94 protein-coding genes, 1 other RNA gene and 1 other annotated feature (2 of these 96 cut by a window edge) are annotated in these 115343 nt (G+C 47.2%); of the genes, 50 read left to right on the forward strand and 45 right to left on the reverse strand.

Going from position 1 to position 115343, the window contains the following annotated elements; genetic code table 11:
* Positions 1 to 1101, reverse strand: partial view of an ABC transporter substrate-binding protein gene (locus QMG91_RS14995; protein WP_004397858.1) — the 5' portion only. It extends 114 nt beyond the left edge of the window; only the first 1101 of its 1215 coding nucleotides appear in the window; it begins with the start codon at positions 1099 to 1101; the stop codon falls past the left edge of the window.
* 237 nt (positions 1102 to 1338) lie between these two features.
* Here QMG91_RS14995 and QMG91_RS15000 point away from each other — a divergent pair, with 237 nt between their 5' ends.
* Positions 1339 to 2412 (forward strand): ROK family transcriptional regulator, encoded by a 1074-nt coding sequence (locus QMG91_RS15000; RefSeq protein WP_281827437.1) that lies wholly within the window; start codon positions 1339 to 1341, stop codon positions 2410 to 2412.
* A gap of 11 nt (positions 2413 to 2423) precedes the next feature.
* Positions 2424 to 4193, forward strand: coding sequence for a family 20 glycosylhydrolase (locus QMG91_RS15005; protein WP_281827439.1), 1770 nt, complete (start codon positions 2424 to 2426; stop codon positions 4191 to 4193).
* Between the two features lie 71 nt (positions 4194 to 4264).
* Here the strand turns inward: QMG91_RS15005 and yaaA are convergent, their stop codons facing one another.
* Both yaaA and QMG91_RS15015 read right to left on the reverse strand, forming a co-directional pair.
* Positions 4265 to 5041 (reverse strand): peroxide stress protein YaaA, encoded by a 777-nt coding sequence (yaaA, locus tag QMG91_RS15010; protein ID WP_022549667.1) that lies wholly within the window; start codon positions 5039 to 5041, stop codon positions 4265 to 4267.
* 99 nt (positions 5042 to 5140) lie between these two features.
* Complete coding sequence (locus tag QMG91_RS15015; protein WP_004397854.1) at positions 5141 to 6577, reverse strand: alanine/glycine:cation symporter family protein; 1437 nt, start codon at positions 6575 to 6577, stop codon at positions 5141 to 5143.
* 714 nt (positions 6578 to 7291) lie between these two features.
* Between QMG91_RS15015 and QMG91_RS15020 the strand changes: the two genes are divergently transcribed.
* Positions 7292 to 7477: a DUF3545 family protein gene (locus QMG91_RS15020; protein WP_004397853.1), complete on the forward strand. Its 186-nt coding sequence runs from the start codon at positions 7292 to 7294 to the stop codon at positions 7475 to 7477.
* Between the two features lie 67 nt (positions 7478 to 7544).
* On the opposite strand, the gene QMG91_RS15025 is transcribed toward QMG91_RS15020, so the two are convergent.
* The 3 genes from QMG91_RS15025 to nfo all read right to left on the reverse strand — a co-directional run bounded on the left by QMG91_RS15025 (position 7545) and on the right by nfo (position 10291).
* Positions 7545 to 8096, reverse strand: a complete 552-nt coding sequence (locus QMG91_RS15025) for a hemerythrin domain-containing protein (RefSeq protein ID WP_004397852.1) — start codon at positions 8094 to 8096, stop codon at positions 7545 to 7547.
* Between the two features lie 333 nt (positions 8097 to 8429).
* Positions 8430 to 9107, reverse strand: a complete 678-nt coding sequence (ung, locus tag QMG91_RS15030; RefSeq protein ID WP_281827452.1) for a uracil-DNA glycosylase — start codon at positions 9105 to 9107, stop codon at positions 8430 to 8432.
* A gap of 326 nt (positions 9108 to 9433) precedes the next feature.
* The gene (nfo, locus tag QMG91_RS15035; protein WP_004397846.1) at positions 9434 to 10291 is read right to left on the reverse strand and encodes a deoxyribonuclease IV; all 858 of its coding nucleotides are present in this window, start codon (positions 10289 to 10291) and stop codon (positions 9434 to 9436) included.
* A gap of 344 nt (positions 10292 to 10635) precedes the next feature.
* Here nfo and grcA point away from each other — a divergent pair, with 344 nt between their 5' ends.
* Positions 10636 to 11013 (forward strand): autonomous glycyl radical cofactor GrcA, encoded by a 378-nt coding sequence (gene grcA / locus QMG91_RS15040; protein WP_004397844.1) that lies wholly within the window; start codon positions 10636 to 10638, stop codon positions 11011 to 11013.
* Between the two features lie 73 nt (positions 11014 to 11086).
* On the opposite strand, the gene thrC is transcribed toward grcA, so the two are convergent.
* Genes thrC through thrA form a run of 3 tightly spaced genes read right to left on the reverse strand, consistent with a single transcriptional unit; the run spans position 11087 to position 15785 of the window.
* On the reverse strand, positions 11087 to 12370 hold the full coding sequence (gene thrC, locus QMG91_RS15045) for a threonine synthase (RefSeq protein WP_281827456.1): 1284 nt from the start codon (positions 12368 to 12370) through the stop codon (positions 11087 to 11089).
* Complete coding sequence (gene thrB / locus QMG91_RS15050) at positions 12367 to 13323, reverse strand: homoserine kinase (RefSeq protein WP_022593907.1); 957 nt, start codon at positions 13321 to 13323, stop codon at positions 12367 to 12369. The genes thrC and thrB overlap by 4 nt, the downstream gene beginning before the upstream one ends.
* Positions 13324 to 13325: 2 nt before the next feature.
* Positions 13326 to 15785: a bifunctional aspartate kinase/homoserine dehydrogenase I gene (gene thrA / locus QMG91_RS15055; protein WP_022593905.1), complete on the reverse strand. Its 2460-nt coding sequence runs from the start codon at positions 15783 to 15785 to the stop codon at positions 13326 to 13328.
* Between the two features lie 29 nt (positions 15786 to 15814).
* Positions 15815 to 15937, reverse strand: a sequence feature (Thr leader region).
* Positions 15938 to 16302: 365 nt separating this feature from the next.
* Here thrA and QMG91_RS15060 point away from each other — a divergent pair.
* Positions 16303 to 16776 carry a hypothetical protein gene (locus QMG91_RS15060; RefSeq protein ID WP_004397831.1) on the forward strand — a complete coding sequence of 158 codons (474 nt, stop codon included), beginning with the start codon at positions 16303 to 16305 and terminating at the stop codon, positions 16774 to 16776.
* A gap of 39 nt (positions 16777 to 16815) precedes the next feature.
* On the opposite strand, the gene QMG91_RS15065 is transcribed toward QMG91_RS15060, so the two are convergent.
* Both QMG91_RS15065 and QMG91_RS15070 read right to left on the reverse strand, forming a co-directional pair.
* Positions 16816 to 17301 carry a putative 4-hydroxy-4-methyl-2-oxoglutarate aldolase gene (locus QMG91_RS15065; RefSeq protein ID WP_004397829.1) on the reverse strand — a complete coding sequence of 162 codons (486 nt, stop codon included), beginning with the start codon at positions 17299 to 17301 and terminating at the stop codon, positions 16816 to 16818.
* A gap of 132 nt (positions 17302 to 17433) precedes the next feature.
* Complete coding sequence (locus tag QMG91_RS15070) at positions 17434 to 17826, reverse strand: DUF3293 domain-containing protein (protein ID WP_281827460.1); 393 nt, start codon at positions 17824 to 17826, stop codon at positions 17434 to 17436.
* Positions 17827 to 18154: 328 nt separating this feature from the next.
* Here QMG91_RS15070 and arcA point away from each other — a divergent pair, with 328 nt between their 5' ends.
* Positions 18155 to 18871, forward strand: coding sequence for a two-component system response regulator ArcA (arcA, locus tag QMG91_RS15075; protein ID WP_004397825.1), 717 nt, complete (start codon positions 18155 to 18157; stop codon positions 18869 to 18871).
* An 80-nt stretch (positions 18872 to 18951) separates the two neighbouring features.
* Here arcA and QMG91_RS15080 read toward each other — a convergent pair whose 3' ends face one another.
* From QMG91_RS15080 to QMG91_RS15095, 4 genes are all read right to left on the reverse strand, one after another.
* Positions 18952 to 19407 (reverse strand): hypothetical protein, encoded by a 456-nt coding sequence (locus QMG91_RS15080; protein WP_022609822.1) that lies wholly within the window; start codon positions 19405 to 19407, stop codon positions 18952 to 18954.
* Complete coding sequence (gene arcB, locus QMG91_RS15085) at positions 19404 to 21767, reverse strand: aerobic respiration two-component sensor histidine kinase ArcB (protein WP_281827464.1); 2364 nt, start codon at positions 21765 to 21767, stop codon at positions 19404 to 19406. The genes QMG91_RS15080 and arcB overlap by 4 nt, the downstream gene beginning before the upstream one ends.
* A 107-nt stretch (positions 21768 to 21874) precedes the next feature.
* Entirely contained in the window at positions 21875 to 23608 is a 1734-nt protein-coding gene (locus QMG91_RS15090) for a sensor domain-containing diguanylate cyclase (RefSeq protein ID WP_281827466.1), read from the reverse strand.
* A 103-nt stretch (positions 23609 to 23711) separates the two neighbouring features.
* Positions 23712 to 24650, reverse strand: coding sequence for a TIGR01212 family radical SAM protein (locus QMG91_RS15095; RefSeq protein ID WP_281827468.1), 939 nt, complete (start codon positions 24648 to 24650; stop codon positions 23712 to 23714).
* A 584-nt stretch (positions 24651 to 25234) separates the two neighbouring features.
* Between QMG91_RS15095 and gltB (QMG91_RS15100) the strand changes: the two genes are divergently transcribed.
* The 22 genes from gltB (QMG91_RS15100) (at position 25235) to ovoA (ending at position 57343) form a co-directional block, all read left to right on the forward strand.
* Entirely contained in the window at positions 25235 to 29776 is a 4542-nt protein-coding gene (gene gltB, locus QMG91_RS15100) for a glutamate synthase large subunit (protein ID WP_004397820.1), read from the forward strand.
* Entirely contained in the window at positions 29776 to 31245 is a 1470-nt protein-coding gene (locus QMG91_RS15105) for a glutamate synthase subunit beta (RefSeq protein ID WP_281827471.1), read from the forward strand. The genes gltB (QMG91_RS15100) and QMG91_RS15105 overlap by 1 nt, the downstream gene beginning before the upstream one ends.
* A 368-nt stretch (positions 31246 to 31613) precedes the next feature.
* Positions 31614 to 36077 carry a glutamate synthase large subunit gene (gltB, locus tag QMG91_RS15110; RefSeq protein WP_281827473.1) on the forward strand — a complete coding sequence of 1488 codons (4464 nt, stop codon included), beginning with the start codon at positions 31614 to 31616 and terminating at the stop codon, positions 36075 to 36077.
* A 15-nt stretch (positions 36078 to 36092) separates the two neighbouring features.
* Complete coding sequence (locus QMG91_RS15115; RefSeq protein ID WP_281827475.1) at positions 36093 to 37505, forward strand: FAD-dependent oxidoreductase; 1413 nt, start codon at positions 36093 to 36095, stop codon at positions 37503 to 37505.
* An 83-nt stretch (positions 37506 to 37588) separates the two neighbouring features.
* Positions 37589 to 38026, forward strand: a complete 438-nt coding sequence (locus QMG91_RS15120; RefSeq protein ID WP_022613450.1) for a DUF1499 domain-containing protein — start codon at positions 37589 to 37591, stop codon at positions 38024 to 38026.
* A gap of 221 nt (positions 38027 to 38247) precedes the next feature.
* Positions 38248 to 39228, forward strand: a complete 981-nt coding sequence (locus tag QMG91_RS15125; RefSeq protein ID WP_281827480.1) for a PKD domain-containing protein — start codon at positions 38248 to 38250, stop codon at positions 39226 to 39228.
* Between the two features lie 193 nt (positions 39229 to 39421).
* Positions 39422 to 40114 carry a response regulator transcription factor gene (locus QMG91_RS15130; RefSeq protein ID WP_004397813.1) on the forward strand — a complete coding sequence of 231 codons (693 nt, stop codon included), beginning with the start codon at positions 39422 to 39424 and terminating at the stop codon, positions 40112 to 40114.
* Positions 40111 to 41544, forward strand: a complete 1434-nt coding sequence (locus tag QMG91_RS15135) for an ATP-binding protein (protein ID WP_022549646.1) — start codon at positions 40111 to 40113, stop codon at positions 41542 to 41544. The genes QMG91_RS15130 and QMG91_RS15135 overlap by 4 nt, the downstream gene beginning before the upstream one ends.
* Complete coding sequence (locus QMG91_RS15140; RefSeq protein ID WP_281827483.1) at positions 41541 to 42776, forward strand: ABC transporter substrate-binding protein; 1236 nt, start codon at positions 41541 to 41543, stop codon at positions 42774 to 42776. Before QMG91_RS15135 ends, QMG91_RS15140 begins: the two co-directional genes overlap by 4 nt.
* Before the next feature lie 165 nt (positions 42777 to 42941).
* Positions 42942 to 43844, forward strand: a complete 903-nt coding sequence (locus tag QMG91_RS15145; RefSeq protein ID WP_004397809.1) for a PIG-L family deacetylase — start codon at positions 42942 to 42944, stop codon at positions 43842 to 43844.
* Positions 43845 to 44090: 246 nt separating this feature from the next.
* Positions 44091 to 45614, forward strand: coding sequence for a PTS transporter subunit EIIC (locus tag QMG91_RS15150; protein WP_022549643.1), 1524 nt, complete (start codon positions 44091 to 44093; stop codon positions 45612 to 45614).
* Positions 45615 to 45776: 162 nt separating this feature from the next.
* Positions 45777 to 46472, forward strand: a complete 696-nt coding sequence (mtnN, locus tag QMG91_RS15155) for a 5'-methylthioadenosine/S-adenosylhomocysteine nucleosidase (RefSeq protein WP_004397805.1) — start codon at positions 45777 to 45779, stop codon at positions 46470 to 46472.
* An 8-nt stretch (positions 46473 to 46480) separates the two neighbouring features.
* Positions 46481 to 47434, forward strand: coding sequence for a cobalamin biosynthesis family protein (locus tag QMG91_RS15160; RefSeq protein ID WP_281827486.1), 954 nt, complete (start codon positions 46481 to 46483; stop codon positions 47432 to 47434).
* A 1-nt stretch (position 47435) separates the two neighbouring features.
* Positions 47436 to 48266, forward strand: a complete 831-nt coding sequence (btuF, locus tag QMG91_RS15165; RefSeq protein ID WP_281827487.1) for a vitamin B12 ABC transporter substrate-binding protein BtuF — start codon at positions 47436 to 47438, stop codon at positions 48264 to 48266.
* 8 nt (positions 48267 to 48274) lie between these two features.
* Positions 48275 to 48895 carry a trimeric intracellular cation channel family protein gene (locus QMG91_RS15170; RefSeq protein WP_004397802.1) on the forward strand — a complete coding sequence of 207 codons (621 nt, stop codon included), beginning with the start codon at positions 48275 to 48277 and terminating at the stop codon, positions 48893 to 48895.
* Positions 48896 to 49166: 271 nt separating this feature from the next.
* A complete protein-coding gene (locus QMG91_RS15175) occupies positions 49167 to 50150 on the forward strand; it encodes a questin oxidase family protein (RefSeq protein WP_281827489.1) in 984 nt (327 codons plus the stop codon).
* Positions 50147 to 50578, forward strand: a complete 432-nt coding sequence (locus QMG91_RS15180; RefSeq protein WP_022598837.1) for a VOC family protein — start codon at positions 50147 to 50149, stop codon at positions 50576 to 50578. Before QMG91_RS15175 ends, QMG91_RS15180 begins: the two co-directional genes overlap by 4 nt.
* A gap of 17 nt (positions 50579 to 50595) precedes the next feature.
* A complete protein-coding gene (locus QMG91_RS15185) occupies positions 50596 to 51156 on the forward strand; it encodes a flavodoxin family protein (RefSeq protein WP_281827492.1) in 561 nt (186 codons plus the stop codon).
* A gap of 650 nt (positions 51157 to 51806) precedes the next feature.
* A complete protein-coding gene (gene tnaA, locus QMG91_RS15190; RefSeq protein ID WP_281870083.1) occupies positions 51807 to 53267 on the forward strand; it encodes a tryptophanase in 1461 nt (486 codons plus the stop codon).
* 124 nt (positions 53268 to 53391) lie between these two features.
* Positions 53392 to 54606, forward strand: a complete 1215-nt coding sequence (locus tag QMG91_RS15195) for an aromatic amino acid transporter (protein ID WP_004397793.1) — start codon at positions 53392 to 53394, stop codon at positions 54604 to 54606.
* A 28-nt stretch (positions 54607 to 54634) separates the two neighbouring features.
* The gene (locus QMG91_RS15200) at positions 54635 to 55018 is read left to right on the forward strand and encodes a Rid family detoxifying hydrolase (protein ID WP_281827497.1); all 384 of its coding nucleotides are present in this window, start codon (positions 54635 to 54637) and stop codon (positions 55016 to 55018) included.
* A gap of 210 nt (positions 55019 to 55228) precedes the next feature.
* Entirely contained in the window at positions 55229 to 57343 is a 2115-nt protein-coding gene (gene ovoA, locus QMG91_RS15205) for a 5-histidylcysteine sulfoxide synthase (protein WP_281827499.1), read from the forward strand.
* 149 nt (positions 57344 to 57492) lie between these two features.
* On the opposite strand, the gene QMG91_RS15210 is transcribed toward ovoA, so the two are convergent.
* Positions 57493 to 57759, reverse strand: coding sequence for a hypothetical protein (locus QMG91_RS15210; protein WP_281827500.1), 267 nt, complete (start codon positions 57757 to 57759; stop codon positions 57493 to 57495).
* A 426-nt stretch (positions 57760 to 58185) separates the two neighbouring features.
* On the opposite strand from QMG91_RS15210, the gene QMG91_RS15215 reads away from it, so the two are divergent.
* The 14 genes from QMG91_RS15215 to QMG91_RS15280 all read left to right on the forward strand — a co-directional run bounded on the left by QMG91_RS15215 (position 58186) and on the right by QMG91_RS15280 (position 74044).
* Complete coding sequence (locus tag QMG91_RS15215) at positions 58186 to 59382, forward strand: ABC transporter substrate-binding protein (RefSeq protein ID WP_281827502.1); 1197 nt, start codon at positions 58186 to 58188, stop codon at positions 59380 to 59382.
* Position 59383: 1 nt separating this feature from the next.
* Positions 59384 to 60595: a CaiB/BaiF CoA transferase family protein gene (locus tag QMG91_RS15220; RefSeq protein WP_281827504.1), complete on the forward strand. Its 1212-nt coding sequence runs from the start codon at positions 59384 to 59386 to the stop codon at positions 60593 to 60595.
* Positions 60596 to 60680: 85 nt separating this feature from the next.
* A complete protein-coding gene (locus QMG91_RS15225) occupies positions 60681 to 61715 on the forward strand; it encodes a sugar ABC transporter substrate-binding protein (protein ID WP_281827506.1) in 1035 nt (344 codons plus the stop codon).
* A 71-nt stretch (positions 61716 to 61786) separates the two neighbouring features.
* Positions 61787 to 62755, forward strand: coding sequence for an ABC transporter permease (locus QMG91_RS15230; RefSeq protein WP_281827508.1), 969 nt, complete (start codon positions 61787 to 61789; stop codon positions 62753 to 62755).
* Positions 62748 to 64238: a sugar ABC transporter ATP-binding protein gene (locus QMG91_RS15235; RefSeq protein WP_281827510.1), complete on the forward strand. Its 1491-nt coding sequence runs from the start codon at positions 62748 to 62750 to the stop codon at positions 64236 to 64238. The genes QMG91_RS15230 and QMG91_RS15235 overlap by 8 nt, the downstream gene beginning before the upstream one ends.
* On the forward strand, positions 64222 to 65196 hold the full coding sequence (locus QMG91_RS15240) for an ABC transporter permease (protein ID WP_281827513.1): 975 nt from the start codon (positions 64222 to 64224) through the stop codon (positions 65194 to 65196). Before QMG91_RS15235 ends, QMG91_RS15240 begins: the two co-directional genes overlap by 17 nt.
* 8 nt (positions 65197 to 65204) lie before the next feature.
* Complete coding sequence (locus QMG91_RS15245) at positions 65205 to 65999, forward strand: SDR family NAD(P)-dependent oxidoreductase (protein ID WP_045966158.1); 795 nt, start codon at positions 65205 to 65207, stop codon at positions 65997 to 65999.
* Between the two features lie 28 nt (positions 66000 to 66027).
* Positions 66028 to 67782 carry a CoA-transferase gene (locus QMG91_RS15250; RefSeq protein ID WP_281827516.1) on the forward strand — a complete coding sequence of 585 codons (1755 nt, stop codon included), beginning with the start codon at positions 66028 to 66030 and terminating at the stop codon, positions 67780 to 67782.
* A gap of 29 nt (positions 67783 to 67811) precedes the next feature.
* Entirely contained in the window at positions 67812 to 68573 is a 762-nt protein-coding gene (locus QMG91_RS15255; RefSeq protein WP_004397778.1) for an IclR family transcriptional regulator, read from the forward strand.
* A 60-nt stretch (positions 68574 to 68633) separates the two neighbouring features.
* A complete protein-coding gene (locus QMG91_RS15260) occupies positions 68634 to 69317 on the forward strand; it encodes an RraA family protein (protein WP_281827520.1) in 684 nt (227 codons plus the stop codon).
* Positions 69318 to 69324: 7 nt separating this feature from the next.
* Positions 69325 to 70371: a lactonase family protein gene (locus QMG91_RS15265; RefSeq protein ID WP_281827522.1), complete on the forward strand. Its 1047-nt coding sequence runs from the start codon at positions 69325 to 69327 to the stop codon at positions 70369 to 70371.
* Between the two features lie 98 nt (positions 70372 to 70469).
* Positions 70470 to 71918, forward strand: coding sequence for a molybdate ABC transporter ATP-binding protein ModF (gene modF, locus QMG91_RS15270; protein ID WP_281827523.1), 1449 nt, complete (start codon positions 70470 to 70472; stop codon positions 71916 to 71918).
* 115 nt (positions 71919 to 72033) lie between these two features.
* Positions 72034 to 73125: a PfkB family carbohydrate kinase gene (locus QMG91_RS15275; RefSeq protein ID WP_281827525.1), complete on the forward strand. Its 1092-nt coding sequence runs from the start codon at positions 72034 to 72036 to the stop codon at positions 73123 to 73125.
* Positions 73126 to 73135: 10 nt separating this feature from the next.
* On the forward strand, positions 73136 to 74044 hold the full coding sequence (locus QMG91_RS15280; protein WP_281827527.1) for a pseudouridine-5'-phosphate glycosidase: 909 nt from the start codon (positions 73136 to 73138) through the stop codon (positions 74042 to 74044).
* A 49-nt stretch (positions 74045 to 74093) separates the two neighbouring features.
* Here QMG91_RS15280 and carB read toward each other — a convergent pair whose 3' ends face one another.
* The 4 genes from carB to secA form a co-directional block, all read right to left on the reverse strand.
* Positions 74094 to 77324 (reverse strand): carbamoyl-phosphate synthase large subunit, encoded by a 3231-nt coding sequence (carB, locus tag QMG91_RS15285; protein ID WP_004397766.1) that lies wholly within the window; start codon positions 77322 to 77324, stop codon positions 74094 to 74096.
* Between the two features lie 17 nt (positions 77325 to 77341).
* Positions 77342 to 78481, reverse strand: coding sequence for a glutamine-hydrolyzing carbamoyl-phosphate synthase small subunit (gene carA / locus QMG91_RS15290; protein WP_004397763.1), 1140 nt, complete (start codon positions 78479 to 78481; stop codon positions 77342 to 77344).
* 481 nt (positions 78482 to 78962) lie between these two features.
* Positions 78963 to 79772, reverse strand: a complete 810-nt coding sequence (gene dapB / locus QMG91_RS15295) for a 4-hydroxy-tetrahydrodipicolinate reductase (protein ID WP_022549617.1) — start codon at positions 79770 to 79772, stop codon at positions 78963 to 78965.
* Between the two features lie 142 nt (positions 79773 to 79914).
* Positions 79915 to 82638: a preprotein translocase subunit SecA gene (gene secA, locus QMG91_RS15300; protein ID WP_004397759.1), complete on the reverse strand. Its 2724-nt coding sequence runs from the start codon at positions 82636 to 82638 to the stop codon at positions 79915 to 79917.
* A 352-nt stretch (positions 82639 to 82990) separates the two neighbouring features.
* Here secA and QMG91_RS15305 point away from each other — a divergent pair, with 352 nt between their 5' ends.
* Positions 82991 to 83461, forward strand: a complete 471-nt coding sequence (locus QMG91_RS15305) for a DUF721 domain-containing protein (protein WP_022603995.1) — start codon at positions 82991 to 82993, stop codon at positions 83459 to 83461.
* A 61-nt stretch (positions 83462 to 83522) separates the two neighbouring features.
* On the opposite strand, the gene lpxC is transcribed toward QMG91_RS15305, so the two are convergent.
* The 16 genes from lpxC to rsmI all read right to left on the reverse strand — a co-directional run bounded on the left by lpxC (position 83523) and on the right by rsmI (position 101627).
* Positions 83523 to 84440, reverse strand: a complete 918-nt coding sequence (gene lpxC / locus QMG91_RS15310) for a UDP-3-O-acyl-N-acetylglucosamine deacetylase (protein WP_022549615.1) — start codon at positions 84438 to 84440, stop codon at positions 83523 to 83525.
* Positions 84441 to 84536: 96 nt separating this feature from the next.
* The gene (gene ftsZ / locus QMG91_RS15315; protein ID WP_022549614.1) at positions 84537 to 85769 is read right to left on the reverse strand and encodes a cell division protein FtsZ; all 1233 of its coding nucleotides are present in this window, start codon (positions 85767 to 85769) and stop codon (positions 84537 to 84539) included.
* A gap of 30 nt (positions 85770 to 85799) precedes the next feature.
* On the reverse strand, positions 85800 to 87065 hold the full coding sequence (gene ftsA / locus QMG91_RS15320) for a cell division protein FtsA (RefSeq protein WP_004397751.1): 1266 nt from the start codon (positions 87063 to 87065) through the stop codon (positions 85800 to 85802).
* Positions 87058 to 87846 carry a cell division protein FtsQ/DivIB gene (locus tag QMG91_RS15325; protein WP_022613201.1) on the reverse strand — a complete coding sequence of 263 codons (789 nt, stop codon included), beginning with the start codon at positions 87844 to 87846 and terminating at the stop codon, positions 87058 to 87060. The genes ftsA and QMG91_RS15325 overlap by 8 nt, the downstream gene beginning before the upstream one ends.
* Positions 87847 to 88037: 191 nt before the next feature.
* Positions 88038 to 89501 carry a UDP-N-acetylmuramate--L-alanine ligase gene (gene murC / locus QMG91_RS15330; RefSeq protein WP_281827537.1) on the reverse strand — a complete coding sequence of 488 codons (1464 nt, stop codon included), beginning with the start codon at positions 89499 to 89501 and terminating at the stop codon, positions 88038 to 88040.
* 21 nt (positions 89502 to 89522) lie between these two features.
* Positions 89523 to 90587, reverse strand: a complete 1065-nt coding sequence (gene murG / locus QMG91_RS15335) for an undecaprenyldiphospho-muramoylpentapeptide beta-N-acetylglucosaminyltransferase (protein ID WP_281827539.1) — start codon at positions 90585 to 90587, stop codon at positions 89523 to 89525.
* Positions 90574 to 91767: a cell division protein FtsW gene (gene ftsW / locus QMG91_RS15340; protein WP_038124735.1), complete on the reverse strand. Its 1194-nt coding sequence runs from the start codon at positions 91765 to 91767 to the stop codon at positions 90574 to 90576. The genes murG and ftsW overlap by 14 nt, the downstream gene beginning before the upstream one ends.
* 26 nt (positions 91768 to 91793) lie before the next feature.
* Positions 91794 to 93134 carry a UDP-N-acetylmuramoyl-L-alanine--D-glutamate ligase gene (gene murD, locus QMG91_RS15345; protein ID WP_281827541.1) on the reverse strand — a complete coding sequence of 447 codons (1341 nt, stop codon included), beginning with the start codon at positions 93132 to 93134 and terminating at the stop codon, positions 91794 to 91796.
* 3 nt (positions 93135 to 93137) lie between these two features.
* Positions 93138 to 94220: a phospho-N-acetylmuramoyl-pentapeptide-transferase gene (gene mraY, locus QMG91_RS15350; protein ID WP_004397727.1), complete on the reverse strand. Its 1083-nt coding sequence runs from the start codon at positions 94218 to 94220 to the stop codon at positions 93138 to 93140.
* Complete coding sequence (murF, locus tag QMG91_RS15355) at positions 94220 to 95578, reverse strand: UDP-N-acetylmuramoyl-tripeptide--D-alanyl-D-alanine ligase (protein WP_281827543.1); 1359 nt, start codon at positions 95576 to 95578, stop codon at positions 94220 to 94222. The genes mraY and murF overlap by 1 nt, the downstream gene beginning before the upstream one ends.
* On the reverse strand, positions 95575 to 97053 hold the full coding sequence (murE, locus tag QMG91_RS15360; RefSeq protein ID WP_409351242.1) for a UDP-N-acetylmuramoyl-L-alanyl-D-glutamate--2,6-diaminopimelate ligase: 1479 nt from the start codon (positions 97051 to 97053) through the stop codon (positions 95575 to 95577). The genes murF and murE overlap by 4 nt, the downstream gene beginning before the upstream one ends.
* A 20-nt stretch (positions 97054 to 97073) precedes the next feature.
* Positions 97074 to 98801, reverse strand: a complete 1728-nt coding sequence (locus QMG91_RS15365) for a penicillin-binding transpeptidase domain-containing protein (protein ID WP_281827545.1) — start codon at positions 98799 to 98801, stop codon at positions 97074 to 97076.
* On the reverse strand, positions 98798 to 99124 hold the full coding sequence (gene ftsL, locus QMG91_RS15370; protein ID WP_022549606.1) for a cell division protein FtsL: 327 nt from the start codon (positions 99122 to 99124) through the stop codon (positions 98798 to 98800). The genes QMG91_RS15365 and ftsL overlap by 4 nt, the downstream gene beginning before the upstream one ends.
* Entirely contained in the window at positions 99124 to 100074 is a 951-nt protein-coding gene (gene rsmH / locus QMG91_RS15375) for a 16S rRNA (cytosine(1402)-N(4))-methyltransferase RsmH (protein ID WP_045966146.1), read from the reverse strand. Before rsmH ends, ftsL begins: the two co-directional genes overlap by 1 nt.
* 198 nt (positions 100075 to 100272) lie before the next feature.
* Positions 100273 to 100654: RNase P RNA component class A (gene rnpB, locus QMG91_RS15380), an RNA gene on the reverse strand.
* Between the two features lie 109 nt (positions 100655 to 100763).
* Positions 100764 to 101627, reverse strand: coding sequence for a 16S rRNA (cytidine(1402)-2'-O)-methyltransferase (gene rsmI / locus QMG91_RS15385; RefSeq protein WP_022591601.1), 864 nt, complete (start codon positions 101625 to 101627; stop codon positions 100764 to 100766).
* Positions 101628 to 101691: 64 nt separating this feature from the next.
* On the opposite strand from rsmI, the gene QMG91_RS15390 reads away from it, so the two are divergent.
* Genes QMG91_RS15390 through QMG91_RS15405 form a run of 4 tightly spaced genes read left to right on the forward strand, consistent with a single transcriptional unit; the run spans position 101692 to position 105057 of the window.
* Positions 101692 to 103491, forward strand: a complete 1800-nt coding sequence (locus QMG91_RS15390) for a penicillin-binding protein activator (protein WP_281827550.1) — start codon at positions 101692 to 101694, stop codon at positions 103489 to 103491.
* Entirely contained in the window at positions 103478 to 103846 is a 369-nt protein-coding gene (locus QMG91_RS15395; RefSeq protein ID WP_022549602.1) for a YraN family protein, read from the forward strand. Before QMG91_RS15390 ends, QMG91_RS15395 begins: the two co-directional genes overlap by 14 nt.
* Before the next feature lie 3 nt (positions 103847 to 103849).
* Positions 103850 to 104440 (forward strand): phosphoheptose isomerase, encoded by a 591-nt coding sequence (locus tag QMG91_RS15400; RefSeq protein ID WP_004397708.1) that lies wholly within the window; start codon positions 103850 to 103852, stop codon positions 104438 to 104440.
* Between the two features lie 35 nt (positions 104441 to 104475).
* Complete coding sequence (locus tag QMG91_RS15405) at positions 104476 to 105057, forward strand: BON domain-containing protein (RefSeq protein WP_004397707.1); 582 nt, start codon at positions 104476 to 104478, stop codon at positions 105055 to 105057.
* Between the two features lie 63 nt (positions 105058 to 105120).
* Here QMG91_RS15405 and sspB read toward each other — a convergent pair whose 3' ends face one another.
* The 8 genes from sspB to zapE form a co-directional block, all read right to left on the reverse strand.
* Positions 105121 to 105612: a ClpXP protease specificity-enhancing factor gene (sspB, locus tag QMG91_RS15410; RefSeq protein ID WP_022549600.1), complete on the reverse strand. Its 492-nt coding sequence runs from the start codon at positions 105610 to 105612 to the stop codon at positions 105121 to 105123.
* Positions 105612 to 106247 carry a stringent starvation protein SspA gene (sspA, locus tag QMG91_RS15415; RefSeq protein ID WP_004397705.1) on the reverse strand — a complete coding sequence of 212 codons (636 nt, stop codon included), beginning with the start codon at positions 106245 to 106247 and terminating at the stop codon, positions 105612 to 105614. The genes sspB and sspA overlap by 1 nt, the downstream gene beginning before the upstream one ends.
* 88 nt (positions 106248 to 106335) lie before the next feature.
* Entirely contained in the window at positions 106336 to 107073 is a 738-nt protein-coding gene (locus QMG91_RS15420) for a cytochrome c1 (RefSeq protein ID WP_004397704.1), read from the reverse strand.
* Positions 107070 to 108335, reverse strand: coding sequence for a cytochrome b (locus QMG91_RS15425; RefSeq protein ID WP_004397703.1), 1266 nt, complete (start codon positions 108333 to 108335; stop codon positions 107070 to 107072). The genes QMG91_RS15420 and QMG91_RS15425 overlap by 4 nt, the downstream gene beginning before the upstream one ends.
* On the reverse strand, positions 108335 to 108928 hold the full coding sequence (petA, locus tag QMG91_RS15430; RefSeq protein WP_004397702.1) for a ubiquinol-cytochrome c reductase iron-sulfur subunit: 594 nt from the start codon (positions 108926 to 108928) through the stop codon (positions 108335 to 108337). Before petA ends, QMG91_RS15425 begins: the two co-directional genes overlap by 1 nt.
* A gap of 335 nt (positions 108929 to 109263) precedes the next feature.
* Positions 109264 to 109656, reverse strand: a complete 393-nt coding sequence (gene rpsI, locus QMG91_RS15435; RefSeq protein ID WP_004397701.1) for a 30S ribosomal protein S9 — start codon at positions 109654 to 109656, stop codon at positions 109264 to 109266.
* 15 nt (positions 109657 to 109671) lie between these two features.
* Positions 109672 to 110100, reverse strand: coding sequence for a 50S ribosomal protein L13 (gene rplM, locus QMG91_RS15440; RefSeq protein ID WP_004397700.1), 429 nt, complete (start codon positions 110098 to 110100; stop codon positions 109672 to 109674).
* A 257-nt stretch (positions 110101 to 110357) separates the two neighbouring features.
* Entirely contained in the window at positions 110358 to 111461 is a 1104-nt protein-coding gene (gene zapE, locus QMG91_RS15445; RefSeq protein WP_281827556.1) for a cell division protein ZapE, read from the reverse strand.
* A 265-nt stretch (positions 111462 to 111726) separates the two neighbouring features.
* On the opposite strand from zapE, the gene zapG reads away from it, so the two are divergent.
* The 3 genes from zapG (at position 111727) to degS (ending at position 114907) form a co-directional block, all read left to right on the forward strand.
* Positions 111727 to 112173, forward strand: a complete 447-nt coding sequence (gene zapG / locus QMG91_RS15450) for a Z-ring associated protein ZapG (RefSeq protein WP_004397698.1) — start codon at positions 111727 to 111729, stop codon at positions 112171 to 112173.
* A gap of 84 nt (positions 112174 to 112257) precedes the next feature.
* A complete protein-coding gene (locus QMG91_RS15455; RefSeq protein WP_281830474.1) occupies positions 112258 to 113625 on the forward strand; it encodes a Do family serine endopeptidase in 1368 nt (455 codons plus the stop codon).
* A gap of 217 nt (positions 113626 to 113842) precedes the next feature.
* Positions 113843 to 114907 carry an outer membrane-stress sensor serine endopeptidase DegS gene (gene degS, locus QMG91_RS15460; RefSeq protein WP_022599589.1) on the forward strand — a complete coding sequence of 355 codons (1065 nt, stop codon included), beginning with the start codon at positions 113843 to 113845 and terminating at the stop codon, positions 114905 to 114907.
* Between the two features lie 49 nt (positions 114908 to 114956).
* Here the strand turns inward: degS and parC are convergent, their stop codons facing one another.
* On the reverse strand, positions 114957 to 115343 hold the 3' end of the coding sequence (gene parC / locus QMG91_RS15465) for a DNA topoisomerase IV subunit A (protein WP_022549596.1). It continues 1902 nt past the right edge of the window; the window shows 387 of its 2289 coding nt (coding positions 1903–2289); its start codon lies off the right edge, out of view; the stop codon is at positions 114957 to 114959.

The following is a 115343-nucleotide window of genomic DNA, read 5'->3' on the forward strand; positions in this document are numbered from 1 at the left end:
ATTGAATGGACCTTTCCAGGTCAGGTGTGCCTGAGCTTGGTTAGACACAAACGTCGCCGCTTCAGCCTGATGAGCACCTTCGTATTTAATGCCGCTTGCGTAGGTTGATAACTCGCCCACGTGGTCAGCAAAAAGCTGCGCAAACTCTTTGGTTGCGGTATACGCCAGCAGTTTGTCTGCTGCGGCTTTTTTCTCGCTGTTGGCATTCACCAAATACGCACCATCAGCAAAAGCATAGACCTTGCCACCTGCACCAGGGACTGGCATTAGACCCAAATTCGCATCCGGATTAGTCTGAGCAATGGTGGATAATGGCGACGTCGACCATAAGCCATCAATAATCATCGCTGAATCGCCAAGTGCCACGTTTGCACGCATGCCGTTATAGTCCTGAGCTGCCGCTGACGGGTTGATGTATGGTTTCCAGGTTGCAAATGTGTCCACAACTTTTTGGTAACCGCTGGCAGTAAACGGCTCGTCACGCGTGGCCACTTTCGCCATCTCATCGCCTGATAAGCCTGCTTCTAGACCCGCACTCATCATGGCAAGTGCCCAGCCTGCACGCCCCGGCACTTCAAGAGGAGTAACACCTGCCGCTTTCAGCGTTTTCATGACCTGCTCAAACTCTTCCAGAGACTTCGGTTCTGTCAGGTTGTGCTTGTCGAAAATGTCCTTGTTGTAGATGATCTGAACGGTTTGAACAGCAAAAGGTACACCGTAGACCTTTCCGTCGGATCCCGTTGCAGCCCCAAGCGTTGCCGGAGAAATACCTGAGAGATCCACATCGCTGCCAACAGGTTTGATCACACCCGCTTTCGCGTATTGATCAATAAAAGAAGCACCCGGACGTCCCTGAAACAGATCAGGTCCCCCATCACTTTGTAAGCCAAGGCGTAAACGAGAGTTGTAATCCACACCTTTAAAGACCTCGACTTTAATATCGACATCTTTCATGTTCTTTGAGACTGCTTCCCATAGAGGACGCTCCTGTTTGCGCCATGTCCATATGGTTAGGGTTTCTTCTGCAATAGCAGAGATGGGTAAAGCCACTGTAAATGCCGTAAGTGCAACCAGCGCTTTTACTCCTTTCTTAAACTTCATCGTTTTATCCTCTAGTTAGTTTACACAGGAAACTAACTATATAATCTAGGCGATTTTTTGTGCTATACAACGATCGTGATCACATTTAGTTAACAAAATTATCAACGAAAAATAAGAAAGGTCGTACGGATCATACTTCACTCAATCAAAGAAATTCGTTTACTTTTTATTCTTGATTCCTCAAATTGAAGTCGCTATAAAGAACATAATCATTTAGTTTCCACCATCAACTTAATTATGAAGCCTAGCCAAAACAGCAAGATTGTTAACTTATCCAGAGTGCTCGATTGTATCTGGCGTCATAACCGCATATCGCGGGTAGAGGTTGCCGAACAGCTGGGTTTGGATAAATCGACGATCACCAAAATTGTGAGTCTGCTTACTGAGAAAGATCTGATTTCAGAAGTCACGGCTAAACCCGCCAATAGCAAAGGCGGTCGTCCAAAAGTGTCTCTTTCACTTAACAGTGACATTGGAGTACTGGTTGGAATCGAACTGACCGACAGCGTGATCAATGTGTCAGTTGTGAATGTGGAGTGCCTGATCGTATACCGTACTATCATTCCATTTCAGCCAACCCGTGGGGTAATTTCAGAAATTGCACACGTTTTGACTCCTGTTCTGAAAGAAATTGAAGCCAAGTTCGACAACATTTTAGCTATCGGTATCGGGCTTCCTGGTCTTGTTGACCCTGAAAGCGGTCAGGTGTCGCTGTCGAACGCTCTGGAAATTGATAAGCCTCTGGCTCTGGTTGATCAATTGAGTCAGATTTTCGCGTACCCGATTTTCATCGACAACGATGCCAACTGCGCGGCGTGGGGTGAAATGATGCAGACCCGACGTGAACCGACGAACAATTTCCTGTACGTGCTGTTTACTTCACACCATAGGAACACCGACTCGGAACATCTGGGGATCGGTCTGGGGTTCGTCCTGAATAACGACCTGTTTTATGGTGACGACTTTTCTGCTGGTCAGTACAAAAGTGAGCTAGTGAATGGCAAAGAGTCTGCCGACCTGACCTTAATTCTTCAGGAGTTCGCTTCTTCGTTAGTGCTTTTGGGGCGTCTTATGAACATTCATCACTTAATTATTGGTGGTGAAGCGCAGCGTTATGGTGCGAATCTGGTTTCGTACATTGATCAAAAGCTTTCTAAAACTGATGGACCAAAAACCTGGAACCCTAACATCAGTTTCTCAACGCTTGGAACACAGGCGGTTTCAGCCGGTGCCGCAGCAATGGCCTGGCAAAAACTCATCACTAAAGACATTGCACTGTTTAGCGTCTTGCCCTCCCCTAGCCGTATTTAATCGAGGTCTGTATGGCAGATAAATGCCCATCTTTGTTTCCCGCTCCTAAATCTCTCACCTTTGAACAGGGCGAGCTGTTTATTCCTGGTCTTTCAAAGGGCATGATCCCAAAAGTCATGGGGGAGCGAATTTCATCACCCATGGTGGAATATCAGATGTGCAGTGACTTCAGTGATCAGGCATTTGGTATTCAGATCACCAGACAACTGGTTCTGATCCAATACAAAGATGAATCTGGGATCTTGTATGCCCATCACTTGATCAATCAGCTTGTGGATCAGTGCGCCTCTTCATTGCCATTTCTGACTTTGTTCGATCAGCCGGATTTTCCGCAACGCGGCATTATTCTGGACGTGAGCCGTGACAAGATCCCGACCATGGACACGCTGTTTGAATTGATCGACTTCTGGTCTTCTCTGCGGATCAACCAGTTACAGTTTTATACCGAGCACACTTTTGCTTACCAACAGCATCACACGGTCTGGCAGGACTACGATCCACTGACTCCACAACAAATTCGGGCTCTGGATTATTACTGTAAAACCAAAGGCATCGAGCTTATTCCTAATCAGGCGACTTTTGGACATATGGAAAAGTGGCTATGTCATCCGGAATACACTTACCTAGCTGAGCAGACATCTGGTTTTTATGATCAACGAGGGGACTTTCGCCCGGAATCATTTGGCTTAAACCCTGTGTCGCCAGATGTACCTGGCTTTATTGCTGACCTGCTGGATGAACTGCTACCCAATTTTTCCAGTAAAACATTAAACATCAATTTTGATGAAACCATGGATTTAGGTGTAGATGGCAGTAAGGCAGAATGTGAATCTCTCGGGCAGGGTCAGGTATACCTCAACTACCTCAATAAGGTGTTGGAACTGGCGCGCCAGCGCGGTATGTATTGCCAAATCTTCAGTGACATGCTGTTCCGGTATCCGGAAATCCTGCCTCACCTTCCTAAAGAGCTGGAACTGCTCAACTGGGGATACGAAGAAGACCATCCATACGATGAAGAACACGCCAGACTGGCTGAGTTTGGTTACCCTTTTCAGGTTGTGGTTTCAACCAATACGTTTGCTTCTGTAGCGGGGCGCTGGAAATCGGCACAAGTTCACATGAGACGCGCCGCTATTTCTGCGTTGAAGTACGGCGGTCAGGGGTATCAAATTTCTGAATGGGGCGACATGGGGCACGCCCAACAGTTTTCTTTCTCACTGCCCGCATACGTGTTCGGGGCAGCAATGGCCTGGGGAGAAGCCCAGCATCAGGACATTCCAATGAGCAAAATACTGGGCGCTTTCTGGGGTAAAGAATATCAAAGCCTGACAGGTGCCTTGTTAGAAGTTCAAGATGCGTATCTGGATTCTGGGGTCACCACGCCCAATTGCGCCTTTTATGGACCATTTGTGTTCGATCAGAAATCGCGTCGCCACATTCGCCGAGCACAACTCGAAGACACAGAGAAGATGCAGCAAAGCATCATGTCGTTGACTGAAATGGAAAGAAAGTTAGGCGGGGAACGGGAAAGTACGCTGAAAAGTGAATTGCTGTGGACGCTTAAAACCATGAAACTGGCCACTGAAATCGCTATTGGATACGCACAAAATCAGTGCCGTGAAGTGGAGAGTTTCCCAAATTCGCTCAAACGAAAGCTGGTTAGAATGGTGGCTGATATCGAGTCGGAGTATGCGATTCTCTGGCAGGAAAAGTTCCGTCTTGGAGGCTGTAAGCAGAGCATGGCACGCCTTCAATATCTCAGACAGCTGCTTTCTCAATAACCTGAACTCAAGTTCAATACTAAAAAGCCCCAACGGTGAAAACCGTTGGGGCTTTTTAATAACCAGTTGAATCAGTTTTGCTCTTCGCGCTTAAAGACAAGTTCTGTTGCCGTGGATTCTGCTTCGTCAAAGTAGTAGCCAGCAGTGTCAAATTTGGTCAACGCTTCCACTGAATCGACTTTGTTCTGAATGATGTAGCGAGCCATCATGCCGCGCGCTTTCTTAGCGAAGAAACTGATCACCTTGTACTGACCATTCTTACAATCTTTAAAGATTGGCGTGATGATAGTGCCATCCACGTTTTTCGCTTTCACAGCCTTAAAGTACTCATTAGATGCCAGGTTAACCAATACGTTATCACCCTGCTCTTCAAGTGCTTTGTTAACTTCATCAGTGATGATATTGCCCCAGAACTGGTAAAGGTTAGTACCACGCTCGTTTCCAAGCTTAGTACCCATTTCCAATCGGTAAGGCTGCATCAAATCCAGTGGCTTTAACAACCCGTAAAGACCGGATAGCATTCTCAGGTGCGACTGAGCATAATCAAACTCCTCTTCGGAGAAAGACTGTGCCTCTAGCCCTGTATACACGTCGCCTTTGAACGCCAGAATCGCCTGACGCGCATTCTCGGTAGTGAAGGTTTCGCTCCACTCTTCAAACCTTGCTGCATTTAGCCCTGCAATTTTATCGCTCACCTTCATCAAACCTGAAATGTCTGCAGGCGTAAGCTTTCGACATTCCTTGATAAGCTCTGCACTGTGCTCAACCAGTGTTGGTTGCGTAAAGCGCTCTGTCGCAAGCGGTGATTCGTAATCCAGTGTTTTTGCAGGTGATACAACGATAAGCATGACTTTTACTCTGTTTGGCTGTTTTTATGTAGTAAGCATATAAAAAAAGCCATGCTAAGTCAGCATGGCTTTTCCAATCGTATCGATTAGCGATGTCTATTATTTAGTCGCTTTGTCTTTGTTGTCCCAGATACCGTCTTCAAGCTGAGATTGTAGCTCTGGGTAATCTTTTACATCAAAGGTAGGCACTTTGCCTGCTTTCAACTGTTTGTTGTAGTCCTTTGCCAGCTTCACAACGATGCCAGACAGCAACAGGATGGCTACAAGGTTCACAATCGCCATTAAGCCCATGGACACATCTGCCAAGCCCCAAACAGTTGGAAGTGTTGCCATTGAACCAAACATCACCATACCCAGAACAATCAGACGGAATAGGATCAGACCCTGCTTGCGATTATGCTCAAGGAAAATCAGGTTGGTTTCCGCGTAAGAGTAGTTTGCGATGATGGATGTAAAAGCGAAGAAGAAAATCGCTACGGCAACAAAGATGCCACCCCATTCACCTACCTGGCTGCTCAATGCACGCTGAGTCAACTCGATACCAGTGATTTCACCGTGAGGTACATACTCACCAGACATTAGGATAATCGCGACGGTCGCAGAACAGATAACGATGGTATCGGTAAATACACCCAGCATTTGCACGTACCCCTGAGAGGCTGGATGCGGCGGATAAGGCGTAGCAGACGCTGCTGCGTTAGGTGCAGAACCCATACCGGCTTCGTTCGAGAACAGACCACGCTTGATACCTTGAATCATCGCCTGTGCAATCGCGTAACCCAAACCACCAGCAGCCGCTTCTTGCAGGCCAAATGCGCTCTTGAAGATCAGAGACAGCACGGCTGGGATTTTTTCAAGGTTAGTCAGCATGACAAATAACGCCAACACAAGGTACGCCAGAGCCATAACAGGAACGATTAGCTCAGCAGTGCGGGCAATCTTGCGCAGACCACCAAAAATGATGAACGCTGAAATCACGACAAGCGCAATACCTACGAATTTAGCTTCAACACCAAATGCCGTTTGCATGGCACCTGCAATGGAGTTTGCCTGTACCGCGTTGAACACTAGACCAAACGCGATGATGAGGAAAATAGAGAACAACACGCCCATCCAGCGCATGCCCAGACCTTTTTCCATGTAGTAAGCCGGACCACCACGGTAGTTGCCGTCGGCATCACGGGTCTTGTATAGCTGTGCCAGAGTACTTTCGGCAAACGATGTTGCCATACCTAGCATGGCAATAAGCCACATCCAGAAAATGGCACCAGGGCCACCCGCCGTCAGTGCAACCGCTACACCGGCCATGTTACCAGTACCAACACGCGCAGCCAGAGAGGTACAAAGTGCTTGGAAAGAAGAGATACCTGCTGCGTCTGACTTTCGGCTGTTCTTCAAAACGGAGAACATGTGACCAAAGTGTCTAAACTGAATGAAACCCAGGCGCAATGTGAAGTAAACACCCACGCCGACAAGTAGATAAACCAGAATCGATCCCCAAAGAAGATCGTTCATCAAATGAATTAAATCTGCCACGATAACCTCGCATAGAGTTATGACAACGACACAGCATAGCGCTGTGCTCCCATTTTCAGTACAGAATGAGAGGAATGAATTCCTCATTGTTGTAATTTTTGCTCTGTACTGCCTCTGCTCTTTTCACCGAATCTAGTCATGTGAATGTCAGAGTGATTATTTTGACCGCGAGGATAATGCAGACCTGCATCGCAAAAATCAATATGCAATTAATTTCATTTATTTGTTATTTTTCACTATATTTGCACGAACTATTAACACAACAAACAACATATATCGCACAACAACCACACAAAGCACCTAAAAATTATTTACAAAAAAACGTATCCACTAAAGGTCAAATTCTGCGTGCCACAAATATAGCGCAACCCTTTGCGTAGCGAGCTTTTCGGTAATTTCACCAATGAACAACCATTCATCACCCACCAATATTTTTTTGCCGCGAACAAATTATGACTCGCATATTCACCCTTGTGACCAACGAGGACGCTTCTTTAACATAAATAAATGTCAGAAATTTGCTTTATTTGATGCTGATCGCGCGTTTTTTGTACATTGAAATTGCGCGCAAATTGTGAATTTACGCAGGGTTTCTCATAAAACCTTCATAAAAGAGAAACAAATGAGAAACACATCAAGGTTATTCTGCAGCCAATTATGTTACTTAAAAGTCTCCAATTAGGAGTCTTTATAACAAGAAAAGAGAGGTCGCATATGGATGGCTTTCAACTCGAAGATATCATGGCTATGGATGGTCAGCAGACACGCTCTACACGCTCTAAGCCAGCTAAAAGGAAATGGCGTGAAATAGAAGCGATTAAGGACAGACAACGCTTGCAACGTGAACTTATGGAGATGGATGTTTGTAACGAGTACGACTTAGACGACATCGATTTATAACTTAAAAGGCACCTTTCGGTGCCTTTTTCGTTTTTGTCTAATAGGGTCATGGCTCTAAGCCGTGGTCCTAGATTGCTTCATATTTGGTTTGCCGGACTCTGGCGGCAAGCTGACGGTATTGATCGGCAATCGTATCACCAAATACCGGGTCTTCATCATCGTGAAGCCACTGGTTTTCGACGACTCTCCAGTCCTCCGCCGTAAATGTCTTTGCGATTTGCGGTAAGACTTCCCTTTCTTCCAATTCCAGGTGGTTTTTCTGCCGGGAAATGAAGTCTTCCAGTTGATCCGCAAACATATCGAGAGGGATAACGGCATCGTGCAGAATCATCTCAACAGTATTTTGAAAGGCTTCTGTTACTTCAGACAGAGCTACGTGCTCTTGCTCTAAATCATCAATCTGCTGTTGCTGACCGTAATGCTTGGCATAGTGCAAATACAGAATGTCTTCTTTTGGGTGATGAACGGCTTGAGAGTGATCCGCTAAGTAATCGGTGATCTCTTTGATTAGGCTGTAGTTAATGGGCTTTTCGTTTTTCAGCTGTTCCAGTTTTCCATTTAGGATCGCCAACAAACGCACCATATAACCATGTTCTCGCCTTATTCTTTCTATAATCATGGCTTCCTTCCTCTTTTTCTATACCCAAGTGACCACAAGATGCTAGATTCAGCGAGAATTAATTGGTTTTCAGGCAAGACGGCGATTTGAAGATCTAGTGGTTCTAAATCAAAAATCGGCAACGCTGCATGAAAGCCAATTAAACTCGCCCTTGGGAGCACATATTCTGTCCCACTTCATCGTCAAAGAATTTGGAAAGGACCAGTCATTCCGCTGCATTCTTTTCCTTGAACTGAAACAGAATATGTAGCTCTGAACTCTGCATCTTGCGGTTACTTGGGTATATACAGTCTAGGAACGAGAAAAGAAGCCTTCATTGATATTGATTAAAATTTAGTCAGAAATTAGTTGCCAGTTTATCGGTTTGTGACTTTGACCTAGGAGAATCTCGTTAGTTTTAGAGAAGTGCCCACATCCAAAAAAGCCTCGGTGTGCGGAAAGTGGAGACGGATGGGGAGCAGCAAGAACATGATGCTTATTTCTATCAATCATTTTGCCTTTTTTCTGGGCATGCGATCCCCAGAGTAAGAATACGACACCTTCTCGGTGCTGATTGACGGCTTCAATGACGCGATCGGTAAACGTTTCCCAACCTGTTTTTGAATGCGAATGCGCTTTCCCTTGCTCTACCGTGAGTACGGTATTGAGCATAAGAACGCCCTGCTCCGCCCAGCTTTTCAAGTAACCATGATTTGGGATTTCAAAACCCTGAATATCCTGAGCCAGCTCTTTGTACATATTGACTAATGAAGGTGGCGGCTTAATACCGGGTAAGACAGAAAAGCAAAGACCATGCGCCTGATTCGGACCATGGTAAGGATCCTGCCCTAACAATACGACTTTCACATCTTGAAATTCGGTAAATCGGAAAGCGTTAAAGACATCGCTCTCTGGTGGATAAATCACCTTGCCATTGGCACGTTCCTGACGAACAAACTGCATAGTGTCGGCAAAATAAGGCTGTTCTTTTTCTCCGCCAATTACGTCGTGCCAAGTCAGTGACTCGCTCATAGTATCCTCGCTGTCTTTTCAAGATTAGGGACTAAAGACCCTAGATATCAGCTTGATATTCTATCGAAAAGTACAGCGAGGTGACCATACCTATGCTACAGTTTGACTTAGGTACTTTCTGGATTCCGGCTATTTTGCAGGTTGTTTTCCCTGCTGAGGCGTTCTCCAGTGTCCTGTTCCGCGTTGATGACGGTTAGGCAGAGGCAATGGTTTGGGTACACGTCCCATTGGCAATTGACTATTCATAAGTCACTCCTCACATATGAGTTACTGATTCTGATTGTTCTCATCTCAGTATTTTCTATGAAAGATCAATGCCAACTTTTTCAGCTCGTTTCGGTATTCTGGTGGAATAATCGCAGTGCCTGAATCTCGTCTTTCCAGATTTCTGGTTCAATTGTCTCTAAGATCAATGGGATACCGTCAAACCGGCTATCCTGAGCAATATACTGAAAGCAATCCCAGCCAATCTCACCTTTACCCAAAGAATGATGTCTGTCGACTCTTCTGCCTAATTCCACTTTTGAATCATTCAGATGCATTGCACGTAGGTAGTGCATTCCAACAATGTCATCAAACGCCTTGAAGGTTTCTTCACAGGCTTCTGCTGTCCTTAAATCGTACCCGGCTGCAAATGTGTGGCAGGTATCAATACATACCCCAACACGATCTTTGTCATCTACCTGTTCAATGATTTCCGCCAGATGTTCAAAGCGCCAGCCTAAGTTGGTGCCTTGTCCTGCGGTATTCTCGATAACGGCAACCACACTCGGTACTGCTTGGTGAGCAATATTGATGGACTCCGCGATTTTAGCCAGACATTCCTGCTCAGAGATCTTTTTCAGGTGGCTACCTGGGTGAAAGTTCAAAAGTTTGATTCCGAGCTGCTGACAGCGCTCCATCTCATCAATAAATGCGGCTCTCGACTTTTCTAATTTTTCCTGCTCTGGTGCACCTAAGTTAATGAGGTAAGAGTCGTGCGGCAGAATGTGTTCGTCGCTGTACCCTAACATTTCGCAGTTCGCTTTAAACGCCTTTATGGTTTTCTCTTCCAGTGGCTTTGCAACCCACTGACGCTGATTCTTTGTAAAGAGTGCAAAAGCGTTTGCTCCTATTTCACGCGCCCGCAATGGCGCTTGATCGACTCCGCCAGCAGCAGAAACGTGTGCTCCAATGTACTTCATAGCTTCTCTTGTAATTGGTTATCGAAAGCCTTTCACCTTACCAACCAGAGCAACTGGGTTACAGAGGTTTCTGGTGAAATCTTCAACATAAATTGTAGTAATATTACAACAAAAATAACGTTTAAATATTTTTGATAGTTTAAAATAAATTGTAAATACTATGTTTTATAAAGATTAATTGATTTAACTCAAGAAATTTACCTTCCAAAAATTAAGGATTTTGGTTGTTTTTTGACGCAAATCAATATTATGATTGAGGTTATTGGCTATATAATACCTAGCTCGACAAAAAACCGAAATTTACACCAATTTTAATCACCACGTAAGTGGACTAGGAGACAGGAATGATCCAGGGTATTCAAATTACTAAAGCGGCAAACGATGATCTACTTAACTCTATCTGGCTATTGGACAGCGAGAAAAACGAAGCTCGTTGTGTAGCAGCAAGCGCGGGTTATGAAGCAGATCAAGTGGTTCCAGCTTCTGATCTTGGCGAGTTTGAAAGCCGCGAAGTGGCGATCGAAACCGCTCCTCGTATTGAAGGTGGTCAGCATCTAAACGTTAACGTACTTAAGCGTGAAACTCTGGAAGATGCAGTAAACAACCCAGAAAACTACCCTCAGTTGACTATTCGTGTATCGGGTTACGCTGTACGTTTCAACTCTCTGACTCAAGAGCAGCAACGCGACGTTATTGCTCGTACATTTACTGAGTCTCTATAAGACCGACAGTTAAAAGAACATAAAAAAACAGCGCTCAATGAGCGCTGTTTTTTATTTGAGTACTGAAAAGCGTTTACTTCTGAACTCGACGAAGTACAGCTTTCAATGCATCGAAGTTGTTATCTAATTCTTCAGACAACAGCTCCATCGCCGCGTGTTTTGCAAGCGGACCAGGAACATCTATGTCTGTTTCCAGAATATCATCAACCACTTCTTTGAATTTCGCAGGGTGAGCAGTACACAGGAACAGACCAGTTTCACCTTCTTGAAGCTGCTCGTCCAGAACGCGGTAAGCGATAGCACCGTGTGGTTCACACAGATACCCCAGCCCATTCAGATTGCGTACCGATTCCGCACTTTGCTCGTCGGTTACTGCGCCCTTACCTAAAGTATCCAGCCCCCAGCCTTTAATCTGGCATAGCTCTTCGATTCGCGGCCAGTTATTTGGCTGGCTGACGTCCATCGCATTCGACGTAGTCGCCACGGTTGGTTTTGGATCCCACTTACCCGTTTCCAGGTAGCGTGGCACAGTGTCATTAGCATTGGTTGCCGCGACAAAGCGTTTGATGGGTAAACCAATCGCTTTTGCCAGCAAACCTGCAGTCAGGTTACCGAAGTTACCACTTGGTACTGACACCACCAGGTTTTCGCGCTCTTCTTTGCTCATTTGAGCTGCTGCTTCAAAGTAGTAGCAGATTTGAGCCATCAAACGGCTGATATTAATAGAGTTTGCTGAGTTAAGACCGATCTCTTCACGCAGTGCTGCATCATCAAACGCGAGCTTCACCAACGACTGACAGGCGTCAAAGTCGGCATTGATCGCTACGGTGTGAATGTTTTTGCCCAGAGTACAGAACAGTTTCTCCTGCATTGGGCTGATTTTGCCTTTCGGGTATAGGATAACAACGTTGATGTTTTCCATACCGTAGAAAGCATGTGCCACTGCCGCACCTGTATCACCAGATGTTGCTGTCAGGATTGTGATTTTGCCGCCGTCAGACACTGCAGCTAAAGATTGCGCCATAAAGCGACCGCCAAAATCTTTAAATGCCAGCGTTGGACCATGGAACAATTCCAGCGCATAAACGCCATCTTTCACTTGCTTGATTGGCGCAGGGAACTGGAATGCGGCATCTACAAGTTGGTTCACTTGCTCTGGCGATAATTCTTCACCAATAAAAGCAGAGAGGATCTTGCCACTACGCGTGACAAAATCTTCGGCAAGTAGTGCATCGACATCTTCAAACTTGGGCAATTCTGAAGGGAAAAACAGACCTTGATTACGGCCTAGTCCCTGGCGCACGGCTTGGCCAAAGGACACTTGTTCGTCATTTTCTTTGATGTTGTAAAGCTTCATAGCTCACTTCCTGTTACGGTCGAACCCTGTTTGTCTAAACGGCAAACGTGAACGAACCCTTCCTCATTTTGTACGTAATTCTGTTCTAGCCAGCGAGCAACTCGCTCAGCGACATCTTTTTCTTTGCAAATACTAAATAGCGTCGGACCACTGCCTGAAATACCAGTTGCCAGCGCACCTGCTGTTGCAGCGTATTTGCGAGCATCAGCGAAGCCAGGAAGCAGTTTCTCACGATATGGTTCTGCGATCACGTCTTTGATCATCTTGGCTGCCAATTCCGGTTGATTGGAATGACAGGCATGAATGAAGCCTGCCAGATGACGACCGTGCGCGATTATGTCTTGACGGCGGTATTGCGATGGTAAAATCTCACGCGCTTCAGCAGTGGATACCTTAATTCCCGGATACGCCATCACCCAGTACCAGTCGTCGAAGCAAGGCACTTCCTGTGAAATAATACCAAGCTCTTCCAGCATCAACTGAACACCGCCCAAGTAACAAGGTGCAACGTTGTCATAATGGACACCGCCAGAAATCTGTCCTTCCATTTCCCCCATCAGAGCCAGCAGCTCTGTTTCATTCAGAGGGTTTTCATGGAATTGGTTTAAAGCGTCCAACGCGGCCACAATAGAACATGCACTGGATCCAAGACCAGAGCCAATCGGCATGTTCTTTTCCAGAACCATGTGCACAGGCTTCAGTTCGACGTTCTTTTTATCCAGCTCGCGTGCAAACACACGCCAGCAATCATAAACAATGTTTTCTTTCGGATTCGTTGGCAGTTTGCTGACAAAATCTCCAGCTGTATCCAACGTAAATGCTTCGCTGCCCTCTTTCACAAGGACGCGATCCCCAAGCAAGGTACCATCAACCGGGGACACGGCTGCCCCCAGCACATCGAAGCCAACACTCACGTTGCCGATAGAGGCAGGAGCATAAACCACTACACTCATTTTTATACTCCTAATTTCCAGCCTAACGTACGCATCACATCCGCGAAGACACCTGCAGCGGTTACTTCTGTACCCGCGCCGTATCCGCGCAGCACCAATGGAATTGGCTGGTAGTAACGGCTGTAGAATGCCAGGGCATTTTCGCCATCTTTAATCTTGAACATTGGATCGTTTTCATCCACTGCCGCAATGCTCACTTTGCACTTTCCGTCCAGAATTTCACCGACATAGCGAAGCACTTTCCCTTCTTCTGCCGCTTTCTTAGACAACTCACTGAAATGCGCATCCGCTTCTGGCAGACGAGCCATAAACTCTTCCACACTTCCGCTGTCATCAAAACCCGGAGGCAGAGCCGCTTCTACAACGACGTCGTCCAGCTCAAGTTCTAAACCAGATTCACGAGCAAGGATCAGAAGTTTGCGTGCCACGTCCATACCCGAAAGGTCGTCACGTGGGTCTGGCTCAGTAAAACCGTTGTCTTTTGCAATGTTAGTTGCCTGACTCAAAGTCATGCCTTCGTCCAATTTGCCGAAGATGTAAGACAGTGAACCAGAAAGAATACCGTTGAATTTCTCTAGCTCATCACCCGCAGAGATTAGGTTTTGTAGGTTCTCGATAACCGGAAGACCTGCACCTACCGTCGTTTCGTACATCAGCTTGCGGCGAGACGCACGCGCCACATCGCGAAGTTGGTGGTAGTACGCCATGCTTGCTGTGTTGGCCTTTTTGTTTGGCGTAACAACGTGGAAACCTGCTGCAAGGAAGTCGGCATATTGATTAGCGATGTTTTCGCTAGACGTACAATCCACCAGCACCGGGTTGATGATGTGGTTACGCTGTACAAGTGCAATCAGACTGGCAAGGCTGAACTCTTCCGACGCGTGAGTCATTCGATCACGCCAGTGGTCAAGCGGCAGACCTTTGCTATCTAGCAGCAAGCCTTTGCTGTTTGCTAACCCACAAACCCGTATTACGATGCCTTTGTCTGCCAGTTTTGCTTGCTGACGCTGGATCTGATCCACCAGCTCACCACCGACTCCACCAACACCTACCACAAATACATCAAGGAAGTGCTTAGAGTTAAAGAGGTTTTCGTGACACGCTTTGATGGCTTCAGACACTTTATCTTCAGGAATCACTGCAGAAATGGCACGTTCAGAAGAACCCTGTGCGATAGCCACTACGTTAACGTTCACTTCCGCTAATGATGCGAAGAAGCGAGACGCAACACCGCGAGAGGTACGCATACCATCACCAACCAGAGTAACGATAGCTACATCATTCATAAACTCAACTGGCTCTAGCAAGCCATCTTTGAGCTCAAGTTCGAATGCATCACTAAGTACCTGTTCAGCTTTAGCTTTATCCGCCTGTTCGATGCAGAAACTGATGCTGTACTCAGAAGAAGACTGGGTGATAAGAACAATAGAAACGCCTGCAGATGACATCGCGCCAAACACGCGGCTCGCCATGCCCACCATGCCTTTCATGCCAGGACCTGACACGTTTACCATGGTCAGTTTGTTCAGGGTCGTGATACCTTTGATCGCTAGGTTATCTTCACCTGTATCCTGACCAATCAACGTACCCGCACCTTGTGGGTTAAAGCTGTTTTTGATCAGACACGGAATATGGAACTGCGCGATAGGTGCAATGGTTTTTGGGTGAAGAACGGAAGCGCCGAAGTAAGACAGCTCCATCGCTTCTTGGTAGCTCAGAGATTTAAGCAGCCTTGCATCGTCAACCAAGCGAGGGTCACAGTTGTATACACCGTCTACGTCTGTCCAGATTTCACAACATTCTGCGCGCAAGCACGCTGCCAGAACTGCCGCAGAGTAATCGGAGCCGTTACGACCAAGGGTTACCAGTTCACCTTTCTCATTTCCAGCTGTAAAGCCAGGCATGATGTAAACATGATCTTCAGGAAGAGGGTTAGCACGGAAGTTATTGGTTGAGACATCAACATCGACCATAGCTTCAAGGTGGTCGCCTTTAGCAACAAGGTATTCAACTGGGTCTATTAGGAAAGAAGGATGACCTTTTGCTTCCAGTACAGCTTTCATTAGCTGAATGGAAATGCGCTCACCTTTACTGATGATGCGGGCATTAACATTATTTGGGCACATACCCAAAAGATTGATGCCATGTACAAACTGACGAAGCTGACTCAGAGAGGTCTTCAACTGATTGTTGAAACCCGCGCTTTCCAAATTCGGTACTTGCTTCTGTACTTCGTCAAACAGCGATTGAAGAGAAGACTCCAGCTCCGCGATTTGCAGATCCGCTTCGCCATTTCTGAGTGCACCTTCAATAACTGACACCAATTTGTTGGTGGTTTTTCCTGGGGCAGACAGCACCACTGCCACCTGCTCTTGCTTCGCGTTATTAGCAATGATGTCTGCCGCTCTTAAAAAGCGATCAGCATCTGCCAACGACGATCCACCAAACTTTAAAACTCGCATCCCTTCCTCCGGTATATTTTAAACCTGCATAAAAAAAGGCCTGTATCTTGTGGGATACAGGCCTTTTCTTGAAATTTCTTTCGCTTAACAGCCCGCCCCAACAGTTATAATGTCGGTAATAATAATGGTGGTGGTTACTGTTGTGCGGTGATTAAGCATGAATAATTTTTTATCTTACTGTGTACGTGTGTTTGCTTAACTTTACGTTTACCGATTTTCCTCGTCTGAGTCAATGAAAAGATTATTTTTTTTACCTTTCCCTCGGTATTTTATGCAAGTTTAAATAGAACGATGAGCCTTAATTCATATATCAATCAATAAATTATCAAGCCTTGTTCTTCAATAGCCATACGAAATCATTGAAATTGTGCATACGTCAGAAAATCGTCATTCTTTGACAAAATGCAGTGATTGAGTGAGTATGATCCCAAAGCGCGATCAATCTCTAAAAAAAGATCGTGGGTACACATCAGATAAGCTATATTCACTAAGTAGATTATTCAGCAAGGAGGCAGATATGAAGAAACCACTTCTCATTTTGAGCCTGCTTGCAATGCCTGCTATTTCTCAAGCAGAAGACCTACCAAGTTTAACGCCTGAAAAGCCATCCTCGCACAATTGGTTTATCTCAAGCCAGGCACAGCCTAATACACAGTTTGATAGCTGGCAGATAGACAGTGGCTATTCCTATAACCTGTTTGATTCTGTCGATGTTTATGTGGGTGCCAGTATCACCAACTCTGAATCCCCACGCTACAACGGCTTTTTAAGTGGTGTGAACTACAAGTTCAGTGAATCTTTCTCGGTGAACAGTAGCGTTCGTGCAACTAAGCCTTACGAGCAAGACAGCCTAAACCCTCAGCAAAAGCTTATCTCTGCCGAAGTATCCAGCCGATTAAAACTGTCTGAAAACCTCGACTTGCATGCCACATTAGATTATGAAGAAATTCAAAAAGGTGGGGTGGAAGTTGGTTTAGGATTTCGCTTCTAAACCAACCTCGGTATTTCCGCTTTCTGCGGTCTGATGATCTTAAGTTACTTTCAATTCTTTCTTCGAAATAACGATGCCATTCCAATCAGAATACAGGTAATCACCTGGTTGTATCATTTGCCCCTGAATAGTCAGACCAACATCGATTTCACCGATGTCTCGTTTTTCCGTTTTGAATGGGCAGGTTGTCAGTGCTTTTACTCCTAAGTCCATTTCTGACATGGCGCCAACATCACGCACCGCTCCCCAAATCACGACCCCTTCCCACTGATTGTTTATTGCAGTGAGAGCAACTTGATCGCCCATAAGTGCACGTTCACTTGACCCATTTCCGTCCACGACCAGCACTTTTCCTTTGCCGTTCTCATTCAAGGCTTCTTTAACCTTAGAGTTATCGTGATAGCAACGAACCGTGACAATTTCGCCCCAGAACGCGCCTCTTTGACCAAAGTTCTGCAATGGCAGATCCAGTAAGGTCAGTTGGTCTTCGTACTGATCACAAAGATCAGGCAGTAAGTCTTTCATGGTTCCTCCTTGAGATTATGTTGCTTCTTTAACTATATACCCAACTACCTGCACCGCTTTGATATAGCGTGAGATAGAGAGCAAGCTCACATTCGATTAGGTTATATCCATTGCCCTATATATTTCATGGTGTTAGCGAACGAATCTCACTTTTTCGCTAAACGTACCGGCACTCATTTGTTCTCCGCTCACAAAAACCAGAAACAGCTCTCCATCCTCGATGTAGTAGATGGCATTCTGCTCATAGCGTTTGGCTAGCTCTATCGCTTTTTGTAGTGATATTTCTACAATGTAGCTTTCTTCACACCACTGCTTTGTTTCATCTCCGGCCAATACTGGCTGGTGAACATGCTCTGTAAGGTCGGCTTCCAACTGCTTATTTCTTAAATTGTTGTCGAAATCCGAAACCTTTTTACTTCTTGGATTACAGGCAGTTATTACACAAAACTGATGAAATGCGATCGGCTTATCAGTGTAAAAATATGTTGCCAAATACGCTTGTATGAGGGAGCTATCAATCTGCATAAAAAATTCAACTTTTTATATACATTTACTATCTATTCTTGTTAGTTTTCTTCTATTGATATAAATCAACAAAGTGAATGGAATTGGTATTTGGGCGTTGTTAGCAAGCTGTTAACAATATAAAATCCAGTTCAACAATCGGCAGAAAGCAAGCATGACATAGGATTTGGTCTTCTTAAAATCAGACTTCCAAGGACGGCGTACCGCGTGAAGGTGGTGTTTTTTTGCGTAGTATCGTTTATTATCAAAAACACTTTACCTGTATGTTATTTTTCTGCCTAGAATTTATTCTATTAGCACAGTTTTAGTTACAATTTAGGTACCGCCAATGCAAACCCCGCAGATTCTCATCGTTGAAGATGAGCAAGTAACCCGCAATACGCTGAAAAGCATTTTCGAAGCAGAGGGATATGCTGTCTATGAAGCAAGTGATGGTGAAGAAATGCATCGTGTACTTGCCGAAAACCAAGTGAACTTGGTTATCATGGACATCAACCTACCGGGTAAAAATGGTCTGTTGCTAGCACGTGAACTTCGCGAGCAAGCTAACGTTGCCCTGATGTTCCTGACAGGTCGTGACAACGAAGTTGATAAGATCCTTGGTCTGGAAATTGGTGCAGATGATTACATCACCAAGCCATTTAACCCTCGTGAATTAACCATCCGTGCTCGTAACCTTCTGAACCGCTCGATGACCAACGGAGCTGTACAGGAAGAAAAACGCAGCGTTGAGAAATACGAATTTAACGGTTGGGAACTCGACATCAACAGCCGCTCGCTAGTGAGCCCGGCTGGTGACAGCTACAAGCTTCCGCGCTCTGAATTCCGTGCACTGCTTCACTTCTGTGAAAACCCAGGCAAAATCCAAACCCGTGCTGACCTTCTTAAGAAGATGACAGGTCGTGAGCTAAAACCACACGATCGTACTGTTGACGTAACTATTCGTCGTATTCGTAAGCACTTTGAGTCTGTGGCAGACACGCCAGAAATCATCGCGACTATTCATGGTGAAGGCTACCGCTTCTGTGGTGACCTGGAAGAATAATACGATTCCAGATATTCAAAAGCCGATGCATCTGCATCGGCTTTTTTTGTTTTTTCGAAAACCTCTAGGATCTTTAAGGTCTAGTAAACGCTATCTACTTTTACTGCTTCCTGAGTCAGCCAGTAGTTTTTTTCCGAATCAGTAAGCTGTAAACCAACGTCCACCTTTTCAGCTTCATCCAATGGCATATCCGTACTGAATGCCACCTCCCAGCGGTTTTCACTGTGGTTTCTTACATCAATTGCCTCAAGCTCAACCCATTGAGACATGTCTCCTTGCTTGATGATCAATGCCTTAGCATCCAAGTGAGCAGGTAAGTCATCACGACCATCCAGATACAAAGCGCCATGTAACATGTGCCCCTGTTCACCCTCTATACCTGGCATTTTATTCAGCCACAAGTTCACCGTCATACGAACCGTTGTACCGGCAACTGTCTCTTGTGCCGTCGTCTTTTCCCACGGCACTGCGTTAGAATCTTGATGTTGAGCGCACCCAGCCACAGCTAACACCGCCACTAAAGCCAGCTTTTTCATTGTTGTTTTCCTTTTTCGTTTTCTAACCACGCTTTAAGAATATCGATATCGTGTTTATAGCCACCCCGGATTTCTTCAACCCAGTCATGGATGTTTTCCCACCAGGCAGCAAGTTCTGGTGATTGTGCTTTCTGAGCCACACTCTGAATATGTTTGAGTCCAATCGACCCAGCAGCCCCTTTGATCTTATGAGCTTCAGATACGATGCCGTCTTGATCTTTTGCCATCATATTGGAGTCCAACACTTCCATGTATCCCGGCATCATGCTTTCAAACAGCTTAATGCTCTCAAGGACAGGTTGTGTACCGACGATACCGACGTAGGATTCTAACATCTCTAAATCCAAAATCTGACTGGTGAGCTGAGTTTCTGAAGATGGACTAACTTCCGGCTCTTCATTGCACACTTTTTCATCAACCACGGAAGGAAGATCGGACAGAGCTAATGCTTTTTTAATTCCTTTTACAGACAAAGGTTTACTGATGACTTCATCCATCCCTTTGCGAAGGTAATCGGCTTTGTCTTTTAGAACATTGGCGGTTAAGGCAACCAAAGGCGGCAAGTGTTTGTAGTGCTCTCGGAACGATGACGCCACATCAAATCCGGTCATGTCTGGTAGCTGGATATCGAGCAGAACAAGATCATAGTGTGTCGGCTCAAATTTGGCGATGGCTTCTTCACCTGTCATCGCAACTTCCACACTGTGACCCAGGCTCTCAAGCAAGGAGCGAGCAACAGTGATATTAAGTTCGATGTCTTCCACCATAAAGATGCGCAGAGACTGATTAATGTGGCTATCAATGATGGATTCATCACTGTCGATCTCTACCAATGGGGCTTTCAATGTCACGGTAAATGTACTGCCAAAGCCTTCTTCACTGGCTGCTTCGATGTCACCACCCATCATGTTGATTAACTGACGGGAAACGGCCAGACCGATACCCGTGCCTACTGCATGTAGATTGTCTTTACCCGATTTCACCTGATAATACATGGCGAAGATCTTCTCTAACTCCGCTTCCGGAATCCCAATCCCCGTATCTTCAATCTCAATGGTGATCTCGGCATGGTCATCAACAATGTCGGAACTGACACTCATGACAACGCCACCTTCTTTGGTGAATTTCATCGCATTGCTGATCAAATTCCAGAGCACCTGACGAAGCCTGGTGGCATCTACATCAATTCCTGATGGCAGCTCGGTCAGTCTTTCTAAATCAAACCGCAGTCCTTTCTGCTCAGCCATCAGGCTCGACAGACTTTCGATCTCTGCAACAAACTCGGTGAAATCGAGTGGTTTAGGGAAAAGTTCGAGCTTGCGACGATCAAACTTATCCATATCAATGATGTCATTGAAAATATTGCCCAAACTCACCGCGCTTACATTGATGGTCTGCATGTACTGGCGCTGTTCCTGCGACAGCTTGGTGTCGAGTAACATGCGGCTTAAACCTACAATGCCGTTGAGAGGAGTACGCAGTTCGTGACTGATGGTCGAGATGAACGTCGTTTTGTCCTGACTCGCTTTCTCCAGTGCATCCTGATATTTCTTACGTTCAGTAATGTCACGACCAAACCCTACCAGACCAAGGTGTTTCCCTTCTTTACTGTAGAAAGGCACCTTACGCAGTTCGAAATACGCTTTGCGTCCATCTGGGTATTCCAGCCACTGTTCGTAAGTCAGCGAGTTGTTGTTCGAGAAGACCTGCTCATCGGTTTCCACTACCTGTTGCGCCACTTCTTTGCTGTAAACATCCCACGGAGTCAGCCCAACCAGGTCATGCTCTCGCTTACCGGTCAAATCTTCCATCGCGCGGTTACAACCCGAAAACTCACCCTTGGCGTTTCGGTAGTAAATCAAGTCTGGAGAGGCATCGATGAATGAGCGTAAAAGTGCGGTTCTTTCTGCCAGTTCCACCTGAGCTTTTTCTCTCTGAAAAACCTCGCTTTCCATGTCTCTCAGCAATTGCTCTCTGGCAACTTCCACTTTTTGTCGTTCTTCAATCTCCAGATTCAACTGAAGAATGTTCTCCTGAAGCTGCTGGTTTAGCTCCTGATCTCGTGAACGCATGTCTTTGAGTTTTGAAACCAGCTTGGACAGGCGCTGTCGGGACTCTTCGAGCTGATCAACGACAACAGAAAGGAAGTACACCGCCCAAGGTGTAATCAGAAGACCAAAGAAAACGGAACGGATTATGTCGATATCATCAACCATCCCCTGTAAGGCGAGCGTAATACCAACCTGAACAAATACGGCGAGGGCAACCAGTGCCAAAGCGAGAAGAATAGAGAAACGCACAATACCCAGTTTGACCAACAGGTCGACATAGTATTGCGCCAGATTCTTAATCGGCTTCATGAAAGCTCCGTTTAAAATGAAGAAAGCAGCGCACAGAAACCCGTATTGTAACGGGAGTTGGGAGAAGAATCTTAATGACGCCTCACATCCGCGCTAACACAATGAAATCAAACCATTTGGGATTGATTACGCCCTTTTTGTTTGGCTTTGTAAAGCGCCTGATCTGCCATAGAAATGAGCTGACTAGGCATTTCTGTAATAGCGGGAACACAAGAGACGATTCCAATACTGATGGTGATCCGGTCGGAAACTGGCGAATGCTCATGGGCGATGTTTAAGTCGTGTACGCTTTGCTGAATGTTTTGCGCAACGTTGATCGCCCCTTCAGAGCTGGTATCCGGCAGAATAAAGGCAAATTCTTCACCACCGTATCGCGCAACGCAGTCAGAGGAGCGTGAAAGCACTTTTTCAAATGTCGCCGCCAGTTCAATTAGCGCCGAGTCGCCACGCTGATGACCGTAGTTGTCGTTGTAATCCTTAAAATGGTCAACATCACAAAGCATGACGGTGAGGGATTTTTGCTGACGAACGTGTAAGCGCCACAGCAATTCCAGTTGCTCGTCAAAGCGACGCCGGTTGGCGACTTTGGTTAATCCGTCGATAAAGCTCAGTTTTTCCAGCTCCCGGTTCGCTTTTTCCAGTTTTTCTTCCACTAGAAAACGTTCCGTGACATCACGTGCCATGACCAGAACGCCATTCGTACCTGAAGCTGGGTTACGATACGGTGCTTTCACTACGTCATACCAGATTGTGTCACCACTGGTACGCTCAACGCGGTCGATGTAGCGTAAGGTGGTACCTTCCTGCATGACCTTGTCATCGCTGTCTTTGTATCTCATGTAGGCATCGCGAGAGACAACTTCTTCGACTCGCTTGCCAATCAGATCATTTGGTTTTGCCACGCCAAGCGCTTCCACATAAGGCTGGTTACAAGCTTCGTAAATTCGATTTTGATTGAACAGACCAATAGGGTCCGGGCTGGCTTCAAGTATCGACTGCAGTATGGTGTCTCGCTGCGCCAATGCGATTTCCGTGTCTTTACTGCGCTCCATCTCGTCGCGAAGTGCCTGCTGGGTATGGTGCCAGTCTGTCACGTCGTAACTGATACCTATAGTGCCAATGACATCGCCGTTATCGTTGGTCAGCGAATTCAATCGAGTTTCAAGCAAGCACGATTGACCGTCTTCAGAAGTCGTCCAGCGCTGCTGACTGTGTCTTTGTCTGCTTAGCTGTCTGGCGCTGTTTTCACCTTCCTCTGCCCGACCTTTCCAAAACTGTTCAAACGCACGGTTGGTTCCCATTAGCTCGCCCACTTTGTCGGTAAAGAAAACAGGCTGGGAAATAGAATCTAATACTCGTTTTGCGATCACTAAAGATTGCTGAGCTTCTGTCTGTTCACGTTCAGAAAGCTGGTAGGGAGTTAAGTACGTTATCCAGACACTTTTGCCCTGATAGCGCGTTTTGCGTCCGGAAAAGGTCAAAACGATATCGTGATGTTCAGAGAGAGACAGGTTGTGATGAAATGTAGATTGACGAGACTTTGCGTTCTCGTTCATCAGCTTAATGAGCTCATCATTCGAAACCGTATCTGGCAAAAGGTATTTTTCGCCTACCCGACGAATTGCCAGAAGTTGCAGGGCTTCTGTATTGGCATCCAGAACACAGCCAGATGATGCATCTAATGCAACCATTGCCGTTGGAGTATCATGCAGCAAAGTGATGAGCTGTCTATTGAAATGCAGGCGGGCTGCTAAAGCCAATGATGCTCCAGCCAAGATTGCCACTATATCAATTCCAAAACCATGGGTGTTATCCCAGAGCCAGTGAACAAAGTCTTCCATTATGATATTCGCCTGTTTTGCATCCTAGGATTGTACACAAAAGCAGGCATTCGTGTTCAATTGAATTCGTAGTTCTGATGAATTGAACTTCAATTATTGAGCTTTAAATATTTGGCTTTACATACTCAAACGGAGACCCGATTAAGCTGCCCTGTACACCAAGCTTATCAAGCGAACGACCAATTTCCGTCATCGCCAGCCAACGCTGTTCACACCAATTCGGTGCCAATAAGGTCGGTTTTCTCGCAGATGCACTGACACGGTGATACACCACCTCGGGAGGCGTTCTTCTTATCATTTCAGAGGCAATGTCGACATACTTATCCATTTTTGGAGCATTCATTCGCCCTGCTTTCCAGCTTTTGGCCATGATACTCCCCTCTACTATATGAAGGGGATGAAGCTTGATGCCATCAGTACCTACGTCAGTTACTTTGTCTAACGTATCCAGACAGGTGGCTTTATCTTCACCGGGCAAACCGACAATTAGGTGAGTACAGACCTTTATTCCCAGTGCCCGTGCCTTTTTGGTGATTTCAGCATAGCACTCAAAATCGTGCCCTCGGTTAATTCTCTTGAGGGTTCTGTTGTTTGCCGTTTGTAAACCTAGCTCAAGCCAGATCTCAAACCCTTGACTCACATACCCAGAAAGAAGTTCCAGTACCGCATCGGGAACGCAATCTGGTCTGGTTCCGACGCAGAGCCCAACAATGTCTGCGTACTTCAGCGCTTCTTCATACATGGATTTGAGCACCTGAACTTCGGCATAGGTACTGGTGTACGCCTGAAAATACGCCAGATACTTTTTGGCACGAGTCACCTCGCCCGCTCTATCAGTTAGCTGTTCCTGGATGCTTTTTACCTGTGCCTGTTCATCAGCAAAGGACGCGACGTTGCAGAATGTGCATCCACCCACGCCAATCGTACCGTCACGGTTTGGGCAACTGAATCCTCCATGTAAGGTCAGCTTATGGACTTTCTCACCATATCGACGCTGTAAATCTTGCCCAAGTGTATTTACTGATTCATGCAACTGCTTCATGACTTTTCAAATTGCCTCAACAAAAGAATCTTCTTTTAGCCTGAAAACCCAGTGTCATATGAACAAAAAAACATCAAACAAGAATCATTCTCATCTGTGTAATTAAATTACAAAACACCGAAAATTATCACCATATTTTAGAAGCACGAAAAAGCTGGATTACGGACAAAAATCAATAAAGATGCAGAAAACACAGGAAAAAGTGCAGATGTTATCGTTTTGTTAAGCTAAAACTGCATAAATCCGCTGAAAAAATGTGCATTTCAAGTAAACTTTGAATGGCTTTTGCCATTCCAAAAATGTAGGATAGTTACACAAATCACGTTTTTTTGAGCAATGTCGGCCAAATAAAGAACGCGAATTAATCGGAAGATATCCACTCCCCTCAATACAAACGCCTAATAATCAGGCAATTCACGATGGATATCACCAAGGAATAGTGTTCTTCGCTAATTAAACTTCCGCGAAGAGCAGAAAGGAATCAAGACCATCAACACCGATGGTTTCGAGTTCAAAAATATAAAAAGGAACAGGTGCGTTTGCGCGAGTAAGTTGCGCCTGTAAAAAACTGGAAGGATGTATCTATGGTAGATAGAGAGCAGAAGACACAAGGTCTTTATACTCCTGAACTGGAGCATGATGCTTGTGGTATCGGTTTTGTCGCTCACCTAAAAAACCGTAAATCTCATGAAGTTGTTACTCAAGCTCTAGACATGCTTGCTCGCATGGAACACCGTGGCGGTCAGGGTTGTGACCCTTGCTCTGGTGATGGTGCGGGAATTTTGCTTCAAAAGCCTCACGAGTTTCTGTTAGAGGAAACAGTCAAACAGGGCATCAAACTCCCCTCTTTTGAAAAGTACGGTGTGGGTGTTGTTCTGTTTCCTAAAGACGAACATAAACGCGCTCAGTGCCGTGACATTCTGGAACGCAATGCGAAACGCCTGGACTTAGAAATTCTGGGGTATCGTGTTCTTCCTGTCGACAACTCAATGATTGGTGCGGATCCTCTCAGTACAGAGCCTCAGTTTGAGCATGTCTTTGTCACTGGTGGTCCTGGTACAACACCTGACGAGCTAGAGCGTAAGCTTTACGTACTGCGTAACTACACCGTTCGTGTGTGTCTGGAAAGCGTGTCAAACATTGGTGATGATTTCTACATCAACTCCATGTCTTGCAAAACCATCGTCTATAAAGGTCAGCTAACAACAGAGCAAGTACCTCAGTACTTCCTGGACCTTCAAAACCCGACTATGGTTACTGCGCTTGCCCTTGTGCACTCTCGCTTTTCTACCAATACCTTCCCGAAATGGCGCTTAGCTCAGCCTTTCCGTTACATTGCCCACAACGGTGAAATCAACACAGTTCGCGGTAACCTGAACTGGATGAAAGCGCGTGAAGCCATTTTGGAATCTGACCTGTTTACTCAGGCAGAGATCGACATGCTTCTGCCTATCTGTCAGGAAGGCAGCTCGGATTCATCTAACTTCGACATGGCGCTTGAGCTCCTGGTCCTTTCTGGTCGTAGCTTGCCTCATGCGTTAATGATGATGATCCCTGAAGCATGGCAAGAAAACAAAAACATGGACCCAACGCGTCGTGCGTTCTACCAATACCACGCTAACGTGATGGAACCGTGGGACGGTCCGGCTTCTGTTTGTTTCACTGACGGTGTTCAGGTAGGTGCCACACTTGACCGTAACGGTCTGCGCCCATCTCGCTACACAGTGACGAAAGATGACTTCCTGGTGATGGCATCAGAATCCGGTGTAGTAGAAATCGAACCTGAAAACGTTGAATTCCGTGGTCGTCTGCAACCTGGTCGTATCTTCGTTGCTGACCTTGAAGAAGGTCGCATCATTTCTGATGAAGAAGTGAAAGATGGCATCGCCAACGCGCAGCCTTATGAGAAGTGGGTGGACGAAAACCTGCTTAGCCTTAAGAAGCTGCCAGACGCGAGCAACGAATTTAACCAGCCTTCTCCAGAGAAACTACTCCACAAACAACAATCGTTTGGTGTGAGCTCGGAAGAAGTGAACGAAATCATTGTTCCAATGGCAAAAGATGGCAAAGAGCCACTTAGCGCCATGGGAGCAGACTGGCCGCTGGCTGTGCTTTCGCACCAGTCACAACACCTGTCTAACTACTTTAAGCAGCTATTTGCTCAGGTAACCAACCCACCAATCGATCCGATTCGTGAGCGTATGGTCATGTCTTTGAATACCTACCTGGGTAAAGATCAGAACCTGCTGACAGAAACACCTGTTCACTGTCAGAAGGTAGAGCTGGAATCTCCGGTTCTTTCTAACTCTGAACTTGAAAAGCTGCGTGCTATCGATAACGAACACCTGCAAGCGAAAACGCTGGATATCGTATTCCAGGCGAATGAAGATGCGGGCAAACTTGAACGTGCACTAAAACGTATCTGCCAATACGCAGAAGACGCGGTTATCGACGGTTACTCAATCATCCTGCTGACTGACCGTGCAGTGAACTCAAACCACGCTGCAATCCCAGCAATGCTGGCTGTCGGCGCCGTTCACCACCATCTGATTCGCAAAGGTTTACGCGCTAAGTGTGACATCGTAGTGGAAACGGGTGACGCGCGTGAAACGCACCACTTCGCCACACTGGTTGGTTACGGTGCAAACGCTGTAAACCCATACCTTGTCGTCGAGACAATGGTAGAGCTGCAACGCACTAAGAAATTGGATCCTGAAGCCAGCATCAGCGACCTGTTCGAGAACTACCGCAAAGCCATTAATGGCGGTCTGCTTAAGATCTTCTCTAAGATGGGGATCTCGACACTTCAGTCTTACCACGGCGCTCAAATCTTTGAAGCTCTGGGGATCAGCAAATCTGTGGTCGAGAAATACTTCACAGGTACCGTCACTCGTATCGAAGGTCTCACCATCGATGACATCGCGAAAGAAGTTTTGGTTCGCCACCGTGTCGGTTACCCAACCCGTGAAATCCCGGTTCAGGTTCTGGATGTGGGTGGTGTTTATCAGTGGAAACAACGTGGTGAAAAGCACCTATTCAACCCTGAAACCATTTCATTGCTTCAGCAATCCACACGCAACAAAGATTTTGCTCAGTTCAAGCAATACGCAAGTGCGGTTGATGCACAAGGCGACAACGCTGCCACATTGCGTAGCCAGCTCGACTTCGTGAAAAACCCGGCAGGTTCGATTCCTGTGGAAGAAGTGGAACCAATCGAAAGCATCCTTAAGCGTTTTGCTACAGGTGCAATGTCGTTCGGTTCTATCTCTTACGAAGCACACTCAACCCTAGCAGTTGCAATGAACCGTATCGGTGCGAAATCCAACTCTGGTGAAGGTGGCGAAGACCCAGCACGTTTCGAGCGTAAGAAAAACGGTGACTGGGAACGCTCCGCTATCAAGCAGGTGGCTTCAGGCCGTTTCGGTGTCACTTCTTACTATCTGACCAACTCGGATGAAATTCAAATCAAGATGGCTCAGGGCGCGAAACCGGGTGAAGGTGGTCAGCTACCGGGCGATAAAGTAGACGACTGGATCGGTGCGACTCGTCACTCCACTCCGGGCGTCGGTCTGATTTCTCCGCCGCCACACCACGACATCTACTCTATCGAGGATTTGGCGCAGCTGATTTACGACCTGAAAAACGCTAACCGCGCAGGTCGCGTCAATGTGAAGCTGGTATCCGAAGCAGGTGTAGGTACCATTGCCTCTGGTGTTGCCAAAGCAAAAGCCGACGTGGTTCTTATCGCTGGCTTTGACGGCGGTACTGGTGCTTCACCAATGTCCTCTATCCGTCACACGGGTCTTCCGTGGGAACTGGGCTTGGCAGAAACTCACCAAACGCTGCTGAAAAACGGTCTGCGTAACCGTATCGTGGTGCAAACCGACGGACAGATGAAAACGCCACGAGACCTTGCCGTTGCGACGCTTCTGGGTGCAGAAGAATGGGGCGTGGCGACAGCCGCTCTGGTTGTAGAAGGCTGTATCATGATGCGTAAGTGTCACAAAAACACCTGTCCAGTGGGCATCGCGACTCAGAACAAGACACTACGTGAGCGTTTTGATGGTCGTGTTGAAGACGTTGTTACCTTCTTCCAGTACATGGCTGAAGGTCTGCGTGAAATCATGGCTGAGCTTGGCTTCCGTACTATTGATGAAATGGTTGGTCAGTCTCAGAAGCTGAAAGTACGCGACAACATCGCTCACTGGAAATACAAGAACCTAGACCTCACGCCAGTGCTGCACATTGAGCAAGCGCGTGAAGAAGACGGTGTCTTCAACCAGAAAGAACAAAACCATAACCTTGAAGAAGTACTGGACCGTAAGCTGATCGAACTGGCGCAGCCTGCGCTGGAGTTTGGTGAACCAGTCAGCGCAGAGCTGAAGATCATCAACACCGACCGTAGTGCCGGTACCATGCTGTCTAACGAGATTTCTAAAGTCTACAAAGACCAGGGTTTACCACAGCCAATGCACGTTAAGTTCAGTGGCAGTGCGGGTCAGTCATTCGGTGCCTTCCTTGCCAAAGGTGTGAAGTTTGAAGTCGAAGGCGACGCAAACGACTACTGGGGTAAAGGCTTGTCTGGCGGTACTTTGGTGCTATACCCAGACGCGAAATCCAGCATTGTTGCGGAAGACAACATCGTTGTCGGTAACGTGTGTTTCTACGGCGCGACGTCCGGCGAATCTTACATTCGCGGTATGGCGGGTGAACGCTTCTGTGTGCGTAACTCCGGTGCCAAAGTGGTTGTTGAAGGCGTGGGTGACCACGGCTGTGAATACATGACAGGTGGCGTCGCGGTTATCCTTGGCTCTACAGGTCGTAACTTTGCGGCGGGTATGAGTGGCGGTGTTGCTTATGTTTGGGATACAGCAGGTGATTTTGAAACCAAGCTCAACCCAGAACTGGTCGACCTAGACCCAATTGAACAAGAAGACGAAGACTTGCTGCGTGAGATGCTCACTAAGCACGTTGAATTCACAGGAAGTGAAGTTGCTCAGTCTTTCCTTGATAACTTCGAAGCCAGCTTAGCCACCGTGGTGAAAGTCATGCCACGCGACTACAAAGCGGTGCTTCAGAAGCGTAAAGCGGAAGCAGAACAAAACCAAGAAGTGGAGGCAGTGTAATGGGTAAGCCTACTGGATTTTTAGAGCATGGTCGTGAGCTTCCAAGAAAGCTCGACCCTAGCGTTCGTATTGAGAACAACAAAGAGTTTGTGCTGAACGAAGAGTTCGGCACCAAAATCAATACTCAGGCTTCTCGTTGCATGGACTGTGGTGTGCCGTTTTGTCATAACGGCTGCCCGATTGGCAACATCATTCCTGAATTTAACGATGCGGTATACCGCGACAGCTGGGAAGAGGCGTGGAACATTCTAAGTTCTACTAATAACTTCCCAGAGTTTACTGGTCGCGTCTGCCCTGCTCCTTGTGAAAGTGCGTGTGTATTGGGTATTAACCAAGACCCAATCACCATCTGTAACATCGAGAAAACCATTGTTGAAACAGCCTACCGCGAAGGTTACGCCAAGCCGAAAACGCCTCGCTCGCGTTCGGGTAAAACTGTCGCCATTATCGGAAGTGGTCCTGCCGGTCTGTCTGCTGCTGAGCAGCTCAACAGCGCGGGTCACCTAGTGACGGTATTTGAGCGTGATGAAAAAGTCGGTGGTCTGCTGCGCTTCGGTATTCCTGATTTCAAACTCAGCATGTCTGTTATTGATCGTAAAATCGACCTGATGGCAAAAGCGGGCATCAAGTTTGTTGTGAATGCGCACATTGGTATCGACATCAACGCAGTTCAGCTACGTGAAGATTTCGACGTGGTTCTGCTGACCGGTGGTTCTACCGTTCCACGCGATCTACCCGTTCCAGGTCGTGAACTGAAAGGCGTGCATTTTGCGATGGAGTTTTTAGGTCAGAACAACCGTCGTGCAAATGACATGGATCTGAAAACCGAAGAAATCCACGCCAAAGACAAACACGTTGTCGTGATTGGTGGTGGTGATACAGGTTCTGACTGTGTGGGTACTTCTAACCGCCACAAAGCAGCGAGCATCACTCAGGTAGAAATCATGCCGATTCCACCAGAGAAGCGCCCTGCAAACATGCCATGGCCTCAATACCCGATGATCATGCGTACTTCGACATCTCATGAAGAAGGCTGTGACCGCCACTGGAATATCCTGACCAAAGAGTTCATCGGCAACGATGATGGTCAGGTAACAGGGCTTCGCATTGCAGACATCGTCTGGAAAGACGCCAAAGTGGGTGAGCGCCCAACGTTTGAAGAAATCGCGGGCAGTGAGCGCGTGATCCCTTGTGATCTGGCGTTCCTGGCGATGGGTTTCCTACACCCAGAACCAACCGGCGTTCTGGCACAGCTCGACATCAAACTGGATGATCGTGGCAACGTCGCGACTCAAGACTTCCAGACCAACCAAGCTGGCGTCTTTGCTGCTGGTGATATGCGTACAGGCCAGTCATTAGTTGTTCGTTGTATCAACGAAGGTCGTGAATGTGCTCGTGCTATCGATGAACACCTGATGGGTAACACTAACTTAGAAGCGAAAGCGGATTCTTTGATGCTTTCAGTATAAAAAATAGGGAAAACTGTTCTCGGTTTTCCCAACTCCTTCCTGAACTTTGCCAGCACACATGTGCTGGCATTTTTTATACCTATCTTTGTAAATTAATTGTTAATGCAAATATCATAACTCTTTGTTTGTAAAATATTTAAATGGCATAAAACTCCAAATTACACCCATATTTCCGACAAATCTCCAATAACTTGACGTTTTCTATCATTAGCTATAGGTTGTGAAGTTGGTGAAAACAAAATGACACCGCAATGTTAATAAAACAGAGAGTTTGGCAACTATAATTAAACAACGCCCACTCCATATAACTATAAAAATAAGTTACACACATCCCTTACCAGGAAGGTAGGAAGCAAAGGGAGAATGCAATGGCTCTTTACGATCCACGTCTTGAAAAAGACAACTGTGGATTCGGTTTGATCGCCCATATGGAAGGTCAGCCGAGTCACAAACTTGTCCGCACGGCTATCTCAGCCCTCGACAGAATGACACACCGTGGTGGTATCGCCGCCGATGGAAAAACCGGTGATGGCTGCGGACTTTTACTTCAAAAGCCAGATTCATATCTGCGCTTAATCGCCCAGGAAAACGGTTGGAACCTAGGTAAACAGTACGCGGTTGGTATGATTTTCTTCAGCCAGGACACCGCAAAAGCACAACAAGCAAAAACCATCATCAATGAAGAGCTGGCTAAAGAGACGCTCACCATTGCAGGTTGGCGCGATGTGCCCACCAATACCGACGTGTTAGGTCCTATCGCAACAGGATCTGTTCCAACGATTGAACAAGTCTTTATATCGGCGCCTGCAGGTTGGCGCGATCGTGATATTGAACGCCGCCTCTACATTGCCCGCCGCCGCATTGAAAAGCGCATTACCGACGATGACGATTTCTACATCTGTAGTTTGTCCACTCAGGTCATCGTTTACAAAGGGCTGTGCATGCCTGCGGATCTGCCTCGTTTTTATCTCGACTTAGCCGATCTGCGCATGGAATCTGCAATTTGCCTGTTCCACCAGCGTTTCTCAACTAATACACAGCCTCGCTGGCCATTAGCTCAGCCATTCCGTTATCTGGCACACAATGGGGAAATCAACACCATTGAGGGCAACCGCCAATGGGCACGCGCACGCGCCTATAAGTTTTCCTCTCCGCTTTTGCCGGACTTGCAAAGTGCCGCTCCGTTCGTGAACGAAACAGGCTCGGACTCTTCCAGTCTGGACAACATGTTGGATCTCTTCCTGGCTGGAGGAATGGACGTGTTCCGCGCCATGCGCATGCTGGTGCCGCCTGCGTGGCAAAACCACCCAGATATGGATCCTGAGCTTCGTGCTTTCTACGATTTCAACTCCAAACACATGGAGCCTTGGGACGGTCCAGCCGGCATTGTTTTGTCTGACGGTCGCTACGCTGCCTGTAATCTAGACCGTAACGGTCTTCGCCCCGCGCGTTATGTGATCACCAAAGACAACCTGATCACCCTTGCCTCAGAAGTGGGCATCTGGGATTACGCTCCAGATGAAGTGTCCGAAAAAGGTCGCGTTGGTCCTGGTGAGCTTTTGGTCATCGACACCCGAAAAGGCAAGCTGTGGCAATCGTCTGAAATCGACAACGATCTCAAGAGCCGTCACCCTTACCGCGAATGGATGGACAATAACGTCTACCGCCTGACGCCTTTTGCTGAGCTAAACGAAGAAGAAGTCGGTCAACGCAGCTTTGATGCCGACGAGCTTAAGGTTTACCAAAAGCAATTTGCCATGAGCAACGAAGAGGTCGATCAGGTCCTTCGGGTGCTCGGCGATATGGGGCAAGAAGCCGTCGGTTCTATGGGCGATGACACCCCTATGGCAGTGCTTTCTTCCAAAGAGCGACTGGTTACCGATTACTTCCGCCAGAAGTTCGCTCAGGTCACCAACCCACCGATTGACCCATTACGTGAAAAACACGTGATGTCACTGGCCACCAGCGTTGGTCAGGAAATGAATGTGTTCTGCGAAACCGATGGACACGCTCATCGCGTGGCATTTGATTCACCCGTGCTTCTCTACTCAGACATGCTCCAACTGCTTGAGCTGAGCGACGAACACTACCGCAACACTATTCTGGACATCAGCTTTAACCCTGACGAGAAATCTCTGGAACAAGCAATCCTAGACTTGTGTGATCAGGCAGAAGAAGTCGTTCGTCAGGGTACGGTACTGGTGGTGCTGTCTGACCGAGACATTCAAAAAGGCAGACTGCCGATTCCCGCCGCTATGGCTGTTGGGGCAGTACAAACACGCCTTGTCGATGCCAACTTGCGCTGCGATGCTAACATTCTGGTGGAAACCGCAACCGCCCGTGACCCACACCAATTTGCGGTGCTGCTAGGCTTTGGGGCTACCGCGGTTTACCCGTATCTGGCATACGAAGCCCTGGGTAAAATCATTGACGATGGCGCACTGGATCGTACCTATGGTGAAGCGATGCAGAACTACCGCAATGGCATCAACAAAGGTCTGTACAAAATCATGTCCAAAATGGGCATTTCGACCATTGCGTCTTACCGTTGTTCGCAACTGTTTGAAGCAGTGGGTTTACACCAGGACGTGGTCGACCTGTGCTTTAAAGGTGTTACCACTCGAATCCAAGGGGCGTCGTTTAGCGACTTCCAGCAAGACATATATAACCTTTCACGCAAAGCCTGGGCGAAACGCAAGCCTATCGACCACGGCGGCCTGTTGAAGTTTGTGCACGGCGGTGAGTTCCACGCTTACAACCCTGATGTGGTCGGCACCCTGCAAACCGCAGTGAAATCGGGTGAAGCGTCGGATTACCAATCCTACGCCAAACAAGTCAACGAACGTCCGATTGCCATGCTTCGCGACATGCTCAAGTTGAAGAAAGCCGATAAACCTTTGCCACTGGAAAAGATTGAGCCAAACACTGAATTGTTCAAACGTTTCGATTCAGCGGCGATGTCGATTGGTGCACTCAGCCCGGAAGCCCATGAAGCCTTGGCGATGGCGATGAACCGTTTGGGTGGTTACTCCAACTCAGGTGAAGGTGGTGAAGACCCACGTCGATTTGGCACCGAGCGCAACTCGCGAATCAAACAGGTGGCATCCGGTCGCTTCGGTGTTACTCCTCACTACCTGACCAATGCCGATGTATTACAAATCAAAGTTGCACAAGGGGCGAAACCCGGTGAAGGCGGTCAGCTTCCAGGTCATAAAGTGACGGCAGAAATCGCCAAACTACGTTATTCGGTACAGGGTGTGACCCTGATTTCACCGCCGCCTCATCACGACATTTATTCGATAGAAGATTTGGCTCAGCTGATCTTCGACCTGAAGCAAGTTAACCCAAATGCTTTGGTGTCCGTCAAACTGGTGTCTGAACCGGGCGTAGGCACCATTGCCACAGGTGTTGCTAAAGCGTATGCCGATTTGATCACCATTTCCGGATACGACGGCGGCACCGCAGCCAGCCCACTGACCTCGGTTAAATACGCAGGTTGCCCTTGGGAATTAGGTTTGGCGGAAACCCAACAAGCGCTGGTCGCAAATGGGCTTCGCCATAAGATTCGCCTGCAAGTAGATGGTGGATTGAAAACCGGTCTGGATGTAGTGAAAGCCGCCATTCTGGGTGCAGAAAGCTTCGGCTTTGGTACTGCACCTATGGTCGCCATGGGCTGTAAGTTCCTGCGCATCTGTCACCTGAACAACTGCGCCACTGGCGTAGCGACGCAAGATGAAACCTTGCGCAAACAATACTTCAAGGGCTTACCCGATATGGTGGTCAACTACTTCACAGGCTTAGCCGACGAAGTAAGAACCATCATGGCAGAGTTGGAAGTAGAAAAACTCACCGACCTGATTGGTCGTACCGACTTGCTGGAAGCGGTAGAAGGTATGACGGCTAAGCAAAGTAAGCTGGACCTGTCTGGCATTCTGGAAAAGCCAGTATCACCGCAAGATCACCCAGTGTACTGGACGCAGCCAAATACCCCATTTGATAACGCCGCGCTCAATCAGAAGATCATGTCCGATACCCTAGCGGCTGTTGAAGCCAAGCAAAGCGCCAGCTTCTACTACGATGTGATCAATACGGATCGCTCGGTCGGAGCACGACTGTCGGGTGAAATCGCAAAACGTTACGGTAACCAAGGCATGGCATCCACTCCGGTTAAGCTGCACCTTAATGGCACAGCAGGTCAGTCGTTTGGTGTCTGGAACGCCGGCGGCGTTGAACTCTACCTCACTGGGGATGCCAACGACTACGTAGGCAAAGGCATGGCTGGTGGTAAGATTGCCATCAAGCCGCATCTGGGCACGGCATTTACCTGTAACGAAGCCACCATCATAGGTAACACCTGCTTGTACGGTGCTACGGGCGGCAAGCTGTTTGCAGCTGGTAAAGCCGGTGAACGTTTTGGCGTTCGAAACTCTGGCACCATTGCCGTTATTGAAGGCGCAGGCGACAACGCATGTGAATACATGACAGGAGGGGTGGTCGCGATTTTAGGCGCAACAGGCGTAAACTTTGGCGCAGGTATGACTGGCGGCTTTGCTTATGTTCTGGACACAAACGACGACTTTGCAGGGCGTGTGAATAACGAATCAGTCGAAGCCATTTCGCTGGCAGATCTCTATATCCATCAAGAGCACTTGAGAGGATTGATCGCTGAGCATCTGGACGAAACAGGTTCTGCCCATGCAGAAAACATTCTGGCGAATTTTGATGAGTGGATCCCTAAATTCTACTTAGTGAAACCACAAGCCGCTGACCTGAGAACATTGCTCGGTCACCAAAGTCGTAGCGCAGCTGAGTTGCGTGTTCAGGCACAGTAAGCAGGGGAGAGATTCATGAGCCAGAACGTATACCAATTTATTGATGTAAAACGCGTAGACCCAGCTAAAAAGCCGCTTAAAGTACGCAAAATTGAGTTTGTAGAGATCTACGAACCTTTTACCAAACAGCAAGCGACCGCACAGTCGGATCGCTGTCTGGACTGTGGTAACCCCTATTGTGAGTGGAAATGCCCGGTTCACAACTACATTCCACAATGGCTAAAACTCGCCAATGAAGGGCGAATTTTAGAAGCAGTGGAGCTGTCTCACCAAACCAACAGCCTGCCAGAGGTATGTGGGCGGGTGTGCCCGCAAGATCGTCTGTGTGAGGGTTCTTGTACCCTTAATGACGAATTTGGTGCTGTCACCATTGGTAATGTGGAGAAGTACATCACCGACAAAGCCTTTGAAATGGGCTGGAAACCAGACATGTCTGGGGTGGAATGGACAGACAAAAAAGTCGCCATCATCGGCGCTGGGCCTGCTGGTCTCGCCGCCGCCGATATTCTGGTGCGTAACGGCGTAAAACCCGTGGTCTTCGACCGCTACCCAGAAATCGGTGGTTTGCTGACGTTTGGTATCCCTTCCTTCAAACTGGAAAAAGGCGTGATGGAAAATCGTCGCCGAGTCTTCAGCGAGATGGGTGTGGAATTTCGCATGAACGTTGAAGTGGGCAAAGATGTACAACTTCAGGAACTGGTGGATGATTATGATGCCGTTTTCCTGGGGGTCGGAACCTACAAAAACATGCGCGCCGGGCTAGAAAACGAAGACGCACCGGGCGTATACGACGCCCTGCCATTCCTTATCTCCAATACCTACAAAGTCATGGAGCTTGAAACCGATGACCCGTTTGTCGATATGGCAGGCAAGCGCGTGGTGGTTTTGGGTGGTGGTGACACCGCTATGGACTGTGTTCGTACTTCCGTTCGCCAGGGTGCCAGTAACGTTATCTGTGCCTATCGTCGAGACGAAGAAAACATGCCCGGCTCTCGCCGCGAAGTGAAGAACGCCAAAGAAGAAGGCGTTAACTTCATGTTCAACCTTCAGCCGCTGGGTGTTGAAGTAAACAAAGAAGGCAGAGTCGTCGGCGTAAAAGTCGTTAAAACAGCGTTGGGTGAACCAGACGAAGCCGGTCGCCGCCGTCCAGAACCTGTGGCTGGCAGCGAACACATATTGGATGCTGATGCAGTGATCATGGCGTTTGGTTTCCAGCCACACAAAATGAGTTGGCTCGAACCGTTTGGCGTGGACTTGGATCAGTGGGGTCGAATCAAGGCGCCTGCGGATCAAGAATTCCAGTTCCAGACCTCGAACAAAAAGATCTTTGCTGGTGGCGACGCCGTAAGAGGGTCTGACTTAGTGGTTACTGCCATAGATGAAGGTCGAAAAGCGGCAGAAGGCATTCTGGATTTCTTAGAAGTTTAACTCGCCATTTCCACACCACTTCATTAACCTAAAAGCAAAGAGCACCAAGCTCTTTGCTTTTTTATTACAAGGAGAATGCTTCCATGAAAACTCTCGGCGTCCTATTCGGCTCTCTGGTTTTCCTTACTGCTTGCAGCCAAGAACCCACCTCGATTCCAGACCGAACTGCGCATCCTTGTGGTGACAGTCCAAACTGTGTGTCCACCATTGATGAGCGCGAAGATTTTGCGATTAAGCCGTTTAAGCTCGCTTCTGAGGATGTCACCTTGGAGCAGATAGAAGCACTGGCGTTAACCATGCCGGGCTCAGTCACTGCCACAAAAGATGGCGACTACATACGCCTTGAGTACACCAGCGACTTCTTTGGTTTTGTCGATGATTTGGAAATCAAAGTCAGCGATGGTTATTTAATTGTTCGCTCCGAGTCTCGAACCGGGCATTCCGACTTTGGCGTAAACCGCGAGCGCGTGGACGAGCTGCGTAAAATCTTGCTTGAGAAAGGGCTTATTCACTCTCACTGACCCCTTTCCTTTTTATTTCCGCTATACCCGATAAAACGATTTGTGACCGTCATGGACACAAATCGTCCAACAACTGCTAACGAATATTCAATCTATTGAGCACAAACTGATTACCGATAAATCAGCCCGAGAATTGCGCTCAAGTCTCCCCCTTATCCTGGTGCTTAACGACTTGTTTTGATGCGCATTTCCTCAGTTAGTCATTACAAAAGGAATCGTTTATGTTGAATGCGTTAAAAGTGTCTGCGTCTGCCATCTTGTTGATTTTAACGGGCTGTGGATTGGATTCGGAACAGTTGAAAAAACAGGAGAAGCCCACGGTGAATGCGGGTGCAGACCAGCAAATTGTTCTCCCAGCAAACAGCATAATATTGCGTGGCAGCGCAAAGTCTGAGCTCAGTATCTACAAGATTGAATCGCTAGCCTGGACTCAGGTCTCAGGTCCCCAACAACTCAGCATTCTCAATGCGGATACGCTCACCGCAACCGCTATGAACCCAAATATTGCAGGTACTTACGTATTTCAACTTCTCGCTCGCGACAGTGGCGACCGTACCAACAGCGATCGTGTGAAAGTGATTGTTCAAGAAAACAATGCTTCAAACCCTGCCATTCGATTTTCATCCGAATACTCGATAGGAAAAACTCAAAACCACGAATCATTTGAAAACGAATGGCAAACCGTTGCAGACCAGTACTCCCATCGCGGGCAACTTGATGAGCAATGGCAATCCATGAATAAGCAATACAACGAAGGCGCTACTCCTGATCAAGCACTTGAACCATATCTCGTGTTTTACCGCAAGGGCTCTGATGGTGTCATTCATTTCCGAAACCTGAACGCCGTCGATCTCTCTTCTCTCAAACAACAGGTCGAGAGTGCGCTATTCAAGCTCACGGATACCCCTTCGATTACACTAGACTTTTCGATGAGTGGCAAAGCAAATGATCAGGTCTTACTGACGCTTATTGAGGTACTGAGAGGCACTCAAACTGCGGAAATTATCACACCAGAAGAGTCTGGCTTATCCAATACTCAAGTTCGTGTTCAACCAAACGGAATCCATCAAAACCTCACCTTTACAGGTGGCAAATTGGCGGATCACCTTTCTCACCTTTTTGAGTACTCCGAGCTCACCTTGCCAAACTCAACAATTCAACATGAAGCAACGGATGATAAATCTCAGATTGCATTTCACTAATAACGTGAAAAACTGCTCCGTCATTCCATGACCAATGAGTGTCATACCCCTTGAATCCTTGCCCCAGCCATTCGCTGGGGCATTCTTTTTCAGTTATTTTCCAGAATTCAAACATAGTTCACTCCACCCACCTTGCAAAAAATGGGGAAATTGAAGAAAGTATTTAGTCATTAGGTTTCATAGTGGGGTAATAATGGAAAAGAAAGTGGTCTTAATCGTCGATGACAGCCAAGAGATACTCGACGCATTAAGCGAATACCTTGAACGTTCCAACTTTTCTGTCTTAACCGCTATGGATGGGGAGCAGATGTGGGAATTACTCAAATCTCATACCCCTGATTTAATCATTTTGGACATTATGTTGCCTGGCGATGATGGTCTTACGCTTTGCCAGAAGATAAGACAAGACTCCCACGTTCCTATCATTATGCTCACGGCGGTCACTGACGATGCAGACAGAATCGCCGGGCTGGAAATTGGCGCAGACGATTACATCACTAAATCGTTCAACCCACGTGAACTGCTGGCAAGAATCAAAGCGCTTCTACGCAGGGTTACCTTTAATGCCGATCAGACGGAAAGGAAACTGAAGTTTTTAGACTGGACCTTCGATACGTTGAAAAGGCAGCTAAGACACGACGATGGTCAGCTGGTTTCCTTATCTGGGGCGGATTATTGCTTACTTTCTCTTATGCTTGAGCAACCCAATCGCCTGCTAAGCCGTGACGAAATAGCGCAAGCCCTTTGGGGACGCGATGCAGAACCCATGGAGAGGGGCATTGATGTTCAAATCAGCCGTTTGAGAAAACAGTTAAGAGACGAAAGCCGCAATATTATTTTAACTGTCCGTAACCGCGGGTACATGCTGGTAATAGATTCCAAATGATGCATAAAGGTATGCTGCACTCAATGGTGCCTAGAATTACCGTATCCATGTTTGCGGTCATTCTACTGGCTGAGGTCTTCGCAGGGATCGTCTGGTTCAAAGCAACATCAGCATCAAAAAGAGAATCAGCCAGTATCGCGGTTTCTACCATTACTTCAGCGGCAGCAGAAACCATCAACTATTTTGCTGACCTGCCTGTTAACTATCGCCATTTGATTCTTGAGCAGCTCCGTAATATCGGGGGAACCCGATTTTTTGTATCAATGAACAATAGCGCTCTCACTATGCCTTCTCTGGTGGAACACGCGCTCGTCCCTGCCATGGAAGCTCAGGCGATAGAGCAGCTAGAAAGTCAGATAAAGCACTCACAATCTTTAAAGGTTACGCTAACCAGCCGTGAAGAAATCTTATTGTTCAATACTGGGTTACATCTTGATGAGCTCCCTGCTCTCTGGAAAGACTACAGCTTGGTATTAGGCAAACTCGACTTGCCGATTATGGTAATTCAAGTCCAGCTACCCGAGGACAAATGGCTCTACCTTGCTACGGTTTTACCTCTGTCTTTTAATGACCTTAAAAACAGCGTTATCGATGGTCGGCAAATCACCTTCCTCCTGATTGTGACGGTGCTACTCGTAGGGGTTTCATACGTGGTTCTCAGCCGGGAAATTCGACCCTTTCGCTCCCTTGCCCGTTCAGCAACGTTAATGGGAGCTAATATGGAAACTGAGGAAATTAAAGAAGAAGGTTCCAGTGAAACGCGAGCTGCGATACACGCGTTCAACAAAATGAACCGGCGTATAAAAGCCTACCTTCGCGACCGGGACATGTTCTTCAATGCAATCTCACACGACATCAAGACCCCCCTGGCTTGCTTAAAGCTTCGAACAGAAATGTTGGAAGATCCTCCAACCAAAGCCAGATTCGAAAAACTGCTTAATGAAGTAGAGCTGATGCTCAATGGCGCACTTCAATGTATGCGCGACAATGACATTCATGAAGAGCTGGAATGGTTTGATCTCAATGACTTCGTTGAACAGTGCGCTGCTGTCCACAACCAAAATCAAGAGGTGGTTCGACTGCATCAAATGCCACCAATACGTTTATATGGAAAACCACTGGCGATTAAGCGCTGTCTGTTCAACCTGGTCGACAATGGCGTTAAGTATGGTCAGACCGTGGATATCAACATGTACGTCAATCAGGATTCTATTCAAATCACCCTACACGATGCAGGTCCTGGCATTGCCAATGATCAGTTGGAAGAAGTCTTTAAGCCTTACTACCGTATTCATGATGATGTGGATGGGTCTGGATTAGGGCTGTATATCTCCCGAAGCATTGCTCGCAGTCACGGCGGCGATGTCACTCTGTCAAATTCTCCAGATGGTGGGCTGGAAGTGGATATTGTACTGGCAAAAATTGTATGAAAATCGGATATAGCCTTATTTTGCTGCTCACCGCAGCGCCAGCTTTTTCAAAACCTTCTTTCGAGTTACTGCATTGGTGGACAGCTAATGGTGAAAATGCGGCGTTATCCGTTATTGAAGATCGCTTTCATCATTCCCCCGTTCGCTTGGTTGGAGACTCCATAACTGGCGGGGGTGGCGCACCCGCCAAGACCATATTGCAGGCCAGAGCCATTGCAGGCAACCCACCCAATATCGCCCAGATGGAAGGTCCTGCAATACAGTCCTGGGCGGCGTTAGGCTTTTTACACAATGTAAACGCCGTAGCGGACGCCCAAAATTGGGATCAGGTTTTGTACCCTGAAGTGCAGAAAATCCATCGATATGAAGGGAATTATGTCGCCATTCCACTCAACATTCACCGGTTGAACTGGATGTGGGTAAACACCGAAGTATTAGCCCAACACGGTGTCGCCATTCCTCATGACTGGCACTCCCTTCTCACTTCGCTCACCGAGCTAAAAGCCAAAGGCATCACCCCTTTGGCATTGGGTAGGGAGCAATGGCAAATCGTTCAGCTTTTTGAAAACATTGCATTTGGTATCGGTGGCGCAGATTACTACCGAAAAGCTTTTGTGCAATTAGAGCCACAAGCCCTAAAAAGCCAGGAAACGGAAGATGCCTTACAGAGGTTCCGAGCAATCGCCAACATAACCAGAGAAGACATGAGCGATAAACGCTGGGATCAGGGAACTCAGTCTTTAATTGAAGGACGTGTCGCCTTCCAAATAACCGGAGACTGGGCGTTAGGAGAAATGTTGTATGCAAATGCAACGATACCTGACCATATAGACTGCATTGCCTTCCCTTCTACTGAAAAAGGATTTATCTACAACATCGACAGTCTCGCCTTTTTCAAAGCGCATCAAGATGACTTAGAAACACTCAGTTATGTCACAACATCATTATCTCAGCCGGAATTTCTTTTGACATTCAGCCAAAAAAAAGGTGCAATTCCAGCACAGAAAAACATTTCTGTGGAAACATTATCTCGGTGTCAAAAAAAATCGCACTTCGAATTTAATCAGGCTATTAATACGGGGAATGCGATGCCGAGCTTTATTGACTCTATGGCAGTCAATCCTATTATTCAAAATGCAGTGTCGAAAGAACTTTATAAATTTTTTAATGACCCTTCCATTAAAACGAAAACACTCATTAACAACTTAAGCGCGTTAAGCCATAATATTTAATGGGAAATACAAAGTGTTTTTATCTTATTTTTTACAATCCAGAATAAACGTATCCATTTCTAAAAAACACTTACAAAGTAATTACAAACTTGAACCTTTAAACATAAGTAACTCTTTAGTATCTATCAATAACGAACCGATTTGATGATATATGGAGTTACAACAATGAAGTTAACCTCGACGTTAATTAGCCTTTCAGCGTTACTTCTTTCAACCAATATTCAAGCCGAAGAATATCGCATTATTAGCCCACACCACGACGACGCGTTATTGGTCTTTTCAGGTTATATATCCAGCCTGAATCTCACTAACGAAAGTGATGAGCGAATTGTTGATGTGATGTTTGGCGCGTCCAACTACTCTACCAACCACTTAGATGTACTGACCGATAAAAGAGTACTGACTATCACCAAGGCACGCTACGCAGAAGACTATGATGCGTTAACTGACCTGTTTACGGGGTGGGATAAATTCAGATTCAGAAGTTACGGCTACTACGATGCACCACTGAGGAAATATGTAGGGGACGTCACTGCCGGAGGCGGTCCTGCTGGTACTTTCCGCAACTTCAGACAGATTGAAATTGATACTTTCAACATGATGGTACACAACTTCACTTCCATCTTACAGCGCGAAAACTGTACCTTACTTGTGCCAATTGCCAACGGGATTCACATTGACCACTTCATGACAAAAGAAGCGGTGATCACGGCAGCATACAAATTAGGAAACCAAGCCAAGTGTAAAATTAAGTTCGGGCAGGACCAACCCTATACAGACGCCAACCCACAAAATGTGAATTTAGAAATTGCGGCATTAAAATCACGTTTACCTGATGGAGCGATTACCGAAGAAGTTTATGATATTCCATTAGAACCTGGCACCAATGAAACCATTAAATTAAATAAATTTAAGAAACACTACGTAACTCAATACGACACTGGATATATTGGTCCACTGACATCGAATTTAAGAGAAGTGGTTTATGTTTGGGATCCTGCGACATACGGTCAGGTAAAATCTCATCGCCACTGTGATGGTTCAAGTTACTGCAGACTGGCACCATAATCTGAATATAAATAACAAGTAGTGGCTTATTACATCACCCCTAGTCACCTTAGTGTATGGTCATTACTTCAAGGCACCTTCGGGTGCCTTTTTCACTATTAAACCTCATACTTAATTTCAAAAATCACCAATTGTAATTTGTCTTTTACAAAGTGAAAGCATTTGTAACCTTGGGCATGGACTAAGTTGATATTCTTCCAAAACATAAGAAAGAAATCGAAACGTGAAATATAGAAGGATTTAACAATGTTCGAGAATATGAAAAGTGCCCTATCGCGGCTTTCTTTAATAGGGAAAGCGTTAATGCTCCCCATATCCATATTACCTGCGGCCGGTCTTTTGCTTGCCTTTGGTGCAAAACTGGATATTCCATTAATGATGCGTGCAGGTGGCGTTATATTTGATAACTTGCCACTGCTATTTGCTGTAGGTGCAGCGGTTGGTTTAACTAAAGAATCAGGTATCGCAGCACTGGCAGCCATCGTGGCACTTGTTGTAATGAACGCCACCATGGGGGTTGCTTTAAACATTACCCCAGAAATGGCGATGGGCGGTGGACGCTATGCCATGGTTATGGGTATCCCATCCCTACAAACTGGTGTGTTTGGTGGCTTGATCGCGGGTATTTTAGCGGCAGTGATGTACCAACGCTTCTATCAGACCAAATTGCCTGACTTTTTAGGCTTCTTTGCTGGCAAACGCTTTGTGCCAATTATCACTGCATTTACGGCATTCCTGATCGGTCTGGTACTTCCTCACATCTGGTCTTACATTCAGTCTGGCATCGACGCCCTTTCCCATATGGCTAACAGCGGTAACATGTATGTGTCTACCTTCATCTACGGCTTTATGGAACGTGCTCTTATCCCTGTTGGCTTACACCACATCTTCTACAGCCCATACTGGTTCTCTTTCGGTGAATACACCACTGCAGCAGGTACTGTTGTAAACGGTGACCACACCATCTGGTTCAAAATGCTAGAAGACGGCGTGACCAGCTTCTCTACAGCGGAATACCAGGAAGCAGGCAAATTCCTTTCAGGTAACTTTGCTATTTACATGTTTGCATTCCCAGCAGCTTGTCTGGCGATGTACCACGAAGCCAAAGACAAAAATAAGAAGATTGCCGCAGGTATTCTAGGTTCTGCTGCACTGACTTCTTTCGTTACAGGTATCACTGAGCCAGTTGAGTTTGCGTTTATCTTTGTTGCACCACTGCTTTATGTGTTCTCTGCCATCATGGCGGGTGTGTCTTATGCGGTAACTTATGCGCTAGACGTTCACATTGGTAAGACTTTCTCTGCAGGTATCATCGACTTCGTTTCGTTCGGCGTATTGCCAGCCATGGATGGATTCAAGACAAACTGGATCAACGTTATCCTTTGGGGTAGTGCAATGTCCGTGATTTACTACGTGGTATTCCGCTTCGCTATCCGCAAGTTTGACTTTAAGACAGTGGGTCGTGAAGATCGTGATAGCGCGGCAATCACTCTAAGCAATGAAGAACTGGCGAAAGAAATCACCGTACTGATTGGTGGTAAAGAAAACATCACAAACATCGGCGCATGTATCACTCGTCTGAGACTGCAAATTAAAGATCAGTCACTAGTGAAGGACGAGGAAATCAAAGCTCTGGGTGCTATGGGGGTAATTAAAGTAGGCTCCAACGGCTTGCAAATCATCCTAGGCTCTAAAGCTCAGTTTGTAGCAGACATCATGAACTCTGATGGCGAGGAGTCTCCTCAGACTCTATCGACTTCGACAAGCTAATAGTCAGATAACGTTCCTATAAAACGTCGCGCCCAGCATGTTTAATAACAGGCTGGGCGCGATTGGTTTTACACAGAAAATATTTCGCACCTTCAGGTTAGAGAGAGCACAATATTCCTGCTACAATCCGCTGTAATTGAATCATCAACTTAGAGACAACAAATGAAAATCGGTATTATCGGTGCCATGCAGCAGGAAGTGGCTATCCTGAAAGAAGCGATGACAAATTGCGTAGAAGAAAACCGCGCAGGTTGCACTTTCTACACGGGTCAGATTAACGGCGTAGAGGCTGTTTTGCTTCAATCTGGTATTGGTAAAGTTGCCGCATCTGTCGGAACAACTTTGCTGCTGGAAAGTTACAAACCAGACGTTGTGATCAATACAGGTTCAGCGGGCGGTTTTGACTCTTCTCTGAACCTTGGTGATGTTGTTATTTCAACTGAAGTTCGCCACCACGATGCCGATGTCACCGCATTTGGTTATGAAATTGGTCAGATGGCCGGTCAGCCAGCGGGATTTGCTGCCGACGAAAAACTGATGGCGGTTGCGGAACAAGCACTTTCACAAATGGAAGAAAAACACGCGGTTCGCGGTTTGATCTGCACGGGTGATGCGTTTGTGTGCAGCGCAGAACGTCAGTCTTTCATTCGCAAACACTTCCCAAGCGTTATCGCTGTGGAAATGGAAGCGGCAGCTATTGCTCAGACTTGTCACCAGTTCAAAGTCCCATTTGTTGTGGTTCGCGCTATCTCTGATGTGGCAGACAAAGAATCGCCAATGAGCTTTGAAGAGTTCCTGCCGCTCGCGGCGAAAAGCTCTTCAGAAATGGTTCTGAAAATGGCTGACTTGCTGAAGTAAGCGTATCTATGGAAGCGCTTTTCACCAAGCTGTATTCCAACGGCGCCCTATTGGTTTTGTGGGGCGCTTTGCTGTTCCACTTTATCCTCCCTATTCCCAAAGCCGTTCATCCGGCGACTCTGTGGCATAAATTCGCAGAGCTCCTTGCCAGCAAAGTCAACAACAACCAGCAACACAACCAGAGCATGCTTTCTGGCAGCCTAGCCTGGGCGTTGATGTGTTTCCCGGCATTGGTTTTCTTCATCACACTTAGACCATTGGTCTGGCAACCCCAACTGTTTGATCTGGCTTTGCTATTGTTGGCAATCGACTGGCGAAGTAACGAATCGCTCGCCAAGCAATTGATGGAAGCGTTAAACAGGGAAGATAAAAAACGCGCCCGCCAGGAGCTGGCTCCACATGTGAACCGGGTAACGAAGACTTTATCCCCGCTTGGGCTGGGTAAAGCTGGCGCGGAAACTCTGATTATGGGGTACGGGCGCAATGTGGTTTGCGTGTTGTTCTGGTATGCCATCGGTGGTGGTATCGGGGCATTTATGTATCGCCTGATTATGGAACTGGCAAGAGCCTGGTCACCTAGCCGCAGCGAGTTTCTTCCATTTGGGGTGCCTGCTATTAGAATGCTGGCAATCATTGAATTTATCCCTCTGCGCCTCTTCAGCCTGTTGGTTTCAGCGGGGAAGAATATGTCGGCAGCGTTATCTGGCATGATTTCTCAGGGCAGAACCTGGCCAACTCCCGGTCCTGGCTGGTTAATGGCAGCAGTCGGCAACAAGTTGGAACTGTCTTTGGGTGGTCCTGCCATTTATGGCGATAAGAAAACCGCCAGACCAAAACTTGGTGGTCGTATTGCCCCTTCTTCTTATCATCTTTCTCAAATTCAACATCTGCTGGCATGGCGTATTTGTGTCTGGGTTTTACTCCAGAGTCTGGTCATGGCGGCTATTTACCAAGGTGTCTAAATTGAACTATCGTATTGCTTTGCTGGCGACCGTGTTGTTCAGCTCAAGCTTACTGGCTGATTCCAGCGTAAAACGAATCATATCTCTGGCTCCGCACGCAACCGAAATCGCTTTTGCCGCGGGGCTTGGCGATAAACTGATTGCTGCTACCGACCACAGCGACTACCCGGAAGCTGCCAAAAAGCTGGAGCGAGTCGCAAACTATCAGGGCATCAAGCTGGAGCGGATTGTTGCTTTGCAACCTGATCTCATCATTACCTGGCCAAGTGGTAATCCGGCAAAAGAACTGGATAAACTGAAAAAACTCGGCTTTAAGATTTACGAATCCAAGACAGGCACTTTTCAAGACATCACAAACAACCTAATCCAGTTAAGCCAATACGCCGATGACCCAACCATTGGTAAGAAAGCCGCTAAAGACTTTGAGCAGGCTCTGGCGAATTTAAAGCAACGTTACGCAACCGACCAACCTGTTAAGTACTTTTACCAGTTGAGCACCAAACCCATTATCACCGTTGCCCAGCACAGTTGGCCAAGTGAAGTGTTTTCTTACTGTGGCGGCGAAAACATCTTTGTTGATAGCGCATCACCTTATCCTCAGGTAGGTGAAGAACAGGTTGTTATCCGTCAGCCCGATGTTATCTTTACATCGCGACATGCTGTTCAGAACGAATCGCTCTGGAATGGCTGGGCATCGCAAGTGCCTGCGGTTCAGTATAAGCAAGTCTGGTCTTTGAATTCCGACTGGATTAATCGCCCGACACCACGCACGGTCTACGCTGTAGAACAGGTGTGTGATTTCTTTGAACAAGCCAGAAAAAACATAAAGTAAGAACCGTCATGGATGCAACATTACTCTACCTGATTGACATGTTTGGTACGGCAGTCTTTGCCATTTCTGGTGTTCTTCTGGCAGGTCGCCTGAAGATGGACCCATTTGGCGTTGTAGTACTGGGCAGTGTGACGGCAATTGGCGGCGGCTCAATTCGAGATATGCTCTTGGGAGCCACACCCGTATTCTGGATTTCAGACACCGCTTATCTCTGGGTTATTTTGTTCACCTGTGTCGCCACCATGGTGATCATCCGGCGACCAAAGCGTCTGCCTTGGTTCGTGCTGCCAGTCTGCGATGCGATAGGTCTTGCGGTATTTGTCGGAATTGGCGTAGAGAAAGCCTTAAGCTATCAGGACAGTGCACTGGTCGCTGTAATTATGGGTGTGCTCACAGGCTGCGGTGGCGGGATTATCCGAGATGTTCTGGCACGAGAAATCCCCATGGTGCTTCGAAGCGAAGTGTACGCCACAGCCTGCCTGATTGGGGGTATTGTTCATACCAGCGCTATTGCTCTTGGCTTAGATCACTCCCCGGCTCTGCTGTTAGGTATCTTTACCACCCTGACCATTCGCTTAGCAGCCATTAAATGGCACCTTTCACTGCCTGTATTTGCCATCAATAAGTAACCTGAACTCAGGGTACGTAATACCCCTTCTTTCGAATCGAGCCCACATCACTGATGTGGGCTTTTCTATACCCAAACTACCTCAAGGTGCTAGGTTCAGCGAGAATTGAGTGGGTATTACCCCTTAACATTCATGATGATTTCTTGAGCAACTTCTCATTTACGCTCCCTTAAAACCCATTAAGTAAAGTTTTTTATTTACTTAGTCAATATCAGGCTTATATTAATAAACAAATTACTTTACTAATAAAGCATCAGTGGCAGGAAGCACTATGAGCGAAGTGAATCGCAACACCTTAGATTTGATCCATCAGGCACATCAATTTGATCCAAATTACGGAGACAGGTTAAGTAACCACCTTCCAATGGCTTTGATCGCATTAGATCTGGGTGGTGCGCCAGCAAAACGAGTCACCGAGTTTTATCAGGAGTATGTCGGCAGGCTTGAACCACTTTGCTCTGATCCTTCCATTCAAAGTCGATCGCTAGGTGATCGGGCAGACTTTTCTAACTGGGTGGATTTTTATCAGCAAGAGCTAGACTCACAGGGTATTGAAGCAACCTTGTCTCTGCACTTACCGGATCTGTTTAACGGTGTTTCTGCCGCGGCTTTTCATGGATTGATCCGGCTTTCATATGCTATCGATGCACAAAGCACTCGCGAAATTGCTCATGCTCTTGCTTATCTGGCAACTGAATATCAACCGATTGGCGAGCTGCGAAATGACGCTGGTTATACGCTAAAAGAGCAGCTCAGACTTGCCCATCAGCAGTATGCAGATTTCCAGTTTGGTCCGGGCATTATTGTGGATCGTATTCAGGAAGTCGCTGACTCAGAGCAGTTTCGTTTTGTTGCTTCTTCCCCTTCCGATCTGTCCAGACTTTTAGTTGCAGAAGCCGTAATCACCCCTTTTATTCACACTAACGATTTTACATTGCTGCATGGTGTCACCGGATTTCAGGCTTTTCTGAATATTGAACGCTTTCTTCCTGATCCCAATAAAGGACTACAGCAATTCTGGCAGGCGTATGTCGCCGCTTACTGCACCAGTCTCCCTAATGCGGAACATCCGAGTGAGGAGCTGACTGACTCGCCGTCAGTGCCTTCATGGGAAAAAACCATGAAACGAGCCAGCGCCAGCCCGGATGATCACACCATAAAACTGGTCTACAGCTGTTATCGGATCCACCAAATTATTCCAACCCCTCTGTGCATGAAGGCAGCGCAAATGCGCCTTGCTAAGGAGTCATTATGAGTACCTATGTCGAACACGCGAACGTGACGGTTAACAACATCGAACGTGCCATCGCATTTTTGCAAACCGCGCTACCGGATTTTGAAATTCGCCATCAAGGAAAAAGTCAGTATCGATGGTGTCATATCGGAACGGATTCAACCTACATCGCCCTGCAAGAAGGCAACATCAATGAAGATGACAACCGGACGCCTTATCGCCATGTCGGGATCAATCACATCGGTTTTGTTGTGGATGATGCCGATGAAGTGCAGCGAAGGTTGGTTGAACAAGGTTACCGACAAAATGACATGGAGACTGAACACCCATTTCGCAAACGCCTGTATTTCTACGATCACGACGGCATGGAGTGGGAGTTTGTTCAGTATCTGAGTGAAAAGCCTTCGGAAAGAAATGATTATTTATACCCAAATACCCCAAATACTTAAAATAAGGAGAAACGCCAGTGGCTAACATCGCAATCGTGTATTTTTCGAAATGTGGCGCAACCAAGGCTCTTGCTGAGCACATTGCAGGAGGCATACGAAGTGTGCCCAATGCCGAGCCTGTTATACTGGAAATTCAGCCGAAGGACATCATCGAGGGTCGCTACACAAACGACGTAATATTTGAACAACTGAAAACTTGTGATGGCATTATCTTTGGGTCACCCACATACATGGGCGGACCAGCCGCTCAGTTCAAAGCATTTATGGACACCAGCAGTGATGCGTATTGTGAACAGGATTGGAAAGACAAATGGGCAGCAGGCTTCACCTGCGGAGGCAGCCTGAATGGCGAGCAAGAACAAACGCTGTTCTCGTTTTTTGTTCTGGCATGCCAGCATGGCATGGTGTGGGCGGGCTTGAATACCTCAGAGCACACCAGCGACAAAGGTCTGAATCGTCTTGGTTCGAACATTGGTTTGACTGCCTGTAACAATCATATCGACGAATTGGTGGATGAAAACGATGCTCAAACGGCTCAATATCTCGGTCTGAGAGTTGCCAGGCTAGCGACTAAATAACCACTAAAACCAAGCAAATTCAACGTGCTACAAACTTCTGAATTTGCTTGGTTATCTTCTCACTTTATTGACTGAGTTTGTGTGCATATTTGCACCTAATAAAATGTGAGCCTATCTGCTATTTTTATATTGAAAAGTATTTATCCGTATTAACCTAATCACATTTATATTTTTACCGGATTCTATTTATACTATTATTAATATATATTCATTCTAAACAAAGCGTATTTTGTTTAAGAGCAGAGGAACATCTCATGAATATGTACCTTAAATGGCAATCTAAATTTCAGTTCACCTTGCTGGACTGGTATACGCTTGATCACCAAATTTCATTTCACCTGTCTTCTGAATAATCCAATCCAGCCTGACTTGAGAGCATAGGCTTCAATAGGATCAAGGTCTGAGCCTTTCACGCATTGAACCCTTTCAGGATTTCGCTGTTGTTGGCTTCAGCTAATGAATAAACCTGTTGTTTATTTTCTATTATGAGTCTGGCTCTCTAAGTTCTGATTATTTCAAATTATTAAATATATTCCGACATTTATTTATTTAGTGGGCATCGCTACATCCCTCAAATAGCGAATCCCTAAATAAAAATGACGGCTGGATAGATCTATTCATTCACATATGTGAATTAAAAAGGCAGAAAAATGGATAATTTTAAGCACTTACCAGAACCATTTCGCATTCGTGTTATTGAGCCCGTCAAACGCACGACAAAAGAATACCGTGAGCAAACCATCTTAAAAGCAGGAATGAACCCGTTTTTGCTGGACAGTGACGATGTGTTTATCGACCTTCTCACCGACAGCGGAACAGGAGCGATCACCCAACAGATGCAGGCAGCCATGCTGATTGGTGATGAAGCCTACAGTGGCAGCCGTAGCTACTATGCGTTAGCCGATGCGGTCAAAAACATCTTTGGATACCAATACACCATCCCCACTCACCAAGGACGTGGTGCGGAACAAATTTATATCCCTGTATTGATTCGAAAACGAGAAAAAGAGAAAGGGCTCGACCGCAATAAAATGGTCGCCTTATCGAATTACTTTTTCGACACCACTCAGGGGCACACTCAGGTGAATTGCTGTGTCGCCAAAAACGTCTATACCGAAGAGGCATTCGACACTTCCATTCATGCAGACTTCAAAGGTAACTTCGATCTGCAAAAGCTTGAAGCCGCGATTTTAGAAGCTGGTGCTGAAAATGTCCCTTACATTGTCAGTACCATCACCTGTAACTCGTCTGGCGGGCAGCCTGTTTCTATCGCCAACCTGAAAGCCGTCTATCAGATAGCCAGACGCTATGACATTCCAGTCATCATGGATTCCGCACGATTTGCAGAGAACGCCTACTTCATTCAGCAGAGAGAACCGGGATATCAGGACTGGAGCATCGAAGCCATCACCCGTGAATCGTACCGCTACGCCGACGGCTTAGCGATGTCGGCTAAAAAAGATGCGATGGTGCAAATGGGCGGGCTGCTTTGCTTTAAAGACGACTCGTTCGAAGACGTATACAACGAATGCCGCACTCTATGCGTTGTGCAGGAAGGCTTTCCTACTTATGGAGGGCTTGAAGGCGGTGCGATGGAACGTCTGGCAGTCGGTCTTTACGATGGTATGCGACAGGATTGGCTGGCTTATCGAATCGGTCAAATCCAGTATCTGGTTAATGGTCTCGAAGCCATTGGAATCACCTGCCAACAGGCTGGCGGGCATGCAGCATTTGTTGACGCCGGTAAGCTTCTTCCTCATATTCCCGCCGATCAGTTCCCAGCACACGCTTTAGCTTGTGAGCTATACAAAGTTGCAGGAATTCGCGCCGTTGAAATTGGCTCTCTTTTGTTAGGGCGAGACCCGGCAACAGGTAAACAGATCCCATCCCCCGCGGAACTGCTTCGCCTGACGATCCCGAGAGCAACCTACACGCAAACCCACATGGACTTCATCATTGAAGCCTTCGAAAAAGTGCTGGAAAACACTCAGAACGTAAAAGGACTGACGTTCACCTATGAGCCAAATGTTCTGCGTCACTTCACGGCGCGACTGGAAGAAGCGGAAACCTCTTCAGTAGACCAACAGGCGATACCTATGACGGAAGCATAATTCAATCAGGCACACTTCGGTGTGCCTTTTCAATACTGCAAAGTCGCGTTAGCAATATGTTTGGCATTTCAAATGCTGGGCAGGGGTTGTTACGCGCCATAAAGAAGGATTTAAGGTAGTTATTATGAAAGGAAAACCCTCTATTTTAGGCGGTGCATGCATTATTGCCAGCGTCTGTGTTGGGGCAGGAATGCTCGGTTTACCCAGCGCTGGTGCAGGTGCGTGGACGGGGTGGTCGATGCTCGCCATTGCCTTCACCATGATAGTGATGACGCTATCAGGCTGGATGCTACTGGAAGCATTTAAGCACTACGATCTAAAAGTATCATTCAATACCGTGACCAAAGATATGCTGGGCAACAATATGAACCGCCTGAATAACGTAGCGGTGTATTTTGTTGGCGGGATCTTGCTGTACGCTTACATCACATCTTCCGGCTTGATATTGCAAGACATGCTCTCGGTAGACAGCAAAGTCGCTTCGGTTCTGTTTGTTCTGGTGTTCTCATCGTTTGTGTGGCATTCGACCCGAGCGGTGGATCGCATCTCGGTCGTGCTTATTGCTTTTATGGTTTTAAGCTTTGTGTTCGGCGTTTCAGGTTTGGTTGCCAATGTAGATCTGAGCATTCTGTTTGACCGGATCAATCAGGAAACCAGCTACGCCCCGTATGCCATGGCAATGCTGCCTGTCGCACTAACCTCATTTGGTTACCACCATTCTGTTTCTAGCATGCGCTGTTACTACGGCGAAGAAAAGCGCGCTAAGTACGCCATTCTTGGCGGCACGGTGATCGCCTTGTCTCTTTATTTTCTCTGGGTGATGAGCATTTACGGCAACCTGCCCAGAGACCAGTTTGGTCCAGTGATTGAGCAAGGCGGTAACGTCGATGCCCTTCTTTCTGCGCTGGGATCCGTCATCGAATCAGAAAAAGTCGCCAATGCCATCAATACCTTCTCGATCGCAGCCATTCTTTCATCTTTTATTGGTGTTGGATTGGGAGTCTTCGACTATCTGGCAGACCTTTTAAAATTTGAAGACTCCAAAGCGGGCAGAACCAAAACCTGGGTTGCCACCTTTCTGCCACCACTGATTCTTTCACTGCTTTTCCCGTTCGGGTTCTTAGTGGCCATTGGCTATGCCGGCGCTGCCGCTACGCTCTGGGCCTGCATAATTCCAGCCTTACTGGTGCGAAAATCCCGCCAACGAGAAGACGGAAACGAGGGCTTCATCGCCCCCGGTGGCACACCGTTCATTTTTATAGTGATGGGCTTTGGAATCCTGACCGCCCTCTTCCACTTTATGTCGATGCTTAACCTCTTACCTGCGTTTGCAGGATGACACTCACCCGATTAGATATGGAACCGTTATGAAAACTCTCAATACACCACTTGCCCCTCAAGCCATTGGTCCTTACGTACAGGGTAAAGACATCGGAAATCTCGTTTTTACCTCTGGGCAACTTCCTGTTCACCCAGAAAATTCAACCATTCCGGATAGCCCGGAAGCTCAGACCACACAGTCTTTGCGCAATGCGCTAGCGATCCTCGAATCTGCAGGTTTAGGTGCTAAGGACGTCATCAAAACCACGGTGTTTGTGCAGGACTTAGACGATTTCGGTGTTATTAACGCCGCTTACAAAGTCTTTTTCGACGCTCACGATGCCCCTTATCCAGCGCGTTCCTGCGTTCAGGTAGCTCGATTACCGCTGGATGTGAAAGTAGAAATTGAGATGATCGCAGCCCGGAACTGAGCCAGTATCATCACCAATAAGCCGCTGTAATGGCGGCTTAAATTTCAAACACCAATAGTGATCCAATTCACATTCTTACCAACGCGTCTGTATCCTTTCTGACAATTCGACGGTCTGTCATGTATCGGCATAACGCCTTTATTTCTATGAACTAGTGTTATTAGGGTCTGTTGACCTTAGCGTCATATCTACCCAACTGGGAGCGTCATTATGGAAAACGACTTAATCCGGGATCATCAAACCATTCTTCTTACCGGAGAAAGTGAGCAAGAAAAACGCGAAGAGCTACTGAAATATTTCGACCAGACCTGGCGTCTTTATGAGTCTCTGTTTGAAGTGATCAATAACGATGAAGCTTACTACAAAAAAGCGGAGCCACTGCGCCACCCGCTGATTTTCTACTTCGGTCACACCGCCACTTTCTTCATCAACAAACTCAAGCTCGGCAAGATCATTGATAACCGCGTCAATGAACACTTTGAGTCGATGTTCGCCATAGGCGTTGATGAAATGTCCTGGGACGATCTGGATGACGCGCATTACGACTGGCCTGCTGTGGATGATGTGAGAAGTTACCGCGATGAGGTTAAAATACTCATCGAATCCACGATCCAATCGATGGAACTGACGCTACCCATCACTCAGGATCAGCCTGCCTGGGCGATCTTGATGGGAATAGAACACGAGAGGATCCATCTGGAAACCTCTTCCGTGATCATCCGCCAGCTTCCTCTGGAAGATGTTTCCTCACACCCCGTCTGGGCTTCCTGTACCGATACGGGTTCTGCGCCTGAAAACAGCTTGGTGAGCGTTGCCGGAAAACACGTCACCTTAGGCAAAGGTGAAGATGACCTCACTTATGGATGGGACAACGAATTCGGTCAGCAAAGCTGCCAGGTGCAGGACTTTAAAGCGTCTAAGTTTTTGGTTTCCAATCAGGAATACAAAGAATTCGTCAAAGACGACGGCTATCGTCAGTTGCGTTTCTGGAACGAAGAAGGACAAGCCTGGCTTGAATATACCCAAGCCGAAATGCCCAGATTCTGGCGCTTAAAAGAGGGCGTTTACTGGCAGAGAAATCTGACTGAAGAAATCCCGCTGCCGCTGAATTGGCCGGTAGAAGTAAACCAACTGGAAGCCAAAGCATTTTGTAACTGGAAAGCAGAGCAAAGCCAAAAGTCTGTCCGCCTGCTTACCGAAGCAGAATGGCAATTACTGCGTGACAATATCGAAGAAGACGCGCCTGTCTGGCATGAAGTCCCGGGCAACCTTCAACTGGCATTTTATGCTTCATCCTGTCCTGTAAACCGCTTTGGACACAACGGCATTTACGACGTTATTGGTAACGTCTGGCAGCACACTGAAACCCCTATTGATGGCTTTAGCGGATTTGAAGTTCACCCACTGTACGACGATTTCTCTACCCCAACCTTTGATGGCAAGCACAACCTGATCAAAGGTGGCTCTTGGATCTCAACCGGAAACGAAGCCATTCGTGGCTCGCGCTATGCGTTCCGTCGTCATTTCTATCAGCATGCAGGTTTCCGTTATGTCGAATCGGATCAGAATCCGCAAGACATGGTATCGATGAACATCTATGAGACTGATGAGCTCATCTCCCAATACCTTGAGTTCCACTATGGCGATGAGTACTTCGACGTGCCTAACTTCTGCGTCAACGGCATTGCGCAGGTAATGCAGACGATTCAGGTGAGAAACAACGCTCGTGCATTGGATATTGGCTGCTCTGTCGGACGCGCCACTTTTGAACTGGCAAAACACTTCGGTCATGTTGATGGCATCGATTTCTCGGCACGCTTTATCCAGCAAGCTTACGCTCTGACTGAGCAGGGAGAGAAACGCTACACCATTCGCACCGAAGGCGATCTCGTCGAGTTTAAGAGCATTACGCTAGACAAACTGGGTTATTCACACCTGACCTCTAAAGTGAACTTTATGCAGGGCGACGCCTGTAACCTCAAGCCTCAGTACACTCAGTACGACTTGGTTTATGCTTCAAACCTGATTGACAGGCTTAACGATCCGAAAGCGTTTCTGACCAGTATCAGCGAGCGCGTTAACCAAGGTGGTCACCTTGTGATAGCCTCTCCTTACACTTGGCTGGAAGAATACACCGAGAAGAGTAAGTGGCTTGGTGGTATCAAAGTGAATGGGGAGAATCACACCACGCTGGATGGGTTAACCGAGGCGTTGATAGGCGAATTTGAACTGGTGGCAGTAAAAGAAGTACCGTTTGTTATTCGCGAAACCCAACGCAAGTTCCAGCACACCTTGTCTGAAATGAGCATCTGGCGAAAACGCTAACCCGCAGGTGAAGACTTAAAACAAGGGCTCTGTTTATGAGCCCTTTTCTTTTGCTACTTTGTTTTTTGATAACTTAACGCAATTTCTGCTGCAAAGTAAAAACTCGGACTTGGCAGTGCAGCACTTAATTTTTATTTATTATGTACTTACTATCGCGAATTTTTACAAACTAGCCTAAAGTCGGAAGGTATCATATACAGCCCGCCAAAAATAACACCTTCATCTGTAGTCCATTCCATATCAATGCTAGCTTTAGTACCATTTTCAACTAGCTCAGTAATAGGGTACTGCTTGCCTAACATATCTTTGTGAAGTGTTTTCATATCGTCGTCTAAAGTGTCAAGAAACTCAGGGTAAATATATAGCACTTCAACTACATCTCCTGCTTTAACCTCATTACCATCAATATCGACCATTTACTTACCTATACCGTAACTGCCCTTCTATATAATCGACCAAGGGTTAAACCCCATTGATTCTATGGCATCCAACCCATTTAAAAACATAGAGTTAAACAATACCATTATCTGTTCTTAGTCATAAAAATGAACCAAATCTTTCCAAAAGCAGGCACAAGATAAATTTCATGATTTTATATCGACTCACAACATCCTTTGCTCCACTTTCTCCTTTCAAACAAGTCTGAGTTTTTACTTCTCCCAAACTCAGGTTTTCAAGGGGCTCTGGCGATCTTTTCACATTGGAATGGCAGAAACCCACAACCAACTGTTCAAAAAACAACCTGCCAATCTCAACAATGACACTTTACTTTGTTTATATATGAAAACAACATTTATATAGGAAAGCTTTTATCGTAACCAATTTGGATGGTAGCGACAGACATGTCATACGAAAAATCGACAAGGATAAAAGGGCTTGCCTGGGATCATGAACGCTGCTGCGGTCCGCTTGATGCCAGCATCCCTTTGTTTAAAAAGAACAACCCACATATTGAAATCCAGTGGGACAAGCAACCGCTCAGTGCATTTGGTGAAGGTGACCTGAATCAGGTGCTGAAGCAGTACGACTTGCTCATCATCGATCACCCTTTTATCGGGGAAGCCAGTGAGGGCAATTACTTCCACGATCTGAAAAACCTGCTGCCAGATGGGCTAATAAAGGCTCACTCCCTTGATGCTATTGGTCCCTCGTTCGAGTCTTATTGCCACAATGAGCAGTTGCTCGCTTTGCCTATTGATACGGCATCTCAGGTAGCGGTCAGCCGCCCCGACATTATGGAATCTCAGGGTTGGCGTTTGCCCAGAACTTATCAGGAACTAGCTGAACTGAGCAAAGCAGTGCAGAAAAAAGGGCTTTACATCGGCTACCCTGCTGCCGAAATCGACATCATGTGCAGTTACCTCACTGTTAGCGCAGCACTGGGTTCTCCTTTGAAAGATGACGGAGCATTTACCGATTTCACTACGTTTTCAAAAACCATTGGCATGCTCAAAGAGATGCTTTCATTTGCTCATCCTGACTCACTCGAATGGAACCCTATTCAGTGCTATGACTACATGATCGAGCATGATGACATTCCCTATTCTCCTTTAGGCTTTGGCTACCTGAATTACTCTGCACGGGCTTTTTCTACCAAGCTCAGTTTTCACAACATTGTGGCTTTCAACAATGAATTGCCAGCTCGCTGCGGGCTATTAGGTGGTGCGGGAATTGCCATAAGCAAACACAGCGACAAGCCACAAGAAGCCGCCAAGTACCTCGCCTTTCTTTGCTCTCCTGAATATCAGAGTTCGGGATACATCTTTGCAGGTGGTCAGCCAGCGTTTGGGGCAGCCTGGCGTAACAAGCAAGCCGACGAGCAGTTTGGGCATTTCTTCTCTCAAACCCTTGAGGCAACAGAGCATGCTTACCTGCGCCCGAGGTTTTCTGGGTTTATGACCTTCTTTCGCAGCGCGATGCCAGTCATTGCCAGCCTTGTAACCGACGACTCTGGCAATACATCTCAAGCTTGGAAAGACCTATCTGAACGATTCAAAACCTGCCAGCCATCTCAAGCCAAGACAATTAAGGATTTTTAGCATGAACAAAGCACTAAACGGCGTCAAAGTTCTGGATTTCAGCCACCTTCTTCAAGGTCCGTTTGCTACCCAGATGCTAGGAGATATGGGGGCTGACATCATAAAAATTGAGCGACATGGAAAGGGCGACTTGTTCCGTAGCCTCACGTTTTTCAATAAGTGGGTAGGAGGAAGCGAAAGCCCTAACTTCCTGGCCTGGAATCGCAATAAACGTTCTCTGGCGGTCAATTTAAAAAATCCAGACGTGCATCAGTGCATCATGGAAATGGCAAAAACGGCCGATGTGGTGGTTCAAAACTTCCGCCCGGGGGTATTGGATAAGTTGGGATACGGTTATGAAGATTTTAAAGCAGTAAATGACCGCATTATCTATTGCTCTGGTTCTGGGTACGGGGAGAGCGGACCTTACCTGAGCCGACCGGGCCAGGACATGCTGGTTCAGGGTTTGACAGGTCTGGCATCCAACACCGGTCAAGCCAGCCAACCACCGGTACCGACTGGCGCGGGTATTGCCGATCAAATTGGTGCCATGAACATGGTTTATGCCATTTTGTCCGCTCTGTATTACCGCGAGAAAACTGGAAAAGGGCAGAAACTGGAAATCAACTTGCTGGCGGGAATGATGGCGCACCTAGGTCAGGAATACCTTACGGTACTCAACCTAGATCAGGATTTTGAACGCCCGGATTCAGGGATTGGACACCCGGGAATGGACGCACCTTTTGGCGTTTACCAATGCAGCGATGGCTTTGTCAGCATCGCCATGAGCCCGTTTTCAACACTGATTGATGTGCTTGGTGCTGACCACCTTTCAGCCTACGACAACCCTCAGGTTCTGTTTGATAAACGAGATGAGATCTGGGAAGCCATCAATAAAGAAACCCAGAAATTCACGCAGGCCGAACTTATGCAACGTCTGTTGGAAGCCGACGTATGGTGTGGCGAGATAAAGGATTTTCGTCAGGCGAGTGAAGACCCACAGGTCACGCACCTCGGCATGATTACTGAATATCAACACCCTACTGCGGGTGATGTAAAAGTGGTCGCACCCGCGGTAACCATGAGTGAAACCCCTCCCAAGATTGACCGCCCGGCGCCTTTAGTTGGGCAACACAGTATCGAAATCCTTCGCGAACATGGAATCGCGGAAGAGCTGATTGAAAAACTGACTCAGTCAGAAGATGTAACGGTGCAAATGCAGCATGAAAGCTAGGGTAAATAGGTTCTGGCTGTTATGCCGTATTGCTGTCGGATGTATTCCTCATTAAGAGGTAAACACCATCTAGGAGAAGCAAAGTATGAAAGGATTCATCACCAAAGCAAACCGTCTGGCGTTGCTATCTGTCTCGCTGATGGCAGCAGGAATCGCTGTCGCCGCTGAAGGGCCTAAAACAGCCGGATACATAGTCAACTACGCCACCCACGAATGGTATCAGAACGTGATCAAAGGGATGGAACAGCGCGGCAAAGAACTCGGCGTCAAACTGGAAGTGATCGACGCCAATCTGGACATCGCGAAGCAGGTCTCTGCCGCCGAAGATTTCATGGCGAGAAACGTGGATGTGCTGATCATTACGCCAGTCAACGAACAAGGCGTTGTCCCTATTCTTCGCCGGGCAAAAGCCAATGGTATCCCGGTAGTGCTTGAAGGCAGCCCAGCCAAAGGTATGCAGACCTTAGTTGCCATCTGTGATTACGACACGGGTTACAACGCGGGTGTCGAAACCGGCAAGCTCGCCAAAGACACCATTAAAGGACAGGTAAGAGTTATGAACGTTGGTCTGCCTCTTCTTTCCGCGACCGTGCTTCGCAGTCAGGGATTTATGGACGGCTTACAAACCATTCTGCCTGATGCGGTGATGGTTCATGATCTGGACGGAGGCGGTAACCCGGATCGCTCTCAGGAAGTCTCTTCTGCGGCACTGGCGGCAGACGCCAAAATCAATGTGATTTACGGCATCAATGATTCATCGGCGTTAGGTGGTTTGCAGGCATGGCGAGCGGCAGGTCTGTCTGAAGATCAACTCATCGTAGTGGGTACTGGCGGTGAAGGTCTGGCATTTCTAAACGAAATGTCCAAACAAAACAGCCCACTAAAACTGGAAGCGGCTATGTTCCCTGAAAAAGTAGGCTTTACCACAATGGACACCGCAGTGGCGCTCTACAAAGAAGAAAGCCTGCCTGAGCATGTTGTGAGCCCAACCACCACGCTGACTCTGGCGAACTACAGCAATTATTACTCTTACGACGGCAAATCCCGTCAGATCCAGTGGGATACCGTCAACAGTCTGGTTCCTGCGAAGAAGTGTATGAAGTACGCGTCTGATCTTTAAAGACTCGTGATTCGAATGGCGGCAGCAGGGGTTGTTGTCGCCTGTTCGCAAAAACTAGTAGGAGTAAGGCTATGGATAAGCCGTCTTCGCCTGCATTTTGGCAGAAGATCAGTCACTCAAAGTCGTTGTTTCTGGTGATATTGCTGGCAGCACTGATTATTGGACTCAGCATTTCATCGGATCGATTTCTCACGCCAGCGAATGCAGTCGCAGTACTGCATCAGTCATCGTTGGTGCTCATCGTTGCGGTGGGCATGACACTGCTTTTGATCAGTGGTGAAGTGGACATCTCAGTTGGTGCTGCTATGGGATTTGCTTCTTGTGTGGTGATGGATGTTCTCAATGCTACGCATAGTCTGCTCGCAGGTATTGTGGCAGGGGTTTTGTTTGGTGTGGCTGTGGGCGTCTTTAATGGATTGGTCACAACCCGCCTAAAAGTAAACTCATTGATTGGCACCATTGCAACCATGATGATTTTGCAAGGTGGCGTCTTTTTGTATACCCGTGAGGCTATCCAGAACCACCATCAATTGCCCGCATTTTCCAGTGTCGCTACTGGCTATTGGCTGGGCATTCCCGTTCCGGTCATCATTGCCCTTGTCGCAGTCATTATTGGTGGCGTGCTCTTATCCCGAACCCGTCAGGGTCGCCTTATTAGTGCCGTTGGAGCAAACCAGAATGCGGCTAAACTGTCGGGAATTTCCCCCAGCAAAGTCAAGATAACCGCGTTTATTATCTTGGGCGCATTAACAGGGATTGCCGCCGTCATTCTGGCATCACTTCTTAATGCGGGTCAGCCGACTGCCGGAAAGGGCTTTGAGCTGATTGTGATTGCGGCGGTTCTGTTAGGTGGTACGAGCCTGTTTGGTGGCAGTGGTTCTATTTTAGGGACGGTGCTGGCAGTGATGATATTAAAAATCATCGATAACGGAATCATCATTCTTGGCTGGAATCAGGACTGGCAAATCATCATCCCGGGCGTATTTCTTGTTCTCGCGGTCTACCTCGACATAGTCAGGAGGAAGCCGTCTTATGAATGAGCAGAATCCACTAATTCAAATCGATAACCTCACTAAATCTTTTCCCGGCGTGAAAGCGCTGGACGGTGTGTCACTAGAACTTTTTCCGGGCGAAGTTCTGGCGCTGATTGGCGAAAACGGCGCGGGAAAATCAACGCTCATTAAGATCCTGTGTGGCGTATTTCCTGCTGATGAAGGCAGCGTATCTCTGAGTGGAAAAATGATGTATTTCCAAACCCCTTCCGATGCGCTTAAAGCCGGGATAAAGCCTGTCTTTCAGGAGATCGCCCTCATCCCCGAATTTACCGTGGCTGAGAATATCTTTATGGAGAATCATCCGCTCACCTCATTTGGGACCATTGGCTGGAAAAGCATTCGACAACAAGCCGCAGAACTGTTCGATCAACTGGGGTTCGACTTAGATCCCGACGCTAAAGTCGCCGACTTGCCCATCAGTCAGCAGCAGCTTGTCGAGATCACCAGAGCCATCAGTTCAGACGCCAAAGTCGTGGTGATGGACGAGCCAACATCTTCACTCAGCCCGGCCGAAATCAAAAATCTCTTTGTGGTCATCAACAAGCTGAAAGCAATGGGCATTGCAGTGATTTACGTCAGCCACAAACTCGACGAGTTGTTTGAGATCGCCCAGCGTTGTGTGGTGCTTCGAGACGGCTGCCATGTATCCACTAAAGCCATGTCTGAACATACACACGACACCCTAATCCGAGACATGGTGGGCAGAGAGATAAGCGACCTTTTCCCGAAAACCGAGCATCAAACCAAAGAAACCCGTTTGGAAGTCAAAGGCGTGAACGCAGGGCAAAAACTGAAAAATATCGATTTTCATGCACGTTCCGGTGAAGTAGTCGGCTTTTTTGGCTTGGTTGGCGCGGGACGCACAGAACTCGCCAAAGTACTGGTTGGATACGATCCAATCAGCGAAGGCGAAATCCACATCAACGGAGCCCCCCTCAAACCGCACGATACTTCAAAAGCGAAATCACTCGGGATTGGCTTGATGAGTGAAGACCGAAAAGAAGAAGGGTTGATGCTGGAAGCCGATGTGCAAAGCAACATGAGCCTTGCCTCGCTGGAAAAACTCACTCAGTACGGGTTTGTCAGCGACAGTCAGGAACAGCTGTCCTGCGATGAATTTGTCGACCGGTTTAAAATCAAAATCACCTCCTTATCGCAACTGTCCAGCACCTTGTCTGGTGGAAATCAGCAGAAAGTGATGCTGTCTCGCTGGCTGATGTACGGGTTATCGGTGCTGGTGGTAGACGAACCCACAAGGGGAATAGACGTGGGAGCAAAATCGGAAATTTACGCTCTGATCGATTCGCTGGCTCAACAGGGAATGTGCGTTGTTGTCATGACCTCTGAGATGCCGGAGTTATTAGGTTTGTGCGATCGGATCTACGTGATGTCTGAGGGAAGGATCACAGCCGAGTACCCACGCAGTGAAGCCACACAGGAGAAGATACTTGATGCAGCCATCCAATAGTTCCAACTCACCCAACTCTGCCTGGAGCTGGCTGATCAAGCATAACGAGTTTGCGCTGGCGCTATCTCTTTTGATGATCATTCTGGTGTTTTCTCTGCTGTCTGAACATTTCTTTAGTGTCAGGAACCTCACCAACGTCTTTGGTCAGGCATCGATCATTCTCACCTTGTCTCTTGGCGTCAGTCTGGTGTTTATCTCCGGGGAAGTCGACATCTCTGTCGGTTCGCTGGTCGCAGCTGTCGCCATTCCTCTTATTGAGGTGATGAATGTCACCGAATCAATGACTCTTGGGATCTTTGGTGCGCTCGCCTGCGGTCTGCTCATTGGCGTGATAAACGGGTATCTGGTTGTTTACCTCGGGATCAACTCTCTCATCGTCACGCTGGGTACGCTGTTCATCATTCGGGGTGGGGTTTACCTCTACACCGGAAAGAAGGCCATTGCCGATGAAGTCTATTTAGAATCTTTCTTCCAGCTCGGAAACGGGCGTTTTATGGATGTGCTCCCATACCCTGCCCTAATTGCCGGGACCTTGGTTATCCTGCTCGCTTTTGCCTTAAGGCATACGCGCTTCGGGCGCAAAGTCTACGCCATTGGGGGCGACGCCAAAGTGGCACGGCTCGCAGGGTACAACGTGCAAAAGGTGAAGTTCACCTGCTTCGTGCTCTGTGCCTTGATCTCCACCGTTGGAGGAATACTGCTGGCATCTCGATTAGGGTCGGCGGTTCACCTGGCGGGTCTGGGTTACGAATTTCAGGCAGTCGCCGCCGCGGTGCTGGGTGGAATCAGTTTAGCGGGCGGAATCGGCAGTTTGGTTGGCGTGCTTCTTGGGGTACTGATTCTGGCGTTTGTCTCTAATGGGTTAGGCATGCTTGGAGCCCCAACAGAATGGCAATTAGTGGTAACCGGCATCGTGATCATCATTGCGGTCACGCTCGATTCAATGAAAAAACAATAGGTAACACTATGACCAGACTCAAAGGAAAAGTTGCGGTAGTCACTGGCGCTGCCGATGGTATCGGTCAGGTAATCGCGGAAACCATGGCAAAGGAAGGAGCGTCTGTCGTCCTCGCCGACATTCAGGAAGAGAAAGGGCAGCAAACCACCCAAAGTATTGTCGAATCCGGAGGCAAAGCCCTGTTCATCAAAACCGACGTGAGTCAGGAAAAAGACATGCAGGCACTATTGGAACAGACGGCTCAGCGCTACGGTAAGTTAGATATTTTAGTCAACAACGCTGCCGTCGCCATTGGTGGGATGCCGATCAATGAAATGACCGAAGAGCAGTGGCAGAAGATCATAGCCGTCAATTTCAGCAGCGTGTTCCGAGGTTGCAAGTTCGCCATTCCGCATATGATAAAAAATGGCTCGGGTTCCATTATCAACATGGCATCTGCTCAGGCACACAATGGGTTGCAAGGCTGGAGTGCGTACGCAGGTATTAAGGGAGGAATCATCGCCATGAGCAAGCAGCTCGCCGTGGAGTTTGGTCCCAACAATATCCGGGTTAACACCATTTCTCCGGGCACCATCAGCACCCCCATGGTGGAGAAGGTGATCCGTGAAAGTGAAGACGGCGAATCCATCATGCGTTCCTTTGTGGACATGCACCCAATAGGTCGAATTGGCAAGCCTGAAGAGGTGGCTGAAACCGCCGTTTATCTTGCGTCCGACGCTTCTGGTTTCACTACAGGGACGGACATTCGCGTCGATGGCGGATTATGCATTACGGCTCGTTACAAGCCGGATAGCTGGTACTAAAGTCGGCTAAGCAGGGGGAATCACCGTTATGAGTTTAGTAAAAGCCAATCGACCGGAAATAACGTCACTAAAAGCGCTCGCCTCGCGGGTTGCAAGTGGAAGCCGACTGTCCGTAGGTGGTCACCATTTTGCCCGATTGCCCATCGCTCTGATTAGAGAGGTTTGTCAGCGACGAGTCACAGGTTTGCGCTATTTTAACTGGGCTGGAGGCTTGCCTCTTGAGATGTTGCTGGAAGCGAACGCGATCGAGAGTATCGATATCTGTTTTTCGAGTCTTGATGTGTTCGGGCTTGCGCCTAAGTTTCGCAAAGCGGTCGAAAAACAGGGAATACCGATGACCGACTGGCCAGCTTTAGCGTTGATTCAAAGCCTGAGAGCCGCGGAGCAAAACCTCCCCTTTCTTCCTATGCAAAGCCCAACCGGCTCAGAACTTAATGAAACCTGCCCGGCACTCACTCCCTATTTCGATGAAGAAAGCCAGCAAACGCTGTCACTGGTCAAAGCTCAAACGACCGATGTATTGCTGCTTCACGCCCCTCGTGCTGATGAATCAGGAAACGTCGAGCTCTACGGCGCTCATTCGCTCGACAAATTGGTTGCTGGCGCTGCGAAACAGGTGTTGGTGACCGTAGAAGAAATCGTCCCAGATGGCACCTTACAAAAGGGATTGAGAAACACCATCATTCCCCGAAATAAGATCAGCGCGATAGCGGAAACCCGAGGTGGCGCTTATCCTTGTTCTTGTCTGCCTTACTACACAACGGACTACCAAAGATTGATGGAAATAACCCAAAGCTCGCAACCTCTGGAATCCGAATTACAGCAGCGCGAAGTGCCTACACTGTTCCAGCAAGCTGCACAACTTCCATTGAGTGATCTTTTATCCTCCTACTCCGCCTTATCAACCGATGAGAAGGACTCGCCAGCAACCGCTGACGATATCATGACCATTCGGGTTGCCAGAATGCTGAGTAATGAAAGCTACGCCAGCGCCGGGGCAGTATCCCCTCTGGCAAACGTGGCTTACCGGTTGGCAAAAGCCAGTCATGCACCAGACATGATGTTCACCACCTTTAGCGGTGGCACCGTTGATATTCAGGCAGGCACCATGAGCCTGACCTTGCTGGAATCGATGGATACGCAAAGTGCGGCAGGGCATACCGGCGGCGAAGATACCTACTGGACTGCCTATCAGGGTGGTCTGGTCAGCCATGAAATTGTGGGAACTGCGCAGATTGATGCCAAAGGCATGACAAACACCTTGTCGATATCTAAACCCAGTGGAGGCTTCGTGCGCTTACCCGGACAAGGAGGCATGGCTGATGTCGCAAACATGCACCAGCATTTTATGGTTTACTTACCCCGCCACACCCCTCAGGCACTCGTTGAACAAGTCGAGCTATGTAGTGCAGGTCGGCGACTTGTGTCAGAAGAAGAGCGCAGGAAGTACGGTTATCAACCGGGCAAAATCACCCTTATCACCAATCTGTGTTTGTTCGAATACGATGAAGAGGAAGGGCAACTCGTGGTCGTGGAAACCATGCCCGGCGTGAGCAGGCAGACCATCACAGAGCAAACCGGATTTAAAGTCCTGTTCTCTGACCTGTGCAGAGAAATGGAACCAATACGGGACGAGGAGTTGGCGCGACTAAGAAACCAGATCGATCCGCTGGGGATAAGAAGGCTGGAATTTGTCAGCGCCAAAGAACGGCAGACATTACTCAGCAGTATAATTAATCAGGATCGTCAGTTAGTCACTGCGTTACTCAAACCATCGGCTTAGGCTCAGATAACATTTCGTACAGGTGCACAATGGCAAACAGTGAAAGTAAGTATTCAGTTCCGGCAGTAGATAAGGCGCTCAGTGTGTTAGAGCTGCTGTCCGAGTCCCCGGACGGAGCAACCCAGACAGAAATTGCGCGCATGCTTGGGCGCTCCATCACCAGTCTGTATCGAGTGATTCAGGTGCTTGAAGAAAAAGGTTACATCTATTCCACGGGCCCCAAGTCCACCTATCACCTGTCTTTGAAAATGTTTGAGGTGGCCAATCGCCATTATCCGGTGCAGACTCTGGTTGAGGCTGCTCATGTGGAAATTAAGTCCGTGTGCAAAGCGACTCTTCAAAGCTGCCACATTGCGCTTCTTAACGGTGAAGAGATCATCATCATCCACCAGCAAGATCCGCCTCTCGGAACGCATTACTCTGTCGCGACAGGCAGTCGCTATCCGGCTCTGGAAACCAGTTCCGGGGCAGTAATGATCGCTTATTCAGATCACGAAGTTCAGCAGACGTTCTACGACTCTTTGCCTTCAGACAAAGAGAGAAAGGCGCTCAAAGAAAGGCTGGATAACATCATCCAGTTAGGGCATGAGCGGATGGAATCGCAAGTGGTAGCGGGTATTCTTAATTTGTCTGTCCCCTTGTTTGACTACCGAAATCGTGTGGTTGGCGTGGCGACATTGCCTTTCCTTTCTCAAAAATACGCTCAGGAAACCAGCCCGGAAGAAGCACTCGAAATGCTTAAAAACGCCTGTAAAACCATTTCCTGTAACCTCGGTTACCAGCATTCCTAGGCAGGCATCTCATTCAGTGACACCCGAATTTATATCAACAGACGATAATCGGAGGTAACAATGTCAAACGACAACGCCTTGTTTACCAGAATCAAGGAAGAGCTATTCAGCGCTGTGATTGGCGATGTCATGGATAAAATGGGTTATACGCAGCAGTTCTTTCCCCCTTATCTCACCACTTTACGGCGAGACATGGTGATTGCTGGCAGAGCCATGACGGTATTGGAAGCTGACGTATTTGAGGAAGTTTCTTCTGAAAGCGCCAACCCAATAATGGCAAAGCCTTTTGGGCTGATGTTTGAAGCATTGGATAGCCTGAAACCCAACGACGTATACGTCTGTACCGGCTCATTTCCGGACTACGCGCTCTGGGGAGGGCTCATGTCTACCCGAGCGATAAAACTCGGTGCCGCTGGCGCCATACTGGATGGCTACATCCGTGACAGCAATGAAATCCTCTCACTCGATTTCCCGATCGCAAGCCGCGGATGCTACGCCCAGGATCAAGGTCCGCGTGGCAAGGTCATTAACTACAACGTCCCTCTAAGAGTGGGGCAAGTACAGATTCAACCTGGAGACATCATTTTTGGTGACTGCGATGGTGTGCTTTGCATCCCTAAAGAAATCGAAGACGAGGTGATTTCCAAGGCACTGGAAAAAGTGCGCGGTGAAAGCGAAGTGCGAAAAGCTCTTGAAAATGGAATGAGCACCGTAGAAGCGTTTGAACGATTTGGCATCATGTGAGGTAGAAATGGAACTCTATATCGGCAGTTATTCAAGTCATCTTGAAGGGGTCATCACCAACGGGAAAGGCATATACAAAGTCAGCTTTGACCCGGAAACCGGACAATTTGGTCAGGCGCATTTGCATTTGAAGTGCGATAACCCCACCGCACTTGCTATCTCCTCTGACGGGAAAAACCTCTACACAGTTCGCGAGGTGTTTCAGCATAAGAACCCGGCGATGATTCACCTGCACTCAGATGAAACCCACACGGTTTGGAATGTTCAGGGTGAACTGCCTTGTCATATCGCTTTGCATGAAAATCCGAATTTTATTACCACCGCTCAATACTGGACGGGAGAAGTTTCTCTGTTTCAATTTAACGAACAGGGAGGTGCTCAACTCATTCGTCATCTGGAGCATCAGGGCACCGGACCGAATACCAACCGTCAGGAAGGTCCTCATGCCCACTATTCCGCCTTCACAAATGGCGGTTTTCATCTGCACTCTACTGATTTAGGCGCGGATAAAATCTGGAGTTACGAACTGGACGATTCGGGCAAAATTCTTAATAGCGCATATTGCGACGTCCCCTCTGGCTGCGGACCAAGGCATATGGTCATCAGCCCGGATGAGCGATTCGCCTATGTCTGTTGCGAACTGGATGAAAGTTTGCTGGTACTTACCCGTGAAGATCTTGGTTGGCGTTTTCATTCTCAAATCCAGGCTTTTGATTGCGATAAAGAGATCGAAGGATCGGTTTCTGCCATTCGGCTTTCTCCTAACGGACGGCACCTGTACGTGTCTGGAAGGCGACAATCTCGCATCGCTCACTTCACCATTGATGCCCAAACCCAGTTACCCAACCGGGAAGGCGATTTTGCAACGGGTGGTGAATGCCCAAGAGATTTCACCTTAACCCAGGATGGTCAATGGATGCTGATAGGCAATCAATACACAAATCAAATTGTCAGCATGAGGTTGAATCAGGAAACTGGTAAACCTGAAGAGATATCTGGAAAACTCGATGTGGGAACCCCTGTTGCTATTCTCGAAATCCCCAATGCCAATTAGCACCTCATGGCACGACCCAAGTCTAATTTACTTTTCCCTGCTGCTTTTTTACTCTGTAAAGAAGCAGTCAGTTATTAGACGTTACGCAAGGAAGCCGTATGCCCATTGTATTCACCGATGTTGTTACCCAGACCCGTTCTCACCCGCTTTCCATATCTAACTGGACAATCCCAGAGAATCAGAATTGGGGGATATTTTGCGCCAAAGGCGACATCGGAGAGCAGCTTTATCATGTGCTTTCACAATCCATTGAATTGAAAAGCGGGCAGTGTGAAGCCACCGATCTTCGCATCGCTTACGTGTCTCTCAGTCAGCAGCAAGCTCTTCTGGAACAAGAACTTGCCGATGATGACACCGACTTTATGGACAGATTCGACAATGGCTCAACCGTGCGCGAGTTGCTTCTCACCGATGAAAACAATCAGGAAGACGTGGAAAAACTCATCCAGCAACTCGATCTGGAGCATCTGCTGGATCGTGGTTTTCGTCTGCTTTCAACAGGAGAAACCCGTAGGCTAATGCTGGCGAGAGCCGTGCTGGAAAAACCAGACCTTTTGATTCTCGACGAGCCCTATACAGGGTTAGACATTGCCCACCGCACAGCTCTGGCTCCCTTTCTTGAAGCGTTGAGTGCACAAATGCAATTACTCATTCTGGTCTCACGTGAAAACGAGCTACCCGAATGGATAGAGCACATAGCCCTTTTTGATAATGGCAAACTCACGCAAACACTGACTAAATCGGAATGGCGGCAACACCCCATCATCAATCAGATCAATGCGCAGACCCAGAAGCAAAGTGAGCAGGTGCTTGCGCTGTATAACAAGTACCAACATCAGACAGAGTTTTCTGACCCTCTGGTGGAGCTGACCGATGGCAAGGTTGAGTATACGGATCAGAAAATCTTCTCTGGCGTAAACTGGCAAATCAGGCACAACCAGCATTGGCAGATCCGAGGTCCTAACGGGTGTGGAAAGAGTACTTTGCTGGGGCTTATCTTTGGTGACCATCCACAATGTTACAGCAACGATATCCGACTGTTTGATATGAAGCGTGGCAATGGTGAGACGGTTTGGGATATCAAAAAACACATCGGTATGGTGTCGTCCGCGCTGCACTTGCAATATCGGGTCAGTTGCAAAGCCATCGAAGTGGTTTTGTCTGGCTTTTATGACTCCATTGGTCTTTATGAAGCACCGAGTAAAACGCAAATTCAAATGGCACAAGAGTGGCTCGCCATTTTCCACATGAGTGACATTGCCAATCACCCTTTCCGTGAACTCGAATACGGGCAACAACGCTTGCTGTTGATTGCCAGAGCGTTAATCAAGCGCCCCGCTCTTCTCATTCTCGATGAGCCTTATCAGGGTTTGGATTTCCTGGGAAGACGCTTAGTAATGAATTCGTTAGAACTGATTGCAAAACATAACCTTAGTCAGCTTCTTTTTGTCTCTCATTACGAAGAAGACGCCATAGAAAGCATTCATCATTTCGTTGATTTTGTACCCAGCGAAGACGGTGAAAGCTATGTCGTAAAGATAACCTAATAGGTGCTATCGCTCACATAACATACAATCACTTCACCAAAATCATTGACGTTTTTTCGCTCAAACACCAACCTAACAAAAGTTCGACAAACAAACTTTTGTTAGGTTTTTTTATATGACAGAACGCGAACAACAAATTTTTCAACTGATTAAGCAAGATCCCATGATCCCGCAGCAGGATATCGCGGATAAACTCGGGATCAGCCGAAGTGCTGTTGCGGGTCATATCATGAATATGACCAACAAAGGCATCATCCTAGGGAAGGGGTACATTTTGTCAGAGTCTCAATATGCCGTCGTGATTGGCGGTGCCAACATGGATATTTTAGGTCAGCCACAGCAAGCCATGCACCAAGGGGACTCCAACCCTGGCGTGGTCTCATGCTCACCAGGTGGTGTAGGCAGAAACATTGCTGAAAACATTGCCCGATTAGGCACAGAGGTCCGGCTCATTTCCGTAGTAGGAAACGACACCTACGGTCAACTCATCATTGATAAAACTCGTCAGGCTGGCGTCGATGTGTCTCCGGTCATGAAGCTCTCCGATGGTACTACTTCCACTTATCTTTCACTGCTGAACGAAGATGGCGACATGCAGGTTGCTGTATCGGATATGTCGATTCTGGATAAGCTGACCATCGAATCTCTGGAACCGCATATTGAAGTGCTAAAGCGTGCGGAAGTGATCGTCGTGGACACCAACTTGAGCGAGTCGGTATTGGAATACATCTTTAGCCAGTTTGCGGATAAGCCGATTTTTGTGGATACGGTTTCCAGCACCAAAGCAATCAAAATCAAACCTTATCTTTCACATATCCATACCCTTAAGCCCAATATCAAGGAAGCGCAATCCCTTTCGGATCTGCCGCACCACGACGCCGATGACCTCGAAACAATTGCCGATTGGTTTTTGAATCAGGGCACGCAGCGCATCTTTTTGAGTCTTGGAGAGGAAGGAGTCTTTTACAAAGACGCTCGAGGCTCACAGCACTTTCCAACTGTTAGTACAGACATTAAAAATGCCAATGGTGCAGGTGATGCTTTCTTAGCGGGCTTAGTCCATAGCTACATTAACAAATGGTCGGTCGAGCGAAGCAGCGAATTTGCGATGGCAGCCGCTAGCGTTGCCTTGTCGGATGTTGCCACCATCAACCCTAATTTCTCAGAAAATGCCGTTAAGCGCGTTTTGAATGAAGCTGAATGTTAAAGGAGACGAAATGTTAACTCAGTATTTGGATATTGCTCCTGAAGTTGCTGACGCAATCGAATCTGGTAAGCCTGTGGTGGCTTTAGAGTCCACCATCATTTCTCATGGTATGCCTTACCCGCAAAACGTCGAAACGGCACTGAAAGTTGAACAGACCGTAAGGGATAATGGCGCGATTCCAGCGACTATTGCGATTTTGCAAGGTCGCCTGAAAGTGGGCATGAGCCATGAAGAAATCGAGTACTTAGGCAAAGCCGGACAAGATGTGATTAAAACCAGTCGCCGAGACATTCCGTTCATCGTGGCTAAAAAAGCAGATGGCGCTACCACGGTCGCCTCAACCATGATTTTGGCAGCAATGGCAGGTATCAAAGTGTTCGCAACTGGTGGCATTGGCGGTGTTCACCGTGGTGCTGAAACCAGTTTCGATGTGTCAGCCGACCTTCAGGAGCTTGCTAACACAAATGTTGCCGTAGTGTGTGCTGGCGCGAAGTCTATTCTCGATATTGGCTTAACTTTGGAATACCTTGAAACCCATGGTGTTCCTGTTATTGGCTATCAAACCGACACACTTCCTGCATTTTACACCCGCGAAAGTGAGTTCGGCGTCGACTACACCTTAGAGACCCCAGAACAAATCGCCATTGCCCTTAAAGCCAAATGGGATCTCGGGTTAAATGGAGGTGCCGTCATCGCCAACCCAATTCCCGAGCAGTACGCGATGAACAAAGCTGAAATCGATGAAGTGATTGCTCACGCCATCGAAGAAATGGACAGCAAGGGCATCAAAGGCAAAGAATCCACGCCTTTCCTACTGGCTAAAGTCGCGGAAAATACCGCTGGCAACAGCCTCGCTTCCAACATCCAGCTTGTCCTGAATAACGCCAAGTTAGCAGCGCAAGTGGCTTCAAGCATGTAAACAAAAAGCCCGCTCATTGAGCGGGCTTTCGTATTCTAGAAGGTAAAATTTAAGCTAGGCTTTCTTTTACTTTCGCGTGTAGTTCTTGAACCGAAGTAACGTTGGTTTTCGCATCTGCAGTGTGAGCCATACAAGTTGCAAACGCTGCGTTTAGCGTTGTTGTGTAGTTCACTTTCTCTGCCAGAGCACCACGACGCAGAACCTTCGAATCTTCAATCGCCTGACGACCAGCTGCCGTGTTGACGATGTAGGTGTATTCGTTGTTCTTAATGCGGTCAAGAATGTGCGGACGACCTTCATGTACCTTGTTTACCAGGCGTGGGTTGATGCCCGCTTCACCAAGGATAACCGCTGTACCGTGAGTCGCGTCCAGTTGGTAACCTAGCTTAGTCAGCTTAGACGCTAGGTCTACAACGCGTTGCTTGTCGCCTTCACGAACAGACAGAAGTGCACGTCCACCTTCTGGGTAAACATTGCCACAGCCTAGCTCCGCTTTAGAATAAGCTTCTGCGAATGTTGCACCTACACCCATAACTTCACCAGTTGAGCGCATTTCAGGACCAAGCAGTGGGTCAACGCCCGGGAACTTGTTGAATGGCAGAACCACTTCTTTCACTGAGTAGTATGGTGGAATGATCTCTTTGGTAAAGCCTTGTGACTCAAGAGACTGACCTGCCATAACACGTGCAGCGATTTTCGCTAGCGGTGCACCCGTCGCTTTCGATACGAATGGTACAGTACGTGCAGCACGTGGGTTCACTTCGATTAGGTAAACTTCGTTGTCTTTAACCGCAAACTGCGTGTTCATCAGACCACGTACACCCAGTTCGAACGCCAGCTTTTCAACTTGCTCACGCATCTTGTCCTGGATTTCCTGACTTAGCGTGTAAGCAGGAAGCGAACATGCTGAGTCACCAGAGTGAACACCCGCTTGCTCGATGTGCTCCATGATACCGCCGATAACGACGCGTTCACCGTCACAGATAGCATCGATGTCAACTTCTGTTGCGTCATCTAGGAAGCGGTCCAGAAGTACTGGGGATTCGTTAGATACGCTCACAGCTTCGTTGAAGTAACGGCGCAGGTCTTGCTCGTCGTATACGATTTCCATCGCACGACCACCCAATACGTAAGAAGGACGTACAACCAGTGGGAAACCGATTTCTTTTGATTTCTCAACCGCTTGGTCAATCGTAGTTACTGTTGCATTTTCTGGTTGTAGCAAACCTAGGCGGTCAACTGCTGCCTGGAAACGCTCACGGTCTTCTGCGCGGTCGATTGCGTCAGGGCTAGTACCGATGATTGGCACACCTGCTGCTTCAAGAGCACGAGCCAGTTTCAGAGGAGTCTGACCACCGTACTGCACGATAACGCCTTTTGGCTTCTCAACGCGAACGATAGAAAGTACATCTTCAAGAGTAACGGGTTCGAAGTACAGACGGTCTGATGTGTCGTAGTCTGTAGAAACTGTCTCTGGGTTACAGTTAACCATGATGGTCTCGTAACCGTCTTCACGCAGTGCTAGTGATGCGTGCACACAGCAGTAGTCGAACTCGATACCTTGACCGATACGGTTTGGACCACCGCCCAATACCATGATTTTGTCTTTATCTGTTGGCTGCGCTTCACACTCGTCATCGTATGAGGAGTACATGTAAGCTGTATCAGAAGAGAATTCCGCTGCACAGGTATCCACACGCTTGTAAACAGGGTGGATATCATACTGGTCACGCAGACGACGAATTTCGCTTTCAGAAACACCCAGTAAAGTAGACAGGCGAGCGTCAGAGAAGCCTTTGCGCTTCATCTTGCTTAGGACTTCTTGAGTCAGACCTGCAAAGCCACCAGCTTTCACTTCGTTTTCTAGGTTAACTAGCTCTTCGATTTGAACCAGGAACCAACGGTCAATTTGAGTCAGGTTGAATACGCCATCAACAGACAGGCCAGCACGGAATGCGTCAGCCACATACCAGATACGCTCAGCGCCCGCTTCTTTAAGCTCGTGGCGGATTTTAGATAGTGCATCAGGAGAGTCCAGATCCACCATTTCATCAAAACCGTTCACGCCAACTTCCAGACCGCGCAATGCTTTTTGCAGTGATTCTTGTTGGTTACGACCAATCGCCATCACCTCGCCCACAGACTTCATCTGAGTCGTCAGACGGTCGTTAGCACCAGCAAATTTCTCAAAGTTAAAGCGAGGAATCTTAGTCACTACGTAGTCGATGGTTGGTTCGAAAGATGCAGGTGTCGCACCACCAGTGATGTCGTTCTGAAGCTCATCAAGAGTGAAGCCAACCGCCAGTTTCGCTGCAATCTTCGCGATTGGGAAACCTGTTGCCTTCGATGCAAGAGCAGATGAACGAGATACACGTGGGTTCATCTCGATGATAACCATACGACCATCTTTCGGGTTAATACCAAACTGTACGTTTGAACCACCCGTTTCAACACCGATTTCACGCAGTACCGCCAGAGAAGCGTTACGCATTAGCTGGTATTCTTTGTCCGTCAGCGTTTGTGCTGGTGCGACAGTAATTGAGTCACCGGTGTGAATACCCATTGGGTCGAAGTTTTCGATTGAACATACGATGATACAGTTGTCCGCTTTGTCACGAACCACTTCCATCTCGTACTCTTTCCAACCGATCAGAGATTCGTCAATCAGAAGTTCGTTGGTTGGAGACAGGTCCAGACCACGACGACAGATTTCTTCGAATTCTTCTTTGTTGTATGCGATACCGCCGCCTGTACCACCCATGGTGAATGAAGGGCGGATAATACAAGGGAAGCCAACCATATCGAGTACTTTGTAAGCCTCTTCCATGGTTTTTGCAGTGTCGGCGCGTGGACACTCAAGACCGATAGACTTCATTGCCTTATCGAAACGAGAGCGGTCTTCTGCTTTATCGATAGCGTCAGCTGTCGCACCGATCATCTCTACACCAAACTCAGCAAGCACACCGTGCTTCTCAAGATCCAGTGCACAGTTCAGTGCAGTCTGACCACCCATTGTCGGTAGAACCGCATCCGGGCGCTCTTTTTCAATGATTTTACGAACCACTTCCCATTGGATTGGCTCGATGTAAGTCGCATCTGCCATTTCTGGGTCGGTCATGATGGTGGCTGGGTTAGAGTTCACCAGAATGACGCGGTAGCCTTCTTCGCGAAGTGCTTTACACGCTTGAGCACCAGAATAGTCAAACTCACACGCTTGACCGATAACAATAGGACCAGCGCCCAGAATTAGAATACTTTGTAAGTCAGTACGTTTTGGCATTTTCTCTCTACTCCAAATTACGCTGAGTGCTGTTTAATAAGGTCGATGAAGTGGTCAAATAGCGGCGCAGCGTCGTGTGGACCTGGGCTTGCTTCTGGGTGACCCTGGAAGCTGAACGCTGGCTTATCGGTACGGTGAATGCCTTGCAAAGAACCGTCAAACAGAGACTTGTGCGTAGCACGCAGGTTCTCAGGCAATGTCTCTTCATCCGCAGCAAAACCGTGGTTCTGAGAGGTAATCATCACAACGTTACGGTCAAGATCTTTTACTGGGTGGTTAGCACCGTGGTGACCAAACTTCATCTTCACTGTCTGAGCGCCAGATGCCAGTGCCAGGATCTGGTGTCCAAGACAGATACCGAAGATTGGAAGCCCCTTTTCAAGGAACACTTTGGTCGCCTCGATAGCGTAAGTACATGGCTCTGGGTCACCAGGACCGTTAGACAGGAAAACGCCATCTGGGTTAAGTGCCAGAACTTCTTCTGCAGAAGTTTCAGCAGGTACAACCGTTAGGCGGCAGCCTCGGTCAACAAGCATGCGCAGGATGTTGCGTTTTGCACCGAAGTCGTAAGCGACAACGTGGTATGGCAATTCACTGTCGTCTTTCGCTTCTGGAAGACCACTCTCGAGCGTCCACGAGCCTTGTTTCCATTGATACGCTTCTTTTGTAGTAACTTCTTTCGCAAGGTCCATTCCTTTCAAGCCTGGGAATTCTTTTGCTTTTGCCAGAGCCAAAGCTTCATCAAGGTTGTTGCCAGCAACAATACAACCGTTCTGAGCGCCCTTCTCACGAAGTAGACGTGTCAGCTTACGTGTATCGATGTCGGCGATGCCAACGATGTTTTGAGACTTAAGGTAATCAGAAAGAGACTGTTCGTTGCGGAAATTAGAAGCGATAAGAGGGAGATCGCGAATCACAAGGCCTTGTGCGTGGATTGAAGAGGATTCTTCGTCTTCGGAGTTTGTTCCGGTATTGCCAATGTGAGGATAAGTAAGAGTAACGATTTGTTGAGAATAGGAAGGATCGGTGAGGATTTCTTGGTACCCCGTCATCGAGGTGTTAAAAACGACTTCACCAACAGCTGAGCCATCTGCTCCAATGGATTGTCCATGGAACACAGTCCCGTCTTCTAGGACTAACAGTGCTGACTTACTCAAGGCAACCTCCAGAATAAAAATGCATAATTAGTGTATTTAATTGCAAATTCTACCATGTATTCGCGATAAAAACGCGTTTTCAGGGAATTCAGACAAATTGGCGGTATTCTAGTGATCACTGTGATTTGTGTCAACATTCTCAGTAAAAGAAATTTATCATTTGTCTGCTAAAACACATTAATCGCTGTTAAAGCCATATAAATGTAACTTATCTACCTGTAAGTCGGCTCAAAACACACACTATTCATGAATTTTACCGTCATTTTTGCAGAAACCACGTAAAAACCATAAGTTGTAAAACGCAAACGTTCATCACAGTACAGTTAAATGTATTTTTAAGTCATTAAGATTGGAATTTGTACGGAAAGCCTTAAATAGCGATAAAAATAGAGCTTAATTTGACAGGTTTGCAAAGATAATTTAGAGAAGAATTGTGTCAGAAACACAATGCGCCAGAGGGCTCTGGCGCATAAATATTTAATTAAAGCTCGTTTAGACCAAGAACGTCGGTCATGGTGTAGAAGCCTGCAGGTTTACTTGCTAACCATACTGCTGCTTTGACCGCACCGTTTGCAAAAGTCATGCGATCAGTGGCTTTGTGAGTAATCTCTACTCGTTCACCAATGTCTGCGAACATTGCAGTATGCTCACCAACAATATCGCCCGCACGAATCGTAGCGAAACCAATTTCATCTTTGGTTCGTTCACCTGTGATACCTTCACGAGCATAAACTGCGACATCACTTAATTGGTTGCCCATGGCACCAGCAATTGCTTCTCCCATGCCAATTGCTGTACCTGATGGCGCATCAACCTTATGACGATGGTGCGCTTCAACGATTTCAACATCGCAGTAGTCGCCCATCACTTTGGCGGCTTTTTCTAGCAGCTTGAATACTAGGTTGACACCAACACTGTAGTTTGGCGCCATGACGATAGGAACGGATTTCGCGGCTTCATCAATTTGAGCACGCTCTTCATCGGTAAAACCCGTCGTACCAATAACAATTTGCTTGCCATGCGCTTTACACAATTCGATGTTCGCTAAAGTGCTTACCGGGGCGGTAAAGTCAATGATTACGTCAAAGTCAGCAACCGCTTTGGCAAAGTCATCGACAACAGCGACTTCAAAGCGACCTTCGCCACACAGTTCTCCGGCATCAACGCCAATTAAGGAAGATTCTGGTCTTTCAGAGGCTGCGCCGAGCTGCGCATCAGAATTCAGGTGGGTAGCTTTAACTAGATTGCGGCCCATACGGCCTGCTGCTCCTGCAATCGCAATTTTTACCATTGCGTCAGTTCTCCATTTGTTACGATGTGATCAATGTAACGTAAAGGGCAGAAAGTTACCACAGTTAAACAAGGTTTATTATTTATACAGAAAGCAGATACAAAAAGAGCCGCAATTGCGGCTCTTTCTCGGTTCACGGTAATTAGATCTTACCGTGACACTGTTTGTATTTCTTACCACTTCCACATGGGCATGGCTCGTTTCGACCCACTTTACGCTCATCACGCTGAACTGGCTGCTGTGAACCTTCTGAAGATTCATCATCTGCGAGTTGGTTTTCAGCTTGCTGATGCTGGAATTGAGCGCGACGTGCAGCTTCCTCAGCCTGAGCACGACGCTGAGCTTCCATACGCTCTACTTCTTCTTCCTGCTGAACTCGAACTTTACTTAATACGGTAATCACGTCGAATTTCAGAGAATCCAGTAAACCTTCAAACAACTCAAACGATTCACGCTTGTACTCTTGTTTCGGGTTCTTCTGAGCGTAGCCACGAAGGTGAATACCCTGACGCAAGTGATCCATTGCCGCCAGGTGCTCTTTCCAAAGCGTATCCAGAGTTTGAAGCATCACAGATTTTTCGAAGTTGCGAAGAATGTTCTCACCCACCACGCCTTCTTTCTCTTTGTATACTTCAACTGCTGTCGCAAGGATCTTCTCACGCAGCGCTTCTTCGTACAGTTTGTCGTCTTCGTCCAACCAGCTTTGAATTGGCATTTCCAAATCGAAGTCTGCTTTCAGACGATCTTCAAGACCTTTAACATCCCACATATCTTCCAGAGATTGCGGTGGAATGTATTCGTTGATCACGCTATCGAACACGTCCTCACGGTTTTGTTCGATCATGTCACTGATGTCATCAACGTTCATCAGTTCATCACGCAGTTCGTACACTACTTTACGCTGATCATTGGCAACGTCATCAAACTCAAGAAGCTGTTTACGGATGTCAAAGTTACGACCTTCCACTTTACGCTGTGCTTTTTCGATTGAGCGAGACAACATCTTACTTTCGATCGCTTCACCTTCTTCCATACCACTTTGGATAAGGCTGGCCATACGATCAGAAGTAAAGATACGCAGTAGAGAATCTTCCATCGACAGGTAGAAACGAGAAGAACCGGCATCACCCTGACGACCAGAACGACCACGCAACTGGTTATCGATACGACGAGATTCATGACGCTCTGTACCAATGATATGCAGACCACCCGCTTCAAGCACTTTGTCGTGAACTTCTTTCCAGTCCGCTTTGATTTGCTCAATCTGCTCTTGAGATGGGTTGTCCAGTTTATCTAGCTTCGCCTGCCAGCTACCACCCAACACGATGTCGGTACCACGACCAGCCATGTTGGTTGCAATGGTAACCGCACCCGGTGTACCCGCTTCTGCGACAATCTCAGCTTCCTTCTCGTGGAACTTAGCGTTAAGAACGTTGTGCTTAATTTTGGCTTTCTTCAGAGCGTTAGATAGCAATTCCGACTTTTCGATGGAAACCGTACCTACCAGCGATGGCTGACCTTTCGCGACTCGTTCTTTGATGTCCTCAATGATAGCGTTGAATTTCTCTGTTTCGGTGCGGTAAACGACATCCGGCATGTCGTCACGAATCATTGGTTTGTTGGTTGGGATAACCACAGTTTCCAGACCGTAAATAGACTGGAATTCGAATGCTTCAGTATCAGCTGTACCTGTCATGCCCGAAAGTTTTTCGTACAGACGGAAGAAATTCTGGAAGGTGATGGAAGCCAGCGTCTGGTTTTCGTTTTGAATCTTAACGCCTTCTTTTGCCTCAACTGCTTGATGAAGACCTTCAGACCAGCGACGCCCAGGCATAGTACGACCAGTATGTTCGTCAACAATCACAACTTCATCGTCTTCATTAACGATGTAGTCAACGTTGCGCTCAAACAATACGTGGGCACGCAATGCGGCATTCACATGATGAAGTAAGCTGATGTTTGTTGGTGAGTAAAGCGTATCACCTTCTTCCATCAAACCGTTTTTGATCATCAGTTCTTCAACAAACTCCTGACCATTTTCGGTTAAGTGCACCTGCTTGGATTTCTCGTCCAAGGTGTAGTGACCATCACCACGGTATTCTTCGGTATCTTCTTTTTCCTGACGAACAAGGTGAGGAATGAGCGTGTTGATTCGTGTGTAAAGATCAGAGCTGTCTTCAGCAGGACCAGAGATAATAAGAGGTGTACGCGCTTCATCGATTAGGATGGAGTCCACCTCATCGACTACCGCAAAGAAACGCTCGCGTTGAACACGGTCTTCACTACGGAAAGCCATGTTGTCACGTAGGTAGTCGAAACCAAATTCGTTGTTTGTCCCGTATAGGATGTCTGCCTGGTAAGCTTCTTTTTTCGCCATTGGAGGCATGTTTGGTACGTTGACGCCAACGGTCATACCAAGGAATTCAAATAGTGGGCGGTTAGTTTCCGCATCACGTGAAGCTAGGTAGTCGTTCACCGTTACAATGTGAACACCTTTACCAGGTAGTGCGTTTAGGTAGGCTGGCAAGGTCGCCGTTAGCGTTTTACCTTCACCAGTACGCATCTCTGCGATTTGACCGCTGTTAAGAACCATACCACCAATCAACTGAACGTCGAAATGGCGCATGCCGTAAACACGTTTAGACGCTTCACGAACCGTCGCAAAAGCTTCTGGTAGAAGGCTGTCTAGAGTGTCACCTTTTTCTAGACGCTCACGAAACTCGACGGTTTTCGCTTTCAGTTCTTCATCGGATAGCGCTTCAAACTCTGGCTCGTAATTATTAATTTCTTTAACTATTTTTCTCAGGCGACGCAGAGTTCGGTCATTGCGGCTGCCAATCACTTTTGTCAGTAGCTTAGTTATCATTTTCAGTGAATCTCTCTGTTTAGATCGTGCTCGATCTATCCTTGTAACTATCAGTCTCTACCAGTTCCAAACTAAGAATACTGAGATACATCATGTTTGTAAGAATATTGAGGCGGCTTAATGGAAATTCAAGCGCCAATCCTAATTTTCGAATTTGGCACGTATATTAAGGGATTCTCTTGTTGACAACCACGGCTAATAGCAATTGTTTGAGACAGGTATAGAAAAATTCGGTGTTCGAGCAAGAAACCCTCAAGTTTCCTTGATACGTATGCCCAAGTAACTCTAAGAAGCTTGGTATTCCTTGACTTGTGCTCTACACTCTCGACAAAACCGTTGTAAAGAGGTGGCTATGCGCGATCACCGCCCAACCCTGACAAAAGATTTACTTGAGTCCCAACAGCTGAGCAAGTTACAAGAGCACGCACGTCAAATTAATGACTTAAATACTGTGCTCAAAACTATTCTTGCTCCCAGTTTGTTGGAGCATTGTCGTGCCGCCAATATCAAAGATAATCATCTGGTGATTGAGGCTGCCAGTGCATCAGTCCAGATGAAGCTGAATTACGACAGGTTGAACATCCTGAGTCAGCTTCGCTCTAAGGGCTATGCGAAGCTGATGGGGGTGGAAATTCGAATCAACCCTGCCCTTTATAGAGGGCAAGTACATCAGGAAAAAGATGAAGAGTGGCAAGAAGTGCCCGTTTCCGAAGTGGCTGCGGAGTTTCTAAAGGCAACAGCCAACATGCCTTCAGCAACACCAAAGATCAAACAACGGCTGGAAAATATTGCCAAGCTTGCGGAAAAAAATAAGCAGTCGTAATACAAATTTAAGACACAAAAAAGCCGAGCTTCTGCTCGGCTTTTCTAATTCTGTCTTAAGCTTACGCCAAAACCATATTTGGTTCACCGAAAGCAACTGGTGAGCCTACTTCTTCTTCGAAGGTTGCCCATTCCCAAGCTTCCTGATCGGCGAGCACTGCGCGCAAGACTTTGTTATTAAGAGCATGCCCTGATTTATAAGCACGCAACTCACCAACAATGCTGTGACCGCACATGTACAGATCACCGATAGCATCCAGTACTTTGTGCACCACAAACTCGTTGTGGAAACGCAGACCTTCTTCGTTGAGAATGCGGTATTCATCCAAAACGATGGCACAGTCAAAGCTACCACCTAAACATAGGTTTTGGGATTGCAAGTACTCAATATCTTTCATGAAACCGAAAGTACGAGCTCTTGAAATGTCTTTGACAAACGCCTGAGAAGAGAAGTCGAAAAGTAGGTGCTGTTCATCAGATTCAATCGCAGGGTGGTCGAATTCAATTTCGAAATCCATGCGGAAACCATCATGCGGAACCAACTCAGCCCACTTATCGCCATCTTCTACGCGGATTTTCTTCTTAATACGAATAAATCGCTTAGGAGCGTTTAGTGTTTCGATGCCAGCTGATTGAAGTAGGTAAACAAACGGGCTCGCACTGCCATCCATAATAGGAATCTCTGGAGCGTCTACTTCAACGATAACGTTGTCGATACCCATACCAGCAAGTGCGGCATTTAGGTGCTCAACGGTTGAGATACGGATACCGTCGTCGTTAACCAGTGCGGTACAAAGCATGGTGTCGCGAACGGATTCTGGATCGGCTGGGAAATCAACAGGCGGATTCATATCCGTTCTGCGATAGATAACCCCTGTGTTTGCCGGAGCTGGACGAAGAGTAAGTGTGACTTTTCTACCCGAGTGTAATCCCACTCCGGTTGTTTTCACCATCTCTTTCAGAGTTCTTTGTCTGATCATTACCTACCCCTACTGCGCATACAGCCTGTGCGACCGTAAAATTCGACCGCACATGCTACCACGTTTCTGACGAATATCAATATTTTCGTACAATAATCAGTCAGCTTGGCGTCTTAAGAACGCTGGAATGTCCAAGTAACCGTTTTCTTTCTCTTGCTTAGGTGCAGTGTTTGCACCACTTTGAGCAGGAGTAGAAGGGTTAGCTGGCGCTGCAGGCTGACTCTTCACCTCATCACCTTTCGGCAAGTTATTTGCTTGCAAAGGCTGTGCCGTTTTTTCCTCAACTTTGGCTGCCGGAGCAGGCGCTTGTTGAGCTGGCGTGGTGTTTTGTGGTTTCGAAGCCCCTGTTACTAAAGTAATTTCTGGCTTTTTCTCGTTACCAATTCCGGTTGCAACGACCGTTACGCGGATTTCATCAGTCATATCTGGATCCAGAGATGTACCGATAACCACCGTCGCATTGTCAGATGCAAACGCTTTTACAGTATTACCGACAGTTTCGAATTCGTCCAGACGCATATCCAAACCTGCAGTGATGTTCACAAGAACACCGCGCGCGCCCGCCAAATCAATGTCTTCAAGAAGAGGGCTAGAAATTGCCGTCTCTGCCGCTTCTTCCGCACGATCTTCCCCTTTGGAAACACCGCTACCCATCATTGCATGACCCATTTCAGACATCACAGTACGAACGTCTGCGAAGTCGACGTTAATCATGCCAGGGCGAGTAATCAGTTCTGCAATACCTTGAACAGCATTCTTAAGCACGTCATTCGCGCTTGCAAACGCTTCAAGTAAAGTGACACCACGTCCCAGTACTTTAAGCAGCTTTTCATTTGGAATCGTAATTAGAGAATCAACATGCTTCGAAAGCTCTTCGATACCCTGCTCGGCAAAAGCCAGACGCTTTTTACCTTCGAACCCAAACGGTTTAGTTACAACGGCTACAGTTAGAATGCCCAGCTCTTTTGCGACTTCCGCAATTACTGGTGCTGCACCTGTACCTGTACCACCGCCCATACCGGCTGCTATAAATACCATATCGGCACCGGTGAGAATTTCTTTAAGTCTGTCTCTGTCTTCTAACGCCGCTTCACGACCAACCTGAGGGTTTGCGCCTGCACCCAGACCTTTAGTGATGTCTCCACCAATCTGAATGACACTGCTGACGCTTGTTTTACGAAGTGCTTGAGCATCTGTGTTGACACTGATGAATTCCACGCCTTCAATAGATTCACGTACCATGTGCTCGACGGCGTTACCACCGCCACCACCAACTCCAACGACTTTAATTACAGCATCGTCAGACATTTCCATCATCGGTTCAAACATTTGTTATCTCCGTTTTTCCTGTTTCTCAGGTTAAAACTCTTTCTGTATCCAATTACGCATTTTCTGAAACAACCCAGTGACATTATTTTGTCGCTTAGGTTCGTTATAGTCGCCTTCTTCAGAGAATTGACTGTCCTTTGCGTAATGAAGTAATCCAACTGCCGTAGAATGATACGGCGCTTTTACGTAATCGGTAAGACCGCTGACTTCCAGAGGCTTACCTACTCTAACCTGGTTGCGGAATACCCTTTCAGCGCATTCCACAATCCCTTCAATTTGTGAGGCTCCGCCCGTCAATACAACCCCGGCTGCCAAGTGGTGTTTAATGCCCTCAGCTCGCAGTTTATCCTGAACCGTATCTATGGTCTGGTTTACCAAGCCCATAAGTTCAGTATATCTGGGCTCTATCACTTCGGATAGTGTTTGCCGTTGCAAACTTCGCGATGGTCTTCCTCCAACGCTTGGCACATTTACTGTGTCATCTTTGGAAACAAGCTCACTCAATGCGCAACCGTATTTCACTTTTATCTCTTCAGCATCGCTGACAGGAGTACCAAAAGCAAATGCGATGTCGCTTGTTACGGCGTTTCCAGCATAAGAAAAGACTTCTGTATGCCTTAATGCACCGCCCGTCCATATCGATACGTCCATAGTGCCCGCACCAATATCGACGACACAGACGCCGAGCTCTCGTTCATCTTCTGTAATGACTGCATTACTTGATGCGAGACCAGAGAAAACCAACTGCTCGACTTTCAATCCACAACGCTCAACTGCTTTTATGATATTTCTCGCCATGTCGTTGTGGCAAGAAATCAGGTGAACGCTTACCTCCATTCTTACTCCTGATAATCCAAGCGGGTTCTTAATGCCTTCTTGGTAATCAATAGTAAATTCTTGAGGAATTACATGTAATATTCGCTGCTCGTCGCCGATTTTTATCGACTTTGCAGTGTGGATCGCCCGATCCATATCGTCTTGGGACACTTCTTCGTCTGAAATTGTCCCCATGCCTTTTTCAATACGGCTGGCGATGTGTCGACCAGAAAGTGAAATAAACACTTTGCTGATCTGGCATTCCGCCATGAGTTCCGCTTGATCAATAGCTCGTTGTACTGACTTAACCACAGATTCAAGATCGTTGACGCCACCTTTGTCCATGCCTCTGGACGGACTGGTCCCAGCGCCAATAATATTTATCTGTCCATCTGGCAGGCATTCACCTACCAAGGCGGAAACGGTCGCAGTACCAATATCAAGACCAACAATGATGTTGTCATCTGTGGTTTTAGTCATCTGTGCTCTCTTGTACTAAATCCTGATCTGGAAACCAACCAATTGCCGCTCCCGTATCATATCGTAAGTCGATATGACTAATCTGTTGCGATTTTGAACCAAGCTTTTGATAAAGCGCAACAAAACGTGCTATTCGTTCAATAAGTGATTCTTTTCCCAACTCCAGACGTATTCCACTGGTCAAAATCACTTGCCAAGCTCGCCTGTCATTCAGTAAAACCGAAGAAACCTCTAAGTCTATTGGATTCAATTGCGCCTGAATTTGCTGCCAGGCTTCCAAAACTTGATGGTGGCTCCCTTCGGGACCGTAGAGTTTAATCTTATCGTTTGTCAATTCTGCAATATCGGCGTTAAAAACATTGCCTTCCATGTTCAACATGGAAATGCCATTCCAGATGGCCTGCGCTTCATGTTCAACCAGATACACTTTTACCGTGTCTGGCCATTGCTTACGAATCGAAACGTGAGAAACCCAAGGTAACGTTAACAGTGCATCTTGAAGTTGGTCGACGTCTTGGGACATAAACGTACCGATATGTTCCAGAGATGCGAATGCACTTTGTACATTCTCTGCTTTCACATGAGTTAACTCGCCTTGTAAAACCAACTTCGACAATGGCAGCCGTTGCTCATCCAACATCCAGTTTAGAGTTGAAAAGAGTAGCCAGCCGATAAACAAGACCACGATCACCAAGAAACTCAGACCCCACCAATTTGGCGAGGCTTTGTCTGCGACGATGTCGTACGCTTCTATTTCGTTTTCCTGACTCACTGAGTACATACCAATGCAATCGACTTTTTCACGATATTCTTATTCAATTCGGAGCAGAACATCCAAAAACCAAAGATCATTCGCCTGATTTACTCAAACTAGCGATTATACTGACCGCTATCCCATAGTCCATTAACCATAGAAATAAATATGGTCTAGTGTGACACACCGGACAAAAAACAGGCGAATTAACGGCTTGGCTACTGGCTCTCGCGCATACGTTCCACGTTCAACTCTAAGCGTTCTAGCTCCTTGGCAACCTTACCGACATCTCCCGCACCCTGAGTCAAAACCAGATCGCCTTCTTGGATTACATTAGCAAGAACGCTTGGCAAACTGTCTCTGTCCGGTACAAAAATAGGATCGATTTTTCCTCTGCTTCGGATGGTTCGACACAGTGAACGCCCATCAGCACCAGCAATTGGCGCTTCACCTGCCGAATACACATCCAGCATGAGCAATACATCCACCTTCTCTAAAACATTAGCAAAATCATCGTATAAGTCACGAGTTCGGCTGTATCGGTGCGGCTGAAACACCATGACAAGGCGTTTGTCTTCCCAACCAGCTCTTGCAGCCTGAATGGTGACGTCAACTTCACTAGGGTGGTGACCGTAATCGTCCACCAGCATAGCGACACCATTTCCTGTTTCGAATTCACCAAGATGATCAAAGCGTCGACCAGTACCCTGAGTGCCCGCCATCGCCTTTAAAATCGCGTCATCAGACACATCATCTTCCGTTGCAACCGCAATCGCAGCGGAAGCATTCAGAGCATTGTGTTTACCCGGGATATTCAGAGTAATATCCAAATCCGCTTTCCCTTGGCGAACAACAGTGAACTTACCTTGCTGCCCTTCCTGGCGGTAATTTTCTATGCGAACGTCTGCATCTTCTGAGAAACCATACGTAATTACCTGACGGCTGATGCTCGGAATCAGTTCGCGAACTACAGGATCGTCAATACACATAATTGCCTGACCATAGAAAGGTAAATTGTGCAGGAAGTCGATGAAGGTTTGTTTAAGCGTTTCAAAATCGCCGCCATAAGTGTCCATATGATCGGCTTCAATGTTGGTGACAATGCTCACCATAGGCTGAAGGTGCAGGAAGGATGCATCACTTTCGTCGGCTTCAGCAATCAGGATACGGCTTGAACCCAAGCGTGCATTGGTTCCTGCGCTTTTCACTAGTCCGCCGTTAACAAACGTAGGATCGAGACCCGCTTCCGAATAAATTTGAGTCACCAAAGCCGTCGTAGTGGTTTTACCGTGAGTTCCAGCGACAGCAATCCCATGTCGGAAGCGCATTAATTCAGCCAGCATTTCTGCACGGCGTACTACCGGGATGCGTCTTTCTTTAGCTGCTACAAGCTCCGGGTTTTCCTGAGAGATTGCGGTTGATACAACCACTACGCTGGCTTTTTCAACGTTACTCGCATCGTGACCAAAATAGATGGTGGCACCTTTGCTGCTGAGTCTTTCTGTCACTGGGTTTTCAGCCAGATCGGAGCCGGAAATATGGTAGCCTTCGTTTAGCAGTACTTCCGCAATTCCACTCATACCCGCACCACCGATACCGACAAAGTGAATGGACTTCACCCTTCTCATTTCAGGCACCATTGCTCGGATTTGAGAGATATCTTGATTGTGTTCGATTGTCATAGGTGATTTCTCTTTATCGGTTTACGATTTTTGTGTCAGTTGGGCGATGGCTTGAGCCACTTCTTGATCGGCGTTTGGTTTCGCGGCTTCACGCGCCTTGATTGCCATTTCAGACAAAGCATTGCGGTCTAACTGCTTAATCGCATCAGTCAGTTTTTCGGCTGTTAAGTCAGGCTGTTCAATCATCTGGGCTGCACCAGCTTCCACAAGATGATCGGCATTCAGAGCTTGCTGACGATCTTTGTGCATGAAAGGAATAAAAATAGCCCCTACACCCGCCGCAGAGATTTCAGATACGGTTAGCGCTCCAGAGCGGCAAACCACAAGATCGGCCCATTCATAGGCAGCAGATACGTCGTCAATGAACTCCGTCACCTCAGCCTGAATACCGGCTTTTTCATAGTCAGCCTTGACTGACTCTTGATTACCTTTACCAGCCTGATGACGAATGGTAAATCCGTCGCCAAGCAATTTGGCTGATTCGGGTAGCGTAGTATTCAGAATTCGAGCACCCTGGCTACCACCCATGACTAAGATTCGGACGTCTCCAACACGCGAGTCTAGTCGAGACTCTGGAGAGTTGATGGCAATAACGTCCTGTCTGACTGGGTTACCCACCACGGGTACATCTTTGAATGCTCCCGGAAAGGCTTGAAAGACTTTAGTGGCAATTTTTGAAAGCCACTGATTCGTTAATCCTGCTACCGCATTTTGTTCATGAAGAACAAGGGGGATACCAGACATCCATGCAGCCACACCACCAGGACCACTCACGTAGCCACCCATGCCAAGCACTACGTCAGGCTGCCAGGCTTTTATGTGTTTCTTAGCTTGAAATATGGCATTCAGGATCTGAAAAGGCGCTTTGATCAACTTGAGGATGCCTTGCCCCCGAAGTCCTTTCACCTTAATAAAATCAATTTCGATACCATGCTTTGGCACAAGGTCGGCTTCCATTCGATCCGCCGTTCCAAGCCAACGAATTTCCCATCCTTGTTCTTGCAAGCATTTGGCTACTGCCAAGCCCGGAAATACATGTCCTCCGGTACCGCCAGCCATCACCAGTAATCTCTTATGCTGTTTCATTTTTTATCTTTTTTGTCGATACATTCTGTTGCTGTGCCATTCGCCGTTCATGGTCTATTCGCATCAATATGGCAACGGCAACAGACATTACAATTAAACTCGAGCCGCCATAACTAATCAGTGGCAGCGTCAATCCTTTGGTCGGCACCATACCTGCGGCAGCACCAACATTCACAAGGGTTTGGAAAGCAAACCAGATTCCGATGCCAAAAGCCATATAGCCTCCAAACATCTGCTTTTCATCAAAGGCTTTCTTTCCAATCAAAATGGCTTTGAGAACCAACGCAAAAATCAGAATCAGTACTATGGTTACGCCGACAAAACCCAGCTCTTCTGCAATCACGGCAAACACGAAATCGGTGTGTGCTTCTGGCAGGTATTCAAGCTTTTGAATCGAATTTCCCAGCCCCTGACCAAACCATCCACCGCGTCCAAATGCCATCAGAGACTGAGTTAACTGATAGCCGCTTCCAAATGGATCATCCCATGGATCCAAGAATGAGGTTACACGTCTGACACGGTAAGGCTCTACCAAGATCAGCACCACTACGCCGGCGATTCCAACCATCATAAGCGCGAGAAACTGCCAGAGTTTCGCTCCCGCAATAAACAGCAAACCAAACATGGTGACTAACATTACGATCACGGTTCCTAAATCCGGTTGCCCAAGCAGTAACAGTGCGACTAATCCAAACACGATAATGGGCTTCATAAACCCACCAAAGAAAGTGCTGCGAACTTCCTCTTGCTTACGCACAAGATAGCCCGACATAAACATGAAGAGCGAAAGCTTGGTTAACTCGGCTGGCTGCAGGTTAAAAATACCCAAAGGTATCCAGCGTGATGCGCCATTTACGGATTTACCCGCAACAAGGACGATTATCAATAGGACAAAGCAAAGCCCAAGCAAGTAGTGGCTGTGGCGGAACCATCTGTCCATAGGAATCTGAACGACAACCGTCGCAGCAATCAAACCGGCAACGCAAAAGACCAGCTGCTTGTACATGAAATAAAACGGCGTGTCGGTCAGACGGCTACTCACGGGAAAAGATGCGGACGTCACCATCACCAGTCCAATCAGCATTAAGCCAAAAGACAGCCAAAGTAGCTGTCTGTCAAATAGGGCTTTAGGTGCGGGTTCGAATAACCAGCTTTTGCTATCGGAGAAGAAGTCTGAGATGCGTCCCAATCGAAATTCCTCGCCAGTCACGAAGACGCATAATGCTGGGCAAGCTTGGTAAAGGCATCGCCACGCGTCATGAAATTCGGATACTGGTCAAAGCTGGCACACGCCGGGGATAACATAACGATATCTCCCTTGTCTAAGTCTGCGGTGATATTCTCCAGTACGTCATCAATGGATTCCCATCGCTTAGCGGAAGAATGCAGATTCATAAAATCGCTGCCGTCTCTTCCATAGCAATGCAACTGAACCGGAAGCTCAGCGAGCACAGGTTCTAGCTCAGAAAAGTCCGCGCCTTTTCCATCTCCGCCCACCAGCAAATGTAAAGTACCATCACACTGTAAACCAGACAGTGCCGCCAATGTACTGGCTAAATTCGTTGCCTTTGAGTCGTTCACCCAGGTTACGCCATGGGATTTGGCAACGACCTGGCAACGGTGTGTTAGACCCGTATAGCTCTTAAGAGCGTCTTCCGCTTTACGGAAATCAATGCCAACCGCATCCAGCAATGCCATAGCAACCAACGCATTCATACTGTTGTGCTGCCCGACAATACTGAGTGAAGAGGTCGAAATAAAAGCATCTTCCCCTTTCGAAAGATACGTTGTACCTTCCACTTCTTTCAATTGATAGTCGGCTTGGCTTGGCGCAAAATTGATGACCTGTCCTTCAAAGCCAGAAAAAGGATGTGTCGAACTGTCTTGTTGATTCACAATGGCTTTTTCGGCATTGAGGAAGATTCGCTGCTTGGCGTTGCCATATGCCGCTAAGTCGTCATAGCGATCCATGTGATCTTCGGTCAGATTCAGATAAGCAGCGGCTTTGAGTGAAAGATTAGAGGTGGTTTCTAACTGGAAACTGGAAAGCTCTAACACATACAAGTCTGCGTCTTCCAAAAGCAAATCCAATGCAGGAACCCCAATATTGCCCCCGACTTTGGTTTTGCACCCAGCAGCATTCGCCATTACACCTGTCAAATCCGTCACGGTACTTTTGCCGTTTGAACCTGTGATGGCAACAACGGGTTTAGTGACTGCCCAGCCAAACAACTCAATATCACCAACCACTGGAATACCCAGTTTGATCGCGGTTTGAATCTCTGGGGTCGCTAACGCAATACCTGGGTTAGCGACAATCAGATCGGCGTCTGCCAGCCATTGTTCGTTCCAACTTCCAGAATGCAATTCAACCGAGTCTGCCAACCGTTCCAATCCCGGAGGGTTTTCTCGGGTATCAATCACTCTGATGTTCAGAGGCTTTTCTTGTCGAAGAAGGTGGTTAACCACGGATAGCCCCGTAATACCAAGCCCGACAACGACCACTTCGTTGATGTTGTCCCAGTTATTTTTTGCCGTCACGCTCATGTATTAACGTACCTTCAGCGTCGCCAAACCAATCAGAACCAGAATAATCGAAATGATCCAGAAACGCACAATCACACGTGGCTCAGGCCAGCCTTTCAGTTCGTAGTGGTGATGAATCGGTGCCATGCGGAAAATTCGCTGCCCGCGCAATTTGTACGAACCAACCTGAAGAATGACTGAAACGGTTTCCATCACGAAAACACCGCCCATAATCACCAAAAGCAGTTCCTGACGCACCAGCACAGCAATGGTACCCAGAGCACCACCAAGAGCTAGTGAACCCACATCGCCCATAAATACTTGAGCTGGGTAGGTGTTAAACCACAAGAACCCCATACCCGCACCGACAATAGCAGTACAGACCACCACCAATTCACTGGTGTATGGAATATGAGGGATGTGCAGGTAGCTGGCGAAATTAACGTTACCTGTCGCCCATGCAATTACAGCAAAACCCGCTGCCACCATTACTGTTGGCATAATTGCAAGACCATCCAGACCATCAGTCAGGTTCACTGCATTACTGGTGCCAACAATAACAAAATAGGTAAAGACGATATAAAGCAGACCTAGCTGTGGCATCACATCTTTAAAGAACGGAACTACCAATTGAGTCGCAGCAGTATCTTTGCCATGCGCATACAATGCAAAAGCAACCACCAGAGCAATAGCGGACTGCCAGAAATACTTCCAACGCGCAATCAATCCATCGGTATTCTTGCGTACCACTTTGCGGTAGTCATCAACAAATCCCACCGCTCCGTAACCCAGTAAGACAGCCATTACAGCCCAGACATAAGGGTTAGACAGATCCGCCCACAGCAAGACAGTAATGGCAATGGCTGCCAAGATCATCACACCGCCCATGGTTGGCGTACCACGCTTGCTGAAGTGAGATTCCGGACCGTCGTTACGAACTACCTGACCAATTTGCAGCATCTGCAAACGCTCGATCAACCTTGGTCCCATCCATAAAGAAAGACCAAGTGCAGTCAGAACACTGAGAATGGCGCGAAATGACAAGTATTCGAACAAACGAAAGAAAGAAAAATATGGCTGAAGTAGTTCTGCAAGCCAAATGATCATTATTGAATCTCCTTCAAAGCAGCGACAACCTTACTCATCCCAGCGCTGTTTGCGCCTTTGACTAATAGCGTGTGCGTTTGATTTTTTTGTGTTTCCAGCTGCTGCTTAATAAATTGGATCATAGCGTCGTGAGAGGCAAAATGCTGTCCTCCACACTCTTCACTGATCACTTTCGTGTCATCCCCGTAGGTCAACACGTATTCGAAATTAAATGGTGCGGAATGTTGTCCGACTTGGCGATGAAGTTCAAGACTTTCATCACCTAATTCCGCCATATAACCCAAAATTAGCCAGCGGGTCCCTTCATAGTGGCTAAGTAAATCGGCCGCTGCCTTCATGGCAGGGACACTGGCATTGTAACTGTCGTCGATCAGGCGAACATTGTCATTGAGTTCGATCACTTCTACCCGACCCGAGACATTTGTCATGTTAGCCAAGCCAGACTGGATTTCTGTCAGCGTAGCGCCAGCGTTTTGTCCAAGTGCGGCCGCGGCTACGGCATTGCCAACGTTATGTTCACCTACCAAGGTTAATGTAACGGGAACTTCGCCTTTTGGGGTATGAAGTGTAAAAGAGGGCAGCCCTTCTGATGAAATCTGAACATCTGAGGCATAGAAGTCTGCGTTGTTATCGCTTGCTGAAAGAGTGATGACTTTTTTATCGGCTAATACCTCTTTCCAGTAATCGCCGCCATTGCTATCTAAATTCACAACGGCAACATCACCCTGTGAAAGCCCTTGGTAAATTTCACCTTTTGCCTGCTTCACACCATCCATGGAGCCAAAACCTTCCAAGTGCGCTGCGGCGACATTGTTTACCAATGCAATATTTGGCTCTACCAGTCGAGTGGTGTAAGCAATTTCTCCAATGTGATTTGCTCCAAGCTCGATTACAGAGTAGTCATTCGCAGCTTCTGAGCGCAACAAAGTTAACGGAACGCCAATATCATTATTGAAGTTGCCTAACGTCGCCAAAACGTTGCCTTTTTGCCTCAAGATCGCGCTCAACATCTCTTTAACCGTTGTTTTTCCACAACTGCCTGTCATTGCTATGGTAAAGCTATTACTTTTCTTGTGAACCCAGGCACTAAGAGAACCTAATGCGTGAGTCGTGTCTTTCACCACTATCTGAGGAAGCTCAACAGGTAATAATCGGCTAACTAATAATGCCGCCGCTCCTTTTTCTTTCGCCTGTTCACAGAAGTCGTGGGCATCAAAACGCTCACCGACAATGGCAATAAACAGGGCAGATTCCTCAATATTTCGAGTGTCCGTCGATACGGTATCAATCTGCCTATCTTGACCATGCAGTTGTCCGTTCAGGATTTCTGTGGCTTCTGAAAGAGAAAAACTGATCATCCTTTGATTCCTAAAAGTTGTTCTGCGGTTTCCCTGTCGGAATAATGGACCGTTTCACTGGCAAGCACCTGATAGTCTTCATGACCTTTACCTGCCAGTAATATAATGTCTTGATGGGAAGCGTTTTCTAATGCATGAAGACACGCTTGGAAGCGATCGTGTTTCACAACAGCGTTTTCTGGTGCTTTCATCCCAACCAGCATGTCTTTCACGATTGTCTCTGGTAATTCGCTTCTTGGGTTATCATCGGTCAAAATGGAGTGGTCAGCCAAGCGTTCGGCAATCTCCGCCATCATAGGTCGCTTACCTGTATCCCTGTCGCCACCACAGCCAAAAATCGCCCATAGATTGCCTTCACAATGGACCCTGAGCGCCATCAGTGCTTTTTCTAATGCGTCTGGTGTGTGCGCATAATCCACCACAACTTTAGCTTTGCCTTCTGCCTGAAATAGCTCCATTCGACCAATTACGGGTGCCAACTTGGGCGCGACTGCTGTTAACTCAGACTTTTCAAAACCTAACTCGAGAAGAGAACCAAAAGCCAACAACACGTTACTGGCATTAAACGCACCAATCAGAGGTACGACTAACTCCCCACAGCCCCAGAAACCATCAAAGGATAATTTAATCCCCTGAGTGCTGTATTGCACGTCTGTTGCGAAGAGAGCTTTCTCAAAACCTGGCTTTTCTTGTAGAGAAACGGCAAGGGCACTATCCAATCGAGCCACCCATTCAGCGCCTACAGGATCGTCTACATTAATGACTGGCTTATGGCATTTGTGGTCACGGAAAAGACCGAATTTGGCGTCCGCGTACTCTTCCATAGTGTTGTGGTAATCAAGGTGATCACGACTTAAATTGGTGAACACACCAACGTCAAACGTCAACGCTTTAATGCGGTTTTGAACCAGCCCATGTGAAGAGGCTTCAAGTGCAGCAAAATCAGCACCTTGTTTGCGCAGTCCAGAGAGCGTTTCAACGACTTCGATAGCGCTGCCCGTGGTATTCAATGCAGGTTCAATATTATTCAGAAACCCGTTGCCCGCAGTCCCCATCACCGCCGCTCTTTTGCCAAGCAGTTCGATCCATTGAGCAATAATCTGCGTGATCGTGGTTTTTCCGTTAGTACCCGTTACCGCGACCAGCGGCATGTCAATATCGCCACAAAGTTCGATAGCTAGCGCAGAAAGCTGAGCTGGCAAATCCTGAACGTAAACAATAGCAGCGCCATCCATCTCTTCGATTATTCCGTGCGCATACTCTTCATTTGCCTGAGCAATCACAGCCGCCGCACCTGACTTCAGCGCTTTAGGAATAAAATCATGACCATTAGAAACATGCCCGGAAAGCGCCACAAATACGTCGCCTTCTTGAATCTTGCGGCTATCAAGGACCAACTTGCTGACGGGGCAATCCAGTGATTCAGGAATCTCACTGCCAATATAGGGTCGAATCAAAGATGATAGGTTCTGCACGCTCAATCCTCTCGTGTCTATTATTCTGAAAACTGGTTTTCATCGGGTGCAACATTTAAGATTTGCAGTGCCCCTTTCATGACTTCTGCAAATACTGGCGCCGCCACCGTACCGCCATAATACTGATCGCCTTGCGGTTCATTCACTAACACGACAAGTGCCAGCCTAGGATCACTCACCGGAGCAATACCTGCGGTGTAAGCAAAATATTCATCACTGTAGCCACCAGCGGTCGCTTTTCTCGACGTACCCGTTTTTGCAGCAATGCGATACCCCGGAACGGCGGCTCTGGTCGCACTGCCACCTTTTTGAGTCACTTTTTCCATCATGCCGAGAACCAGTCTTACGTTGCGTTCATCGATGACTTGCCGGGACACATCGTGTTGGTTGTTTTTCACAATGTGAAGGGGACGATACAGCCCGTAGTTGCCGAGAGTCGCATAGGCATGGGCAAGCTGAATTGGAGATATAGACAAGCCATAACCATAGGATAAGGTAGCAATTTCAAACTTCGACCAGCGACGACGAGATGGGAAGATACCCGTGGTTTCACCCACCAGATTAAGCCCGCTGACTTCACCGAACCCAACCGAGCTGTACATACCTAGTAACGCTTCAAGGGGCATGGCTAACGCAAGTTTGGTCACACCGATATTACTGGATTTCTTCAGGATAGTCGTAAGGTCGGCTTTTCCTACTTTGGATACGTCGCGAACTCGGCTACCACCAATTTGCATGATGCCGTTCCCTGTATCGATTTCGGTGTTTTCATCCGCAACGCCATTTTCCAACGCAGCCAGAATCACAAATGGTTTGACGGTGGAGCCTGGTTCAAATGCGTCTGTAATAGTTCGGTTACGCATCCGGTAGTTTTGAAGCTGTGAGCGGTTATTCGGGTTGTAAGAAGGTGCGTTCACCATCGCCAGAACTTCACCGGTTTTCACATCCAATAACACGGCAGAGGCTGACGTTGCATTGTGATCCGCGACAGCCTGTTTCACCGCTCTATAAGCAATGGACTGTAATCGCTGGTCGACCGTGAGTTGCAGTGGCTGACCTTCTTCACGTTCTTCCAAAGAAATGTTCTCAACCACACGACCAAATCTATCTTTGCGAATGGTTCGTTTACCCGCTTCGCCCATCAGCCATTTATCGTAAGAGCGTTCAACCCCTTCAAGACCGTGACCATCAATTCCGGTCACACCGATTAAGTGGGCACTTACCTCACCCGACGGGTAATAGCGGCGAGATTCTTGTTTCAAACCAATACCCGCCAGTTTCAGCTCGCGAATGTAGTTTGCCATGGCAGGGCTCACCTGACGCTGTAAGTAGATAAAGCGTCGAGACTTATTATTTTTGATGCGTTCTATCAGCTTTTGGCGATCCAGCCCCAGCACATCAGCAAGTGCATACCAGCGTTCTTTTGGCTCTAAGCCTGACTCTTTGAAGATGGTTACCGGATCCGCCCAAACCGCTTCAACAGGTACGCTGACCGCCAGTTGCTCGCCGTTGCGATCTGAAATGATGCCACGAGCCGATGGCAATGCTTTTACACGGACGGAGCGCAAGTCACCTTGTTTAATCAGGTTGTCAGGCTCTACAACCTGAATATAAGCAAGACGGGCAATGAGCGCAGCCATCGCGCAGAAAACAAACCCCAGCACGACGACAAAACGCCAACGGATTAAGGTTGGCGCTTCTTGTGTCGCGTTTTTCTTAGCTTTGGAAGAAGGTTTAGACTTACTCATTTAAACGAAACTATGACCTCTTTGTCTGCATCGGGTCGCTTCATATTCAGCTCTTTCTGAGCCATTTCCTGCACGCGACTGTGCTCTGCCAATGCATTTTCTTCCAGAATCAGATTTCGCCATTCATTATCCAGACGGTCACGCTCTACGAGTGCGTTATCTCTCTGGTGAATGGCTTGCCGCGTATCGTGCGTGGTATGAACCACCCACATCGCGGAAGCAAAAGCCAACAACAGCAAGGTAGCCGGGACCCTACCGACGGTAATAATGTCGATAAAGATCAATTTGGCCAGGTTAGGCTGAGATGGCTTTTTTTCTGACATCAGATTTTTTCCGCAACCCTCAGAACAGAACTGCGGGAACGACTGTTCATCTCAACTTCTTGAGAGGAAGGTTTAAGTGCCTTGCCAATGGTTTTCATTCGGGCACTGCCAAGAGCCTTGATTTGATCTTCGGTCATCGGAATACCGTGGGGCACTTGTGGTCCTTTGCTCTCTTTACGCATAAAGCGTTTAACCATGCGATCTTCCAGAGAATGGAAGCTGATCACCGAAAGACGACCTTCGGGCGCTAAGATATCAGCAGCACCTTTGAGCGCAGTGTCGATCTCTTCAAGCTCGCTATTGATGTAGATGCGAAATGCCTGAAAGCTACGGGTGGCAGGGTGTTTCTTCTCTTTGAAACTTTTTGGTGCGGCATCGGCAATCAACTTAGCCAGTTGGCCGGTGCGAGTCATTGGCTCGTTTTCTTCATTTTCGCGGTACGCGACAATAGCTTTAGCAATGCGTCTGGCATGTTTGTCTTCGCCAAACTCACGAATCACCCAAGTAATGTCATCCAGATCCGCTTCTTTCAGCCATTCAGAGACCGGAATACCAGATGTAGGATCCATACGCATGTCTAACGGTCCGTCTTTCATAAAGCTGAAGCCGCGTTCGGCATCATCCAGTTGAGGGGAAGAGACTCCAAGATCCAACAACACACCGTCCACTTTACCGACCAATTCGTAGCGCTCTGCATACTCAGCAATACCAGAGAAAGGGCCATGGATGATGGTAAAACGAGGATCGTCAATTTTATTGGCTTCTGCAATAGCAGTAGGATCGCGATCGATGCTGTACAAGCGACCATTTTCGCCTAGCTTGGAAAGGATTGTTCGGCTGTGACCACCACGACCAAAAGTGCCGTCTATATAAATGCCGTCTGGTTTGATCGCTAAGCCATCGATGGATTCATTTAATAAAACGGAAATGTGCTGAAAAGTCTCTGTCATGGTGTTCTCTTGTGCCAAATGGCAAAAAATAAAGCAATGGTTTAGTGTACTGATTTCGACCTAGGCTACCAGTATTTAATCTGTTTTTGTTAGGTTTAATACTATTGTCTCGCCTAGTTTAGTAGGAATCATCTGAAATGCGTCAGTAAATAGCAAAAAACCCATCATCACTCGGTAAAGTAATGATGGGTTCAGAATAGGTGGAGTCGACATATAAGCCGGGTTCTGTTCCGCTTTCGCGGCAGTAGCCATTCGTCTAGGCCAGCAATCGCTCACTGGCTCAAGCAACCTACCCGCCTCCTTACGCGAGCAACGCAATGTGGAAGCCTATTTGGTCTTGCTCCGGGTGGAGTTTACCCTGCTACGGACTGTTGCCAGCCGCACGGTGCGCTCTTACCGCACCCTTTCACCCTTACCTGTGCCCTTGCGGGTCATCGGCGGTCTTCTCTCTGCTGCACTTGTCGTGGGCTTGCGCCCCCCAGGCGTTACCTGGCACCCTGCTCTATGGAGCCCGGACTTTCCTCCCCTTCGTCAGTCTCCCGAAGGACATCAACGAAGCAGCGACTACCCAGTCAACTCCGACCGCGGATTGTATAGAGATAGCCGTCTACTGTCTACAGACTCATTAGTTTTAGGTGTATTTCGCAAAGAGATCGAACAAAGCTTGCGCAGTTCGCCATCAATCCTGGCTAGTCGAGATTCGCCAGTCCCCATTTGTAGAGGGCGTTTTTCTTCAGGTTGTAAATCTCTGCCGTCATCGCTGCAGCTTTCTTCAGAGGCAGCTCTTTTGTCAGAATAGTTAATGTGCGGGTAACTTCATCAGGGATTTCATCGGAAGCTTGCTCACGAAAGCCATGGATAAGCAGCACCATTTCACCTTTCTTACGATTATCATCTTCCTCAATCCATGGGATCAGTTCACCTAATGGCATTCCCTGAATGGTCTCGTAAGTTTTGGTGAGCTCACGCGCAAGCACCACTTCTCTATCAGGACCAAGAATGTCCAGCATATCCTGAAGGGAATCCATGATGCGGTGAGGGGATTCGTAGAAAATACAGGTACGTTCAGCTTTGGCAATTTCAAGGAACTTATCCTTGCGTCCTTTACTCTTAGGTGGGAGAAAACCTTCGAAACTGAATCGGTCAGACGGCAGCCCAGCGGCGCTCAACGCAGTCACCACAGCGCATGCACCAGGTAATGGCACAACCTTGACACCCGCCTGACGACATTGATTGACCAAGTGATAACCTGGGTCACTGATCAAAGGTGTTCCTGCATCGGAAACCAGTGCAATAGACAGCCCTTGCTGCAACTTATCGACTAAGACTTGCGCTTTCTGCTGTTCATTGTGATCATGCAACGCATAGGTTTTAGTCGAAATGTTGAAGTGAGAGAGTAACTTGCCAGTATGGCGTGTATCTTCAGCCGCGATCAAATCGACACTGGACAATACCTCTATGGCTCGCTGCGTAATGTCTCCCAAATTTCCAATTGGGGTGGGAACAATATAAAGAGTTGAGATCTCAGACGGGGAAGAATTATTGTCTGTCATTTGTTTACCATCACTTCAACGATTAATATAGAGACTATTTTTGTATTTTGTTTAACAAGAACTCATGGCTATGAAGCACCAGAATAAATTTAGTGTACCACGCCTTCTGACCCCTATCGCCCTAGCTGCCACTTTAGCGGCGTGTTCAAGCACTTCACAAACACCCGTGAATGTGGACATCACACAAGACCCGACGCAAAGTGCTCAAGCCTATATCATGCAAGCGGACAGCGCGAACGGTGGCATTCAAAATGATCTGTTGATCATGGCTTTAAAAGCCGCGCTGCAAGAGAACGATTTGGTCAGAGCCGATCATTTAGTAAAACGCCTGTCTAAGCAAGCATTATCACCACTTCAGATGTCTGAATGGCAAATGTCACGCTCTCAGCTCTCTTTGCGCCAGGGTGAAATTCGCGAAGCACTACAGCAATTAAACTACCAACCGTGGTGGGAACTGAGCAATACTCAGTGGGTGGAATACCACGAATTCCGAGCACGCTTATTTGAACTGCTTTCTGACCACCTCAATGCGAGCAGAGAATACATCGCTGCCAACCAGTATCTGGCAGAAGACGACCAGACTCAGAACCTGCAAAATCTATGGTTAAACCTAAACTCTTATTCCGAGTTTGATATTGCTTCTCTGCAAACAGAAGAAGATGAAACCGAACTGCAGGGCTGGATTCAGTTAGCGGTATACATGAAAACCATCGCAGGCAATCCGGCTCAGCTCAAAAGCACACTAGAGTCTTGGTTTACCGCCCATCCGGATCACCCAGCCAATCGTTATGTACCAGACGAAGTTCAGGCTATTCTGGCGTTGGAAATCGTTAAACCCAAAAACACCGGGCTGGTTCTGCCATTGAGTGGCAAGTACGGCAAACAGGGTCAACTGGTTCGTGATGGTTTCATTCACGCCATGATGGATGATTTCAACCGTGAAGAGATGGCAACGTTAACGGTATTGGATTCTGCCGCGCTTTCGACAGAAGACATTCAGCAAGAGCTGGAAAAGCGTAATGTCGACTTTGTTGTCGGTCCGCTTGTCAAAGATAAGGTGGAAGTCCTGCAGCAATCAACTCAGCTTCCAATGCTGGCGTTAAACATTCCTGACGATAAACTTCCAGAGACTCGTGTTTGTTACTTCACCCTCTCTCCCGAGCAAGAAGTAGCGCAGGCGGCGAAGTATCTGTTCACCAATGGTTTCCAATACCCTCTCATCCTGGCTCCTGTTGGCGGTTTTGGTGAGCGAGTCACCGAAGCGTTCAAAGCCGAGTGGGAAAAATACAGCAAGAACCCTGCAGCTTTCAGCTATTTTGGCAACCGCTCTCAACTTCAGAAGAACATTAACTCGGTATTCGGGTTAACCGACAGTCAGGCGCGTATTGCTCAGCTTAATCGCTTGATCAATATTCAGACCGAATCTCAGCCTCGTAGCCGCCGTGATGTGGATGCGGTTTATGTGGTTGCCAAAAGCTCTGAGCTGACTTTAATAAAACCATTTATTGAAGTTGCCATAAACCCAGATACCACACCGCCTAAGCTGTTTTCCAACTCACGCAGCAACAGCGGTAAAAAGCGTCAATACGAAGATCTAAGCGGCGTGGTCTACAGCGACATTCCGATGTTGATCGAACAAAACTCCGCTCTGAAAAAGCAGCTTGAAGAAACCTGGCCGAAAAGTGGAAACGTTGAAAAACGCCTTCACGCACTGGGTATGGATGCTTACAAACTGATTCTGGAGTTGCCACAAATGAAAGTTATGCCAGAATATTCGGTAAAAGGGCAGACTGGTACTCTGACGATCAACAACGAGTGTGTGGTTCAGCGCGAAGTAAGCTGGGCGGAGCATGAAGCTATTTAACCGTCGTGCACTTGGAGAAAAATACGAAGCCCTTGCCAGTAAACATCTTATTGGTAAGGGGTTATCGCTCATTGAATCCAATTTCAATACCAAGGTAGGTGAACTGGATTTAATCATGTCTGAACAAAATACTTTGGTATTTGTCGAAGTTAAATATCGAAAGCAAAGTCAATTCGGGCATGCAGCGGAAATGGTGACACCCGCTAAGCAAAAAAAGATCGTGAAAACAGCCATGTTGTGGCTCAGAAAAAACAACCTGTCTCCGTACAACACAGACTTCCGATTCGATGTGGTCGCAATTCACGACAATGGACGCGATATCGAATGGATAAAAAATGCAATAACTCAAGGATAATCGATGCTAGACAGCATTAAAGAAAGTTTCACTGAAAGCATTCAGATTCAAATCGCAGCCGCTGAGGCTCTGCCAGATCACATCACCCACGCTGCACAAGCGATGGTGACTAGCTTGCTTAACGGCAACAAAATCCTATGTTGCGGGAATGGCGGCTCTGCTTCTAACGCACAACAGTTTGTTTCATGTTTATTGAATCGTTTTGAAACTGAGCGCCCTAGCCTTCCGGCGATGGCTTTGACGGCAGACAACACCACATTAACTGCTGTCGCGAACGACTATCACTACGAAGAGATTTTCTCAAAGCAAGTGCGTGCGTTTGGTCAGGCGGGTGATATTCTCCTGGCTATCTCTACCAGTGGTAACAGTAAAAACATCATTAAAGCCATGGAAGCGGCTGTAACACGCGACATGACAATCATTGCTTTCACAGGTAAGGATGGTGGTGAGATGGCTGGGTTATTGGGCGAATCCGATGTGGAAATACGAATTCCTTCGCATCGCACTGCGCGAATACATGAAGTTCACATGGTAACGCTGCATTGTTTATGTGACCTGATTGATCAGGTACTTTTCCCATCTCATGATGAGTAAGGGAACCAATTAGAGGCTTGCTAGAGGTACGCAAAATGAAGAAATGGATTTTGGCTGCTGCGTGCAGTCTCAGCCTGACGGGTTGTGCTGGTTTGCTTGTCGCTGGCGCTGCGACAACAGCAAATATTGTCACCGACACCCGAACAACTAAAGAGCAGTGGCAAGACAGCCAGCTTGAGTTTGAAGTTGCGGGTCTTGGCAACAAAGCCCCTTTTACTGGAAACGTAAAAGCAACTGCAACGTCGTTTCGCGGTAAAGTGATTTTGATTGGTCAGGCAGTAACTGAAGAGTACAAACAGCAATTTGGTAGCCAGGTCAATCAGGTTGAAGGTGTACAGAGTGTCTCAAACCAACTTAGAGTAAGACCACTGCTAGATCTTCAAACCATTACTCATGACAGCTGGATCACTACAAAAGTGAAAACCAGCCTGATTGCCAATGAAGACCTAACCACCGTAAAGATCAAAGTTATCACTGAAGATGGCGAGGTTTTCCTGTTGGGTTATGTTACGCCTGAACAAGCGGATCTAGCCACCGACATTGCTCGAAACATTTCGGGAGTTAAGCAGGTGATTAGGGCTTTTGAAATCTCGCAGCCTCAAGCTCAATCACAGTAGTCTGGCGGAAACAAAAAAAGCAGCGACTTGTCGCTGCTTTTTAGATTCTACGATAGAGAAAATCTACTTAACCACTCGTAAACTAGGGCGCCCTTTCGGTCTGGACGGAGCCTCTTCCTCAGGTTCTGCGTCTTCCACTTCAGGCTCACTGTCGACGACATCGAAGCTGACTTCTTCTGTCACAGTTGCCACAGTTTCTTCAAGATCGCTCTCTTCAACTTCCATGTAGCCCTCTTCGGGTTCGAACATGGTGCCAGCACCATTTTCACGCGCATAAATGGCATGAACGGCATAAAGAGGCGCTATCACAGAATGCGGACGACCACCAAAACGGGCATTGAACGTTATCGCGTCATTACCCATTTCTAGGTTACCCACTGCGCGAGGGGCAATATTCAAGATAATTTGACCATCTTGAATAAACTCCTGCGGAACACGGACACCCGGTAAAGTGGCATCCACTACCAAGTGAGGAGTAAGATCGTTATCGACCAACCACTCATAAAACGCACGCACCAGATAAGGGCGGCGAGGTGTCATTTTCTCAATATCCATTAACGAGCCAGACGCATCTCACGCTCAGCTTCTGTTAGAGAAGCCAGGAAAGAATCACGTTCAAATACACGGTTCATGTACACTTTCAGTTCTTTAGAACCAGGACCGATCAAGTCGATACCAAGCACAGGCAAACGCCACAATAGTGGAGCTAAGTAGCAGTCAATCAGGCTGAACTCTTCACTCATGAAGTATTCGTATTCAGCAAAGATTGGCGCTAGTGTCAGTAAGTCATTACGCAGTTTCGTACGTGCAGACTCAGCTTCTTCCGCGTTACCTTTCTGGACCTTCTCAGCCAGTGAATACCAGTTGTTCTCAATACGGAACATCATTAGTCGGCTGTTACCACGAGCAACGGGGTATACAGGCATCAGTGGCGGGTGCGGAAAACGCTCGTCCAGATACTCCATAATAATCTTGGAGTTATACAGTGCTAGTTCACGGTCTACCAGCGTTGGAACCGTCTTGTAAGGGTTAAGTTCGATAAGCTCACTTGGTAAGTTTGCTTCATCAACCAGTTCAACTTCGAAACTCACCCCTTTCTCAGCCAGAACAATACGAACCTGGTGGCTGTACATGTCAGAAGCACTAGAAAATAGAGTCATCACGGAACGTTTATTGGCAGCTACAGCCATTGAGCCCTCCAGCACACTTAAATATAAAAAAAGCAATGGAGGCTAACTGCCTCCATTGTAGAAAAATTAGCGATGTATGATAGCACGATTAGTGAACATCACGCCAATACTCTTTCTTGAGGAATACCACCACAATAGTCAACAGGACAAGGAAGGCCATGACCCACCATCCCATCGTGTGGCGCTCCAGTTTTACCGGGTCCCCAGAGTATTCTAGGAAGTTAACCAAGTCTCGAACCGCACTGTCATATTCCGTTGGGCTAAGCTCACCTCGCCCGTCCGTTTCGATGCCTACAACGACTTGTTTTTCTTCGCCATCGACAACTTTTGTTTCATAGATAGCAGTTGGAATGCCTTGAAGCTCTTCCAATACATGAGGCATACCAACACTTGGGAACACGACATTGTTCACACCAAATGGTCTGGATGGGTCTGCATAGAATGAGCGAAGGTATGTGTATAGCCAATCCGCACCACGAACACGAGCTACCAGAGTCAGATCTGGTGGCGGCGCACCAAACCAGTTTCCTGCCTGCTTATCTGGAATGGAGTTTTCCATCAAAGAACCGACTTTTACCTCAGGGTCAAAAATCAGGTGCTCTTTCATCAGCTCAATAGGAATCCCTAAATCTGTTGCGACACGCTCATAGCGCTGATATTGCGCTGAGTGACAGCCAAAACAATAGTTCATGAACAGCTTGGCACCGTTTTGTAGTGACGCCTGATCGGATAAATCATTGTTTGCTTTATCTAAAGGTACGTTTGCTCCTGCAGCCATGGCTAAAGACGGCAACAGTGCAAAAAGCATTACAATCCACTTTTTCATTTGAATGTCACCCTCTCTGGTAAAGGTTTCGTGGCTTCGTTTTTGCTGTAGAAGTACAGCAATACGAAGAACATGAAGTAACACAAGCTAAAGATCTGCGCGAGCAATGTGTAGGTAGGAGTTGCTGGCAACGCCCCCAAAATACCCAGCGCAATAAAGCTGATGGTGAACTGAATGATATTGAACAAGTGGAACTTGCTGCGGTAACGGTAAGAGCGAACTTTACAGCGATCCAGCCAAGGCAGGACAAACAACACTGCAATTGAAGCCCCCATGGCTACTACACCAAGGAGTTTGTCTGGAACCGCACGCAAAATTGCATAGAACGGAGTGAAGTACCAAACTGGCGCGATATGCTCAGGTGTTTTCAGCGGGTTCGCAGCTTCAAAGTTAGGCGGCTCAAGGAAGTAGCCTCCCATCTCCGGATTGAAGAACAACACGTAGCAGAATAAGAACAAGAACCCAGCAACCCCTACCAGATCTTTCACCGTTCCATAAGGATGGAATGGAATGGAATCGATGATGTCATATTTCTTGCTGTAGTAATCGTGGAACTTGAACTGGGTTTTGTAATCATCACCCATGGTGCCTTTTGGAAGTTTAGTCTCAATACCATCTGGGTTATTAGAGCCCACTTCGTGCAGAGCCAATACGTGTAAAACAACCAAAAGCAGTAATACGATAGGAAGCGCAATAACATGAAGTGCGAAGAATCGGTTCAGCGTTGCGCCTGAGATAACATAGTCACCACGAATCCACAGTGTCAGGTCATCACCAATTACAGGAATTGCACCAAATAGTGAAATGATTACCTGCGCACCCCAGTATGACATCTGACCCCATGGTAGGAGGTAACCCATAAAGGCTTCTGCCATTAACACCAGGAAGATTAGCATCCCGAAGATCCACAATAATTCACGTGGCTTCTGGTAAGAGCCATAAATCAGACCACGGAACATGTGTAGGTACACAACAACGAAGAATGCAGAAGCACCGGTTGAGTGCATGTAGCGGAGTAACCAACCGTATTCCACATCACGCATGATGTATTCAATGGAGGCAAACGCACCATCACCAGAAGGAACGTAGTTCATTGTCAGCCAGATACCCGTGAGGATCTGATTGACCAACACCAGCATTGCCAAGGAACCGAAAAGGTACCAAAAATTGAAGTTCTTAGGCATTGGGTATTCAGAAAGGTGCTTCTTATAAGCATTCATTGCGGGCAGGCGTTTTTCTACCCAGTCAAGTATCGCTTGCATTAGGCTTCCCCTCCTTCATCTACCCCGATGAGGATTTTGGTGTCACTCAGGTACATATGCTCAGGAACAACCAAGTTCAACGGTGCTGGTACGCTTTGGAAAACACGACCTGCCATGTCGAATTTCGAACCATGACAAGGACAGAAAAATCCAGATTTCACGCCCTGAACTTGCTCTCCGAAAGTATCAGGAAGGTAAGTAGGCGAACAACCTAGGTGAGTACAGATGCCCACGGCAACGAAGTACTCAGGCTTTATCGAACGGTAGGCATTTTGTGCATAGGCAGGTTGCTGCTCTTCTGCCGAAGCAGGATCACGAAGTTGACCATCCAGATTCTTAAGTTCTTCTACGACTGAGCTAGCACGGCGGACCACCCAAACAGGCTTGCCTCGCCACTCAACGCGAACCATTTGTCCTTCTTCCAGCTTACCGATTTCGACCTCTACAGGAGCACCGGCAGCTTTGGCTTTTGCACTAGGGTTCCAAGATTTAATGAAAGGAACGGCGACCGCGATCCCACCAACAGCGCCCACAACTGCAGTTGTGGCTGTCAGGAAACGCCGGCGTCCGTTATTTATAGGCGCATTGCTCATCCAACATTCTCCCATTTGCTCCCTGTGTCTTATTATTTTTCCGACTTCCAACAGAGCATGGCTAAAAATTACGCGTTTTTTATACTTATTTGCTTAAGAAATGATAAATAAAACCCTACTTTTTGACAAGGTAATACTACTTTTTCGTAACATACGTCACCGAAAGTGGCGATTACATCACAAAAGATGGGGTTATAGGAGAAATGTGGTGGAAGAAGGAAGAGTTACAAGGAGTTAGGTAAATGAAAACAAACAAAAAAGCCCGGCAAAAATGCCGAGCTTTTGGACCACAATCCAGTAAAAACTGGAGCGATGTCTTTCGAAATAACGAAAGATTAACGCTTAGAGAATTGTGGACGACGACGTGCTTTACGTAGACCAACTTTCTTACGTTCAACGCAACGAGCGTCACGCGTAACATAGCCAGCTGCACGTAGAGCAGGACGTAGAGACTCATCGTACTCCATAAGAGCGCGAGTGATACCGTGACGGATCGCGCCAGCTTGACCAGAGATACCACCACCTGAAACAGTGATGTATAGGTCTAGCTTTTCAGTCAGTTCAACTAGCTCAAGTGGCTGACGAACAACCATGCGAGAAGTTTCACGACCGAAGTAAACATCAAGGCTACGCTTGTTGATTACGATGTTGCCGCTGCCTGGTTTGATGAAAACACGAGCTGCTGAGCTTTTGCGACGGCCAGTGCCGTAGTATTGGTTCTCTGCCATTTTCATAATCCCCGATTAGATGTCTAGTACTTGTGGTTGTTGAGCAACATGGTTGTGCTCAGCGCCAGCGTAAACTTTCAGCTTACGGTACATAGCACGGCCAAGAGGACCACGTGGTAGCATGCCTTTTACCGCTAGCTCAAGAGCCATTTCAGGCTTACGGTCGATCAATTTTTCGAAAGAAATTGATTTCAGACCACCTGGGAACTCAGAGTGACGGTAGTAGATTTTGTTCTTAGCTTTGTTACCAGTAACAGCAACTTTCTCAGCGTTAACAACGATGATGTAATCACCAGTGTCTACGTGAGGAGTGTACTCAGCTTTATGCTTGCCACGTAGGCGAGATGCAATTTCACTTGCTAGACGACCTAGAGTTTTGCCCTCTGCGTCTACAACATACCAGTCGCGTTTTACAGTTTCTGGTTTAGCAACGAAAGTTTTCATGCTAATAATTACCTATTAAAAAATTTACACTTAAGGAACAATGACTTGCTCCCACTGTCTAAGGGCTTCATTAAGCACCCCTTCGAGTGTTGATAACCCTCGGCTTAGCTACAATCTCTGTGTTGCCAGAGGCCTGCAGTAACGGTAGGTCGCAGGATTATAGAGAAGAGTGAGGAAAAAATCACCTTTTTTTCACCAAAAAACGTATTTTTTTCCTCGTTGCGATTGGAAGTGCGTGAACTGAGGTATTTTACTGACTAAGGTAAGTGCTCTTTTGCTAAATAATCATGACTTTGCATTTCAATTAGACGTGACTGGCAACGTTTAAATTCAAAGTTCAGATGCCCTTCTGTGTACAGTTCTTCGAGTGCTACTTCTGATGAAATGATGAGTTTTACGTTTCTTTCATAAAACTCATCCACTAGCGCGATAAAACGACGTGCTGCATCATCGTTGGTTTTACCCATCTGCTTCACATCAGCCAAAAGAACAGTGTGATATTCACGGGACATTTCGATGTAGTCATTCTGGCTTCTCATGGATTCACAAAGCTGCTCAAAAGATGCCATTAATACGTCATCATGACAGTTGAGAACTGCAACATCTCTGTGATTCACCTCAATACTCAGAACCTCTTTGTGACCGTCTCCAACCAGTTGTCGGTAGTACTTTTTGAGGTTAAGTGTGGCATCTTCATCCAATGGGTAGTGAAAAATTTCTGCTTGTTCTAGTGTTCTGAGCCGATAATCGATGCCACTGTCTACGTTCAGTACTTCACAATGTTTTTCAATTAAAGCGATTGCTGGTAAGAAACGAGCGCGTTGTAAGCCGTTGCGATAAAGGTCATGAGGAGGAATATTGGACGTTGCTACCAATACAACATTTCGGGCAAACAGTGCCTGCATCAGAGTCCCAAGAATCATGGCATCAGTAATATCTGAAACGAAAAATTCGTCAAAACAGATGATGTCTGCCTCAGCTTTTAACACATCAGCCACTTTTTCCAAGGGATCAGGCACCTCTCCTAAAGCCCTGAGTTCGTCGTGCACGCGATACATAAAGCGGTGAAAATGCACTCTGAGTTTCTTTTCCGTGGGTAAGGCTTCATAAAACGTATCCATTAGATAAGTTTTACCTCTGCCGACACCTCCCCAGAAATAAAGCCCTTTTGGAGGCTCTGGTGACTGAGGCTTTTTCCCCATCAGCTTCTGCCACGTTGATATGGGTTGAACTGGCGCATTCAAATAGTCTTGGAACTGGTGGTAAAGAGTATCCAGCTTTTCAACCGCTAACTGTTGGGCAGGGTCAACGGAAAATCCGTTTTTTTCTATATCTTGTTGGTATTTATGTTTCGGTATCATTGGAAACTACATTCAGTCCTGGGGCATCAATGGTGTTGATATTATTAAGATTATAGCAAGACATATAAAAAGCTTACTGTCGAATTATCGGGACAAACAGAGGACGCTTTTTCTTTATCGTATTCTGAACTCATAGTACCATGAGCCTTCGGTTGTGTAACACACCAATAACATAACTGCGTGTATTTTAGGCGTCTCTACGCCACAACTCACCAGATTTCATACAAAAAACACAGCCAACTGTAACGATGATAAAGGAGCACTTATGCCTGGGATGTACATTGTCATTGGGATTGTGATCGGATTGATTGCCGGTTATTTTCTGGCAAAACTCATGACACCTGACGCTAATAAACAGAAGTCCATTCAGAAGGAACTGGAAAAGTCCAAATTTGAATTAGAACAACAAAGACAAGAATTGGCGGACCACTTTGCTCAAACCGCCGAAATGCTGGATGTGCTAGGAAAAGACTACACCAAGCTGTATCAGCACATGGCGAAAACCTCAACCGAGTTACTGCCTAGTGTGCCAGAGCAAGACAACCCGTTTGTGAAGAAAATCGCTCAACATACTGAAGAAGCGCCTGTTCCTGAGTCTGATGATCAGCAACAACCAAAAGATTATGCTCATGGAGCGACAGGGCTTTTGAAGGATAAAGAGAAAGAAATCGTTAACTCACCAGCGGCTGAGCCCGCAGAGAAGGTTTCTTAGTTCTTCCATACTTGAAAAATCGATGATTGAACTTTATCTAGGTTACTGAGTCATAATCTTCACCTATCAAAGAGGAGCCTTATGATGAAAAAACCTTTGCTTGTTTTAAGTGCATTAACATTAAGCTTAAGTTCAATCATCGCACCACTACCTGCAACAGCGGCATTGCCTGCAGCCGTAAGTGGTGAACAGTTACCTAGCCTCGCCCCTATGCTGGAAAAAGTGACCCCAGCGGTTGTCAGCATTGCGGTTGAAGGCAAACAGGTTGCGACTCAGCGCGTACCTGAAGCATTCCGATTCTTTTTTGGACCTGATTTCCCAGCGGAACAGGTACAAGAACGTCCATTCCGTGGCTTGGGCTCTGGTGTTGTTATAGACGCCGGAAAAGGTCACATTGTTACCAACTATCACGTGATTAAAGGCGCAGACGAAATTCGTGTCCAGTTACACGATGGTCGTGAATACGACGCAGAACTCATCGGTGGAGATGAAATGTCTGACGTGGCACTTCTGAAGTTGGAAAAAGCTGAAAGCCTAACCGAAATTGCTATTGCTGATTCAGATAAACTTCGAGTCGGTGATTTCACGGTCGCCATCGGTAACCCATTCGGTCTAGGTCAGACCGTGACTTCGGGCATAGTATCTGCGCTGGGTCGTTCCGGGCTCAACGTGCAAAACTTTGAGAACTTCATCCAAACCGACGCAGCCATCAACAGTGGTAACTCCGGTGGTGCCCTCGTTAATCTGAATGGCGAACTGATCGGTATCAACACCGCGATTCTTGGACCTAACGGTGGCAACGTGGGTATTGGATTTGCCATTCCTTCCAACATGATGAAAAACCTCACAGGTCAGATCCTTGAGTTTGGTGAGGTGAAGCGTGGTCTGTTGGGAGTACAAGGCAGCGAAATCACCTCGGAGCTTGCTGAAGCTCTTGGTTATGAGTCGATTAAAGGCGCATTCGTAAGTCAGGTAGTGCCAGACAGTGCAGCGGATGAAGCTGGCTTGCAAGCAGGCGACATTATCGTTTCGCTGAACGGTAAGTCCATAAGCACCTTCAGCGAATTACGCGCCAAAATCGCTACGTTGGGAGCGGGTCGTGAGATCACCATTGGTGTTATTCGTGACGGAAAGAACAAGACATTTGACGCAACTCTGCAAGAAGTTGGCGACACTAAAACTCGTGCAGATAAGTTGCATGAAGGCTTAACAGGAGCCGAGTTATCCAATACGGATGCAAGTGACGATCTACAAGGTGTGAAAGTCACCAAAGTAGAAAAAGGCTCACCTGCCGATGCTTATCAGTTAAAAGAAGGTGACATCATTATTGGCGTTAACCGTACACGCGTTAAAAATCTTGGTCAGCTAAGAACTATCCTGGAAGATAACCCAAGTGTATTAGCCCTCAATATTCAACGTGGGGACAGAACGCTTTATCTTGTTGTAAGATAAAGATTTTCATATCTCAAAGGGAAGCAGAAATACTGCTTCCCTTTTTTTGTCTGCTATTCATGCATATTCAACAAGGAGAAACGCTAAACATATTGACAGACCGCTGACATAGCGGGCACTGGCATCCTCTTACTAATCAGTGCTATGCTTTCCTTCTTAATATAATCAAATTGTTATGGGTTTCCCCCAGTCTTATTGCGCCCACTCTGAGGATGATATGTGGAAAGTCCTTTTACGCTCTTCATTATTAGGTCTGCTTACAGCGGGTTTGCTACTTACGGTTGTTCCTTCTTTGCGGACAGCGGCAGTTGAGGTCACAACAACCAATTCCCCATCAGAATTTGAAAGTCTTCAGGTATCATTTAGCCACGCAGTGCGTCGTGCCGGTCCTGCCGTCGTTAATATCTACAGTCGAAAACAAAGTGATACTGCGCAACGCGGGTTCATTGTTGAAGATTTGGGTTCTGGCGTTATCGTCAGTGAAAAAGGCTACATCATTACCAATTACCACGTAATTGCCAGCGCCGATCAGATTGTTGTTGCCCTTCAAGACGGCCGCTATTCTGCCGCCCAGCTAGTGGGTAAAGATCGTAGAACAGACTTAGCCGTTCTGCGTATTGAAGGTAATAACCTTCCTGTCATTCCGCTGAATTCAAACTACCAGGCAAAAGTCGGTGATGTCGTATTGGCGATTGGTAACCCATATAACCTTGGGCAGACCACAACGTTTGGCATCATTTCAGCGACAGGGCGCTCATCGATTAGTGCTGATGGTCGGCAGCCGTTTATTCAAACAGACGCCGCAATCAACCGAGGCAATTCCGGCGGTGCTTTGGTGAACACCAAAGGCGAGTTAGTTGGCATCAATACCGCATCTTTCCAACAAGCCACAAATGTAGAAACCTATGGGATATCTTTTGCCATCCCATACTCGCTGGCTAATGCAGTGATGGAAAAAATCATCGCCGATGGTCGAGTTATTCGCGGTTATATCGGTATTGACGGACAAGACATTAACTCAGTTTCTTCTCGCCTATTAGGAGGCGAATATGTTGGTGGTATTATCGTTATGGGTATTACTCCCAACAGTCCAGCAGATCAAGCAGGGTTTGAGCGTCAGGATGTAATTCTGGAAATTGGTGGCGCTAAAGTGAATGGTCGCGACAGCGTTCTGGAGATAGTCACTGGCTTACGTCCGGGTATTGAAGTAGAGATGAAAGTGCTCCGAAAAGGCGAAGAGATAATGCTGAATGTACTTGTCGGAGACGACCCACAAGGTTAAATAACCTGAACTCATAAAAGAAAATCCCCGGTCATAGCCGGGGATTTTTTTATTCTGCGTTACTTTCCGTTTCCGGTTCGTCAGGCTGAGCCTGGTTTTCAACCTCGATACGGGTCACGCGTTGTAAGCCTCTCGGTAACAAGCTGCCGCGACGACCACGCTCGCCTCGGAAGTTATCCAGATCCGTCGGTTTCAGACCAAGCTTGCGCTTACCTGCATAAATGGTAACTGATACACCGCTTGGCAACGACATCAGATGAGAAACGGTTTCCTCACGAGATTTGGCTTTGGCGGAAGGAATATTGATGATCTTGTTCCCTTTACCTTTGCTTAGCTGAGGCAAGTCTTTCATTGGGAAGATCAACATTCGACCTTGGTTAGTGATCGCCAGAATTTCATCCTGATCAAGATCCGCTATCGCACTTGGTGTCATCAC

Source organism: Vibrio nigripulchritudo (assembly GCF_027924785.1).
Taxonomy (GTDB): Bacteria; Pseudomonadota; Gammaproteobacteria; order Enterobacterales; family Vibrionaceae; genus Vibrio; species Vibrio nigripulchritudo.

Bases quoted from the DNA above. Each gene is read 5' to 3' on its own strand.
- thrC (WP_281827456.1), bottom strand. From the start codon at position 12,370: ATGAAGCTTTACAACATCAAAGAAAATGACGAACAAGTGTCCTTTGGC.
- QMG91_RS15120 (WP_022613450.1), top strand. From the start codon at position 37,589: ATGAAAACTCTCGGCGTCCTATTCGGCTCTCTGGTTTTCCTTACTGCT.
- QMG91_RS15150 (WP_022549643.1), top strand. From the start codon at position 44,091: ATGTTCGAGAATATGAAAAGTGCCCTATCGCGGCTTTCTTTAATAGGG.
- QMG91_RS15235 (WP_281827510.1), top strand. From the start codon at position 62,748: ATGAATGAGCAGAATCCACTAATTCAAATCGATAACCTCACTAAATCT.
- murD (WP_281827541.1), bottom strand. From the start codon at position 93,134: ATGAGCGTGACGGCAAAAAATAACTGGGACAACATCAACGAAGTGGTC.
- QMG91_RS15365 (WP_281827545.1), bottom strand. From the start codon at position 98,801: ATGAGTAAGTCTAAACCTTCTTCCAAAGCTAAGAAAAACGCGACACAA.
- mtnN (WP_004397805.1), top strand. From the start codon at position 45,777: ATGAAAATCGGTATTATCGGTGCCATGCAGCAGGAAGTGGCTATCCTG.
- secA (WP_004397759.1), bottom strand. From the start codon at position 82,638: ATGATAACTAAGCTACTGACAAAAGTGATTGGCAGCCGCAATGACCGA.
- QMG91_RS15080 (WP_022609822.1), bottom strand. From the start codon at position 19,407: ATGAAAAAGCTGGCTTTAGTGGCGGTGTTAGCTGTGGCTGGGTGCGCT.
- QMG91_RS15220 (WP_281827504.1), top strand. From the start codon at position 59,384: ATGAACAAAGCACTAAACGGCGTCAAAGTTCTGGATTTCAGCCACCTT.
- arcB (WP_281827464.1), bottom strand. From the start codon at position 21,767: ATGAAGCCGATTAAGAATCTGGCGCAATACTATGTCGACCTGTTGGTC.
- grcA (WP_004397844.1), top strand. From the start codon at position 10,636: ATGATCCAGGGTATTCAAATTACTAAAGCGGCAAACGATGATCTACTT.
- QMG91_RS15425 (WP_004397703.1), bottom strand. From the start codon at position 108,335: ATGCAAGCGATACTTGACTGGGTAGAAAAACGCCTGCCCGCAATGAAT.
- tnaA (WP_281870083.1), top strand. From the start codon at position 51,807: ATGGATAATTTTAAGCACTTACCAGAACCATTTCGCATTCGTGTTATT.
- mraY (WP_004397727.1), bottom strand. From the start codon at position 94,220: ATGATCATTTGGCTTGCAGAACTACTTCAGCCATATTTTTCTTTCTTT.
- QMG91_RS15255 (WP_004397778.1), top strand. From the start codon at position 67,812: ATGGCAAACAGTGAAAGTAAGTATTCAGTTCCGGCAGTAGATAAGGCG.
- QMG91_RS15275 (WP_281827525.1), top strand. From the start codon at position 72,034: ATGACAGAACGCGAACAACAAATTTTTCAACTGATTAAGCAAGATCCC.
- QMG91_RS15260 (WP_281827520.1), top strand. From the start codon at position 68,634: ATGTCAAACGACAACGCCTTGTTTACCAGAATCAAGGAAGAGCTATTC.
- degS (WP_022599589.1), top strand. From the start codon at position 113,843: ATGTGGAAAGTCCTTTTACGCTCTTCATTATTAGGTCTGCTTACAGCG.
- carB (WP_004397766.1), bottom strand. From the start codon at position 77,324: ATGCCAAAACGTACTGACTTACAAAGTATTCTAATTCTGGGCGCTGGT.
- QMG91_RS15105 (WP_281827471.1), top strand. From the start codon at position 29,776: ATGGGTAAGCCTACTGGATTTTTAGAGCATGGTCGTGAGCTTCCAAGA.
- QMG91_RS15005 (WP_281827439.1), top strand. From the start codon at position 2,424: ATGGCAGATAAATGCCCATCTTTGTTTCCCGCTCCTAAATCTCTCACC.
- thrB (WP_022593907.1), bottom strand. From the start codon at position 13,323: ATGAGTGTAGTGGTTTATGCTCCTGCCTCTATCGGCAACGTGAGTGTT.
- QMG91_RS15455 (WP_281830474.1), top strand. From the start codon at position 112,258: ATGAAAAAACCTTTGCTTGTTTTAAGTGCATTAACATTAAGCTTAAGT.
- QMG91_RS15090 (WP_281827466.1), bottom strand. From the start codon at position 23,608: ATGGAAGACTTTGTTCACTGGCTCTGGGATAACACCCATGGTTTTGGA.
- yaaA (WP_022549667.1), bottom strand. From the start codon at position 5,041: ATGCTTATCGTTGTATCACCTGCAAAAACACTGGATTACGAATCACCG.
- rsmI (WP_022591601.1), bottom strand. From the start codon at position 101,627: ATGACAGACAATAATTCTTCCCCGTCTGAGATCTCAACTCTTTATATT.
- QMG91_RS15305 (WP_022603995.1), top strand. From the start codon at position 82,991: ATGCGCGATCACCGCCCAACCCTGACAAAAGATTTACTTGAGTCCCAA.
- sspA (WP_004397705.1), bottom strand. From the start codon at position 106,247: ATGGCTGTAGCTGCCAATAAACGTTCCGTGATGACTCTATTTTCTAGT.
- QMG91_RS15140 (WP_281827483.1), top strand. From the start codon at position 41,541: ATGAAAATCGGATATAGCCTTATTTTGCTGCTCACCGCAGCGCCAGCT.
- QMG91_RS15325 (WP_022613201.1), bottom strand. From the start codon at position 87,846: ATGTACTCAGTGAGTCAGGAAAACGAAATAGAAGCGTACGACATCGTC.
- gltB (WP_004397820.1), top strand. From the start codon at position 25,235: ATGGTAGATAGAGAGCAGAAGACACAAGGTCTTTATACTCCTGAACTG.
- zapE (WP_281827556.1), bottom strand. From the start codon at position 111,461: ATGATACCGAAACATAAATACCAACAAGATATAGAAAAAAACGGATTT.
- sspB (WP_022549600.1), bottom strand. From the start codon at position 105,612: ATGGATATTGAGAAAATGACACCTCGCCGCCCTTATCTGGTGCGTGCG.
- QMG91_RS15200 (WP_281827497.1), top strand. From the start codon at position 54,635: ATGAAAACTCTCAATACACCACTTGCCCCTCAAGCCATTGGTCCTTAC.
- QMG91_RS15115 (WP_281827475.1), top strand. From the start codon at position 36,093: ATGAGCCAGAACGTATACCAATTTATTGATGTAAAACGCGTAGACCCA.
- QMG91_RS15065 (WP_004397829.1), bottom strand. From the start codon at position 17,301: ATGAAAGACTTACTGCCTGATCTTTGTGATCAGTACGAAGACCAACTG.
- QMG91_RS15280 (WP_281827527.1), top strand. From the start codon at position 73,136: ATGTTAACTCAGTATTTGGATATTGCTCCTGAAGTTGCTGACGCAATC.
- QMG91_RS15210 (WP_281827500.1), bottom strand. From the start codon at position 57,759: ATGGTCGATATTGATGGTAATGAGGTTAAAGCAGGAGATGTAGTTGAA.
- QMG91_RS15230 (WP_281827508.1), top strand. From the start codon at position 61,787: ATGGATAAGCCGTCTTCGCCTGCATTTTGGCAGAAGATCAGTCACTCA.
- modF (WP_281827523.1), top strand. From the start codon at position 70,470: ATGCCCATTGTATTCACCGATGTTGTTACCCAGACCCGTTCTCACCCG.
- QMG91_RS15145 (WP_004397809.1), top strand. From the start codon at position 42,942: ATGAAGTTAACCTCGACGTTAATTAGCCTTTCAGCGTTACTTCTTTCA.
- QMG91_RS15025 (WP_004397852.1), bottom strand. From the start codon at position 8,096: ATGATTATAGAAAGAATAAGGCGAGAACATGGTTATATGGTGCGTTTG.
- ung (WP_281827452.1), bottom strand. From the start codon at position 9,107: ATGAGCGAGTCACTGACTTGGCACGACGTAATTGGCGGAGAAAAAGAA.
- QMG91_RS15215 (WP_281827502.1), top strand. From the start codon at position 58,186: ATGTCATACGAAAAATCGACAAGGATAAAAGGGCTTGCCTGGGATCAT.
- zapG (WP_004397698.1), top strand. From the start codon at position 111,727: ATGCCTGGGATGTACATTGTCATTGGGATTGTGATCGGATTGATTGCC.
- ftsL (WP_022549606.1), bottom strand. From the start codon at position 99,124: ATGTCAGAAAAAAAGCCATCTCAGCCTAACCTGGCCAAATTGATCTTT.
- petA (WP_004397702.1), bottom strand. From the start codon at position 108,928: ATGAGCAATGCGCCTATAAATAACGGACGCCGGCGTTTCCTGACAGCC.
- QMG91_RS15135 (WP_022549646.1), top strand. From the start codon at position 40,111: ATGATGCATAAAGGTATGCTGCACTCAATGGTGCCTAGAATTACCGTA.
- ftsZ (WP_022549614.1), bottom strand. From the start codon at position 85,769: ATGTTTGAACCGATGATGGAAATGTCTGACGATGCTGTAATTAAAGTC.
- murG (WP_281827539.1), bottom strand. From the start codon at position 90,587: ATGAAACAGCATAAGAGATTACTGGTGATGGCTGGCGGTACCGGAGGA.
- QMG91_RS15395 (WP_022549602.1), top strand. From the start codon at position 103,478: ATGAAGCTATTTAACCGTCGTGCACTTGGAGAAAAATACGAAGCCCTT.
- QMG91_RS15060 (WP_004397831.1), top strand. From the start codon at position 16,303: ATGAAGAAACCACTTCTCATTTTGAGCCTGCTTGCAATGCCTGCTATT.
- QMG91_RS15245 (WP_045966158.1), top strand. From the start codon at position 65,205: ATGACCAGACTCAAAGGAAAAGTTGCGGTAGTCACTGGCGCTGCCGAT.
- QMG91_RS15225 (WP_281827506.1), top strand. From the start codon at position 60,681: ATGAAAGGATTCATCACCAAAGCAAACCGTCTGGCGTTGCTATCTGTC.
- rplM (WP_004397700.1), bottom strand. From the start codon at position 110,100: ATGAAAACTTTCGTTGCTAAACCAGAAACTGTAAAACGCGACTGGTAT.
- QMG91_RS15000 (WP_281827437.1), top strand. From the start codon at position 1,339: ATGAAGCCTAGCCAAAACAGCAAGATTGTTAACTTATCCAGAGTGCTC.
- ftsA (WP_004397751.1), bottom strand. From the start codon at position 87,065: ATGACTAAAACCACAGATGACAACATCATTGTTGGTCTTGATATTGGT.
- thrA (WP_022593905.1), bottom strand. From the start codon at position 15,785: ATGCGAGTTTTAAAGTTTGGTGGATCGTCGTTGGCAGATGCTGATCGC.
- rpsI (WP_004397701.1), bottom strand. From the start codon at position 109,656: ATGGCAGAGAACCAATACTACGGCACTGGCCGTCGCAAAAGCTCAGCA.
- QMG91_RS15125 (WP_281827480.1), top strand. From the start codon at position 38,248: ATGTTGAATGCGTTAAAAGTGTCTGCGTCTGCCATCTTGTTGATTTTA.
- nfo (WP_004397846.1), bottom strand. From the start codon at position 10,291: ATGAAGTACATTGGAGCACACGTTTCTGCTGCTGGCGGAGTCGATCAA.
- ovoA (WP_281827499.1), top strand. From the start codon at position 55,229: ATGGAAAACGACTTAATCCGGGATCATCAAACCATTCTTCTTACCGGA.
- QMG91_RS15160 (WP_281827486.1), top strand. From the start codon at position 46,481: ATGGAAGCGCTTTTCACCAAGCTGTATTCCAACGGCGCCCTATTGGTT.
- QMG91_RS15180 (WP_022598837.1), top strand. From the start codon at position 50,147: ATGAGTACCTATGTCGAACACGCGAACGTGACGGTTAACAACATCGAA.
- QMG91_RS15095 (WP_281827468.1), bottom strand. From the start codon at position 24,650: ATGAAGCAGTTGCATGAATCAGTAAATACACTTGGGCAAGATTTACAG.
- QMG91_RS15390 (WP_281827550.1), top strand. From the start codon at position 101,692: ATGGCTATGAAGCACCAGAATAAATTTAGTGTACCACGCCTTCTGACC.
- QMG91_RS15175 (WP_281827489.1), top strand. From the start codon at position 49,167: ATGAGCGAAGTGAATCGCAACACCTTAGATTTGATCCATCAGGCACAT.
- QMG91_RS15420 (WP_004397704.1), bottom strand. From the start codon at position 107,073: ATGAAAAAGTGGATTGTAATGCTTTTTGCACTGTTGCCGTCTTTAGCC.
- QMG91_RS15405 (WP_004397707.1), top strand. From the start codon at position 104,476: ATGAAGAAATGGATTTTGGCTGCTGCGTGCAGTCTCAGCCTGACGGGT.
- QMG91_RS15250 (WP_281827516.1), top strand. From the start codon at position 66,028: ATGAGTTTAGTAAAAGCCAATCGACCGGAAATAACGTCACTAAAAGCG.
- QMG91_RS15170 (WP_004397802.1), top strand. From the start codon at position 48,275: ATGGATGCAACATTACTCTACCTGATTGACATGTTTGGTACGGCAGTC.
- QMG91_RS15240 (WP_281827513.1), top strand. From the start codon at position 64,222: ATGCAGCCATCCAATAGTTCCAACTCACCCAACTCTGCCTGGAGCTGG.
- lpxC (WP_022549615.1), bottom strand. From the start codon at position 84,440: ATGATCAGACAAAGAACTCTGAAAGAGATGGTGAAAACAACCGGAGTG.
- QMG91_RS15020 (WP_004397853.1), top strand. From the start codon at position 7,292: ATGGATGGCTTTCAACTCGAAGATATCATGGCTATGGATGGTCAGCAG.
- gltB (WP_281827473.1), top strand. From the start codon at position 31,614: ATGGCTCTTTACGATCCACGTCTTGAAAAAGACAACTGTGGATTCGGT.
- QMG91_RS15195 (WP_004397793.1), top strand. From the start codon at position 53,392: ATGAAAGGAAAACCCTCTATTTTAGGCGGTGCATGCATTATTGCCAGC.
- QMG91_RS15265 (WP_281827522.1), top strand. From the start codon at position 69,325: ATGGAACTCTATATCGGCAGTTATTCAAGTCATCTTGAAGGGGTCATC.
- QMG91_RS15130 (WP_004397813.1), top strand. From the start codon at position 39,422: ATGGAAAAGAAAGTGGTCTTAATCGTCGATGACAGCCAAGAGATACTC.
- arcA (WP_004397825.1), top strand. From the start codon at position 18,155: ATGCAAACCCCGCAGATTCTCATCGTTGAAGATGAGCAAGTAACCCGC.
- QMG91_RS15400 (WP_004397708.1), top strand. From the start codon at position 103,850: ATGCTAGACAGCATTAAAGAAAGTTTCACTGAAAGCATTCAGATTCAA.
- QMG91_RS15070 (WP_281827460.1), bottom strand. From the start codon at position 17,826: ATGCAGATTGATAGCTCCCTCATACAAGCGTATTTGGCAACATATTTT.
- murF (WP_281827543.1), bottom strand. From the start codon at position 95,578: ATGATCAGTTTTTCTCTTTCAGAAGCCACAGAAATCCTGAACGGACAA.
- dapB (WP_022549617.1), bottom strand. From the start codon at position 79,772: ATGGTAAAAATTGCGATTGCAGGAGCAGCAGGCCGTATGGGCCGCAAT.
- murC (WP_281827537.1), bottom strand. From the start codon at position 89,501: ATGACAATCGAACACAATCAAGATATCTCTCAAATCCGAGCAATGGTG.
- rsmH (WP_045966146.1), bottom strand. From the start codon at position 100,074: ATGACAGAGACTTTTCAGCACATTTCCGTTTTATTAAATGAATCCATC.